Source organism: Altererythrobacter chaiwopuensis, assembly GCF_054957735.1.
Window position 1 is genome coordinate 1 of the sequence record NZ_JBTXJF010000003.1, and the last position, 113341, is coordinate 113341.

General features: G+C 60.8%; 101 protein-coding genes, 1 other RNA gene and 2 pseudogenes (1 of these 104 cut by a window edge). 34 read left to right on the forward strand and 70 right to left on the reverse strand.

What is annotated here, in order from left to right; translation table 11 throughout:
* Window positions 1-86: pseudogene (locus ACX3VQ_RS11495) on the forward strand (IS6 family transposase); the annotation flags it as partial.
* A gap of 75 nt (window positions 87-161) precedes the next feature.
* Here ACX3VQ_RS11495 and ACX3VQ_RS11500 read toward each other — a convergent pair.
* The 5 genes from ACX3VQ_RS11500 to ACX3VQ_RS11520 form a co-directional block, all read right to left on the reverse strand.
* On the reverse strand, window positions 162-827 hold the full coding sequence (locus ACX3VQ_RS11500; protein ID WP_462581217.1) for a TetR/AcrR family transcriptional regulator: 666 nt from the start codon (window positions 825-827) through the stop codon (window positions 162-164).
* A gap of 53 nt (window positions 828-880) precedes the next feature.
* Complete coding sequence (locus ACX3VQ_RS11505; RefSeq protein ID WP_462581218.1) at window positions 881-2485, reverse strand: AMP-binding protein; 1605 nt, start codon at window positions 2483-2485, stop codon at window positions 881-883.
* Entirely contained in the window at window positions 2482-3579 is a 1098-nt protein-coding gene (locus ACX3VQ_RS11510) for an acyl-CoA dehydrogenase family protein (RefSeq protein ID WP_462581219.1), read from the reverse strand. Before ACX3VQ_RS11510 ends, ACX3VQ_RS11505 begins: the two co-directional genes overlap by 4 nt.
* Before the next feature lie 2 nt (window positions 3580-3581).
* A complete protein-coding gene (locus ACX3VQ_RS11515; protein WP_462581220.1) occupies window positions 3582-4826 on the reverse strand; it encodes an acyl-CoA dehydrogenase family protein in 1245 nt (414 codons plus the stop codon).
* Between the two features lie 146 nt (window positions 4827-4972).
* Window positions 4973-5851, reverse strand: coding sequence for an enoyl-CoA hydratase (locus ACX3VQ_RS11520; RefSeq protein ID WP_462581221.1), 879 nt, complete (start codon window positions 5849-5851; stop codon window positions 4973-4975).
* Window positions 5852-6033: 182 nt separating this feature from the next.
* Between ACX3VQ_RS11520 and ACX3VQ_RS11525 the strand changes: the two genes are divergently transcribed.
* Genes ACX3VQ_RS11525 through ACX3VQ_RS11535 form a run of 3 tightly spaced genes read left to right on the forward strand, consistent with a single transcriptional unit; the run spans window position 6034 to window position 10841 of the window.
* A complete protein-coding gene (locus tag ACX3VQ_RS11525) occupies window positions 6034-8280 on the forward strand; it encodes a TonB-dependent receptor (RefSeq protein ID WP_462581222.1) in 2247 nt (748 codons plus the stop codon).
* A 35-nt stretch (window positions 8281-8315) separates the two neighbouring features.
* Window positions 8316-9959 carry a flavin-containing monooxygenase gene (locus ACX3VQ_RS11530; RefSeq protein ID WP_462581223.1) on the forward strand — a complete coding sequence of 548 codons (1644 nt, stop codon included), beginning with the start codon at window positions 8316-8318 and terminating at the stop codon, window positions 9957-9959.
* 27 nt (window positions 9960-9986) lie between these two features.
* Complete coding sequence (locus ACX3VQ_RS11535; protein WP_462581224.1) at window positions 9987-10841, forward strand: SMP-30/gluconolactonase/LRE family protein; 855 nt, start codon at window positions 9987-9989, stop codon at window positions 10839-10841.
* A 50-nt stretch (window positions 10842-10891) separates the two neighbouring features.
* Here the strand turns inward: ACX3VQ_RS11535 and ACX3VQ_RS11540 are convergent, their stop codons facing one another.
* The gene (locus tag ACX3VQ_RS11540; RefSeq protein WP_462581225.1) at window positions 10892-11308 is read right to left on the reverse strand and encodes a VOC family protein; all 417 of its coding nucleotides are present in this window, start codon (window positions 11306-11308) and stop codon (window positions 10892-10894) included.
* Window positions 11309-11406: 98 nt separating this feature from the next.
* On the opposite strand from ACX3VQ_RS11540, the gene ACX3VQ_RS11545 reads away from it, so the two are divergent.
* From ACX3VQ_RS11545 to ACX3VQ_RS11575, 7 genes and pseudogenes are all read left to right on the forward strand, one after another.
* A complete protein-coding gene (locus ACX3VQ_RS11545) occupies window positions 11407-12147 on the forward strand; it encodes an SDR family NAD(P)-dependent oxidoreductase (RefSeq protein ID WP_462581226.1) in 741 nt (246 codons plus the stop codon).
* Window positions 12148-12169: 22 nt separating this feature from the next.
* On the forward strand, window positions 12170-12562 hold the full coding sequence (locus tag ACX3VQ_RS11550) for an EthD domain-containing protein (protein ID WP_462581227.1): 393 nt from the start codon (window positions 12170-12172) through the stop codon (window positions 12560-12562).
* Complete coding sequence (locus ACX3VQ_RS11555) at window positions 12537-13337, forward strand: glucose 1-dehydrogenase (protein ID WP_462581228.1); 801 nt, start codon at window positions 12537-12539, stop codon at window positions 13335-13337. Before ACX3VQ_RS11550 ends, ACX3VQ_RS11555 begins: the two co-directional genes overlap by 26 nt.
* Window positions 13338-13355: 18 nt before the next feature.
* Entirely contained in the window at window positions 13356-14156 is an 801-nt protein-coding gene (locus ACX3VQ_RS11560) for an enoyl-CoA hydratase/isomerase family protein (RefSeq protein ID WP_462581229.1), read from the forward strand.
* Window positions 14153-15202 carry an NADP-dependent oxidoreductase gene (locus tag ACX3VQ_RS11565; protein WP_462581230.1) on the forward strand — a complete coding sequence of 350 codons (1050 nt, stop codon included), beginning with the start codon at window positions 14153-14155 and terminating at the stop codon, window positions 15200-15202. The genes ACX3VQ_RS11560 and ACX3VQ_RS11565 overlap by 4 nt, the downstream gene beginning before the upstream one ends.
* A gap of 24 nt (window positions 15203-15226) precedes the next feature.
* A complete protein-coding gene (locus ACX3VQ_RS11570) occupies window positions 15227-15934 on the forward strand; it encodes an IS6 family transposase (RefSeq protein WP_462581231.1) in 708 nt (235 codons plus the stop codon).
* A gap of 206 nt (window positions 15935-16140) precedes the next feature.
* Window positions 16141-16844, forward strand: a pseudogene (locus tag ACX3VQ_RS11575) (IS6 family transposase).
* 99 nt (window positions 16845-16943) lie between these two features.
* Here ACX3VQ_RS11575 and ACX3VQ_RS11580 read toward each other — a convergent pair.
* The gene (locus ACX3VQ_RS11580; protein WP_462581232.1) at window positions 16944-18554 is read right to left on the reverse strand and encodes a phytoene desaturase family protein; all 1611 of its coding nucleotides are present in this window, start codon (window positions 18552-18554) and stop codon (window positions 16944-16946) included.
* Window positions 18551-19717, reverse strand: coding sequence for an aromatic ring-hydroxylating oxygenase subunit alpha (locus ACX3VQ_RS11585; protein ID WP_462581233.1), 1167 nt, complete (start codon window positions 19715-19717; stop codon window positions 18551-18553). The genes ACX3VQ_RS11580 and ACX3VQ_RS11585 overlap by 4 nt, the downstream gene beginning before the upstream one ends.
* A 33-nt stretch (window positions 19718-19750) precedes the next feature.
* On the opposite strand from ACX3VQ_RS11585, the gene ACX3VQ_RS11590 reads away from it, so the two are divergent.
* On the forward strand, window positions 19751-20353 hold the full coding sequence (locus ACX3VQ_RS11590) for a TetR family transcriptional regulator C-terminal domain-containing protein (RefSeq protein WP_462572603.1): 603 nt from the start codon (window positions 19751-19753) through the stop codon (window positions 20351-20353).
* 9 nt (window positions 20354-20362) lie between these two features.
* On the opposite strand, the gene ACX3VQ_RS11595 is transcribed toward ACX3VQ_RS11590, so the two are convergent.
* The 6 genes from ACX3VQ_RS11595 to ACX3VQ_RS11620 form a co-directional block, all read right to left on the reverse strand.
* A complete protein-coding gene (locus ACX3VQ_RS11595; RefSeq protein ID WP_462581234.1) occupies window positions 20363-21664 on the reverse strand; it encodes an APC family permease in 1302 nt (433 codons plus the stop codon).
* A gap of 4 nt (window positions 21665-21668) precedes the next feature.
* Entirely contained in the window at window positions 21669-24059 is a 2391-nt protein-coding gene (locus ACX3VQ_RS11600; RefSeq protein WP_462581235.1) for a TonB-dependent receptor, read from the reverse strand.
* Between the two features lie 148 nt (window positions 24060-24207).
* Window positions 24208-26010 carry a sulfotransferase family protein gene (locus ACX3VQ_RS11605; protein ID WP_462581236.1) on the reverse strand — a complete coding sequence of 601 codons (1803 nt, stop codon included), beginning with the start codon at window positions 26008-26010 and terminating at the stop codon, window positions 24208-24210.
* A gap of 51 nt (window positions 26011-26061) precedes the next feature.
* A complete protein-coding gene (locus ACX3VQ_RS11610; RefSeq protein ID WP_462581237.1) occupies window positions 26062-26382 on the reverse strand; it encodes a sodium-independent anion transporter in 321 nt (106 codons plus the stop codon).
* A gap of 105 nt (window positions 26383-26487) precedes the next feature.
* Window positions 26488-27864: a fumarylacetoacetate hydrolase family protein gene (locus ACX3VQ_RS11615; protein ID WP_462581238.1), complete on the reverse strand. Its 1377-nt coding sequence runs from the start codon at window positions 27862-27864 to the stop codon at window positions 26488-26490.
* 28 nt (window positions 27865-27892) lie between these two features.
* Complete coding sequence (locus tag ACX3VQ_RS11620) at window positions 27893-28510, reverse strand: TetR/AcrR family transcriptional regulator (protein ID WP_462581239.1); 618 nt, start codon at window positions 28508-28510, stop codon at window positions 27893-27895.
* Between the two features lie 205 nt (window positions 28511-28715).
* On the opposite strand from ACX3VQ_RS11620, the gene ACX3VQ_RS11625 reads away from it, so the two are divergent.
* Window positions 28716-29669, forward strand: coding sequence for a homocysteine S-methyltransferase family protein (locus ACX3VQ_RS11625; RefSeq protein ID WP_462581240.1), 954 nt, complete (start codon window positions 28716-28718; stop codon window positions 29667-29669).
* Window positions 29670-30077: 408 nt separating this feature from the next.
* Here the strand turns inward: ACX3VQ_RS11625 and ACX3VQ_RS11630 are convergent, their stop codons facing one another.
* From ACX3VQ_RS11630 to ACX3VQ_RS11680, 11 genes are all read right to left on the reverse strand, one after another.
* Window positions 30078-31532, reverse strand: a complete 1455-nt coding sequence (locus ACX3VQ_RS11630) for a pyridoxal phosphate-dependent decarboxylase family protein (protein ID WP_462581241.1) — start codon at window positions 31530-31532, stop codon at window positions 30078-30080.
* 24 nt (window positions 31533-31556) lie between these two features.
* Window positions 31557-33074 (reverse strand): cysteine synthase A, encoded by a 1518-nt coding sequence (gene cysK, locus ACX3VQ_RS11635; RefSeq protein WP_462581242.1) that lies wholly within the window; start codon window positions 33072-33074, stop codon window positions 31557-31559.
* A 114-nt stretch (window positions 33075-33188) separates the two neighbouring features.
* The gene (locus ACX3VQ_RS11640) at window positions 33189-33905 is read right to left on the reverse strand and encodes a response regulator (RefSeq protein ID WP_462581243.1); all 717 of its coding nucleotides are present in this window, start codon (window positions 33903-33905) and stop codon (window positions 33189-33191) included.
* A complete protein-coding gene (locus ACX3VQ_RS11645; RefSeq protein ID WP_462581244.1) occupies window positions 33898-35772 on the reverse strand; it encodes a hybrid sensor histidine kinase/response regulator in 1875 nt (624 codons plus the stop codon). The genes ACX3VQ_RS11640 and ACX3VQ_RS11645 overlap by 8 nt, the downstream gene beginning before the upstream one ends.
* A gap of 6 nt (window positions 35773-35778) precedes the next feature.
* Window positions 35779-36825: an adenylate/guanylate cyclase domain-containing protein gene (locus ACX3VQ_RS11650; RefSeq protein ID WP_462581245.1), complete on the reverse strand. Its 1047-nt coding sequence runs from the start codon at window positions 36823-36825 to the stop codon at window positions 35779-35781.
* A gap of 4 nt (window positions 36826-36829) precedes the next feature.
* Entirely contained in the window at window positions 36830-37189 is a 360-nt protein-coding gene (locus ACX3VQ_RS11655; protein ID WP_462581246.1) for a group I truncated hemoglobin, read from the reverse strand.
* An 81-nt stretch (window positions 37190-37270) separates the two neighbouring features.
* The gene (locus ACX3VQ_RS11660) at window positions 37271-38437 is read right to left on the reverse strand and encodes an NAD(P)/FAD-dependent oxidoreductase (RefSeq protein WP_462581247.1); all 1167 of its coding nucleotides are present in this window, start codon (window positions 38435-38437) and stop codon (window positions 37271-37273) included.
* 12 nt (window positions 38438-38449) lie between these two features.
* Window positions 38450-39697: a flavin-containing monooxygenase gene (locus tag ACX3VQ_RS11665; protein WP_462581248.1), complete on the reverse strand. Its 1248-nt coding sequence runs from the start codon at window positions 39695-39697 to the stop codon at window positions 38450-38452.
* Window positions 39698-39884: 187 nt separating this feature from the next.
* Window positions 39885-40466, reverse strand: a complete 582-nt coding sequence (locus ACX3VQ_RS11670) for an OsmC family protein (protein WP_462571135.1) — start codon at window positions 40464-40466, stop codon at window positions 39885-39887.
* A 340-nt stretch (window positions 40467-40806) separates the two neighbouring features.
* Window positions 40807-41454 (reverse strand): response regulator transcription factor, encoded by a 648-nt coding sequence (locus ACX3VQ_RS11675; protein ID WP_462581249.1) that lies wholly within the window; start codon window positions 41452-41454, stop codon window positions 40807-40809.
* Window positions 41451-42107, reverse strand: coding sequence for a PilZ domain-containing protein (locus ACX3VQ_RS11680; protein ID WP_462581250.1), 657 nt, complete (start codon window positions 42105-42107; stop codon window positions 41451-41453). The genes ACX3VQ_RS11675 and ACX3VQ_RS11680 overlap by 4 nt, the downstream gene beginning before the upstream one ends.
* A 450-nt stretch (window positions 42108-42557) precedes the next feature.
* On the opposite strand from ACX3VQ_RS11680, the gene ACX3VQ_RS11685 reads away from it, so the two are divergent.
* Window positions 42558-44231, forward strand: a complete 1674-nt coding sequence (locus ACX3VQ_RS11685; protein WP_462581251.1) for a tetratricopeptide repeat protein — start codon at window positions 42558-42560, stop codon at window positions 44229-44231.
* A gap of 90 nt (window positions 44232-44321) precedes the next feature.
* On the opposite strand, the gene ACX3VQ_RS11690 is transcribed toward ACX3VQ_RS11685, so the two are convergent.
* Window positions 44322-44960 carry a murein L,D-transpeptidase catalytic domain family protein gene (locus tag ACX3VQ_RS11690; protein WP_462581252.1) on the reverse strand — a complete coding sequence of 213 codons (639 nt, stop codon included), beginning with the start codon at window positions 44958-44960 and terminating at the stop codon, window positions 44322-44324.
* A gap of 80 nt (window positions 44961-45040) precedes the next feature.
* Here ACX3VQ_RS11690 and ACX3VQ_RS11695 point away from each other — a divergent pair, with 80 nt between their 5' ends.
* A complete protein-coding gene (locus ACX3VQ_RS11695; RefSeq protein WP_462581253.1) occupies window positions 45041-46153 on the forward strand; it encodes a L,D-transpeptidase family protein in 1113 nt (370 codons plus the stop codon).
* Window positions 46154-46166: 13 nt separating this feature from the next.
* On the opposite strand, the gene ACX3VQ_RS11700 is transcribed toward ACX3VQ_RS11695, so the two are convergent.
* The 8 genes from ACX3VQ_RS11700 to ACX3VQ_RS11735 all read right to left on the reverse strand — a co-directional run bounded on the left by ACX3VQ_RS11700 (window position 46167) and on the right by ACX3VQ_RS11735 (window position 54785).
* The gene (locus ACX3VQ_RS11700; protein ID WP_462572505.1) at window positions 46167-47309 is read right to left on the reverse strand and encodes an efflux RND transporter periplasmic adaptor subunit; all 1143 of its coding nucleotides are present in this window, start codon (window positions 47307-47309) and stop codon (window positions 46167-46169) included.
* An 8-nt stretch (window positions 47310-47317) separates the two neighbouring features.
* Window positions 47318-49681: an ABC transporter permease gene (locus tag ACX3VQ_RS11705; RefSeq protein WP_462581254.1), complete on the reverse strand. Its 2364-nt coding sequence runs from the start codon at window positions 49679-49681 to the stop codon at window positions 47318-47320.
* Window positions 49678-50397, reverse strand: coding sequence for an ABC transporter ATP-binding protein (locus ACX3VQ_RS11710; protein WP_462581255.1), 720 nt, complete (start codon window positions 50395-50397; stop codon window positions 49678-49680). The genes ACX3VQ_RS11705 and ACX3VQ_RS11710 overlap by 4 nt, the downstream gene beginning before the upstream one ends.
* 17 nt (window positions 50398-50414) lie before the next feature.
* Entirely contained in the window at window positions 50415-50582 is a 168-nt protein-coding gene (locus ACX3VQ_RS11715) for a hypothetical protein (RefSeq protein WP_462581256.1), read from the reverse strand.
* 138 nt (window positions 50583-50720) lie between these two features.
* Window positions 50721-51401 (reverse strand): hypothetical protein, encoded by a 681-nt coding sequence (locus tag ACX3VQ_RS11720; protein WP_462581257.1) that lies wholly within the window; start codon window positions 51399-51401, stop codon window positions 50721-50723.
* A gap of 126 nt (window positions 51402-51527) precedes the next feature.
* The gene (locus ACX3VQ_RS11725; protein WP_462581258.1) at window positions 51528-52124 is read right to left on the reverse strand and encodes a tetratricopeptide repeat protein; all 597 of its coding nucleotides are present in this window, start codon (window positions 52122-52124) and stop codon (window positions 51528-51530) included.
* A 43-nt stretch (window positions 52125-52167) separates the two neighbouring features.
* Complete coding sequence (locus ACX3VQ_RS11730) at window positions 52168-52860, reverse strand: RHS repeat-associated core domain-containing protein (protein WP_462581259.1); 693 nt, start codon at window positions 52858-52860, stop codon at window positions 52168-52170.
* Between the two features lie 155 nt (window positions 52861-53015).
* On the reverse strand, window positions 53016-54785 hold the full coding sequence (locus tag ACX3VQ_RS11735; protein WP_462581260.1) for a GGDEF domain-containing protein: 1770 nt from the start codon (window positions 54783-54785) through the stop codon (window positions 53016-53018).
* Window positions 54786-55091: 306 nt separating this feature from the next.
* Here ACX3VQ_RS11735 and ACX3VQ_RS11740 point away from each other — a divergent pair, with 306 nt between their 5' ends.
* The 3 genes from ACX3VQ_RS11740 (at window position 55092) to ACX3VQ_RS11750 (ending at window position 58112) form a co-directional block, all read left to right on the forward strand.
* Window positions 55092-56537, forward strand: a complete 1446-nt coding sequence (locus ACX3VQ_RS11740; protein WP_462581261.1) for an NAD-dependent succinate-semialdehyde dehydrogenase — start codon at window positions 55092-55094, stop codon at window positions 56535-56537.
* Window positions 56538-56552: 15 nt separating this feature from the next.
* A complete protein-coding gene (locus tag ACX3VQ_RS11745; RefSeq protein WP_462581262.1) occupies window positions 56553-57665 on the forward strand; it encodes an S-(hydroxymethyl)glutathione dehydrogenase/class III alcohol dehydrogenase in 1113 nt (370 codons plus the stop codon).
* Between the two features lie 72 nt (window positions 57666-57737).
* Window positions 57738-58112 carry a VOC family protein gene (locus ACX3VQ_RS11750; protein ID WP_462581263.1) on the forward strand — a complete coding sequence of 125 codons (375 nt, stop codon included), beginning with the start codon at window positions 57738-57740 and terminating at the stop codon, window positions 58110-58112.
* A 72-nt stretch (window positions 58113-58184) separates the two neighbouring features.
* Here the strand turns inward: ACX3VQ_RS11750 and ACX3VQ_RS11755 are convergent, their stop codons facing one another.
* From ACX3VQ_RS11755 to tsaD, 7 genes are all read right to left on the reverse strand, one after another.
* A complete protein-coding gene (locus ACX3VQ_RS11755) occupies window positions 58185-59195 on the reverse strand; it encodes a fumarylacetoacetate hydrolase family protein (protein ID WP_462581264.1) in 1011 nt (336 codons plus the stop codon).
* Window positions 59192-59836, reverse strand: a complete 645-nt coding sequence (maiA, locus tag ACX3VQ_RS11760) for a maleylacetoacetate isomerase (RefSeq protein ID WP_462581265.1) — start codon at window positions 59834-59836, stop codon at window positions 59192-59194. The genes ACX3VQ_RS11755 and maiA overlap by 4 nt, the downstream gene beginning before the upstream one ends.
* A 129-nt stretch (window positions 59837-59965) precedes the next feature.
* Window positions 59966-61150, reverse strand: a complete 1185-nt coding sequence (locus ACX3VQ_RS11765) for an acyl-CoA dehydrogenase (RefSeq protein ID WP_462581266.1) — start codon at window positions 61148-61150, stop codon at window positions 59966-59968.
* A gap of 154 nt (window positions 61151-61304) precedes the next feature.
* A complete protein-coding gene (locus ACX3VQ_RS11770) occupies window positions 61305-61793 on the reverse strand; it encodes a hypothetical protein (protein WP_462581267.1) in 489 nt (162 codons plus the stop codon).
* Between the two features lie 82 nt (window positions 61794-61875).
* On the reverse strand, window positions 61876-63408 hold the full coding sequence (locus ACX3VQ_RS11775) for a lipopolysaccharide biosynthesis protein (RefSeq protein WP_462581268.1): 1533 nt from the start codon (window positions 63406-63408) through the stop codon (window positions 61876-61878).
* A complete protein-coding gene (locus ACX3VQ_RS11780) occupies window positions 63390-64394 on the reverse strand; it encodes an NAD(P)H-dependent glycerol-3-phosphate dehydrogenase (protein WP_462572489.1) in 1005 nt (334 codons plus the stop codon). The genes ACX3VQ_RS11775 and ACX3VQ_RS11780 overlap by 19 nt, the downstream gene beginning before the upstream one ends.
* Window positions 64391-65425: a tRNA (adenosine(37)-N6)-threonylcarbamoyltransferase complex transferase subunit TsaD gene (gene tsaD / locus ACX3VQ_RS11785; RefSeq protein WP_462572488.1), complete on the reverse strand. Its 1035-nt coding sequence runs from the start codon at window positions 65423-65425 to the stop codon at window positions 64391-64393. Before tsaD ends, ACX3VQ_RS11780 begins: the two co-directional genes overlap by 4 nt.
* A gap of 44 nt (window positions 65426-65469) precedes the next feature.
* On the opposite strand from tsaD, the gene hemC reads away from it, so the two are divergent.
* The 3 genes from hemC (at window position 65470) to ACX3VQ_RS11800 (ending at window position 68051) form a co-directional block, all read left to right on the forward strand.
* Window positions 65470-66405, forward strand: a complete 936-nt coding sequence (gene hemC, locus ACX3VQ_RS11790) for a hydroxymethylbilane synthase (protein WP_462572487.1) — start codon at window positions 65470-65472, stop codon at window positions 66403-66405.
* A complete protein-coding gene (locus ACX3VQ_RS11795) occupies window positions 66405-67079 on the forward strand; it encodes a uroporphyrinogen-III synthase (RefSeq protein ID WP_462572486.1) in 675 nt (224 codons plus the stop codon). Before hemC ends, ACX3VQ_RS11795 begins: the two co-directional genes overlap by 1 nt.
* A 96-nt stretch (window positions 67080-67175) precedes the next feature.
* Window positions 67176-68051, forward strand: a complete 876-nt coding sequence (locus ACX3VQ_RS11800) for a hypothetical protein (protein WP_462572485.1) — start codon at window positions 67176-67178, stop codon at window positions 68049-68051.
* Between the two features lie 6 nt (window positions 68052-68057).
* On the opposite strand, the gene ACX3VQ_RS11805 is transcribed toward ACX3VQ_RS11800, so the two are convergent.
* Complete coding sequence (locus tag ACX3VQ_RS11805) at window positions 68058-69272, reverse strand: UbiH/UbiF/VisC/COQ6 family ubiquinone biosynthesis hydroxylase (protein ID WP_462581269.1); 1215 nt, start codon at window positions 69270-69272, stop codon at window positions 68058-68060.
* Between the two features lie 62 nt (window positions 69273-69334).
* Between ACX3VQ_RS11805 and ACX3VQ_RS11810 the strand changes: the two genes are divergently transcribed.
* Window positions 69335-71392 carry a protein-disulfide reductase DsbD family protein gene (locus ACX3VQ_RS11810; RefSeq protein ID WP_462581270.1) on the forward strand — a complete coding sequence of 686 codons (2058 nt, stop codon included), beginning with the start codon at window positions 69335-69337 and terminating at the stop codon, window positions 71390-71392.
* Here the strand turns inward: ACX3VQ_RS11810 and ACX3VQ_RS11815 are convergent.
* From ACX3VQ_RS11815 to uvrB, 3 genes are read right to left on the reverse strand one after another with little or no spacing between them, the layout of a single operon-like run.
* On the reverse strand, window positions 71364-71894 hold the full coding sequence (locus tag ACX3VQ_RS11815; RefSeq protein ID WP_462581271.1) for a hypothetical protein: 531 nt from the start codon (window positions 71892-71894) through the stop codon (window positions 71364-71366). The genes ACX3VQ_RS11810 and ACX3VQ_RS11815 overlap by 29 nt on opposite strands.
* A 37-nt stretch (window positions 71895-71931) precedes the next feature.
* Complete coding sequence (locus ACX3VQ_RS11820) at window positions 71932-73437, reverse strand: S10 family peptidase (RefSeq protein ID WP_462581272.1); 1506 nt, start codon at window positions 73435-73437, stop codon at window positions 71932-71934.
* A 48-nt stretch (window positions 73438-73485) separates the two neighbouring features.
* Window positions 73486-75672 carry an excinuclease ABC subunit UvrB gene (uvrB, locus tag ACX3VQ_RS11825; protein ID WP_462581273.1) on the reverse strand — a complete coding sequence of 729 codons (2187 nt, stop codon included), beginning with the start codon at window positions 75670-75672 and terminating at the stop codon, window positions 73486-73488.
* A 28-nt stretch (window positions 75673-75700) separates the two neighbouring features.
* On the opposite strand from uvrB, the gene ACX3VQ_RS11830 reads away from it, so the two are divergent.
* Window positions 75701-76282: a DUF3617 domain-containing protein gene (locus ACX3VQ_RS11830; RefSeq protein WP_462581274.1), complete on the forward strand. Its 582-nt coding sequence runs from the start codon at window positions 75701-75703 to the stop codon at window positions 76280-76282.
* 224 nt (window positions 76283-76506) lie between these two features.
* Window positions 76507-77121 (forward strand): response regulator transcription factor, encoded by a 615-nt coding sequence (locus tag ACX3VQ_RS11835; RefSeq protein WP_462581275.1) that lies wholly within the window; start codon window positions 76507-76509, stop codon window positions 77119-77121.
* Window positions 77122-77128: 7 nt separating this feature from the next.
* On the opposite strand, the gene ACX3VQ_RS11840 is transcribed toward ACX3VQ_RS11835, so the two are convergent.
* The 7 genes from ACX3VQ_RS11840 to typA all read right to left on the reverse strand — a co-directional run bounded on the left by ACX3VQ_RS11840 (window position 77129) and on the right by typA (window position 85061).
* Window positions 77129-77788: an extensin family protein gene (locus ACX3VQ_RS11840; protein WP_462581454.1), complete on the reverse strand. Its 660-nt coding sequence runs from the start codon at window positions 77786-77788 to the stop codon at window positions 77129-77131.
* A gap of 45 nt (window positions 77789-77833) precedes the next feature.
* The gene (locus ACX3VQ_RS11845) at window positions 77834-78211 is read right to left on the reverse strand and encodes a VOC family protein (protein ID WP_462581276.1); all 378 of its coding nucleotides are present in this window, start codon (window positions 78209-78211) and stop codon (window positions 77834-77836) included.
* Window positions 78212-78279: 68 nt separating this feature from the next.
* On the reverse strand, window positions 78280-78999 hold the full coding sequence (locus ACX3VQ_RS11850; RefSeq protein ID WP_462581277.1) for a cytochrome c biogenesis CcdA family protein: 720 nt from the start codon (window positions 78997-78999) through the stop codon (window positions 78280-78282).
* Between the two features lie 39 nt (window positions 79000-79038).
* Window positions 79039-79440 carry a thioredoxin family protein gene (locus tag ACX3VQ_RS11855; protein WP_462581278.1) on the reverse strand — a complete coding sequence of 134 codons (402 nt, stop codon included), beginning with the start codon at window positions 79438-79440 and terminating at the stop codon, window positions 79039-79041.
* Window positions 79441-79519: 79 nt separating this feature from the next.
* Window positions 79520-81331, reverse strand: a complete 1812-nt coding sequence (ggt, locus tag ACX3VQ_RS11860) for a gamma-glutamyltransferase (protein ID WP_462581279.1) — start codon at window positions 81329-81331, stop codon at window positions 79520-79522.
* A gap of 31 nt (window positions 81332-81362) precedes the next feature.
* The gene (putP, locus tag ACX3VQ_RS11865; RefSeq protein WP_462581280.1) at window positions 81363-82832 is read right to left on the reverse strand and encodes a sodium/proline symporter PutP; all 1470 of its coding nucleotides are present in this window, start codon (window positions 82830-82832) and stop codon (window positions 81363-81365) included.
* A 390-nt stretch (window positions 82833-83222) separates the two neighbouring features.
* Entirely contained in the window at window positions 83223-85061 is a 1839-nt protein-coding gene (typA, locus tag ACX3VQ_RS11870; protein WP_462581281.1) for a translational GTPase TypA, read from the reverse strand.
* Between the two features lie 271 nt (window positions 85062-85332).
* Between typA and ACX3VQ_RS11875 the strand changes: the two genes are divergently transcribed.
* Window positions 85333-87933, forward strand: a complete 2601-nt coding sequence (locus ACX3VQ_RS11875; protein WP_462581282.1) for a TonB-dependent receptor — start codon at window positions 85333-85335, stop codon at window positions 87931-87933.
* A 226-nt stretch (window positions 87934-88159) separates the two neighbouring features.
* Window positions 88160-88918 (forward strand): hypothetical protein, encoded by a 759-nt coding sequence (locus ACX3VQ_RS11880; protein WP_462581283.1) that lies wholly within the window; start codon window positions 88160-88162, stop codon window positions 88916-88918.
* Between the two features lie 15 nt (window positions 88919-88933).
* Here the strand turns inward: ACX3VQ_RS11880 and ACX3VQ_RS11885 are convergent, their stop codons facing one another.
* Both ACX3VQ_RS11885 and ACX3VQ_RS11890 read right to left on the reverse strand, forming a co-directional pair.
* Window positions 88934-91453: an ABC transporter permease gene (locus ACX3VQ_RS11885; RefSeq protein ID WP_462581284.1), complete on the reverse strand. Its 2520-nt coding sequence runs from the start codon at window positions 91451-91453 to the stop codon at window positions 88934-88936.
* A complete protein-coding gene (locus ACX3VQ_RS11890; protein WP_462581285.1) occupies window positions 91450-92154 on the reverse strand; it encodes an ABC transporter ATP-binding protein in 705 nt (234 codons plus the stop codon). Before ACX3VQ_RS11890 ends, ACX3VQ_RS11885 begins: the two co-directional genes overlap by 4 nt.
* Before the next feature lie 47 nt (window positions 92155-92201).
* Here ACX3VQ_RS11890 and ACX3VQ_RS11895 point away from each other — a divergent pair, with 47 nt between their 5' ends.
* Window positions 92202-92900, forward strand: a complete 699-nt coding sequence (locus tag ACX3VQ_RS11895; RefSeq protein ID WP_462581286.1) for an arylesterase — start codon at window positions 92202-92204, stop codon at window positions 92898-92900.
* 123 nt (window positions 92901-93023) lie between these two features.
* On the opposite strand, the gene recF is transcribed toward ACX3VQ_RS11895, so the two are convergent.
* Window positions 93024-94100: a DNA replication/repair protein RecF gene (gene recF, locus ACX3VQ_RS11900; protein WP_462581287.1), complete on the reverse strand. Its 1077-nt coding sequence runs from the start codon at window positions 94098-94100 to the stop codon at window positions 93024-93026.
* 239 nt (window positions 94101-94339) lie between these two features.
* Between recF and ACX3VQ_RS11905 the strand changes: the two genes are divergently transcribed.
* Genes ACX3VQ_RS11905 through ACX3VQ_RS11915 form a run of 3 tightly spaced genes read left to right on the forward strand, consistent with a single transcriptional unit; the run spans window position 94340 to window position 94832 of the window.
* Complete coding sequence (locus ACX3VQ_RS11905) at window positions 94340-94459, forward strand: recombination protein F (RefSeq protein ID WP_462572462.1); 120 nt, start codon at window positions 94340-94342, stop codon at window positions 94457-94459.
* A gap of 38 nt (window positions 94460-94497) precedes the next feature.
* Window positions 94498-94620, forward strand: a complete 123-nt coding sequence (locus ACX3VQ_RS11910) for a hypothetical protein (RefSeq protein ID WP_462581288.1) — start codon at window positions 94498-94500, stop codon at window positions 94618-94620.
* Window positions 94617-94832 (forward strand): PspC domain-containing protein, encoded by a 216-nt coding sequence (locus ACX3VQ_RS11915; protein WP_462581289.1) that lies wholly within the window; start codon window positions 94617-94619, stop codon window positions 94830-94832. Before ACX3VQ_RS11910 ends, ACX3VQ_RS11915 begins: the two co-directional genes overlap by 4 nt.
* 132 nt (window positions 94833-94964) lie before the next feature.
* Here ACX3VQ_RS11915 and ACX3VQ_RS11920 read toward each other — a convergent pair whose 3' ends face one another.
* The 5 genes from ACX3VQ_RS11920 to ACX3VQ_RS11940 are packed head-to-tail and all read right to left on the reverse strand — an operon-like array spanning window position 94965 to window position 98421.
* The gene (locus tag ACX3VQ_RS11920; RefSeq protein ID WP_462581290.1) at window positions 94965-95747 is read right to left on the reverse strand and encodes an SDR family oxidoreductase; all 783 of its coding nucleotides are present in this window, start codon (window positions 95745-95747) and stop codon (window positions 94965-94967) included.
* 5 nt (window positions 95748-95752) lie between these two features.
* Window positions 95753-96313, reverse strand: a complete 561-nt coding sequence (locus ACX3VQ_RS11925) for an NUDIX hydrolase (RefSeq protein WP_462581291.1) — start codon at window positions 96311-96313, stop codon at window positions 95753-95755.
* A gap of 11 nt (window positions 96314-96324) precedes the next feature.
* Complete coding sequence (locus ACX3VQ_RS11930; protein WP_462581292.1) at window positions 96325-97002, reverse strand: TPM domain-containing protein; 678 nt, start codon at window positions 97000-97002, stop codon at window positions 96325-96327.
* Window positions 97003-97812 (reverse strand): TPM domain-containing protein, encoded by an 810-nt coding sequence (locus tag ACX3VQ_RS11935; RefSeq protein WP_462581293.1) that lies wholly within the window; start codon window positions 97810-97812, stop codon window positions 97003-97005.
* A gap of 6 nt (window positions 97813-97818) precedes the next feature.
* Window positions 97819-98421 (reverse strand): LemA family protein, encoded by a 603-nt coding sequence (locus ACX3VQ_RS11940; RefSeq protein WP_462572454.1) that lies wholly within the window; start codon window positions 98419-98421, stop codon window positions 97819-97821.
* A gap of 171 nt (window positions 98422-98592) precedes the next feature.
* Here ACX3VQ_RS11940 and mscL point away from each other — a divergent pair, with 171 nt between their 5' ends.
* Both mscL and ssrA read left to right on the forward strand, forming a co-directional pair.
* Window positions 98593-99021 carry a large conductance mechanosensitive channel protein MscL gene (gene mscL, locus ACX3VQ_RS11945; RefSeq protein WP_462581294.1) on the forward strand — a complete coding sequence of 143 codons (429 nt, stop codon included), beginning with the start codon at window positions 98593-98595 and terminating at the stop codon, window positions 99019-99021.
* 90 nt (window positions 99022-99111) lie between these two features.
* Window positions 99112-99455: a transfer-messenger RNA gene (ssrA, locus tag ACX3VQ_RS11950) on the forward strand.
* A gap of 72 nt (window positions 99456-99527) precedes the next feature.
* Here ssrA and ACX3VQ_RS11955 read toward each other — a convergent pair.
* The 5 genes from ACX3VQ_RS11955 to ACX3VQ_RS11975 all read right to left on the reverse strand — a co-directional run bounded on the left by ACX3VQ_RS11955 (window position 99528) and on the right by ACX3VQ_RS11975 (window position 103861).
* Entirely contained in the window at window positions 99528-99785 is a 258-nt protein-coding gene (locus ACX3VQ_RS11955; protein WP_462572452.1) for a DUF5676 family membrane protein, read from the reverse strand.
* 134 nt (window positions 99786-99919) lie between these two features.
* Window positions 99920-100165: a hypothetical protein gene (locus ACX3VQ_RS11960; protein WP_462581295.1), complete on the reverse strand. Its 246-nt coding sequence runs from the start codon at window positions 100163-100165 to the stop codon at window positions 99920-99922.
* 86 nt (window positions 100166-100251) lie between these two features.
* The gene (locus ACX3VQ_RS11965; protein WP_462581296.1) at window positions 100252-101502 is read right to left on the reverse strand and encodes an N-succinylarginine dihydrolase; all 1251 of its coding nucleotides are present in this window, start codon (window positions 101500-101502) and stop codon (window positions 100252-100254) included.
* A 131-nt stretch (window positions 101503-101633) separates the two neighbouring features.
* Window positions 101634-102650 (reverse strand): arginine N-succinyltransferase, encoded by a 1017-nt coding sequence (locus tag ACX3VQ_RS11970; RefSeq protein ID WP_462581297.1) that lies wholly within the window; start codon window positions 102648-102650, stop codon window positions 101634-101636.
* Window positions 102647-103861, reverse strand: a complete 1215-nt coding sequence (locus tag ACX3VQ_RS11975) for a hydrolase (protein WP_462581298.1) — start codon at window positions 103859-103861, stop codon at window positions 102647-102649. Before ACX3VQ_RS11975 ends, ACX3VQ_RS11970 begins: the two co-directional genes overlap by 4 nt.
* A gap of 156 nt (window positions 103862-104017) precedes the next feature.
* Between ACX3VQ_RS11975 and ACX3VQ_RS11980 the strand changes: the two genes are divergently transcribed.
* Window positions 104018-106129: a malate synthase G gene (locus tag ACX3VQ_RS11980; RefSeq protein WP_462581299.1), complete on the forward strand. Its 2112-nt coding sequence runs from the start codon at window positions 104018-104020 to the stop codon at window positions 106127-106129.
* Window positions 106130-106137: 8 nt separating this feature from the next.
* On the opposite strand, the gene ACX3VQ_RS11985 is transcribed toward ACX3VQ_RS11980, so the two are convergent.
* The 5 genes from ACX3VQ_RS11985 to ACX3VQ_RS12005 all read right to left on the reverse strand — a co-directional run bounded on the left by ACX3VQ_RS11985 (window position 106138) and on the right by ACX3VQ_RS12005 (window position 112301).
* Window positions 106138-106533: a PilZ domain-containing protein gene (locus ACX3VQ_RS11985; RefSeq protein ID WP_462581300.1), complete on the reverse strand. Its 396-nt coding sequence runs from the start codon at window positions 106531-106533 to the stop codon at window positions 106138-106140.
* 81 nt (window positions 106534-106614) lie between these two features.
* Window positions 106615-107436, reverse strand: coding sequence for a 16S rRNA (adenine(1518)-N(6)/adenine(1519)-N(6))-dimethyltransferase RsmA (rsmA, locus tag ACX3VQ_RS11990; protein ID WP_462581301.1), 822 nt, complete (start codon window positions 107434-107436; stop codon window positions 106615-106617).
* The gene (gene pdxA / locus ACX3VQ_RS11995) at window positions 107429-108451 is read right to left on the reverse strand and encodes a 4-hydroxythreonine-4-phosphate dehydrogenase PdxA (RefSeq protein ID WP_462581455.1); all 1023 of its coding nucleotides are present in this window, start codon (window positions 108449-108451) and stop codon (window positions 107429-107431) included. The genes rsmA and pdxA overlap by 8 nt, the downstream gene beginning before the upstream one ends.
* 5 nt (window positions 108452-108456) lie before the next feature.
* Window positions 108457-109749: a peptidylprolyl isomerase gene (locus ACX3VQ_RS12000; RefSeq protein ID WP_462581457.1), complete on the reverse strand. Its 1293-nt coding sequence runs from the start codon at window positions 109747-109749 to the stop codon at window positions 108457-108459.
* Window positions 109750-109985: 236 nt separating this feature from the next.
* Window positions 109986-112301: an LPS-assembly protein LptD gene (locus tag ACX3VQ_RS12005; protein WP_462581302.1), complete on the reverse strand. Its 2316-nt coding sequence runs from the start codon at window positions 112299-112301 to the stop codon at window positions 109986-109988.
* A 114-nt stretch (window positions 112302-112415) separates the two neighbouring features.
* Between ACX3VQ_RS12005 and ACX3VQ_RS12010 the strand changes: the two genes are divergently transcribed.
* Window positions 112416-113341, forward strand: the 5' portion of a protein-coding gene (locus ACX3VQ_RS12010) for a leucyl aminopeptidase (protein WP_462581303.1). Its footprint extends 541 nt past the window's final position; only the first 926 of its 1467 coding nucleotides appear in the window; the start codon lies at window positions 112416-112418; the stop codon falls past the right edge of the window.

The window sequence follows — 113341 nt, forward strand, 5'->3', positions numbered from 1 at the left end:
ACTCAGAACGCCATCTCATCGATCGCCAGACTTACAAAGCCCGCCGCTCTGCCGCCATGGTCGAGTGGCAATCACTGATGGCCTGAAGCGCGGCGCGGGATGGGGGCTACTTCGCCAATTGGAGGCCGTTTGCGTTAGACTGAAACCACCGCCCTCTGACCTTACGTTTTGAAGAAGTGGTTCGTCAGTCCGTGCGCGACAAACTTCAAATAAACTTCGATCTTTTCGGCAGGCAGTGATTTCACCGCCTGTTTTTCCAGCCCATAACGCATAACAAGATAGGTGCGTGCCCCGATCAACATTGAAGCGATTGTTTCCAGTTCTTCATCCGAAAAATTGGCGATATGTTGCAGAGATCGGCTTCGTTTGAGAGAACGCGTATAACCGGCAATCATAGCATCCATGTGCTTTTCGAACGCCGCCGGTGCATAAAGTTCCGCCTCAGTCAGGACACGGAACATATACGGATTTTCAACGAGATAGTTTAAGTTAGTCATGAAGGCGCGTTGTTCCAGATCCATGATGTCCTTTGGATTGTGGATTGCCTGCCCGATTATATGAAGCATCGAAGCGCCAAGCGTTGGCAGTACGGAATCGAATAAGTCCTGTTGCGATGAAAAATGAAGGTAGAACGTGCCGTGTGCAACCCTTGCCAATGAGGTCACCCGCGCAATGCTGCAGCCAGCATATCCATATTTCCCGATTACTTTGCCGGCTGCCCGCAACAGCCGCATGCGGATCTCTTCGTTCCGCCGTGCCTGCGCCGCCGTAACGGGGCGTTTCCGCTGTTCTTGTCTCGCCTGTTTCGTTCCATTTGCCCCAGCCACGATCTGTATGTTCCCCTATTTCTAGCCTTATTGCTTTTACAACGCTCTCATAATTATAAAATTTTGGCTCGCAGTATGTCTTTGCGAACCTTGCCCGAAGCGGTTCGTGGAAGCTCAGGTACAAGCTCCACGCGTTCGGGGTGCTTTTGCCGTGCTAGGCCGAGCTTCTCAAGAAAGTCAGAAATTACGCTTACGCTTGGCGAGGCACCTTCTGCAGCGACTATGAAAGCGCATACGCCTTCGCCCAGCCGCTCGTGCGGCATTGCAACGACCGCAGCTTCCAGAACGCTGTCATGCTGATGCAGCGCATCCTCGATTTCTTTGGCGCTGATGTTTTCGCCGCCGCGAATGATAATATCCTTCTTGCGGTCGGTAATGACTATCCCATTGTTCTCGACAACCTTTCCAATGTCGCCTGTCCGAAAGTAACCATCGGATGTAAAGCTTTCAGCCGTCTGCAATGGATCCGCATAGCCAAGAAAGAGCGCTGGCCCCCTGACGACGATCTCGCCTTCCTGGCCGGGCGTTAGTATACTATCATCAGGAGTGAGGATGCGAACATCGTAGTCGACGATGCGGCCGTCTGTAGTCGCCGCAAGTTCCCGCAGTTGCGGTTCAATAAAGCCTAGTGTGACAAACGGTGCTTCGGAGCTGCCATAGACGCGAAAGGCGCAAGCTTGGGCAAAGACCTTGTCGGCGCGTCTGATCAACTCGCTTGGGACTGCCGCGCCGCCGCAGGCAAAAATGCGGAAGCTGGGGATGCGTGACCCCGCTTGTTTGGCCGCAGTGATAAGTTCCTGCAGAAACGGTGTCGCGGCGACAGTCATTACCGCACCATGCCGGTCAATCTCACGCACCGCCTCTTGAGCATTCCAGTTGTCCATCAATATGGTACGCGTGCCGCTGATGAACGGACGCTCGAGGCCATTCGAATAGCCGCTTATGTGCGTCACCGGAGACGGCATAAAAACGATGTCACCCGGCGCAAGATTCCAATGCTCGGCGCTTGCGACAACGGCGCGTTCGAGCGTTTCATGGCTGTGCAACACAGCCTTGGGCTTACCTGTCGTGCCGGAGGTGTACATCACCATCTTGACAGAGCCTGGATCGACCTTGGTGATCTTAGGTCGACTTGCTCTTCCTTCAGCGATCAGGGCGGCATAACTGTTGGCGCCACCGGTTTCGTCTCTGACCAGGATGACATGACGTAAATCCGGCAGATGCGGTCTGAGCCGTTCCATCATCGCGGCATAATCGAACTTCCGGAATGTGGTCGGAATGAAGATCGCCTTGCTGCGGCAGTCCGAGAGGATCTGGAGTGTTTCGGCGTCGCGGTAAATGGGCACGATCGGATTGATGACCAAGCCCCCCATCGCCGCCGCTAGGTTGATCACTGCGGCTTCCCGCCAGTTGGGAACCATGAAACTAACGACGTCGCCAATTACGATCCCGCGATCCTGAAGGCCTGAAAGCAGGATCTCCGCTTCCGCTACGAGGGCGGTTATCGATGAGGGCTGTTCTTCGTTCAGAAAGATCTGTGATCCATCGTCCTGCTCGGCCAGCCGCCAGGCCAGATCGGCAATCGTGCGTCCCTGCCAGATCCCCGTCTGACGGTATTCTTCCGCCTCGGGGACGTCACGGACAGGCCAACGGGTCATAGTTGCTCTCCCAGCCGGTCGAGATGCCAGTCCGTATTTCCGAACAGGGTGCGGTTGACCATCAATCTCTTATAGTAATGCCCGATGAGCAACTCATCGGACATGCCGATGCCGCCATGGAGTTGGATTGCCGCTTCGCCGACCTGACGCGCTGCGCAATCGACCCGTGTCTTTGCCGCCGACACGATCTGTGCGGCACCCTCCAAATCCGTATCGAGTGCCATTTGTGCGCAGCGCGTAATGGCCCAGGCTTCTTGTTCAGCAATTTTCATGTCGACCAGTCTGTGCTGGACCACCTGAAAGGATCCAATCGTTTGACCAAACTGATTGCGGGTCTTTACATAGTCAATGGTCGCACGGTTTAGCTCGGAGATAATGGCCACGCTCTCCGAGCACAGCGCGGCGGCACCGAGGTCAAAGGCAATTTCAATCGCCATGTCGGCGCAGCCCGAACCAAGAGGAGTGCCGGGCACTGCGTTGAGTGTGACATTGGCCGCTATGCGTTCATCGGCCAGCCGTTGCCGCTCAAATGAGAGGCCGGACGCATCGCGTTCAACCAAAAAAAGGCCGGTCTCGCCGTCAGGCGTTTGCGCTGACACGATGAGTTGAGCGGCCGAACAGGCATCGAAAACAAGCCGCTTGCGCCCGTTGAGTTGCCAGCTTTCGCCATTGCACCGGGCCTGCGTGCCCAGCGACCCACGGCCATGTCCTGAGCCCGGTTCTTCATGGGCAAAGGCAATCACAAGTTCGCCCTTTGCAGCAAGCGGCAGCCACTGGGCCTGCTGCTGCACCGTCCCCGCCTCAGCGATCAGACGGCTAGCAATTGCATTTGTAAGCAAGGGTTCCAGTATCAGATTGGGCGCAGCTGCACCTAGCAGTGCCCCCAATTCGGTTGCTCCCCCGCCCTGTCCGCCGAAACGATCCGATATGGTCAGTCCGAGCCATCCCTGTTGGGCAAAGGCCAGCCAGATATCCCGGCTGTCATCGGCCGCTGCGGCGCGAGATATTCTGAGCTTGCGATCATATCTATTGGTGATGAAGCGAGAGACGCTTTCGGCGAACTGGGCCAGTTCTTCCGGGTTGAGAATGGCCATATCTACAGACCCAGAACCGATTTGGAGATGATGTTACGCTGGATCTCACTGCTTCCACCGTAGATACTGGCAGCACGTCCGTACAGATATTCCGCGATTGCACCAGGAGCATCGGGAGGCGGGTCGCTGGATGGCGCCGTTCCGTCCACGCCATCCAGCACATCCCCAGACAAGGGCGGGCCGTGATAGCTAAATATGTCAACCATGGCTGCCGAAATGGCCTGTATGAGATCGGCTCCGATGATTTTCAGGGTCGAGGCTGCTGCACCCGGATCCTTGCCACCCTCGGCCTCGCGGAAAAATTCGTAGGACAAGCTTTCAAGCGCCATCATCCTTGCGCCAAGTTCGGCAACGCGTCGGCGCCAGGCCCTGTCGGCCCTGAGAGAACTGGACCCGCAACCGGTTGTCGCAAGCAAATGCTCCAAACGCGCCATCATGCGCTGCGCCTTGCCGATCTCGGCGGCCAGCAGGCGCTCGTTGCCAAGCAACACTTTCGCGTAGGTCCATCCGCGCCCTTCTTCGCCGACAAGATTTTCAACGGGAACCCGGACATCATCGAGAAAAATTTCGTTCAGATGTTCGGCGAAATCGATCGTCTTTATTGGCCGGATGGTCACACCAGGCGATCTGAGATCAATTAAGAGAAACGAAATGCCTCTCTGTGGGGCGACCTCGTTATCGGTTCGAACAAGCGTGAACATCATGTCCGCCCATTGCGCCATGGTCGTCCAAATCTTGTGGCCGTTAACTACGTAATGGTCGCCATCTCGAACGGCACTGGTTTTCAAACTTGCAAGATCCGAGCCGGCTCCCGGCTCCGAATAGCCCTGAGCCCACCACGTTTCCGCGCGCGCGATCGGATGCAGGAACCGCTGCTTCTGCGCATCGGTCCCGAAGCTGTAGATAATCGGGGCTACATAAGTCACGCCGAATGGCACGAGCCAAGGCGACCCAGCTCGATAAACCTCATTCTCGAAGATCCATCGTTGAAGGCGCGACCAGCCCAAGCCACCGAATTCCTCGGGCCAGTGCCCAACCAGCCAACCGCGCTCAGCCAGAATACGGTGCCATCGTAGATGATCTTCCTTGGACAGATGCTGCCCCAGGTGCACCCTTTCGCGAATATCCCGAGGCAACCGGTCTGCCGCAAACGTTCTGACTTCATCCCGAAACTCGCTGAGCTGCGGGTCGCTGTCTGTGTGCGCCGCCATGACCGCATCGATCTGAAAAGTTGATTTGTGAATCATAGACTAACAATTGTCCGTCGCGCTTGGCCTTATCAAGTGCGCCAACAGGCAGGCAAAGGCCTGACCGATGCGCCTCCTACCTGTCTTGCTGGCCGTGTGGAGTTCGGGCATGCGCCTTGCGGCAGTGCTCATCCGCCATTGCTGCATCAAGCGGCATTCCCAGCAACGAGTTTGCTTAGCTTGCCAGATTTTAGGACGGTCTCGGGAAGACCCCTTGGGTCAAGAACGCCACCGAATTCAACGCGATTATGGGCATGGCACAGTTGATGAAACAGGAATGCCTTGTCGATGGCATCGGTCTGTCCTTGCGAATCGACTGATGCATTCACAGATTCTTTGACCATCTTGAGAGCAAAGGCAGGCTTGGCAGCAATCCTGGACGCCAGTTCGAGCGTGAATGTCTCGAGCTCTTCGCGGGGAACGACATGATTGATCATGCCCCAATCCAACGCCTGTTGCGCTGTCCAGCTGTCGGCCGTGAACAGCATTTCCTTGGCCTTCCGAGGGCCAATCTCCCACACATGCGCAAAAAACTCTACGCCATTTGCACCAATGTTGACGACCGGATCCGAGAAGAAGGCGTCATCTGATGCAATGATTATGTCTGCGATCCAGGCAAGCATCAATCCGCCGCCAAAACAGGCCCCGTGAACCTCTGCGATTACGGGCTTGGGAATCGCGCGCCAACGCCGACAAGAATCGAGATAGACTTCACGCTCCCAAGCATAATAGCCCGCGACATTGGAAGTATCGATATCTCCATAGACTCCCATTCGTGGGTTGGCGCGCACAACACTGTCGTGCCCGTGATCCTTGAGGTCATGGCCTGTCGAGAAATGACGGCCGTTCCCGCCAAGGACAATGACCTTGATCTCGTCATCATGTGCAGCCCGGATTAGGGCGCCATTCAGGTCATAGGTCATCTGGGTGTCCTGCGCATTGCCTTGCGCAGGACGATCCAGGTTGATGCGTGCGATCCCGGCCGCAGGCGTACTGTACTCAACGGTTGGCTGCACATTACTCATCGTTTTTCCTTCTATGGGCAGAAATTGCCGGCGCGGCCCTTGGGTGCTCCGCCAACGCAATTTTCAGGCGCTTGACAATGTTACTGGGTTGCTTACTAGTGACTGGTGAATCACTGGTCAAATGTTTTGTAGACCGAACTCAGTGATGAGAGTGACACATTTCAAGTGGGAGGAGGAATTGGATGACGAGCTTTAATCGGAGGTCCTATCGAATCGGGTTGTTGCACGGTGGTGCAGCGCTGACGTTCGCGCTTTTCGCAACTTCGGGCATGGCCCAGGAGTCGGGGGGGGAGACCAATTCAGCTTCGGACACGAACGACATTATCGTGACCGCTCAGCGCCGGGAGCAGAACATCCAGGATGTGGGCCTATCGGTTACTGCATTGGGAGCCGAGACTCTCGCTCGCCTTGGCATCAATAATGCGACCGATATCGCCGAATATGTTCCCAACCTCAGGTTTACGAGCCTTGGTGGATCCGTGGTCCAGTATAACATTCGTGGTGTATCGCAGAATGGATATGCTGATCACCTGGAACCGCCGGTCGCCATCTATGCTGATGACGCCTATCTCAGCACCAGTACGCAGGCGAGTCTTCCTGTCTTTGATCTCGAGCGCGTCGAAGTGCTGCGCGGTCCGCAGGGCACACTCTTTGGTCGCAACGCAACCGGCGGGCTCATTCAGTTCATCAGCGCACAGCCGACGGAAGCAACGGAAGGCTATGTCGACGTAACTATCTCTGATGACATGTGGGGCAAAGTTGAAGGTGCCATTAGCGGCCCCCTCTCGGAGAATCTCCAGGGACGTGTTGCTGTCGCAATATCGACTCGTGAGGGCTATGTCCGCAATACGGTAGACGATTCAAGTCTGGGTGACGAGCATTATGTCGCAGCGCGCGCCATCCTGGCCTATCAGCCAACGTCTAATCTCGATGTTAACCTCAACGTCCGCTTCTATAAGAATTTTGACCAGTCGGGTACACCGTACACATTTGCAGCTACCGTTGCTGATGCGGATGGCCTTGGCCGGTTCGTTGGCCCAGATGAAAATCCCTATGGCACCTGTAACGGTTGCGGCCCGGCTTTTTATGAAGGCTTCCAACAGAGCAATCCCTATGTCGGAGCCTTGACTAGCAGTGGCAATTTCCGGCGGAGAGCGGCTGGCGGGACGCTGAAATTTGACTGGGATCTTGGCGACGTCAATCTGATATCGATCACCGACTATCAGGATCTGTTCAAGACATTCTATGAAGACGTCGATGCAGCTCCGCAGTACATTGCAGATGACTTCCATTCCCAGGATCTCACGCATTTCACGCAAGAGTTTCGTGCTGTAGGCGGGTCTGACACATTCCGCTGGACGGGCGGCGTTTACCTTTTCTACCAGCGCAGCGAGAGTGTAACGGCCTATAATCTATTTGATGGCGTCGTGACGCCGGTTGAAAGTGCGGACATGAAGACGCACAGCGCTGCGATCTATGCCCAAGCTGAATATGACATTGTTCCTGAAGTGACGGCCATTCTCGGTGGGCGCTATACCTACGAGAAAAAGAAGATTGATCATTACGTTGTTGACGAAGGTTTAGGTTTACCTGATTTTGCGTTCAATCCGACACTCTATCCGGATCTCGCAAAACAGAACTTCAACCTTTATTCGGCAAGGGCCGAGTTACAGTGGCGTCCGGTGGACAGGATGATGTTCTATGCGAGCTTCAGCCGCGGCACCAAGGGCGGTGCGTTCAGTCTACCGACCTATTTGCCTATAAACCCCCTTGCGATCCCATTCGGTGACGAAACGCTTCATGCGTTCGAAGTTGGCCAAAAGTGGACGTTCCTCGATGGCAAGGCACGGCTCAACAGCGCCTTGTTCTACTATGATTACAAGGACTATCAGGCATTCAACTTTCGCACGATTGGCGATGTTCCAGTCGGTACGATCCTGAATACGGACGCTACAGTGAAGGGGGCTGAGGTTGACCTTACGCTGTGGCCGACAGAAGGGCTGCAGCTCAATTTCACCGCTACTACACTCGACTCGAAAGCAAAGAATGTCACATTGCCTTCAGGGCGGGTAGTTGACCGAGACCTGCCGCAATCGCCAAGCTTTGCTGGAACGGCCAGCATCCGCTATGAAAAGCCTGTTTCCGCTAACCGTGTGGCCGCTATCCAGTTTGATGCTAATCATACGGGCAAGCAGTCCTTTACAGTCCTGTCTGCACCGAATGAGCGGGAAGGTGCCTATACGGTAGGCAACTTGCGCGTAAGCCTTGCGAGTGAGGATGGCAGTTGGGAGGCGGCTCTCTTTGCCAAGAACCTCTGGAACGAACGCTATCGAATCTTCGCCTTCGACCTCAGTTCGATTGGTACGATAGCACAGAGCTTTGTGCGTCCCCGGACTATCGGGGCCTCGTTCCGGTATAATTTTTGGTAATCAGTGAACTTTTGGAGCAAGATAGCGTGGACACAATGAGTACAGCGACAGCTTGCGACCTATGGTTTCAGGCCGAAGTGGACCGTTTGTCCACGACAGATGAGCGAACTGCCGCCGAGTTTTCTCGGCGGCAGGAGGAGCTTGAAGATATCCTGCTCGCTAGGGCCAAAGAAGAAGGTCGAGCCGTCAATGAACTTGGTCCGGCACCGGAATGGGGCGAAGAGCCGACGGGCCGCCAGCCCCGGATAATCATCATTGGTGCCGGCGTCGGGGGACTTGCAATGGGGGCCAAGCTTCGTGAAGCTGGCTATAGCGATTTCGTCATCGTCGAGAAAAGTACTGATCTCGGCGGGACGTGGCACCATAATAACTACCCTGGCGTCGCCTGCGATGTTGCATCCTATTTCTACAGCTTCAGTTTCTTCAAAAACCCGGACTGGTCGCAAATGTTCGCGCCCGGCAAAGAAATCAAACAATATCTGTCTGACGTGGCTGATCATTACGATCTTCGGCGAAACATCCGCTTTGGCACAGCTGTCGATCGGTGCCTCTACAAGGACGGCCGCTGGCATGTTGAAACCCAGACAGGCGAGGTGATCGAAGGCGATTTTCTGGTGCCGGCGACCGGCTTTCTGCACATCCCTAAATTGCCAGACATCCCCGGGCTGGACAGTTTCGAGCATGATAAGTTTCATAGTTCGCGGATTCCCGAAGGATATGATTTCTCCGGCAAGCGAGTTGGCGTGATCGGGAATGGTTCGAGTTCTGTGCAGATCGTGTCGAGCGTGGTGGAAAAGGCTGTCCATGTGACAGTGTTCCAGCGCACAGCACAATGGATATTTCCTGCGCCCAATGACTACTATTCGGAAAGACGCCGCCGCATGCTCGAACACTATCCCGAGCTAATGCAGCGTCTTTTTGATTTTTTCATGGACATGTACAATACTGGTTTCGGCAACGGCGCGGTTGGAGATAAGGATTCACAGCGTCGCTTTGCTGAGGCTTGCGAGGCCAATCTTGCTACGATCAGTGATCCCGAATTGCGAACGAAGCTCACGCCAGACTATCCTGTGATGTGCAAGCGCCTGATTTTCTCGCACAGCTATTACACGGCGCTGCAGAAGCCCAACTGCACGCTCGAGGTAGAACAGATCGATCGCATTGAAGCCCAAGGCGTGCGCCTGACGGACGGCCGCCTTGTCGAGCTTGATGTCCTGGTTCTTGCAACTGGTTTTGACACCCATGCCTATTGCCGAAAACTTGACATCCAGGTCGCGAATGGCCCGCTTCTGGTTGACGCATGGCAGGAAGGTGCGCGTTCATTCGAATCGATCGGCCTGGCAGGTTTTCCGAATCTACTTTTCGTAGGCGGTCCTTATTCGACTGTCGGAAATCTTTCGACGATGACCTGCGCCGAATTGCAGGTCAATTACATCATCCGGCTGTTGAACGAGATGAAGCAGCGGGGTGCAACCACCATCATGCCGAAGCAAGATGAGCAAGACCGTTTCGTTGAGGAAATGGAGGCGGCTGTAGTGAACACGGTTTGGGTCACGGGATGCCGCAGTTGGTATCTTGATGAACGTGGACGGATCGACATTTGGACCAAGTCGCCTGAGGCGTTCATGGAACGGATGACAAGTGGGCCTGACCTAAACAAATATGAACTGATTGCGTAATCGCGAAGTACCTCAGAGGAGGTTGTGATGAGTTCCGAAATACTTGCCGAAGGTCTGGTCTTTCCTGAAGGACCCCGTTGGCACGAGGGGCGGCTATGGTTTTCGGACATGGAAGATTGTCGGGTAAAAGCGGTCGATCTGTCCGGACGAATGGATGAGATTATTGTTCTCGACGACTATCCGTCCGGGCTTGGTTGGTTGCCAGACGGGACATTGCTCATAGTTTCCATGAAGGAGAGAAAACTGCTCGCATTGGACGGCAAAGGAAAATTGCGCGTGCATGCGGATCTTTCCGATCATTCGATCAGCTATGCCAATGACATGGTCGTTGACCGGATCGGCCGTGCTTATGTTGGAAGCATGGGCTATGATATCTGGGCCGATCCCGACCCGAAACCAGGTATGCTGGCCTGCGTGTCACCTGAAGGTCATCCTTCAGTGGCTGCGGAGCAGATGATGTTTCCCAATGGCAGTGTCATCACGCCCGATGGCCGAACGCTTATCGTGGCGGAGAGCCTCGCAAAACAACTGACGGCCTTCGACATCGCTGAGCATGGCGGACTTTCGAATCGCCGTCTGTGGGCAAAGACCGCAGATGCAATGCCCGACGGAATCTGCCTGGATGCGGCAGGCGGCATATGGGTGGCTACCATCGAAACTGGCTCATTCATGCGGATCGAACAGGGGGGCGCTGTAACCGATTTGATTGAAACGCCGCCGGGACGTCAGGGATGGGCAGTGGCGCTGGGTGGAGACGATGGGCGTACATTGTTCATGCTGACATCAAGTCCTCTTGGCGATCTCCGCGAGAATCGCCTCCAGACGCGGCCGGGACGAGTTGAGATTCTGAAAGTAGACGTGCCGGGTGCCGACTGGTGCTGACTGAAAGGCCAAACGATGCCCCTGCATTGCGGCAGTCGGCCGATCTTGACCTAACTGGGAAGCTTTCCGCTGGTAAAAACCGTATCTGCAGCTGTGAAGCACAAGGGATTCCCCGAGGGATCGCAGGTATAGAAGGAGCGTTCACCCCACGGACGAGTCAAGACCTCGCCCAGCGCACCAATATTTGGCAAGGGCGTGAAATCAAGGGGCGCCCCGGCCTTTCGTGCCCGTGCATATGTGGCGTCAATGTCGTCCACCGCGAAGTAAATATACTCGTCATTCGCCCGCGGCCGCTTAACATCACCGTTGGCAGCAGCATCGTAGCAACTGATGATCGTTCCGCCACAGTCGAAGTAATGGCGGCCTGGTGATGCACGAGATCCGTCTATCGATAATATTTCCTGAAAAAACCTCACATCTCTTTCAATATCAGAAGATGGCAACGCTATGCGATAGACTCTAACCATAAATAAGGCCCTCTCGAAGAAAAAAGCTATATAGCTATTATCATTATCTAAGCAAACATAATAAATGATACTATCAATATTTATAATAGGATGGGATATTGGAAAGGCTTTATCAAAAAATTGCTTTGATTACCGGTGGCGCTGGTGGAATTGGTGAAGCTTGCGCCCGCGCTATGGCGAAGGAAGGAGCGCGGGTAATCATTGCCGATATTGATGAAGTGAACGGTGCCAGGGTCGCGGGTGGCGTGGGTGAAAACGCCTGCTTCTTCAAACTTGACGTGACACAGGAGGCGGAAACAGAAGCGGCAGTGGCATTTGCCGTAGAACGGTTCGGGCGCCTTGACATCCTGGTCAACAACGCTGGCGGCGGCAAGCTCGGGCCGAGCCACGATGAGAGCCTGGAGCGCTGGCGCCGCACCCTAACTTTGAACCTGGACGGCGCCTTTCTCATGGCTCGCGCAGCGCTTCGCCACATGTGCAAGAATGGTAAAGGGGCAATCGTGAACATGGCTTCCGTGCATGGTCATGTCGGTTTCCCTGAGCATGTGGCCTATACATCCGCGAAAGGTGCGGTTGTAAACATGACGAGGGCCCTTGGCGTGGAGTATGCGCGCAAAGGCATTCGGGTCAATGCCGTCTGTCCGGGTTTCGTGAACACGCCGCTGATCGCAAGGGAGGTTTCGCCGGAAGATCTTCCGCCCATGATTGCGCTGCATCCAATTGGCCGAATGGCTGAGCCGTCTGAAATTGCGGCAGCAGTCGTTTTCCTGGCTTCCGACGAAGCAAGCTTTATCGTTGGAGCAAATCTTATCGTCGATGGCGGTTATACCGCTCAATAGTGGCTTAGGGAGAATAGCAACGATGGCTATCAAGATGATTTATTGCTTGACACGCAAGCCTGGGCTGACCCGCGAAGAATTTCAGCGCTACTGGCGCGAGGTGCACTGGCAAAAGGTCCGGCAATATGCAGAGACGATCCACATGTATCGTTACGCGCAGAGCCACAGCTATGACACGCCTATCAATAGCGAGATGGCGGCACAAAGGGGCGGTCTCGAAGGTTATGATGGCGTCATGGAGGGCTGGTGGACGAGCGAAGAGGATGCAGTTGCTGCCATGGGTACCGAGGCTGGTCTAAACGCCTTGGAGGATCTTCTCGACGATGAGCGCAAGTTCATCGATTTCTCGCGGTCACCGCTGTTCATGACTCACGAGCATGTCCTAATCGATGAGCTTGGCACAAGCGATGCATAAGGGCGGCAGACTTGCTGGTAAGGTTGCGCTCGTCACTGGCGGCGCTGGAGGTTTTGGCCGGGTAATCGGCCGCCTGTTTGTCACTGAAGGCGCAGTCGTTATTCTGAGCGATCGGGATGAAGCTGCGCTGCGCATTGCTGCCGAAGCGGAAGGTTGTGACCATGTGGTGCAAGATGTGACCGATGAGCAGCGTTGGGACGAAGTTGTTGCCTTTGCGGAGAGTCACTATGGTCGTTTGGATGTTCTAGTAAACAATGCCGGATTTGAGGGTTCCATGGAACGCGTCGATCCGGAACAGTCAGAACTTTCGGATTTTCGGCGGATACAGGCGGTGAACGTCGAAGGAGTGTTTCTTGGTTGCAGGGCTGCAATACCGGCAATGCGGCGTGCAGGCGGTGGATCCATAATCAACATCTCCTCGCTTGCCGCATTGATAGCGACACCATTCCAGACTGGCTATGGCGCGAGCAAGGCTGCGGTCAGGCATCTTACCATGACCGTCGCAGCCCATGGGGCACATGAACAGATCCGATGCAATTCCATCCACCCGGGACAGATGCGTACGCGGATGATTGAAGATATCTATGCCGGCACCGCCCGCAGGCTGGGTATCGACGCTGCGGATGCAGAGCGTGACTTTACCAAGATGATACCCATGGGCAGGCTCGGTAAAGCCGAGGATGTGGCCTATGGTGCGATTTATCTCGCGTCTGATGAATCTCGCTATGTGACGGGCTCCGCGCTGGTGATTGACGGTGGGTCACACATAGTTTGAGCGTCTGAGGAGAAGTCGATGACATACTGGTCTGTGACACGGGATGGAGCTGTGGCCATTGCGACCTACCTCAATCCGCCAATGAATTATTTTACTGCAGATGGTGCCGCCGAATTTGCCGAACTGATAACTGACTGGGCTGCGCCTGACGTGCGCGCGGTTGTGCTCGTTGGCGGAGTGCCGGGAAGGTTCATCACACATTACAGCGTCGAAGAACTGGCGGAACTGGCAGCCGATCCGGTTGCGCTCGCGCAACTCGGCACAAGCCTTAACACAGGCTATTACGAGTTACTTCAACGGCTTCGCGATCTGCCCAAGCCGGTAATCGCTGCAATCAATGGCGATGCCATGGGGGGTGGTTTCGAGCTATGCCTCGCCTGCGACATCCGAATTTTGCAATATGGCGACCATCGTGTCGGCCTTCCGGAAACGCGACTGGGGATCATTCCTGGTGGAAGTGGAACCCAGACATTGAGCCGTCTGCTGGGCGCTGGCAAGGCAATTGAATTTGTTCTGCGGGGGAGGGTGGTATCTCCAGAAGATGCACTTGCACTTGGCTTGGTGCACGAGCTTGCTCACGATGCCCAGAGCCGGGCGATTGTGATCGCGCAGGATCTTGCGGCTGAATCCCCACTCGCGATGGCGATGGTTAAGCGCGCCGTCTATGGCGGATCGGATTTGCCTTTCGAGGAAGGGCTGATGGTCGAGGCGGAGGCATCGGTCTCGGTAATCGGGTCGTCCGAGGGGCTTGAGAGGATGCAGCGTTACTTGAGCGAACCGCTTGATCGGCGCCGTGATTGGCTGGACAGGGCAAAATGACGACTATGACCAACCGACAGTGGCTGCTGCGCCGCCGTCCGGAAGGGCTGCCGAAACCACAGGATTTCGAGCTTCGGACAGAGGGTGATCCTGCCGAACCACTTGGAAACGGTCAGATCCGCATAAGGAATCTCCTGTTTCTGTGTGCGCCCACAATGCGCAACTGGATGGACGAGACGGGCAACAGCCTTTACCCTTCCATCCCTCTTGGTAGTCCGGTCATGGCGCCCGCAGCCGCTCGGGTGGTTGCATCTAAGGATCCTCGTTACCCCGTAGGTTCTCGTGTCACGACGATAAGCAGTTGGCAGGATTACGAGACGATAGATACGCAGGCGCGTGCGGTCCAGTTGGTGCCAGCCGGTATGACCGCCGTTGAGGCAATGGGCGTATTTGGACTGAACAGCCTAACTGCCTATTTCGGACTGCTGAGGGTAGGAAAGCCTCAACCTGGCGAAACTCTTGTGGTTTCCGGGGCAGCGGGTTCTACAGGATCGATCGCAGCGCAGATCGGCAAGATCAAGGGGTGCAGGGTAATTGGCATTGCTGGTGGTAGTACCAAATGCCAATGGTTAATCGACGAATGCGGGCTGGACGCAGCAATTGACTATCGTGCGGAAGATGTGGAGGCACGACTGCGAGAGCTTTGTCCCGATGGCATTGACGTTTTTTTTGACAATGTCGGCGGAGAGATATTGCAGGCTGCGATCGAGAATATGGCGCGGTTTGGCAGGATCGTCTTGTGCGGACAAATCGCATCCTACAACAACGGGGAGCCAGCTGAGGGCCCACGAAACATGATGCGGCTGATTTACGGCAGCATCGTGATGCAAGGATTCTTGATGGGAGACTATCGCGCCGAGGTTCCGTCCGCGCTGGCCGAACTTGAACCATGGATTCGAAAAGGCCGCATTGTTGCGCGCGTGGATGTGCGATCCGGTTTCGAAGAGCTGCCTGAAATTTATACTAGCCTGTTTACTGGTGCCAACGAGGGAACTTTGATGGCCCTGATTGATCAGGATGGTGCTGTCAAAGGGATGGCGACCTAACGGCCGGCTTGCTAATCCTAGCGGATGAGCAAGCCCAAGAGTCCGTTCGCCTACTTCCATTCGTCTCCCGAAGTGATCCGCATGGTTGTGATGCTCTATGTGAGGTATCCGCTGTCGCTGCGGAACGTGGAAGATCTACTCTTCGAGCACGGCATCGACATCTGTCACGAAACTGTTCGGCTATGGTGGAGCCGGTTCGGTCCGATGTTCGCAGCGGACATCAAGCGGCAGCGGATCAACCGGATGAAGGGCTTCACCCAGTGGCGCTGGCATGTCGATGAGGTCTTCGTGAAGATCAACGGCGAGACCCATTACCTATGGCGCGCCGTCGATCATGAAGGTGAGATCCTGGAGAGCTATGTTACCAAAAAGCGGGATAAAAAGGCCGCACTCCGCTTCTTCAAGAAGACGCTGAAGCGTTACGGAAAGCCGGAAGCGATCGTCACGGATGGGTTAAGATCCTACCCAGCGGCGATGCGAGAGCTTGGCAATCTCGAACGACGCGAAATGGGACGCTGGCTGAATAATCGGGCCGAGAATTCACACCTGCCCCTGCGCAGACGAGAGCGGGTGATGCTCCGCTTCCGACGAATGAAGACCTTGCAGAAGTTCGCGTCGGTCCACGCGAATGTGTACAACCATTTCAACTCAGAACGCCATCTGGTCGATCGCCAAACCTACAAGACCCGCCGCTCAGCCGCTCTGGCCGAGTGGCAAACCCTTATGGCCTGAAGAACGAACGGGGTAGGGGCAGCCCTTGCCTAGTGGAGGAGAGTTAGCGTCGGACTGACAGCACCGCCACCTAGTCTAAGTCTCTGATATATTAGGAGAAATAAGCTCAAAATCGGCGCGGTTCCGCACCGTTTTGCACTCAGAACGGCATTGTCAAAGCAAACGCACCTGATTGAAAAGTGAGCCGGTGAGGGTAGGGCGTTTGGATGCCGAAACCCAAGAAACCAGCCAGTCCATTCCGCTATTTCAACTCTTCGCCCGAGATAATTCGGCTCGCGGTGCTGATGTATGTGCGGTTTCCTTTGTCGTTGCGGAATGTGGAAGACCTGCTGTTCGAACGGGGCATCGACATCTGTCACGAAACTGTTCGGCTATGGTGGAACCGGTTCGGTCCGATATTCGGCGCCAACGCGTCAGCCGGATGAAGGGTTTTCGCCACTGGCGTTGGCATCTCGACGAGGTCTTTGTGAAGATCAATGGCGAGCGTCACTATCTGTGGCGAGCGGTGGATCAGGAAGGTGAGGTCCTCGAAAGCTACGTCACGAAGAAGCGCGACAAATCTGCGGCTTTGGCGTTCCTGAAGAAGGCGCTGAAGCGGCATGGCGAGGCCGAGGCAATCGTCACCGACGGCCTCAAATCCTACCCGGCGGCGATGAAGGAACTCGGCAATCAGGACCGTCGCGAGATGGGAAGATGGCTGAACAATCGTGCCGAGAATTCGCACTTGTCGTTCCGACGAAGAGAGCGGGCCATACTGCGATTTCGGCAAATGCAATCGTTACAGAAGTTCGCCTCCATCCATGCCTCGATCTCCAATCATTTCAATTCGGAACGTCATCTCGTCGATCGCCAGACTTACAAAGCCCGTCGCTCGGCCGCGCTAGTCGAGTGGCAAACTCTTATGGCCTGACTGACTGCGAGGGGAGGGTGAGTTGCGCCGGCCAGAGAACAGTTAGCGTCGGACTGACAGCACCGCGTTATGGCGCCGTAAGCCGGTTTTGTGTGCCTTTCAGCCCCCGGTCTGGAATCGGCCCCAGCGCCCACGATCGGCCAGCACTTCGGCGGCGCAATTGTGCCCCGGTGCGCCGGTCACGCCGCCGCCCGGATGCGTGCCCGCCCCGCACATGTAGAGCCCCTTCACCGGCCCGCGATAGGCGCCGTGGCCCAGCACCGGGCGCGCCGACCACAGCTGGTCGAGGCTCATGTGACCATGCATGATGTCACCGCCGACGAGGCCGAACTTGTCGAACAGCCCCTTGGGGCTGAGCACCTGCCGCCCCAGGATCGAGGCGCGGAAACCGGGCGCATGGCGCTCGACCGTGTCGATGATCGTGTCCGCCGCGGCGTCTTCTTCCGCGTCCCAGCACCGACCATCAGGAAGCTCGGGCGCGAACTGCTGACAGAACAGGCTGGCGACATGCTGGCCCGGCGGGGCGAGGCTGTCATCGACCGTCGAGGGAATCAGCATCTCGACAATCGGCGACTTCGACCAGCCGAACTGTTTGGCATCGAGGAAGGCGCGGTCCATGTAATCGAGCGTGGGCGCGAGAATGATGCCCGAACGGTGGTGCTCGCCAGGTTCGGGCAGGCAGGTGAAGCGCGGCAGTTCGGAAAGCGCGACATTCATGCGGAAAGTCCCTCCGCCTGCCTTGAAGCCCCGCATCCGGCGGCGGAAATCCTCCGGCTGCGCGCTTTCGGGCACCATTTTGCCGTAGAGCAGCTTGGGTCCGACATTGGCGATCACGCGCTTCGCAGCAATCTCCTCGCCGCTTTCGAGCCTGACGCCGACCGCCTTGTCGCCATCGATCAAGACCTCTGCCACCGGCGCATCAAGGCTGATTTCTACGCCCGCATCATGGCACACCCTGGCCATGATCTGCGTGATCGTGCCCATGCCGCCCACGCAGTGACCCCATGCGCCCTTCTTGCCGTTCACCTCGCCAAAGACGTGGTGCAGCAGGACATAGGCGCTGCCCGGCGTATCGGGCGAGGCATAGTTGCCGACGACCGCGTCGAAGCCGAACGCGGCCTTTACCGCCTCGCTCTCGAACCAGCTGTCAAGGAAGCTGCGCGCCGATTTGGTGAACAGGTCGAGCACGTCGCGCTTGGCCTCGAGCCCCAGCCGCGAAAGGCCCCAGCCCTGCGCGGCCCCGGCCAGCAGTGTGCGCAGCCCTTCACCCACGTTGGGCGGCGATTTGAGCGCGAGGCTGCGCAGCACTTCGGCCACGCCTTCCAGCGCGTCGTAATATTGGGGGAGCACTGCGGCATCGTGCGCCGAGAACTTGCGGAATTCCTCCTGCGTGCGTTCGAGACCGCCGCCCAGCTTGAGATAGCCGCCATCCTCCTGCGGCAGGAAATTGGAGATCGGCCGTTCGATCACGCGGTAACCGTGATCTGCCAGCTTCATGTCGGCGATCACCCTGGGCTGGAGCAGGCTGACCGTGTAGCTCGCCACCGAATTGCGAAAGCCTGGGTGAAACTCCTCGGTCACCGCCGCGCCGCCCACCACATCGCGGCGTTCGAGAATGCGCACCTTGAGGCCAGCGCGCGCCAGATAGAAGGCACAGACGAGGCCGTTGTGGCCGCCGCCGATGATTACGGCATCGTATTGGCTGCTCATGCGCGGCTCCATCCGTGGGCTGGTTGTTGCTCGAGCCGCGCCTCGGGGATCAATTCGCGGATGCGGCTACAGAAATGGCGCAGGCAGACTTCCTTTTCGCTCAGCGGACCCATGCTGAAGCTGCGCGATTCCATACCCTGCTGCACACGGTTGATCAGCGCTGTGTCCTCGGCATTGACCTGGCGGTTGATCCGCCAGTTGAGATAGCGCGCCGCGCGCATTTCCCGGCGGTCATCCGGGAGGACGTAGGAAATCTCGCGGATCAGGCTGGTCGTGGGGCTGACGGGCAGCCACTGCATGAAATCGACCTGATCGGGGTAGATGTCGAAGGCGACGTTGGGCCACAGCTTGAAATAGAGCCAATGGCGCTGCCGTTCAGGCGGCAGATGCTCCGTCGGGGGCAGCAGGCGCTGATACATGCGTTCGGACCAGTTGGCGCTGTCGCGGTCGATCATGTCTCCCCACATCCGGTCGACATGGCGCTGCGCCTCGATGCCATAACTCTTGCCGAACAGCCGCGTGAGGCCGGGGTGCGCGACAGGAATGTGCAGCCCGTCAGAATAATTGTCGCCCACGTTTTTCCAGTTGACCTCGCGCGGGCGCAGCGTGACGCGGCCCAACGCCTTGAGTTCGCCGAAGCGATAGGGCGCGACCATTGCTTCGTAAGGCGCCATCATTTCGGCCACCGAAGGCCCGCCATCGTTTTCGAGTCGCACGAACACAAAGCCGCGCCAGACCTCCATCTCGACCGGCGCGAGGCCTGCCTTACCGCGATCGAGCGTGGGGTAGCTGGCGCTGTCGGGCACGCCGGAGAGCCGCCCGTCAAGCTCGTAGGTCCAGGCGTGATAGGGGCAGACCAGCTTCTTCGCGCAGCCTTGCGATCCGTCAACAATACGCGATCCGCGATGGCGGCAGACATTGGTGAAAGCGCGAAGCTGGGTATCGTTGCCACGCACCACGATCACGCTTTCACCGCAGTAATCGAGCGTGTGCCAATCGCCAGCTGCGGGGACATCGCTCTCGTGGCAGACAACCTGCCAGCTCGGCCGGAAAACCCGATCGAGTTCCAATGCGAAGAACTCCGGATCGCGATAGGTCCATGCCGGCAGGCTCCAGCCTGCAAGCGCGTCCTGCTGCGGTGTTTCCCTGACCTGTGTTGCCATTTGCTCTTCCTTGCTATACGATCGTATAACAAGATGCAGACGAGCCATCAACCCGCATTTACGCGCGCCGATCCCGATGAACGGCGGCAGAGCCTGATCGAGGCGACCGCGCGCGTGCTGGCATCGAAGGGCGCGGCGGGCGTGTCGGTGCGGGCAATATGCGCCGAAGCGGGCGTTTCGCCGGGTCTGCTGCGTCATTACTTTTCCGGTGTTTCAGAGGCGATCGCCGAAACCTATCGGATGACCGGGCGCAATATAGAAGCGGCGCTGGCAGCGGCGGTGGTGAACGCCGGGCCCGATCCGCGCGCACGTCTGCTCGCCTATATCACCGCCAGCTTCCGCCCGCCGATCGCCGATCCGCAGCTGCTCGCTTCCTATATCGCCTTATGGAGCCTGTCGCGCAGCGACCCGCGGGTCGCGCGGGTGCGGGCCGAGGTTTACCGCGACTTTCGCAGCGGGCTCGAAGCGTTGATCGCCGAGCACAGGCCGGGTCTGGACGATGCGCGCTTGCCCGCGATTGCGCTGACCGCGCTGATCGACGGGCTGTGGCTCGAACTGTCGCTGGGGGATGCGCCGTTTACGCCTGAAGAGGCGGAAGCGCTGGCGGAACGCTGGCTCGACACCGTAACCGGCTGAACCTGTGATCTATCCGGCAGCTGGCACCCGGCTGCGGCGGGTCCACAGATAGAGCGGCACCCCGGCACCGGCGAGCACCAGGCTCCATCCGGTCGCCTCCAGCCCCGCGCCCCACAGCGTCCACAGCGCATAGGCGGCCCCAATCAGCGCGAACGCCCGGACAACCCGCATGCGCCATGCCGCCAGCGCGCACAGCAGATACAGCCACAGCGTTGCGCTGGTCGACAGCAGCAGCAGGAATTCATAGATCCCCTGCATCGAACGGCTGGCGGTGAAGACAAGAAAGAACGTCGCCACCGCGCTCGACAGCAGCAATGCGCGCATTGGCGCGCCGCGCGCATCGGTGGCCGCAAACCATGCCGGCAGGATGCCGCGTTCAGCCATGCTGCGCGGCAATTCGCCCTGCATCAGTACCCACCCATTGACTGCACCGACGCAGCTGATGATCGCAAAGACGCTCACCACCTGCCCGGTGCCGCTGTTCCAATAAGTTTCGACAAATGTCGCGAGAGGCGCGGGCGAAGAGGAGGCAACCGCTTCGGGCAGCATCAGCGCCACGGCCGAGCAGACCAGCAGATAGATGAGCCCGGTCAGCGCCGTGCCCCACAGCGTCGCCCGCGGGACGTTGACCGTGGGGTTCTCGACCTGCCCGGCCGCCACGCTGGCGCATTCAAAGCCGAGCAGCGCGAACAGGGTTAGCGCCGCCGCGCCGCTCAGTTGGCCGGGGTTGATCTCGCTGGACTCGAAAGGCCGGATCTCGCCGCTTCCATCGCCCAGCACCAGCGCCGCCAGCACGATCACGCCCAGCAGCGGCAACAGCTTGAGCGCCAGGGTAAGCATCTGGAAATTGCCCGCCGTGCGCACGCCCCGCAAGTTAACCAACGTCATGGTCCAGACCAAGACCATCGCGCAGAGCGCAGGCAGGAAGGCGGTTGTGCCGATCGCTGGCAGCAGGGACGAAAGATAGCTTACCCCCGCCATAGAGATAGAGGCCACAGCGCTCCAGATCGACACAAGATAAAGCCAGGCAACCAGAAATGCCGGCAACTCGCCGAAAGCCTCGGTCACGAAGCCTGTGGGATCGCGCGCCGCGGGAAGGGCGCGGGTCAGTGCGGCGAACACCCAGGCAAGCACCAGTGTGCCGGCAATGGTGATGATCCAGCCGAGCACCGCATTCCACCCATAAGGGGCAAGGCTGGCCGGCAGCAGGAACACGCCCGAACCGATCATATTGCCCATGATCAGGGCGATGGCAGCAAAAAGGCCGAGCTTGCGGCCCGGCCTTTCTGTTTGGTTGGACCTTTGCGTCACGAACTCAGAAGTCGAATCCGGCCTTGATGCCCACAGTTCTCGGCCTGATCGGGTAATCGTAGAACACCCCGCCGGTGCTGCTCGCCTCAAAAGGGTCGCCGCAAGTTGTTTCGAGGCACTGGACCGTACTGTCGAGAATGCCGTTGCTGTCGAACAGGTTGGTTGCGAACAGTTCGAACCGCAGATTGTCCTTCTTGACGCCAAAACTCAGATCTGCCGTGGTAAAAGCTCCGAACGTGCCCTTGAGGTCATTCTCGAAGGTCCGCAGGTCGCTGCGCCGGCTGCCAATGTGCGAAACTGCGCCTTGGAAATGCCCCTCCCAATCACCCACGGGGAATTCATAGCGGGCAATGGCATTGCCCTTGAACTTGGCGGTGATCGGAAGCCGCGATCCAGTGGGCGCGAGCAGGGCATTTGTGCGCCCGTCGCCCGGATCGAACGTGCAATCGAAATCGGGGTTGGCAATGAGGCAGAAATCGCGCCGGATTGTCGCATCGTTATAGCTGCCGGCGAGCGTGAGGGTGAGCCCGCCCGAACGATAAGTCAGGTCGGATTCGATCCCGCGGATGCGGGCAATCCCGGCATTGCGGACTTCGGAAAGCCCGTTTTCGCCCAGGAACGACAGCTGGATATCGGTCCAGTCTTCCTGATAGATCGCGCCGTTGAAGGTCACGTCGCCAAATCGCGTCTTCCAGCCAAATTCGTAATTGTCGAGCGTGTCGGATTCGTACGGCGGCAATGTGCCGCGGCGGTTGATGCCGCCAGGGCGGAAGCCCTGCGACCAGGTGACATAGACCATCATGTCGGGATTGATCTTGTAGGTCGCATTGGCCTTGAAGATCGCATCGGTATCCGCTGTCGTCTTGTCGAGGTTGGTGCAGGGCGATCCTTCGACCACGGCCGGACCAAAACAGGCGGCTTCGCCCGTTCGGCTGGAGAAATTGGCGTTGTAACCAAAGAAACCGACCAGCGAGTTGCGGTAACGATAGAGCCGTCCCCCGCCCGTCAGTGTCAGCTTTTCGGTGACATCGAAGCTCAATTCACCGAAGGCGGCATAGTCGCGGTCGGTGCGGTTCTGCTTGGTCAGCCAGATATTGCTGTCAGTGCCGGTGACGGTGAACAGATCGGTCAGATTCTCGATGATGTAGTTCTGCTCGATACCGTGGCGCTGGCGCTGTGCAAACACGCCGCCGATGAAGCGCACCGGAGCATCCTGCGGGCTGGAAATGCGCACTTCGGCGAAATTACGGCGATACCGATCGCTGCCCTGAATGAACTGGTTCGGGCTGATCAGATCGTAGTTATTGTCATAGAAATAGGCGCCATAGCCATAGAGCGCGTCATAGAAATAGGCGTAGTCCGAATAGTCGAATTCAACGTCGGTCTTGCGCCACAGTCTGCCCCCCGTTGCCACCAGGTCCCAGCTGCCGATCTTGCCCTCGATTGTCAGCGCCGCCTGCAGCCATTTGTCATCGCGGCGTTCCGGATTGTATTGAACGGTCTGCAGCTTGCCGGTGACCGCGCTCGAGCGTTCCTGCTGGCCACTGCCGTCGGCCTTCTGCTCCTGAGCAATTATCGTCGGGCGAACGGTCCAGCTCTCGTTGAGCTCGATCCCCAGCGCAAGGCGAGCGCCATAAGTTTCGACGTCGTTGTAATCCTCTTCGACCAATTCGGCATTGTCCTGAACGATGCCAGAAGTCAGGAAGGTTCGGCTGCCCGGGATATTGTCGATATAACCGCCTTCCTGGCGATACCAGCCGACCAGGCGCAGCGCCGCGCTGTCAGACAAATTGGCGTTGTAGAACCCTTCGGCGATGCCGCCGAATTCGCCGTGTGCGATGTTGTTTAGCTCGAAATCGGCTGCGCCATAGCTGCTCGAATAGTCGGGTTGATTGGTGACCATCTTGACCGTGCCGGCCATCGAGCTGGCGCCATAAAGTGTTCCCTGCGGGCCAGCCAATGCTTCGACCCGGGCAAGGTCATAGGCGTGAATGTCGAGCGCGCCCTGAATGGTCGTGATCGGCATTTCATCAAGGTATATGCCTACGGTCGGCTGAGAGGTGGAGTGGTTGGCATTTTCGCCCGATGAAACACCGCGGAAGTAGACCTGCGTGACACCTTCCTTGGTCTTCTGGATGGTCACCGACGGCAGATACTTCACCACGTCCTGCAACTGACTCACCTGCAACTGGTCGAGCGTTTCGGTGCCGAGCGCGGTGATCGCCACCGGCACGTCCTGCAGGTCCTGCGAGCGCTTCTGCGCAGTGACGATGATGACATTGCTGTCGTCCGCGTCTTCTCCCTGCGCCATGGCAGGCGTGACGACGGCGAGCGAGCAGCCCGCCATCAGTGTTGCGGTCAAGGCGCGTACCCCGCCATTTTCAGGAATTCTCACTGCAACATCCCCTTTGAACTGTCCCCAGCGGCTTATCCGCCACAACTGGCGGCATTTGCCAAGTGAGTTGCTGCGCGTTGACCACGCAAATCGCGCGATGCGGATAAATTATTGCATATTTGCCACAATGGCCTGAGCCGGTGCAGCCCTAGCGCGCGTAGGTCTCGACCAGATCGCCCAATGCCTCGCGCAGCGGGCCGAGCCATTGATCGTAGGGCTGCCATTGCCCCACACCGTCGCGGTTGATCGGCCGGCGCACCTGCTCGGACGAAGCGGTGCGCACCGCCCGCGCATTGGTGTGAAAATCCATGCAGCTATCCTCGAAATCAAGGCCGAGATAGGTAAGCAGCGCACGCACTTCGGCTTCGGGATCGTCGAGCAGTCGCTCGTGAATCACGCGGTGGATGCGCCCCGGCAGGACCGCGCCATAATGGTCCATTGCCCGCACATAATCGCGGTAATAGCGTCCGATATGGTCGAGCGAATAGGAAAACCCCTGGCCCTTGGCGAAATGCTGGCGGAAATTGGAAAAGCAGCAATCGAGCGGGTGGCGCCGCGCGTCGATGATCTTGGCATTGGGCAGGATCAGGTGGATGAACCCGGCATAGCTCCAGTTGTTGGGCAGCTTGTCGATGTAGAAGGGCTTGCCGGACTTGCGCTGCACGCGCGTGCGCTCGAGAAATTCCGCCCCCAGTTCGGCGAACCGTTCGCGCGGCATGTCGGCCACGGCATCGGGCCAGTCGCGCATGTCACCGCCGGCTTTGCGCGCCTCGCGCATCGCGATCGCAGGAACATCGGGCAGCTCCATCGTCCCTTCGACCTGCGAATGGCTGGAGAGGATCTGTTCGAGCAGCGTCGATCCGGCGCGCGGCAGGCCCAGGATGAAGACCGGATCGGGCGAGGGATCACCGACCCCGCGGTGCCCATCTAGAAATTGCGGGGTGAACCGCGCGATCATCTGGTCAACCTGCCGAGTGATCGCATCAGGATCGTATTCGAGCTCTTCGCTGCGCAGCGCGTTGCCCGCGGCAAAGTGGCGGAAGCTCGGTTCGGCTTGCTTCAAGTCGCCGTATGCCTTGCCTAGCGCGAAGTGCAGGTGCAGCCGGTCATGGTGCGAAGGCTCGCCCTCCAGCGCCGCTTCCATCGCCTCGACGTCCTCGCCCGTGAAGTGCACGGTCTTGAGATTAGCGAGGCTCCACCAGACCTCGCCCAGATCGGCCTGCACCGCCAGCGCGCGGCGATAGGCCATCACGCCTTCTTCCTGCCGCCCGACGGTCTTGAGCATATGGCCATAGCTCATCCACAGCTTGGCATGATCGGGGAAGGTTTCGACCAGCTCGGCATAGAGCGTCAACGCCTCGTTATAATCGCCGATCCGGCCCAGCGTTGCGGCCAGCAGATTGCGGTTGCCCGGATTGGCGGGATCGACCGCCAAGACTTCGTCGAGCACGCGCGCGGCCTCTTCATAACGGCTTTGCTTGTAAAGCACCGTCGCCAGATTGGCGCGCGCGGCGGTGAAGGCGGGGGCCAGTTCGATCGCCCGGCGCAGCAGCGCTTCGGCATCGGGCAGGCGGCCGATCCGGGCGGCCAGTTCGGCCATCAACCGGATCGCCGCCGCATCGGTGGGCTGGGCGCTGAGCCGCTCGCGCAGCAAGGCCTCGGCCTGACTGAGCTCGCCCTCAAGCATGGCGGCGGCGATGGCGATCATTTGCGGATCATAAGCGGTGGCGCGGATCGCAGCCATTTCGGCCTCGCCCGCCTCCTCCTCGCGCGCCAGTTTGCGTAAAGCCCGCCCCATCAGGCGCCAGGCGGGGGCATTGCGCGGTTCGCGCGCCACCGCGCCGCGCAAACGTTCCAGCGCAGCGGCTGGATCGCTCTCGATCAGCCGGGCAATCGGTACTGGCTGCCCATGCTCCGCATGGCCGTGTGGGGATGAAGTTTCGACGTCCATGACCGGCTGCCTATCATGGCCGCCGGTGCAGTCAAATTCCCTTGGCAAATATCAGATCAGCCCGCGTGCCAGACAATGGTCGATCGGGGCGGCAGGTTCGCCCGTATCGAGCGCCAGTTCGGCAAAGGTGCGGTTCTGCGACAGGAAGACCTTGCCATTGAGCTGCGCAAGAAAGTGCGTGCGCCCCAGCCGGTCCATCACCGGGCCCTTCACTTCGGACAGATGCAACCCGATTGCGCCGTCGCCCAGCCGGTGATTGATCGCCTCAAGGCTTTCGAGGCCCGAAACGTCGATCTCGTTGATCGCACTGCACATCAGGATGATGTGGCGCAGCGCTGGCCGCTCGGCCACCCGCTCGAGCACATAACCCATGGCGTACGCTCCATCTTTGTTGAAAGACTAAAGTGTTGCGATGACCGGTTGAACCTACCCCCCCAAAAGCGGACATTCCGCTATCGACCCAGTTGCGGACGCAGACTACCCAGTAACTTTGATCTCGATGTTTCCGAGATAGTTTGATCCATGACGCACCGTATCGCCAGGCTCCAGAAAGTGACCCGACTTTCGTTCGTTCTCGATGAAGGTCGACTTGGCGCTTTTAAGAAAGCTTTCGTGAGCGAACGGACCACCCGTAAGCAGGAAGGATAGAATGGCTTCTATGATGTCTCCTCTTGTTGGCCCGGTGAAAATCACTCCTTCGGACGTCCCGGACATGATTGTCATGTCCTTATCGATTTTGCCTTCCTTGGCCAGAAACTCCCGGCCTGTCCTGTAAAGGAAACGCTGCTCGGACATATCCGAAAGCGACTTGGCCACCAGCTCGCGAAAATTCAGGGTCATTTCCGCACCGCGTGCATCTTGCCGCGGCTCATTGTTTAGGCTGGTTGTCATCCGCACGTCCGCCACGAAGGATTCCCAGTCATGCGGGATCACAAGAAATGGACCCGTTGGGAAATAATCGGGTCCGCTCTTCGCGTCGCTGAAACCGGACCCTGAATCGAGATTGTCCGGGTCCGCCAGATCGACCAGCGCGTTGCGGTTGGTGAAATCGCCGCATAGGAAAACCCCTTTCACCGCTGCGTCAAAATCATCGACCGAAGCAATGTCACGATCAAACCGCATGCAGAATTCGACCTCGTAATCGAGCAGAACGCCGGGCGTTTGCCGAACGTTCGTTCGGGCCGGAGTAGCCTTGCCGAATTTGGGAAACACAAAAACCGAACTACTGTTTGCCTCTTCGGCATGCTCGGGAAAGTTGGTGCCGGTGCCGATATGGCGGCTGCCGATGCTGCCGGATGGCAGGAGCCGGTCCATGGTGAGGGAAATCACAGGATAAGCTCTGCTTTGCTCGACCGATTGCGGCAGTGCCTTTACACTCGCCAGTGCCTCAAAGGGATCACTGGTGTTTGTCGCGCCAAGTTCCTGCAAATCCATTCCGGTGATTGAATCGTCTTCAATCGCCAGCACCAGCAGTGTCCGGACCGATCCGGTATCGTTGGCATATTGAGCAAGTGTGATTGCTTCCTCGAGAGGCGCAATTGCCTCAACGAGCGGAGCATCCTCGAAGCTGGCTGGGTTGTATTCTGGGTCGGGCGAGGTCACCCAGGCCAGAAATACGGCCGCCGCCAGGACCAGAGCAGCCAAGCCGCCAAAGGTTGCAATTCGCTTCAACAATCTCTCCCGGGCTGCAAGACAGTCTAGACATAACGGGGTAGCAGAAACAAGCGATGTCCGCTTTCCACCCAATTTCAGACGGCAGAGCGATGATCTCGCCATTCCCGAAACCGGTCTGACGGCCTTAGCATAATTAGAGGCGAAAGCTGCTGGCAGGGTAACGCCCGACTTCGCGAACATTTTCAGCTGTAAGGACAACGGGAAGAACTCAGTGCGAATTCGGCCCGTACAGCAGCTTGATATACGATCTCAGAAGGTGGACCTGTTGCGACGTGAGCGACGGTTCATTCAGTGCCCGCGCCATGACGATGCCTCCTTCCAGCACGGCGCTGACCATATCCGCTAGCGCATCGCGATCGACCGCATCATTGGGCGGGTAAACCTCCTCAATCTCATTGAACATTTGTTTGAAGCGGTTTCTCCATCCTATGACGGCGCGCTTATTGGCTTCTCGGACGTTCTGGTCGAACAACCGGTCTTGATAGGCCGCAGTTGCAACGATGCATCCGGGGTGTCCGCCGGGCATGTCTTCGATCAGCTCTGCAAGTAGCTTCAGGCCAATAAGCAATATCTGCAGAGGATCGTCGGTGAGCTCCCTGGCTCGATCCATAAGCTCATCGAAGAGATCGTCTTCGACTACGATGTGACGCTCGATCAACGCATGGGCCAGCGCATTCTTGTCTTTGAAATGGTAGAAGAAGCCGCTCTTGGTTATTTCGGCGTTGGCCACAATCTCGTCTATCGAAGTGGCGTCGAACCCCTTGTTGAGTATCGCCTCCTGAGCGACGTCCATGATCTTTTGGCGCGTCTCGAAGCCGCGGGCCACTATTACCTCCTGCAAAAACCGTACCTAGAGTACTGTACTCGTAGTATGGTTTTTGCCAATGTTATACTGCAAGGATTGTCAGGCGTATCACCAAGTCGCTGATTATTAGTACGATTTTGCCAAAAGGAAATCTGTACCACGGGTCGGCTAGAACAAAGGCTATCATTCTACCATCACTTCCTCATCCCAATCCCAAATGAGGAAAATGAAAATGTCAGCCTTTAATAAATTGATGGAAACGAGGAGACCGTTCCTTACTGATGGCGGCCTTGAAACCTGGCTATTCTTCCAGCAAGGTTTCGACGCACCGGAGTTTGCTGCAGTGACACTGGTCGATGATCCTGCAGCCAGGCAGGCTCTCAACACTTACTTCGACCATTTCCTGGGCATTGCCGAACGGGCCGGGACCGGTTTCGTTCTCGACACGAACACTTGGCGCGGCTGCACCATCTGGGCGGAGAAACTGGGCGTCAGCGCGCAGGAACTGCTCGCTATGTCTGCCAGGTCAGTGGAGTTTGCAAAGCAGGTCCGCTCACGTTGGAGCAGTCGTGTGGCACCAATCCTTGTCAACGGAGTGATCGGCCCCGCCGACGATGCCTACCGGCCCGGAAAATTGCTGACGGCCGAGGCCGCCGAAGCTTTGCATCGACCGCAGATCGAGACCTTTGCCAATTCAGGCACCGACATGATTTCGGCGATCACGATAACCAACATCGGTGAAGCGGTGGGCATCTCTCGCGGTGCAACCAAAGTCGGCCTGCCAGTCGTGATCTCGTTTACCGTTGAAACGGATGGACGCCTTCCAACAGGCGATCTGCTGGGTGATGCGATCGAAGCAGTAGATTCTGCCACCGATGGCGCACCGGCCTATTACATGATCAATTGCGCGCACCCGGACCATTTCCGTGATGCCATCGCAACAGGCGAGGCATGGATAAGCCGGATCGGTGGACTAAGAGCCAATGCCTCCCGCCTTAGCCACGAGGAACTCGACGAGTCAGAGGAACTCGACCAGGGCGATCCGGCGGAGTTCGGTCATCTTCACATCGATCTCGCCAAGCTACTGCCCAATCTCAGAGTTGTAGGCGGTTGTTGCGGCACCGACTTCCGGCATGTTGGTTGCGTATCGCAGGAGTTGCACCTCGCTCATGCAGCGTGAATTGCGAACTGGCGCCGGCCCCCATGAATGTGGGGTCGGCGTCGAACGCACAACGGGACACTTGTCCGACAATCGACTGAGCAAGATGGGACGAATGCTCGCTTGTCCGCTTTCCACCCAAGAGGGGGACGTTCACGCTTTATTTTACCCGACCGAACAGCGGACGGTCTACTTTGTAGATGAAATGATACAAAAACTGCTACAAATGAAAATCGACCGTCAATCAAGAAACTGAAATTATTATAAAAAGTGTCGGGAGGGCAATTTCCCACCCTCTCCGCCACCTGGTCTAAGTACCTGATATATCTAGCGACTATTACCTGAAAACGGCGCGGTTCTGCGCTGCGTGGGGCGTACGTGAGTAGCAAGAGAATGTCTGGCGGAGAGCACAGCAGGCTTATTGCGCGCCTATGCTCTTGCGCCGGTCTTGTCAGCCATGTCTCTTCGCTTGGCAAAACGTCCTGCTATCGCTTCAGGACGGCAAGCCCGCAGATCCTGCCATGCGCTCGCGAGGTCTCCGGCAAGGCGGGCGGCAAGCTGGTCATCTACACGGTCAGATATGACAGAGATTCGAAGCACTTTCTCTCCGCGCCATTTGGCCGTGCGCAGGAAATAGCGGCCGGTTGCATTCAGGCGTTCGGCAACGGCCTCTGCGGCATCCACACCAGGCAGCAGATCGAAGCCGACTGCAATCTGGTTCAGTATTACCTCATTGCGCAGGTGGATACCTTCAATTCTGTCCAGGCTTGCCGCGATTTTCTGAGCTGCCCGGCAATGGCGTTCGATCATTTCGGCCAAACCGCGCCGACCCAGGTGCTGCAGCATCGCCCAAGCGGCAAATCCGCGCGCACGACGAGACAATTCGGGCACGTAATCGCTTGGATCGGGTTCGTGCGCCGCCTCGCGCTCGATATAGCCGGCAGTCATCTGCATCGCCGCCCGGTGCAGCGTGCGGTCCTTCACGATCGCAAATCCGGAATCATATGGAACCTGCAGCCACTTGTGCCCGTCAACCGACCAGCTGTCGGCAAGGTCTGCGCCTTTCGCGAGGTGGCGCAGGCGCGGGCTCGCGCGGCACCACAGGCCGAAGGCACCATCGATATGCAGCCAGGCATCGTGTTTGCGGCAGAGCTCTGCGATAACGGGAAAATCGTCGAATGCGCCAGACATGATATGTCCCGCCTGTGCAATAACGATGCGCGGAACATCGCCATCTCTGGCCATTGCCGTCTCCAGCGCTGCGAGATCGAACGTGCCCTGCGGTACAGACGGGATGCGCCGGATCTGGTTTGTCCCGAAACCCAGATAGCGCAGCACCGAGTAGTTGGAGACGTGCGCATCTTCGGCAATGTAGATCGCCACCGGAGGAGCCCCGGCAAGGCCGCATTCCTCAAGCGCTACACCCTTGCGTGCCAGCACGCCCAACCTGGCCGACGCAAGGCAGGCAAAGGCCGCCATGGTGGCCCCTGTCGAGAATCCCACGCTGCAGCTGCGGGGCAGTTGCATAAGATCTACCAACCATTCGCCAGCCACTTCCTCGGCAACCGCCGCGGCAGGGGAAGTCAGGAACATGCCGGCATTCTGACCCCAGGCCGAAGTGAGCCAGTCTGCTGCCACGCCGGTTGGGTTTGATCCGCCTATCACCCAGGCCATGAAGCCGGGATCGGTTGAGCCTGACAGGCCGGGCGTGGCGGCGTCGACCAGATTGCGGATCACCTCCAGGCTGTCACGACCCTTATCAGGCAATCCGATGGCGAAATTCTCGCGCAGTTCAGCATAGTCCGCGGTCGAATGGAGGGGGCGCAATTCGCAGCGCGACCGTATTGCAAGCCTGGCAGCGAGCTCCAGTTCTGCTTCTTTCATTGTCCAGTATCCAGTCTTTACCTGTCAGCGTGGCTGCAGCCAGGCCGGCAGCAAGGAATATGCATTGTCCGGCCCAGCACCCTTCGCTTCCAGTCCGGCGCCAGCGAGTATTCCCGCCAGGAGGCCCGCATTGTGGCGATCGAACAGGTCGGTTGCTCCGCCGAGATGCTGGCCCCGCAGGAAAATCTGGGGGATGGTAGGCGCACCGCTGCGCTCACCGACAGCGCGGCGGACATCGGCTGCCCATTCTGGGTCGGCATAGTCCGGCCCGTCAAGTGCTACCAGGCGATAGGGCACTTCCAGTGCGTCGAGCAGCTTGCGCGCGGACCAGCAGAACTCGCACCACTCCAGGGCAAAGAATACCAACGGTTGTTCCTCATCTGTCAGGAGCGCATCGACATGAGTGACGGCACTTGGACTGGCGGATTCGGGCGCAACTGCGGGCCTGACCGGAGCGGCATCAAAACGGGCAGTGGGGGACGAGCGAGAGATCGCAATTTCGTCCTCGTCCATGGCTTCGCCTATATCGGCGAACAGCGGCGTGGACATGTATCGTTCGCCGGTGTCGGGCAACATGGCGAGCACGCGTGCCCCTTCCGGCAATTGCTCGGCGACCCGGCGTGCGGTGGCGAAGGTGGCACCCGAACTGATACCGCAGAAAATGCCCTCCTCGCGGGCAAGGCGTTTCGACCAGGTGATCGCCTCGTCACCCGAGACAGGCACGATTTCGTCGATCAGCTTGTCACGAACTGCATCATGGGTGATCGCGGGGATGAAGTCCGGTGCCCAGCCCTGCACCGGGTGCGGACGGAACACGGCATGGCTGCCCGCAGGAGTCCCGTCGGCATGGTAAGCCTGCGGCAAACCTGAGCCGAGCATGGGGGAATTTTCCGGCTCGCAGGCAATGATGCGGGTGTTGGGGCTGTGCCGACGCAGCGCCCTTGCCACACCGGCAATGGTACCGCCGGTGCCAAAGCCGCTGACGAAGCAATCGAGCGGGCGCTCCGCAAAGGCCTCGACGATTTCCATTCCCGTAGTCCGTTCGTGAACCGCGGCATTGGCTTCGTTTTCGAACTGCCGCGGCAGGAACCAGCCGTGCGTCTCAGCCAGTTCGCGCGCCTTGGCAATCATGCCGGTGCCTTTCTCGGACGCAGGCGTAAGGACTACTTTGGCACCGAGATAGCGCAGTATCTTGCGCCTTTCGATGCTGAAGCTTTCGGCCATTACGATCACCAGCGGATAACCCTTGCGGGCGCAGACCATGGCAAGTCCGATGCCGGTGTTGCCGCTGGTTGCCTCTACCACGGTCTGGCCGGGCTTGAGCGAACCGTCGGCTTCTGCAGCCTCTATCAGGCCTATTGCCAGCCTGTCCTTGACCGACCCCATCGGGTTGAAAGCTTCGAGCTTGGCGTAGACTTCGCGTCCCGGGGGCGAAAGCTTCTGCATCAGCACTACGGGAGTGTTGCCGACCAGTTCGAGTATGGAACCAGAAGGACCCGCCAGGCTCCGTGGGAGAGTGGGGGAGGGGAATTGGGCGGTCATTGGCGGGTCCTTCTGGCTTGCTTTGGGCAAGTGCGGGAATAGGCTGCGCGTGTTTCAGCCTGATCCCGCGGAAGGCCGGAAAATGTTTCAATTGTATCAGCGGCAGATGGGCCTTCAGTTCCCGTCCGGATCGAAGATATACCCCAGCCCGCGAACCGTGCGGATCGTGACCGGCTTGGAAGGGTTGGGCTCGATCTTCCTGCGGATGCGCGAGATGCGGATGTCGATGCTCCGGTCGAACGGATCCCACGAACGGTCATGCGCGCCTTCCAGGATCTGGTCGCGATTGAGCACGCGGCCCTTGTTCTGGGCGAACAGCTTCAAGAGGTTGAACTCCATCGAGGTCAACGGCAAGGAATTCCCATCTTCGTCGAACAGTTTGGCCGCCTCGAGGTCGAGCCAGGCCTTGCCGAAACGAATCCGCCCCTCAAGATCAGTCGTGGCCGAACCCGATTCTTCCTTGTTCGAGCGCCGCAGCACTGCGCGAACCCTTGCTACCAGCTCGCGCAGGTCCACCGGCTTGCCGAGATAGTCATCCGCACCCAGCTCCAACCCCACGATCCGGTCAACGGTTTCGCCCGCCGCCGTCAGCATGATAATTCGCGGGGCCGCACCACTCTGGAGCGAACGCAGCAGCGAGAGCCCATCTTCGCCCGGCATGTTGATGTCGAGCAGCATCAGATCGGGCTTCTGGTTGGCGATCAACGCGCGTGCTTCGTCTGCGTTGCCCGCTTGCCTCACCTCGAAACCGTGCTTGCCGAGATATTCAGCCAGCATCTCACGCAGGTCTTGCTCGTCGTCGCAGACGTATATGAGATTGCCGTCAGCCAATTTCCTTCGCTCCAGTGAGTAGGCGCCGGGCGAGTTCACGCAAGTCTTGCGGAGCGATCGGTTTCTCGAGGTAATCGCAGCCAGCCTGGTCAAGGAAATCGCGTACGGCCGGGCTCATGGTGTCACCTGTAACGAAGGCTACCCGGTCAAGCAGTTCAGGCCGCCGCCTGCCCAATCCCTCGTAAAAGCCGCGCCCGCTGATTCCCGGCATGTTCATGTCGGTCAGGATGGCATCGTAATCGTGCGTCGTCGCCAGTTCGAGCCCTTCCTCGCCGCTGGCAACCGTGTCCACCTGATAGCCTTCGCGTTTGAGTATCTCCGAAATGAGGTCAGCCACTTCCCCTTCGTCGTCGATCACCAGGATGTTCCCGTGGCTACCGTCACTGTGGGCACCGGCTTTCGATGCCTGCCTGCCTGCCTCGCGGGCAACCGGCAAGGTGATGTGGAAATGCGCACCGCTGGCTGACGGCATCAGTTCGATCGTGCCGCCATGCGAATGGATCACCCGATGGCAGAAGGCGAGGCCGATCCCGGTACCTTGGCCCGGGCCCTTGGTAGTGAAAAGGGGCTCGAATACTCGCTTGCCGGTTTCCTCCGGGATCCCCGGACCATTGTCGATTATGTCGATCCCGACCATCTCATCTCCGGGAAGCAACCGGGCTGAAACCTCGACCCTGTCACCGGTACCACTCAACTCCATCGCCTGTACTGCATTCAGCAACAGGTTGCCGAAAACCTGTTCCAACTGGCTGCGGTCGACCAGCACAGGCGAAAGATCAGGGGGCAGGTTGATGATGATTTCGAATGTCTCATGGGCCGCGATGGCATTTCGCGCCTCGTCAAGGATTTCAGCCAGCTTCTCAGGGCGGGCATCGACCTTCTGCTGCCGCGCCATGGCGAGGAATGATTTCACGATCCGTGCACAGCGTTCGGCTGCCTCGCCGATCTTCTCGATCCGGGCAAGTGTTGCCGGGTCGGTGGTTTCCTCGCGCATCATCAGCGCGTGCCCAACCACTACGGAAAGCGGGTTGTTCAGTTCATGCGCCACCCCGGCCAGCAATTCGCCCAGGGCGGAGAGCTTTTCGGCCTGAAAGATTCGCTCGCGCTGCTGCGCCAGCGTCCTGCGCAGTGCGACTTCCTTGGTGATATCGACGATTGAGGAGACAATTACGTCATCCCCACGGTATTCGATCAGCCTCGCCGAAACGAGCGCAGGGAAGCAATTGCCATCCGTCCGTTGCAGTTCGATGGTGCGCTCGTCAATCCTGCCCTCGGGCAACAGGGCAGTAATGAAATCGGCGCGATCGGTGCGGCTGACGAAATGCGCCGCTGCGTTCCGGCCGGGGCCAAGCAAGTCGCGTGCAGCTGGCGAACGGTAGATAATCTGGCCATCGGCAATCCGCGACATTAACAACGCCGCCGGGCATGCTTCCATGACCTGGCGCAAGAGTGCGTCTGCCTCGCGTTCGTCTTCGTCAGTCTGGCTGCGGGCAGTAACGTCGGACTGCATCAGCAGAAACCCGCCGCGCGCCGTGGGCCGCATGGCGAACTCATGCACTCCGGCATCACGCATCTCTACCATCAAGGGCGGCAATGGAGGCTGGTCCGGTTCAAGCCGGCTTTCCATCCACTGGATCCGCTCTCGCGCTGACGGTGCAACCGCACCCCTTGCGACCATCTCTATCAGCAGGTGATCCCACTCGAGACCAGGTACGATAAGTTCAGCTACTTTCGGATTGAGTTGGCGAAAGGACTGGTTTGCCTGACGCAGGCGAGCGGAGGCATCGAACAGGGCAATCCCGTCTTGCAATGCATTCACGACCTCATCGAGTATCTGCTTGCCGGAATGGGCCTCGGCCGCCGTCATCACACCCTAGCCTTGCTCACTCGCATCGACTGGTCGGATTGCGACGATGTCACTCACTTCGCCTCCGTCGCTCCTGATGGTTCCGGCAGGTGAAAGCGCGATCGCTTCACCGAGCATTTCGGTTAGCGCTGCCGGAGCCACAATCTGCATGGGTTCAGCAGCCTGGCGCAGCGCATTGGCCTCAATCACGGCGGGTCCGAAGACATCGTAGATATACTTCTGCACACCCACTACCGACCCGATGACCGGTCCCATTGCGATGCCGATCCGGCACTGCCAGCCGATTGGATGGCTGCGATTGCGCTGAGCGAGGTAACGCTCGAACCGGATCGCGGCATCGACCACTGATTGCAGGGCACGTTCCGATGGGTCTGGCATCCCGGCAACAGTGATGTATGTGTCACCGACGGTCTTTATTCGTTCGCACCCGAACTGGTCACCGATGCGGTCGAAAGCGGTGTAGATATCATTGAGCTCGCTCACAACGACGCTCGCATCCTGATTTTTCACCGTCTGGCTGAACCCGACGAAGTCGAGGCATATCACGGCCACATCATCATACAGGCGGGGGGTTACGACACCGAAGGTCTTGTACTCATCGTAAACCGAGCGTGGCATCATGTTGAGCAGCAGCCGTTCGACCTGCTCCTTCTCACGCTTGATCTCGCGCGTGTTGCGCTCGACCATCATGGAATAGGAATCGATCATTGATTCCAGTTCCTTGATCCGGCTGATATTCTGGCACACGAGGACGGCGACGCGTTCATTGCGTTCCAATGCCGGGTTTATCGTAAGCGCGATGGTCAGGGTGCGCCGGCGTACGCGAAAGCTGGTCTCGCCGACATAGCGACCTTCGGCCTCAAGCGCCTTGTGCACCTCTGCTGCATCAATGCCGGGGAACAGTTCCGTCAATGGCTGGCCAAGCTCCGCCTCGCCAAACCATTCCTGGAATGTGTCATTGATGAAGCGGAGCCGCAGGTCGGCCAGGTCGAGCAGCGACACGCCCACGCCGATGGCGCGCAGCAATTGTTCGTTGATTGCTTCGATCGACATGGCGTCAACTGTTCACGACGAGATTGCGGCGTTCTGTGAACCGCCCGACAATCGTTGTGGCATCTTCTTCGCTAATGCCATGCGCCAGCAGCGTTTCACGCAGGATCAACGCAAGCTGTTCGAAATGACGTGCTGCGATCGCCAGATGTGCATGCAGCTTCTCGATCTGGTTGTCGGTGTAGGACGCCGGGCCATCCATCAGCGATGAGACGAACTTGGTCTGGTGGTCGACGATCCGGGCCATATCGACATCGTCGAAGAACGGGCCGACATCATCATCGTCCAGCAAGCGGTCATAAAGATCCATCACGATCTTTGAGATGGCGGAGAAACCGCCATATTTATCGAACAGCGTCTGTTGCATGACTCTAATCCCGAAACCCCTCTAACCCGGGGGGAAGAGTGCCTCTAACCAACGAAAAAATCAAATCGGGGCGTGCCGATGTCAAGCGGCCTCGACCAACCGGTTCATACTTTGGGCCATCCAGTGCTGATTGGCCTTTATGGCCAGGTTCAGCGACTGGTGAAGGTCCATCAGCTGCTCAAGCGTCCAGTCATAGGCCGCAATCTTGTCCGAGATCCGCAACAGATCCTGCGAAATTGCATCCCGCGTGGCGGCATATTCATCGAGCTTTCCTTGATACCAGCTGTCTGCGAGGATCTGCGCATCCCGCAATGCGTCGGTGATGCCGTGGGCCGTGATCGGATCCTTGAAGTAGCCTGCATCGCCGACCAGCGCCCAGCCATCACCGCATGCCTGGCGCATATAGCCAGGTTCACCTGCGAAGCCGGTGAGCCGCCGCGCAAGCCGTCCACCCTCAAGCTCGCTGTCCATCTGCGGCATCAGCGCGGCAATCTGCGCCCGGAAGCCTGCGGGCTTCAGCGCCTCGCGAAATCTGTCCCGCGCGCGCTGTGGCAGGCACAGGAAAACACAGGCCTGACCGTCATTGGTGGGGATGATGCCGCCCGCGGCGCCTTCGCCCCAGTGCCAGCGATATCCGCGCGGTGAAAGTCCGTTGAAATAGCCATAGATGCAGCGCGAAGCATGCGTGCCGCGCTTGGTGTATCCCGCGCCGGCCAACCTGGCGACGGCGGAATTCCTGCCATCAGCACCGATCACCAGTTCGGCGGTAATTTTGTGGATTGCCCCACCGGCATCGCGCAGGAACGCGCCTGAAACGGCACCATCGGGAGCGCGGAGAAGGTCGACGCACTTTATGCCATGGTGGATTTCGGCACCGCTACGGCGGGCGGCGTCGACCAGAACCTTGTCGAGCGCGCGGCGCCGTGGAGCGTATAGAGCGCTGACGCCATGCTGCGGTGAAATCTCGATGTCGATCGGTTCCTGCTTGCCATAGATGAACGACGTCGCGCGCAGGGGAGGGGCGCCTGTTGCTGCGACATTGTGCACGAGTCCCCAATTGGTCAGCTGCATCACTGCGCCGCGCATCAATGCGTGCGTGGACATGGTGTCGCTGCCATACGGATCGCGATCGACCACCAGCACGCGCGCTCCCTGCCGGGCGAGCAACATGCCCGTTGCCGCGCCAGCACAACGTGCGCCCACGATAATGGCGTCATAATGTCCGTGGGCAAATCCGGTGAGAGTCATGGCAATATCCTTTCAGGCTGCGCGCAGTTTGTGCGCGCCAAGCTGGGCAATGATTGTCTGGGAAAGGGCTTCTGCATCCCGCCCGACGCCATCAATGAAGCTCGATGCGCGGTGACGCATGAAGGGCAGGCCAATGACGTAAAGTCCTGGCCAGCTGGCGATGCCGTCTTGCTGGGCGATCTCGCCATGCTCGTCGAATGTATCGAGATGCAACCAGTGATAGGAGCGCCGGTATCCAGTGGCCCAGATGACTGTTGAGATGCCCTCGCTTAGTAGGTCGATTTGCGTCGGACCTTGCGGAACGGCCGCGGGTTGCAGCCATGCTACGGGGTCCTGCTCGACGGTGAGCGACCACAGGGCTATTTCAGAATCAATCCGCTCGAGAATCTTCCTGCGTCGCCGTTCTGCAGCCGCGCATTCGCTCGCCAGGTTGTCGGCAAAGTGAATTCTTGAACCGGCGGCATTGAGCGCGCGGCCGGTGATTGTGACTCCCTGTGCAGCTAGCGCGGCCAGGTCGATATCGCCCTTGGCTGCATCCCCCACCAGTTGCAGGGAAGGCTGAGCCATCAATTCGCGCTGGCTGCGCCCTGGCGGACGGCGATCCCGAAGGAAGCCAACAAAATCGAGCCACTCGAACAGATCCATGCCGCGATAACGGCGCGGAGTGCGAACGTGACGGCCTGCGGCAAGGATCGTCCGGCGGCCAGAAACTGCCGCCTCGCGTGCCAGCTGGACACCGGTGGCCGACCCGCCGATCACCATCACGCCGCCATCGGGCAAATGGTCCATGCCGCGATACTGGCTTGGCGTGACTCGATGAATGCGGTGGTCGAGGCCAAGGCTCCAGGCCGGAACTCGTGGCCGGTCGCAGGCTCCGGTCGCTACCACCAGCGCGCGGGCAATCCAACTTCCCGCGCTGGTCACGACGCGGAACCGATCGCCGACCGGCTCGACGGCGAGCACCTCGGTATTGTCCTCGACCGGCGCGCCATGCTTGGCGGCATAATCTTCGAGCCGGTCGACGAGATCGGCAGACTTCAGAAAGCCATCTGCCCTGGTGGCCAGTGCGCCGCCCGGCATACGGGTCATCCAACCCGGGGTCAGCAAACGCAATGCTGGCCATCGTTCAGAGCGCCAGCGCTCGCCAATCCGGCCGCGTTCCAGAACGACGTGCTCGATGCTATGGGCCGAGAGACAATGGCTCATCGCCAGCCCGGCCTGGCCGGCTCCGATAATAAGGCAGTCAATCATGCGGGCCATGGGGCGCTCCTTGCTTGGTGTCGCGCCCTGTTTGGACCAGCCATGTATCGGGAATGTGCCGCGCCAGAGGCAAAATTGTTTCGATTGTTTCAGCCTACCCCAAGCTGAGCCGGACGCAGAAAGCCCGCCGGTTGCGGGAACCGGCGGGCTGGATTTCACTCTATGGCGTTGGAAGGTGAGCTTGGTGTCAGCTGACGACCGCACTCACGGCAACCGGCACACCATTGGTCATCACGTCGAATACTGCGGAGCGGGCGACCGACTGATGGACGATCTTTTCGAGGGTCTCGTCATCGGCGTCGCCCTTGATGGCCACGAGAACGCGGACGCCCTGAAAGCCGTTGCGGGTCTGCGGGTCGATGCCAAGGATACCGTTAAGGTCAATGTCGCCTTCGACGATCACATCAACCGATTCCAGCTTGACCTGGCGCATCGAAGCGATGTTGCCAATACCGGCAGTAAGGCAGGCCGACAGTGCGCCCAGCAACAGTTCGGCCGGGGTCGGGGCATTGTCGCTGCCGCAGAGCACTTCGGGGTGATCGCCTTCGATCGAATAGGTCTGCTTGTGCTCGTTTTCCGAGCAGGCGCCGAAGAAGCTCTTGAAGTTTACACGGCTATGCGTGCCCGACATCCACTTGCCATTGGCGCGGAAGGTGAAGCGAGCGATTTCGCGCTGCTTGTCGACTGCGCCAAGCGTGGCGATAAAGGTTGGGACATCAACGCCGTTCATGGCGACGCGGGCGGGCTTTTCGATGGTTACAGTGGTCATTGTATCAGGTCCTCGGATTGAATTTGAAAAGGGGAGTAAAGTCAGAGCGACTGTCCGCTCCGAACGAGGACCTTTTCCCCTCTCAATGTATCAATTCGATGCCGGCAAACGCGGCAAAAGGTTTCATTTGTTTCACCGGTCCTGTCGCAAGGATAGCGATCTGGCGATGACGTTGCTGGCCGGAACTGAAGCGCCACGGCAGCCCGGTCGACAGTGAAACTTACAAAACCCGTCGCTCTGCCGGCCTGGCAGAGTGGCAAAACCTCATGGCCTGAACCGGGTGCGGGTAGGGGACAGTTCTACCAAGTTGAAACCAGCTAGCGTTAGACTGGCAGCACCATCATGCCGCCTCACCAAGCCAGTCTCCCACGGGGCCATTTGCGGGGGGAGCGTCCTTGAAGTCTCCATCGAGAGCCATTTTCACTGCTGCGGCCGAGTTTGAGGCGCCGAGCTTGCGGATCATGTTAGCCCGATGAATTTCGACTGTTCGAGCGCTGATCGACAAGGCGTCACCGATTTGCTGGTTTGACATCCCATGAACCACACCACTCAAAACTTCTCTCTCACGCGGGGTGAGCTGCTTAATCAGATACTTTGACCGGGCCTCCACGCGCGATTTGTCAGTTGCCTGGCTGGCTTCAGATTCGATCCGCTCGATAACCGGGGTAAGCTGTTCCATAGTGAATGGCCAGGCCAGGTAGCCATCCGCACCTGCCTTGACTGCTTGCACGACCCGGTCGGTGTCTATCCGGTCTGAATAGGCAATAACCGGATTGGACAACAAATTCTCCTCCAGCGAATTGACGATGTCAGCAATCGCCTGACCTTTATCAAGGGCGAGCAGGACCGCGTGTTCGAGCTTTTCGGGATCAATTTCGCGAACCCAACTGAATTGCGCAACAAACATTGAAGCTCCGGCGAGTCGGTCGCAAACCAGCGAGCGACGGCGGGGATCAGGGTCAATAAGCGCGAAGCAGTTGATAGTCATTTCAGCACCGCCTTTTGTTCAGGTTTATCTGGCCAGTTTTTCGGTATTTTTTCCCTTCCGATCTGTTGATCGATGACCCATTCGCCCAGCTGGTCAAAGCTGAGCGGAACGAGAAATCTTAGTCCTGCAATGCCAGCCTGCGTCCAGCGCACCACTGCCCATTTCAGCGCCATTCCCTGAAGCTCAATGGTCACTTCATCGAGCGGCTTGAGATATGGCGTGCGTACCTTCACCCCGTTTTGAGAGATATCGAGAAGGTCGACCGGCACCTGTCTGCCATCAAGCGACACGTGCGCCGCTGACCGCATCTGAAGGCGCGGTGCTCTTTTGGGCAGGCCAAAATCTCCGCCGTGTGACAGTCGTTCCAGGAGTTGCGGAACATCGACCGCATTGTCGAACTGAATGCCGATCTGGCGATTTCGCGACCAGACGACCCTGCCTTCGGCCGAGAAATCACAACCAAATGTTACCTCGATTGCTGTTTCTTCTGCAAAATCGACATAGGACTTGGCCATCATGCCGGATGTGGAGATATTCCTGAGCAGGCAAAACGCCGCGATGTCTGAAGTTTCGACAAGAATCGGCCTGTAAACGGTCGTCGTCCTCGCTTGCTCGCGCTGATCGTCGATCTTTTGAGTGAATGACGCGCCCATACTAGCAACCTGGACCAAAATGTAATGACTTTTCAGTCATTACACCTATCGACCAGTCAATACTAAGTACATTTTCCTGACAGATCATCGGGCATTGCTCCATCAACACACTGCAAATATTCACACAGTATGCAGTGATGATGCATCAATCAGGTTTAATTTCAAAGCATGTCACGGTTTCATTGCAGTATCGAGTTAATGAGCAGGAAGCGCGATACCGTATCATGGCCCTATCCATTAACCATGTTTCTAGTGAGTTATACGTAATTTATTCACCATATCAGACCACGGGGGCCGGCCGTGCTCACCTTAGAGCTGGAAAGCCCTAAACTGGAGTGTATCATCACCCGTAGCTATCGCAGAAGCCAGCAATATCAGATCGATCATGGCTGGTGCGACTGAAAGAAGGGCTAATTAAGTGAGCATTCACCGCCATTCCTGATGTATGTAATGTCACCTAATTTCTGGAGCTATGATTTGGACCTTCCGCCTCAACAAGCCGACTTAGACAGAATTGAGGAGGAGGTTACTGAAGTCCTTGACGACGAGGTATTCCAGCGTTCGCCAGTGTTGGCTCGATTGCTAACTTATCTCTTTAAGATGACGGCAAAAGGTACGCATATCAAGTCATACACCATCGCGATCGACGCACTCGGAAAAACTGAGGGCGATACAAGCGATGCAGATACTTATGCCCGTGTTGCTGTCGCGCGGTTGCGGAAGGCGCTTGCCGCCTACTACGCAGCGCGACCCAAACCGGAAGCTATCCACATCGACGCTGGTACATACAGAGTCCATCTTGTGCCGCATTCGACCGAAGGACAAGGGAGCCTATCGGATAAGCTCTCTTCTCCATTGAAGGCAGCACTCCGTTGGCTGGATAGTTATCCGCGCGCCGCTTGGATCTTTGCTGCCACCTTAGCGGTGCTGATACTCGCACGTGCCTATTTCTATTTCGCCTCGGATGAAGCACCTGAGGACTGGACGACATCGAACTTCCCTCAACTGGCCATCAGCTTCGAAAATGCGGAAGGCCAAGCTGCCGAAGCGGATGAGATGCGAGAAACATTTCATTCGCTGCTGACGGGCTCGATCAGCGACTATGCGGGTATTGACCTTTTAACCAGTGGAAACGGGAAACCGGACTTCAGGCTGCACTTGCAGTCTAGTGGGCAATCTGCTGATCGAGCCTTCCAGGCCCGCCTTGTTGAGGAGGCAACCGGCAAGGTGGTCTGGCTCAAAAGCTTTCCCGCTTCGGACACACAAGCCATCAAGCGCAGTGCCGTTTCCATCGCGACGGCAATCGGTTCACCTGGTGGAGCAATTGCCAGCATCGACAGGGGAAGGAAGATAAGCGCTCGCTCGCCCTATGGATGCTGGCTGCGCTTCACAGAAAACCTGCAAACTTTCAATATCGCCGATACTGAACTGGCCGCCTGCGCAAGCGATTGGTATTCTCACGCTGATAACCAGTCGCTGGCCGCTTTTCTGTACAGCTGGACACTGATTGACAGGGCCACAATGGCAGCAAATCGCGACGAGCGAGAGGCGCTTTTGGACCAGGCGCTGAGCGTTGCGAATCGCGCAGTTTCGCTTCATCCCCAGGATGCGATCCTCTACGTCGTACAGATGCGTGCCCATATATTCCGAGGCAACCATCGTCTTACGCAGCAGGCAGCCGAGCGTGCTTTGGCTAACGCGCCGAACAACCGCGTGGTTGTTGGCTTCGCTGCCTATCTTCTGGCTATGTGTGACGATCCCAAGGGGGAAGCAATTCTGATCTCGCTTGAAGAAGATGATCGAGATATCGCCTTGCCATGGGAACATGCCGGTCACTTCGTGGCAGCGATGATGCGGGATGACGTCGAAGCAGCTGGTGAGCATATGGAGCATCTTGAACAATTCGCATACGGTCAGCCTCGGATTTTGCTGCTTAAAGCTGCCCATGCTCGCAGGTCGGGCAACACCGAGACGGCCCAAGACGCGTTCCAGCAGTTGCGCGCTCAACCGAGTGCGGCCGGGCAAGGAAGTGATGAACTGGTTGCACGCTTGCCAATGGCACCTGAAGTCAAGGCTCGCCTCAAAGAATGGCTTGCCTACTCGATGCCAGAGACGCCGCAATAAGCGGCAGCTTCACCCAGTTTGGCAAGGCAGCGCTTGGTCAGGTAATGTCTCAGTTTGATATACGACAAGCTTGGCGGATACCCGGAAAGCTTATGCCGCAGCGAACAGCAGCCGCCCTTCGCCAAGCCGATCCAGCACTTCGGCAATAATGTGTCTTTCAAAGGCGAAGCAACCCAGGCTGCGCCCGATGCGGCCTTGCGCAAGCGCCATCTGGTGGTCGACATAGTCGGCACCGTGGATCACAATGGCGCGGGCGAATGCCTTGTCGTTCACTTCATCGAGCCCGTGCAAGCGGCGCGATTGGCCATGTTTGCCGTAATAGGCATCCCCGGTCAGATAGCTGCCTTGCGATGAAGCGTTTGAACCGGGCTGGTTGGAAAAATGCTGCACGAAGCCGCTGTTGACTGGGTCAGACCCGCGTCCGTGCGAAACGAGAAAGGATCGCTCAATCCGGCCAGCTTCGACATTGGCCAGATGAAAGCGCATCTCCTTCGAATGCTGTGAGAAGTCGGCGATACCGATCCGGTCACGAAACGCGATGTGCGAAGAATGCCGGTCTAGTGCCGCAAGCGCCTGTTGCAGGAATTCGGGCTGATCGACCGGTTTGGGCGCAGCAGGTACGGTAGGCGTCACGCGCCGAAATTCGGGTGCGGCGAACGATGCAGGTGCAGCAAACGCTGCCCCTGCTGCCATGGACGCACCAAGGAAATGGCGACGGTTGAATTTCATTTTGCGATCCGTTGGTATAGCTTCCCGAATTAGATCGTGCATTTTGGTGCCTTGGCAAGGGCAAGACGGGGAAGTAGCCGATGAAACGTGGCTTGATTGCGATAATCCTGTGTTTGATCCTTGCCGTTCCAGCAGCGGCAAGGGTGCAGGATGGCGGCTGGGGTGCAGCCGACGTCACCGACTTGAAGCGTTGGTTGGAAGCAGCCCCACGCGATGCCTTGCCCGTGGTTTCAACTGAAACGCTGGATGCGGCGCAGGCCGCTGGCGATCCAGATCAGGTCAATGCCGAGGCGAGGAGGTTGGCACTTCAGCTGGCCCAGATGCATCTGTTGGGCAGCGCCGGGCAGGCCGAGCGGGCGGGCTGGCACATCGTCGATGGCGATGCGGAACTGGCGCTGGATACAATGCTCGATCAGGCGGTGGCAAATGATATGCTTGATACATTCTTCGCCCTGATGCGGCCCCGGCACGCCCAATATGCGGCCTTGCGGGCGGCCTATGATACCGAGAGCGATCCTGACCGGCGCAAGGCAATTGCGCGCAATATGGAGCGCTGGCGCTGGATGCCACAGTCACTTGGAGACGATTTCGTCATTGTAAACATTCCGCAATTCGAGGCGCAATTGTGGCGGGATGGGGAGCAATTTGACAGCTGGCGGGTAATCGTGGGCAAGGCATCCACGCCAACCCCGGCCTTCGATACCATCATCGAGGGCGTGATCCTGAATCCCTGGTGGGAAATCCCCGCCAGCATCGTGCGCGAGAGTGTGGGCGCGCTGGTTCGCAGAAGCCCCTCGCTTGCAAGGCAGCGCGGCTATGTCTGGGGCAATGGGCGGTATCGGCAAAGGCCCGGGCCGAACAATGCGCTGGGCCAGATGAAGCTGATCATGCCCAACCGCTTTTCGGTCTATATGCACGATACGCCCAACAAGCAGCTTTTCGAGGAAGAGGTCCGCGCCTTCAGCCATGGCTGCATCCGCACAGGCGATGCAATCGGTTATGCGGCGACGCTGCTGGAGGGGGTCAAGTCCCGCGAGGAAATCGATGCGATCGTCGCTTCGAACGCCACCACTTCGGTCAAGCTCGATCGATCCATCCCGGTCTACATCGCCTATTTCACTGCGGTGGCGGGCGATGCGGGCGAAATCGAGATCCTGCCTGACATCTATAACCGCGATCGCAACATCCGGTAAGGCACCAGTGTCTTCAGCGTGGCGAGACCCGCGCCCCGTCAATGATCGAGCCGCTGGGATTGACGATCACGACATCACCAGCATCGAGGCCCGACAGCACTTCGCCATACTCGTCATTGATATGACCGATTTCGAGCGCTGTATCGCGCGCCCTCGAACCGTCGAGCTTGAAAGCGTGCCAGCCGCCGTCCTGCCCGCGGAATAGCGCACCAATGGGGACGCGCAGCGCATCCTTCCTGCTCCACAACACTATGGTGGCGTCAATCTGGTATCCGTGCCCGAGACGGGCAGCTTGCTCCTCGCTGAGATTATCGAAGGCGATGATCACATTGACCCGCTGTTCCTCGATCCCGAGTGCCGAAATCTTCAGCCTCCCGAAGGGCTCGACCCGTTCGACCTTACCGATCAGGGGCTCCGGGCCGCCCCATTCGGAAATTTCCACCCTCGCGCCCGGCTTCACCTGCACAGCGTCGCGAGAGAGGAGGTCCACAACGGCCTCGATTCGGGCAGGGTCGCCGATGGTGACCAGCGGCGTTCCCTCGGGAATTACGCCCTCGCTCTCATTGATGACCGACAGCACCGCACCGCTGGTGGGTGCGCGTACGGCAACCGCTTCGCCCGATGCCGCTCCGCCTGCCGATAGCAGGGCGCGGATCCGCGCCGCCTCAGCTTGCGCTTGCGCAAGCGCCGAACGATCGGTCATCACCCGGGTGCGCGCTGCTTCGAGCTGGGACTTTGCGAGGAAACCCCGCTGCGCCAGTTCCTCGGCGCGGGCGAGATCTCGTTGTGTCTGATCGAGCGACGCCGTGGCCCCCTGTGCCGCGGCCTTGGCCGCGCTCAGCGCCCCCTGCAACTCGGCTCTGGCGCGATTGTCGAGCGGCGTGGGCGGGCGACCGCTCATACGGGTTATCAGCGCCCCGCGTACAACCCGGTCACCCGCCTCTAGCTCGATCCGACCGAGATATCCGGTGACCGGCGCTGAGACGACATAGTATTCCTCAGCGCGGGTCACTCCGTCATCGGTAATGCCGACCTGCATCGGACCTTCGGTAACCTCTCCCGTATCAACCGCTGCAGCCTCAGGCCACAGCGCATAGGCCAGACCGGCGAGCACAATGGCCACTGTCAGTATGGCCCAACGCCATCTCTTGAACATGTCCCGGATCATTCGCGTGCCTTCAATACGCGGACCATGTCGAGCCGCATGACCCGCCGCGAGACAACTAGAGCGGTCAATGTCGCTGCAATCAAGACAATGATCACCGAATAGCCATAGCTCGAGCGCATCGGATCGAAGGGCAGACGGAACAGATCCGAGCTGAACATTATGGTCATCAGCTGCGCCAGCCAGTATCCGATGAAGCAACCGAAGGGCACTGCCATGGTCACCAGTAACGCCAGTTCGCCCACCAGCACTAGCCCCACCTCGTTGCGGAAGTACCCCAACACCCGCAATGTCGCGAGCTCATGCGCGCGCTCCGAAAACAGGATTCGCGCACTGTTATAGACCACACCCACGGCAATCGCAGAGGCAAATGCGATGTAGAACGCGAGCATGGTGTAGATATTCTCGTCGATCACTTCCTCGAACTTCTTCAGCGCCGCATCGCGTTCTGTTACACCCAGCACCAGTGGCATTTCCTTGAGCTTTGTCAGAAGCCGGTCGCGCTGCAGCGGATCGATCCGCAGCTGGGCAGCCCCCACCGGAGCGGCATCGCGGGTGATCGCTGCGAGTGTCTCCTCTCCGGCATAGGCCTGCGCCCCGATGAATTCGTCGACGATGCTTGCAACCGGCATCAGGGCGGTGGTGCGCCTGCCGCCGAGCATTTCCACCAGCACCGTGTCACCCGCCGCGACCTGCAATTGACGGGCCAGCTGGCTGCTCAGCATCAGGCCCGCTGGCGGCATGGATATTTCTTCCGCGCCCGCATCGATTCGAGCAGTCAACTGTGTGTCGGGCGGTGCGCTTTCGATTGACGTGCGTTCAACCAGATTGCCATTCGACATTCGCACCGGGATCGCGCGCACGGGTTCGACGCGCAGTACGCCCGGCATGCGCGCCAGCTCGAGGATGACGTCGCGATTGCGGGGCTCGGTGAAGGTCACGGTCAGGTCCTGCTTTTGCGACCGGAAGAAATAGCCGTCGAGCATCGAGCGACTCGAATCGAGGAATTGCATCGTCGCAAACAGCAGGCCGATCGAAAGCGATACGCCCAGAACAGTGATCGCCGAACGGCCCGGCCAGCGCGCGATGTGTCGCACGATCATGTGTCCAACCGATGTGAATCCAGCCTTGTAGCCAAGCCGCTCCACCATGCCCGCACTATATACCGGTGGCGGTGGGGGTGACATAGCCACTGCCGGGTTAAGCCGGACTGCCTCGCGGGTGCCGCCCAATGCGCCCAACACGGCCGCAGCCAGCGAAAGCAGCACCGCTGCCGCCAGAACGCTGCTGTCGAGCCGGTAGATCAGGAAAGGAAAGCGGTAATATTCGGCATAGAGCTGCGTCATCTCGCGGCCCATCCACATGCCGCCCAAGGTGCCCATCACTGTTGCCAGCAGGGCAATGGCAAGGGCGAATTTGACATAGTGCCAGCCAACTGCCCAGTCGGAATATCCGAACGCCTTGATCAGTCCGATTTGCGCGCGCTCGGTACGGATCAGGCGCCCTAGCACCACATAGACCAGGAACACCGAGACCAGCAGGAAAACCGGCGGGATGACCTTGGTCAGTGCATCGAGTTGCATCAGCTCGTTGTCTAGGAACGCATGGGAGATGTGATCTTCGCGGCCATAGGCGCCGGTCCCTCCATAGGGGGCAAGCAACAGGTCGAGCGCGCGGATCACGTCGGCGCGAGGGGCACCGCGCTCCAGCGTCAGCGAAAGTGAATTGATCGCTTCGGTGCGGTCGGTCGCGGCCTCGAGCGCCTGCTCGCCCATCCAGAAGATACCGAAGCGAGAATCGTCGGGCACCAGCACGCCGGGCGCGAGGGCATAGATATAGTCGGGAGCGAGGCCGATCCCGACGATATTGAGCCGCTGCCTGCTGCCATAAATCAATGCGTCGATGCTGTCGCCCGGGCCAAGATTGTTGGCACTGGCAAACGCCTCGTCCACCACCACTTCGCCGGGATAGCCAAGGCGCGGCGTGCGTCCCTGGCGCAAAGTGAGCCGGTTGAGCTGGTCGCGTCCGCGCTCATCGATCGAATTGATCAGCGCGCGCACGGGCACGATTTTGCCCGGCATGTCGAGCGTCGCGTATTGGCGTATCGTCCCTTCCGCGCGCCGCACGCCGGGGATATGGCTCACACGTTCGACAATCGAGCGTGGGGCACGAGTCATGTCTGCAAAGACATCGGCAAAATTGTTGCGCGCGTAATAGATGTCACGCGTATCGGTGAGAGAGGAATGAACGCTCATCGAAAGTACGAAGGTGGCGGTTGCGGCGGCCAGCACGACTGCAATCGCCAGGACCTGTCCGCGCATGCGCCACAGATCGCGTAGCAGCTTGAGATCGAGCGCCTTCACCAGCTGATCCCGGCTGGTTCGATCGGAGTGGCGTTTTCCTCGATCCGCGCGATCTGGCCGTCGAGGAAGTGCAGCACGCGGTCGGCCATCGCGGCAATGCCGATGTTATGGGTGATCAGGATCACCGTAGTTCCGAGCTCGCGATTGGCCTGTGCCAGGGTTTCGAGCACCTTCACCCCGGTCGCACTGTCGAGCGCACCGGTCGGCTCGTCGCACAGCAGCACGCTGGGTTGCTTGGCGATGGCGCGGGCAACCGCCACGCGCTGCTGCTCTCCTCCCGAAAGCTGCGCAGGATAGTGATTTCGCCGGTCAGCGAGACCGACCAGTTCCAGTGCCTGCTCCGGCTCCATGGGATTTGCGGCGATATCGGTTACCAGGCGGACATTTTCCTCGGCGGTCAGGCTGGGGATGAGGTTATAGAACTGGAAAATGAAGCCGATTGACTGGCGCCGGAACCGGGTCAGATCGGCATCATCGAGCGCGGTAAGTTCGGTATCGCCAAAATGGAGCGTCCCAGATGTGGGCCGGTCGAGTCCGCCGACGATGTTCAGCAATGTCGACTTTCCGCTCCCCGATGGGCCGAGCAGAAGCACGATTTCGCCCTTTGGAATGTCGAGATCGACGCCGCGCAAAGCATGTACTTGCGTCTCGCCCGTCTGGTAGATCTTGCGCAGGCTGCGACCCTGGAACGAATAATCTGTGCCGTGGCCCTGCATGATATTGGCAGACTAGGTCACCAACTCGCCTTGACGCAACCAAATCCCGAATGGCGGGCGATATGGGCGAGATCGAGATCCTGCCTGACATCTATAACCGCGATCGCAATATCAGGCGATCCCCATGTGCCCGGCGGATAGCGCACCTGCATAGGATAGCGCCGCGCAATCGCTGTCGCCGGCATCCTGCACGCGCTTTCCGGCGAGCCGGAATGCACTCGGTTCGTCGCACGCAGAGCACGCTTGGAACACATGGAACACGGTCAAGAAGTAAAAACTTCGCTTGGCGCAGCGGCGGCGGGCGATGGAATGGGGAGCAGGGTTCACGAGGGGCGGGACAGGGGCTTGCATGGCGCCGGGGTAACAGATCGGGGCGGGGTAGGAAATTTGGCTCGCGCGGAGGCCCGGCGGCGGACGAGGTGGTGATAGATCGCAAAACGCGAATTGCCGATCGCGCGCAGCCATGCCTGGCTGGTATAGCGAAACCGCCCCTTGCTCGCAATGTCGTTGCCCGAGGCGCTGTCAGGTATGCCGAACTCGTCGTAGGAGTTGGTGGCGGTGGAGGAGCCCTGGTAGAGCGTCACCGCGATGATGCTGCCGCGAGGATCGCTGTGGAGATAGCGCCGCGTGGTGTTGCTGACCGTAGCGCCCTCATAGACGATCAACGGCCGATCACCCTGAGCCTGTCGAAGGGCCGCATCCACGTTCGAACCCTGGACATAACGCCGCAGCATTGTGCCCGCCGAGTTGTACTCGGCCACCATGGCATTGCCGTCATAGACGAAGCGTTGGATGCCCAGCGCGCCGCCGCTCACCTCATAGAGCCTGCCGGTGGGATCGTATTTGAGGGCAGCCTGGAGCGCGCCGGTATAGGCGAGCGCGGCGCAATTGCTATTGCCCGCGCCCTGCACGCGCTTTTCAACCAGGCGGTTCTCGATGTCGTAGAGATAGACGCTGGCCCCCCGATCATCCTGAGCTTGTCGAAGGACGGTCACTCTCCTCATTTGGAGCGCCTCAGCGGCGACTCCGTGCCAACAAGGAGAGTGGCTACATCAATTACGCGGCGTCACCGTAATTGCAAGAAAGAGAGTGGCTACTTCAATTACGCAGCGTCACCGAAATCTAGACTGCTACCAGTTCCGTAACTCGTCACATTGTGGATCTTCCTGATTTGCACGGAGCATAGGGATGGCTGTAGCAGCAATAATCAGTGTTCCTTTGATCTTATTCATTAACCCGCCCCGCTTCCGAGTGAGATGTCCAACCCACTGCCTTGCGACGAGATGGCCCTGCCTCGAAGATTCTTCGAAATAGAGATAGGCCTTATCGATATCTTGATCAACAATTCTGCCATTGTAGAAGATATCTCCAAGCAGGAACGATGCAGGCGAGAACCCCTTTCCAGAAAGACAGGTCAATTCGTCAATGTACTTACGTGAATTGCCAAGATGTTGGAAAAATCTTGCCAGTCTATAAGCCGCCTCAACCGAACCCATTTCCTTTGCTTTTGAAAGGTAACACTCCGCTTTCTCGAGATCGGATGGAATGCCGTATCTGCCATATGCATAAATATCGCCAAGTGCGACATAGCTAATGATAGATCCCTTTGCTGCTAAATCTTCAAAAACCCTAAGTGCCAACTGGGGATTATCTTTGCGCATTAACAATGCGTTACTCACGGCTTCACTTTGAGGATCGGATTCGATTTCCGATTGAAACGTGTTCATAGAATTAGGCCTGTAAAAACAATTAGTTCGAACTGATGCTTGACTATCTCGTTGCTAATGTGCCGGCACCCCCACCCAAAATCGCAATCCCACATGCTCCAGCCGACGCAAATGTGCATACGCCTACAACGATCACACCTACAATTACGAAGGCTCCTGTGGCCAAATCTTCTGTGGTGAAGTTGCTTGATTGCTCATCCTCTGGCCGTCGAGGGGGAGTGCTCGTTGGCCTTTCAGGCCTGCCCGACGGGTCAGGCAGTTCAGGTATCACGCCATCTTGTGATTCGTCACCCGGCGGCACACATCCCAAAGCAAACATCAAACAACCTTCAAATATTCCACGCCGCCTTCCTCGCTTTGGTTCTTTGCTATCTTTGTCATCTTTTGCAAAACTGAATGTCGACCCCTGTGAGCCGCTTCCTCGATCTGGCGCGGCGTTCGCGTTGTTCGCCCTTCCGATCGCATCGAGAGCACTGCCACCCGAACAACTCGAACTGACGTTTCCCCTGCTATCCCCCGCGCAGCTCCCGATCGCTATTGTCCCCGTCGGATCGACCCCATTGATCGGATCATTGCCGACATAGGCATAGAGGTTGAACTGGTCCTCGTAGCCGATCGGGTCGGTCTGGAGGAACCGGCCCAATGTGGGCGAGTAAATGCGGGCCCCTTCGACTGCCTGCCAAGGCAGGCGCTCAGGACAGGCTTGTAGTAATACATGCCCAGTTCGGGAATCCAAGCCTGCCCGGTAAACTGGAACCGGCCCTTGCTCGCCAATACCTGCCCTGGACCCCGATCCGGGGTCGTTGCCCGACGCGCTGTCGGGAATGCCGAATTGTCCTCACTCCGTTCGTTCAGCTTCGCTTCCGCAGCTTGCACCCTCAACCCGCATCCTCACGCTGCGGCCTTGCGCTGTTCGGGGCGGCTTGCGGGTATGCGCGGGGCGGGGATCTTGCTGGCGAACCACACCTGCCGCCGCCCGTTATCCTTGGCCTGATAGAGCGCCTCGTCCGCGGTGGCGAAGGCGTCTCCCAGATCGACCCTGCCACCTCGCGGCAGGATCGCCACCCCGATGCTGCAACTGATCTCGTGCACCTCGCCGCCTGGCCCCGCCTCGGCCCAGCGCAACTTCTCGTGGCACAATCGCTCGGCAAAGTCGCGGACGCGCGCCTCGCCCTGAAAGCGCGCGAGCAGCACGAACTCCTCCCCGCCGAAGCGCGCGACAAGGTCCTCGGCGCGGCAGGCGTCGCGCAGCCTGCCCGCGAATTGCAGAAGTATCACGTCGCCATGCGCATGGCCGAAACTGTCGTTGACCTGCTTGAAATGATCGATGTCGAGGATCATCAGCGCGTGCACCCCCTGCCTGCGGTCTGCCCTGGCGAAGATGCTGTTAAACCGGGTGATGAAGGCGCGGCGATTGGGGATGCCGGTCAGCTCGTCGGTCTGCGCCAGCTGCATCACCTGGTCGCGCTCCTGCTCGATCCTGTCACGCTCGCGGCGCAGCGATAGGGCGCACAGCGCCACCACCACGCTGGTGGTGAACGCCTCGATCAGCACTGCGGTATAGAAGCCGAGATCGAAGATCGGCAGATCGGCAATCACGCCGTTGGCGCGCAGTACCCGGCTGACCGCGACCAGGCCCACGCCCGAAAGCCCCAGCAGTTGCAGCATCGCCATCCGGTCGCCCTTGATCGCGTTGCGCACCAGCACGGAAATGGTGGTGAGCACCATCGCACCAAAAGCGAGATGGATGATCTGCGCGCCCACGAACGGCAGCCATGGCGATGCCAGTATGATTGCGAAAGTAACCGCGCAGCAGCCGAACCCGGCGATGTGGAGCGCGCGCAGCCATGCCGCCCCCATCAGTTCGCGGCTGCACAGCCTGCCGATCAGCAGGCAGGCCGACATGGCCACCCAGCCAAGCGCAAGATAGACGGTGATCGAGCGCTGCACCATCGTCGCCTGCGGAAACAGATCGAAGATGATGCCCGACCAGGCGATGTGATTGACGATGAGGCCCGTCACCATCATCGTGTGGAACAGGATGAACCGTTCGCGCAGCGCGAGGAAGTACACGCCGTTGAGCAGCAGCGGGGCGAACAGCAGGCCCATCACCAGCGCGCTGGTTATGCGGCCACTGTGGTGGAGCGCGATGTCGTGCGCCCGCTCGGCCAGCTCGATGTCATACCAATTGGTCGGATCGAAAGGGTTGTCGATCTTGAGCAGGATGGCGGTGGGGCGCACCCCCGCCTCGTCCATATAGGGCAGCGAGACGGCATAGGGCGCCCGCCAGCGCGCTGTCTGGTCGGCCAGCGAATGATCGGTGGTAATCAGCCGCCCATCGGCAAATTGCCGGGTCAGCATGAAGGCACCGTGGCGCGAGGTGCGCACGCGCAGCACCGGATCACCCAGGCCTTCATCCGCCGCGCCGATATCGGCCGCGATCCACAGCGTATAGGTGGCTTTGGCCATCTTGTCGGGCCCGCAATCGAACTCGGCACGCCGCGCCATGATCTGCGCCGGGGTCGCCTCGGCAGAACCGGCGAGGGTGCACAGCTGCGGGCCAAGCTGGCGCAGCTCGGCCGCATGCGCGGCATGAACGGGCACCATGCCGATAACGGCAAGCACCAGCCACAGGCCGATAAGCTTTGCGAACCCGAACAATGCGCGCCCCCTTTGATGGTAGGGAGAGATACCGAGTGAGCGTTAAGAAACCTTGTTCACCAGACAGTTGGTTGAAATCCGGGGACGACGGACTTGGTAAAGACAAGCCAAGATGGCGGTTGGTGCGAAGTTCATCACTGTTTTCGCGGCACAGCTGCACGCGCAATTGAACCGCGGATGGAGAGCGCCAACCGGATGATACAAGCAATTTCTCGCGATCCGGCCCGCCAGCCATGTTCTTCAGGATGCGCATGGACCTAGCGCGCACGAATGATATGGAGGGGCCGAGAATCGAAGGAGGTTACCTTGTCCAGCACCGTTCCCGCATATCCCGAACTCAATCTGCTGATCGGTGAAGAGGCGATCGGCGCTTCCGGTCGCGACACGATCGATGTGCTCGATCCCGCGACGGGCGAGGTCATCGCCGCACTGCCCAAGGCGACCACGGCCGATCTTGACGCAGCGCTGGAGGCCGCCGCACGCGGCTTCAAGCAATGGCGCGCGACCTCTGCCGACCAGCGCGAAGCGGTGCTGCGCAAGGGCGCGGCGCTGATCCGCGAGCGGGCCAAGGATATCGGCGCGGCCATCACCCGCGAGCAGGGCAAGCCGCTGAAGGAAGCGGTGGGCGAGACGATCTATTGCGCCATGTTGCTCGAATTCTATGCCGGTGAATGCAAGCGGCTCTATGGCAAAACGCTGGTGCGTCCGGACGGCCAGCGGGTCGAAGTGAGGCACGAGCCGGTTGGCCCGGTGGCGGGCTTTTCGGCGTGGAATTTCCCTGCGCTCAACGTGATCCGCAAGGTCGGCGGGCCGCTGGCGGCGGGCTGTTCGGTCATCGTCAAGCCGTCGGAGGAAACGCCGGCGGGCGGGCTGGGCATCGTCCAGGCCTTGCGCGATGCGGGTGTGCCCGGGGACGTATGCCAGGCCGTGTTCGGTGTGCCCGACGATATCAGCCGCCACCTGCTCGCCAGCCCGGTTATCCGCAAACTCACCTTCACCGGCTCGACCGCGGTGGGCAAGCACCTCGCCAAGCTGGCGGCGGAGAACCTTCAGCGCGCCACGCTGGAGCTGGGCGGGCATGGGCCGGTGCTGGTGTTCAATGATGCCGACATCGACAAGGCGCTCGATACCATGGCGGGCAACAAGTTCCGCAATGCCGGGCAGGTCTGCGTCAGCCCCACGCGCTTCCTGGTAGAAGAAGATGTTTTCGAACGCTTCCGTGACGGCTTTGTCGAACGGGCGAGGGCGGTCAAGGTCGGCAATGGCTTCGACGGCGACACGGTAATGGGCCCTATGGCGAGCCAGCGCGGCCCGGATGGCATTCAGGCCAAGCTGGCTGATGCGCTCGACAAAGGGGCGAAGCTGGGCGCGGGCGGAAACCGCATCGGCAACCAGGGCTATTTCCATGAGCCCACTGTGCTGAGCGAAGTGCCGCTTGATGCGACCATCATGAATGAGGAGCCGTTCGGCCCGGTCGCTCTGATCAACCCGATGAAGGGCGAAGAGGCGATGATCGAGGAAGCCAACCGGCTGCCTTATGGCCTTGCCGCCTATGCCTGGACCCAGGATGCGAAGCGCCGGATGCGGCTGGCCAGCGAGATCGAAGCGGGCATGATCGCGATCAATGGCGGCACGGTGAGCGCGGTGGATGCGCCCTTTGGCGGCGTCAAATGGTCGGGTTACGGGCTTGAGGATGGCGCCGAGGGTGTCACCGCCTGCATGGTCTCGAAAACTATTCACGAAGCCGTCTGAGGGAAGGAAGCACGAATGAAGACCCGTGCCGCTGTGGCTTTTGAGGCCAAGAAGCCGTTGGAAATTGTCGAAGTTGAACTTGAGGGGCCGAAAGCGGGCGAAGTGCTGGTGGAGATCATGGCCACCGGCATCTGCCATACCGATGCCTATACGCTCGACGGGTTCGATTCCGAAGGCATCTTCCCCAGCATCCTGGGCCATGAGGGCGCGGGGATCGTGCGTGAAGTTGGGCCGGGCGTGAGCTCGGTGAAGCCGGATGACCACGTGATCCCGCTCTACACGCCCGAATGCCGCCAGTGTAAGTCGTGCCTGTCGGGCAAGACCAATCTGTGCACCGCGATCCGCGCGACGCAGGGCCAGGGGCTGATGCCCGATGGGACATCGCGCTTCAGCTACAAGGGGCAGACGATCTTCCACTACATGGGTTGTTCGACCTTTTCGAACTTCACTGTGCTGCCCGAGATCGCGGTGGCGAAGATCCGCAAGGATGCGCCGTTCCAGAGCAGCTGCTACATCGGCTGCGGCGTGACCACGGGCGTCGGTGCTGTGATCAACACCGCCAAGGTGCAGGTGGGCGACAATGTGGTGGTGTTCGGCCTCGGCGGGATCGGCCTCAACGTGATCCAGGGTGCGCGCCTAGCTGGTGCGAACAGGATTATCGGTGTCGATATCAACCCGGATCGCGAGGAATGGGGCCGCAAGTTCGGCATGACCGAATTTCTCAATTCGAAGGGCATGAGCCGCGAGGACATCGTGGCGAAGATCGTGCTGATGACCGAAGGCGGGGCGGATTATACCTTCGATGCAACCGGCAATACCGAGGTGATGCGCACCGCGCTTGAGGCCTGCCACCGCGGCTGGGGAACCAGCATCATTATCGGCGTGGCCGAGGCGGGCAAGGAAATCGCCACCCGTCCGTTCCAGCTGGTGACAGGGCGCAACTGGCGCGGCACCGCCTTTGGGGGTGCGAAGGGCCGCACTGACGTGCCCAAGATCGTCGACATGTACATGACCGGCAAGATCGAGATCGACCCGATGATCACCCATGTTATGGGCCTCGAAGATATCAACACCGCCTTCGACCTGATGCATGAAGGCAAGTCGATCCGCTCGGTCGTCGTCTATTGAGTTCCTTTCGCTTGACCGGACCCCTCCGGCAGGACACGTAGCGAATCGCAACCCAAAGAGGAGACTTTGCGAATGTACAGTCACATGATGGTCGGTTCGAACGACATCGACCGGTCCAAGACCTTCTACGATGCCACCTTCAAGGCCATGGGCGGCAAGGAAGGCATCAAGGATGACAAGGGCCGCCTGATTTACATGCACAATGGCGGGTTGTTCCTTGTCACCACCCCGATTGACGGCCAGCCAGCCACGGCGGGCAATGGCTGCACTATCGGTCTTGCGATGACTCCGGAGCAGGCCGATGCCTGGCACACGGCGGGCGTGGCCAATGGCGGCACCGCAATCGAGGATCCGCCGGGCGTGCGCGAAGGCGGCGGCATGTCGCTTTATCTTGCCTATCTCCGCGATCCTGACGGCAACAAGCTCTGCGCTCTCCACCGGATGTAATCCGCAGAGCCGGATTCCCGAAAGGCGCGGCGGGGTAGGCCATTGTGCTGACCTCGCCGCGCTTTTGCGTCTCTAGAGCTGCACCACCTTCTGCTCGATCGCACCGAAGATCGAGTGATTTTCCGCATCGCGCATTTCGACCCGAAGCGTGTCGCCGGGCTGCATGAAGGGCGTCTTGGGCGCGCCGTCACGGATCGTCTCGATCATGCGGATCTCGGCAATGCAGCTATAGCCAAGCCCGCCTTCGGCTACGGGCTTGCCAGGGCCGCCATCGGCGCCCTTGTTCGATACCGTTCCAGAACCGATGATCGAACCCGCGCACAGATTGCGCGTCTTCGCCGCATGCACCACCAGCTGCGCAAGGTTGAAGGTGGCGTCAATTCCTGCTTCAGCGCGGCCGAATGCCTCACCATTGTAATCGACCATCAGCGGCAGGTGGATCAGCGAATCCTTCCACGCATCGCCCAGCTCGTCAGGCGTAACCGCCACCGGCGAAAAGGCGCTGGCGGGCTTTGACTGGAAGAAACCAAACCCCTTGGCCAGTTCGCCCGGAATCAGCCCGCGCAGCGAGACATCATTGACCAGCATCACCAGCTTGATGTGGCTGGCCGCGTCCTCAGCCGAAACGCCCATCGGCACATCGTCGGTGATCACCACCACTTCGCCTTCCATGTCGCAGCCCCAGGCCACATCGCCCAGCGGGATATCCTCACGCGGGGCGAGAAAGCTGTCACTCCCGCCCTGATACATCAGCGGATCGTGATAGAAACTCTCCGGCACTTCGGCACCGCGCGCCTTGCGCACCAGTTCGACGTGATTGATGTAGGCACTGCCATCGGCCCACTGATAGGCGCGGGGGAGCGGCGACATCGCCTCACGCTCGTGAAAGCGTTCGCACGGCACCGCTTCATGCTCGACATCTGTTGCCAGCACTTCCAGTTGGGGTGCGATGTCCGTCCAGTTGTCGAGCGCGGCCTGCAGTGTCGGTGCGATATTATCTGCGGCGCAATAGCGTGTGAGATCCTTCGAGACGACGACGAGCTTTCCGTCGCGAGTGCCGTCGTTGAGCGTGGCGAGTTTCATGAGCTTCTCTCTGGATTGTCAGGTTGGTTATCGGGATGCGCGCGCTGGAATTCAGGCAAGGCAAGGCATGCCTGTGCGATACGCATGATATGCGGCTTGTCGCTGAAATCGAACCGGAAACGTTCGGCATTGTAGAATTGCGGCAGCAGCACGACTTCGAAAAAGCCCGGCGCACCAAACAGGAAGTCGCCCGTTCCCAGCTGTGCCAGCCGTGCTTCAAGCGGCACAAAGGTGCGCGCCAGCCAATGGCGATACCAGGTGTCAATCTCATCCTGAGAATGGCCAAGCTGGTCCTTGAGATACTTCAGCACCGGCGAATTGTTCACTGCATGGGTTTCGGTGGCGATGGCATAGGCCAGCTCGCGTGCGGTGTAACGATCTTCCAGCGCTGCGGGCAGCAGCGGTTTGTCGGGATAGGCTTCATCGAGCCATTCGAGCTGCGCCATGGATTGCGCGCGGTCGCGCCCGTCAGCTTCCAGCATGGGCACGCTGCCAAAGGGATTGCGGCGGGTATAGTCCATACTCTTCTGCTCGCTGGTGAGCAGGTTCACCGGGATATATTCGTAGGCGATGCCCTTCAGTTCCAGCGCGATGCGCAGGCGGTAGCTCGTCGAGCTGCGATAATATCCGTAGAGTTTCATGACGTTCGTTTCCTCGTCATTGCGAGCCTGCGAAGCAGGCGCGGCAATCCATGGACCGAATTTTACGGCGCGGATGAGCCGTGGATCGCCGCGCTCCCTGCGGTCGCTCGCGATGACGAATTCGCGTCATCAGAACGCCGCGATGCCAGTAATCCCGCGCCCCAGGATCAGCGCGTGGACATCATGCGTGCCTTCGTAGGTGTTGACCGTCTCGAGGTTCACCATGTGGCGGATCACCTGGTATTCCTCGCTGATGCCATTGCCGCCATGCATATCGCGCGCCATCCGCGCGATCTCGAGCGCCTTGCCGACATTGTTGCGCTTGACGACGCTGATCATGTCGGGCGCAAAGCGGCCCTCGTCCATCAACCGCCCGACGCGCAGCGAACCCTGCAGCCCCAGCGCGATATCGGTCAGCATATCGGCCAGCTTCTTCTGAAAGAGCTGGGTCGCTGCCAGCGGGCGGCCGAACTGCTTGCGGTCGAGCCCGTATTGCCGCGCGGCATGCAGGCAGAACTCGGCCGCGCCCAATGCCCCCCAGCTGATGCCATAGCGCGCGCGGTTGAGGCAGCCGAACGGCCCTTTCAGGCCCTGGACATCGGGCAGCAGCGCATCGGCGCCCAGTTTCACGTCGTCCATCACGATCATGCCGGTGGTGCTGGCGCGGAGCGAGATCTTGCCTTCGATCTTGGGTGCGGAAAGCCCCTTCATGCCCTTTTCCAGCACGAAGCCGCGAATGCCGCCGCCGTGTTCCTCGCTCTTGGCCCAGACTACGAAGACATCGGCGAAGGGGGCGTTGGAAATCCAGGTTTTCGAGCCATTCAGCACGTAGCCGTCACCATCCTTGCGGGCGACAGTCTTCATCCCGCCAGGGTCACTGCCTGCATCGGGCTCGGTCAGGCCGAAGCAGCCGATCAGCTCGCCCGAGGCGAGGCCGGGCAGATATTTGCGGCGCTGCTCCTCGGAGCCGTAAGCATGGATCGGATACATCACGAGCGATGACTGAACGGAGGCCATCGAGCGATATCCGCTATCGACCCGCTCGATCTCGCGCGCGATCAGGCCATAGGCGACGTAGCTGGCACCCGCACCGCCATATTCCTCTGGCAAGGTTGCGCCCAGCAGGCCGGCCTGGCCCATCAGCGGGAAAAGCTCGGGCGCGTCGATCTCTTCGGCAAAGGCCTTGATCACGCGCGGCTGCAATTCGCCCTGCGCAAAGCCGCGCGCCGCATCGCGGATCATCCGCTCGTCTTCGCTCAGCTGGCTTTCCAGATCGAAGGGGTCTTCCCAATTGAACGGGACCATCCCGGACATAGTATCTCCTGTAACTATCTTGCCTGACCCATCGCAGCCTTGTCATGCCGGGGCAAGCATGGACTGGCGGTTATATCGGGCGATACAGAAGCGGAGCCGATCATGAAAGCGCGACTTTTTCGCGCATGGCCGCTGCCGGTCATCCGGCAGGAGTTTATCCGTTCTGGCCAAACTTTCCGATGAAGCCGGACTCATCGCCTGAACTCAGCAATTTGGCCTGTTCGACCCAGGAGTCACGCCGGATACGACCCTGAAATTTGCCCAGCAGTGCGTCGATCCGGTCAATCTCCGTATCGTCCCAATCGGCGATATCGGCATAGCGCGTTACGCCCAATTCGCCGAGCATGGCTGCAATCTTCGGACCGAGTCCCTTGATCCGGGTGAGGTCGTCGCCGCCGGTGGGGGCCGAAGCGGGCGAGGGTGCGGGCGAGGGTGCGGGTGCCGGGGTGGAAGTCGCGCGCGGCGCAGCATCGATCAGCGCCTGGTTGCGCCTGGCGCGCTCGGCCCCTTCGTCCAGCACGTCGCGCTTGTCGGACTTGACCGATGTCTTGCGATTGGCGAGGAGCACAAACCACCCGATCGCCACTGCAATCACCAGCGCAATCAGCATCCATGGCCAGTAGTCGGCGATCATCTGCTCCATCGGGTTATCATCCTCGGCCGGTTAACTCGCGGGGCCATTAGCAGCGCGCGGAGGGCAAAGCCAACCATGCAATGCGCGCAGATCAGGCCTTGGTTTCCTTGCCGCCGATATTGCGCCGAAACAGCACGCGGTCTTCCGGGCCAAAGCCCTTGTGCCAGATCACCCAGCCATATGTGCCCATGATCAGCGGAATGCCGATGATCAGTTCGGCCCATTCAGGTAGCAGCGTGGCGAAATATCCCACCACCACGGCCGGGGCGACCGCCCATACCAGCGGCCAGCGCCAGTTACTGACCGGAAAGCCCAGAATGCGCGCGAGCAGCCAGGCCTTGACCAGGCTGGCAGTGCCCAGCGCCAGCATCAGCGCAATCGCCGCGCCCGCCGCCTTGTACGGTTCGCCATAGCCCAGCCGTTCGACCAGCAGCATCGCGCCCACCGTCAACGCGCCCTGCAGCGCGATCGTGCCAAGCGAAATCGCAAGGTTGCGCTTACGCGCGACATAGACCAGCGCGGCTTCGGACACGACAGCTTTCGCGGCCACGACCTCGGCCAGCAGCAGGAAGGCGAGCGCCCCCGTGCCGCCGACGAAATTGGGGCCGACCAGCCCCATCACCGCTTCGCCGGGAATACCTAGCGCCAGCGCGATGCCGGCCTGTGCAGCGATGATCCAGAAGCCTACCTGCCTTACCTGCGCGGCGATTGCGCTGAAATTTCCCTCTTTCAGATTGCGTGTGATCACCGGGCCAAGGATCGGCTCAAAACTGGTCTTGAGCTTCTGCGGCAGGCTGGCGACCTGCTGCGCAACGTAATAGATGCCCACCGCGGCGGGCGCGGCGAAGAAGCCGAGGATGAAGATGTCGAGCCGCCGTGTGCCCCATTCGACCGCGTCGGCCAAGGCCAGCGGGAAGGCGCGCGCGCTCATCCGGGCCATCTTTACCGGATGCGGCCTCCAACCGCGGGGCAGGCCATAGGTACGCACGAAAGGCCAGGCTGCGGCGAGTAAACCGGCGAAGATCGAGGCGATATAGGCCAGTGCCAGCCCGCTATCGTTCAATGAGGTGTAGAAGAACACGCCAGCCATGATCGAGATCGTCCACGGCTCCACCACCGCGCGGGCGCGCACCGTGGCGGCGATGTCATAGCGATAGGCCTGCGCGGCCAGCAGGATTTCGGTCAGCGCATAGGCTGGAATGGCAATTACCAGCAACCGGTCAAGCTCGGTGTAATTGCCGCTCGGAAACATCGGGGCGGGAAAGAACCACAGCACCAACGCGGCGGCGCAGGAGAGCAGCAACGCCAGCAGCATCCCGTCAAACACCAGGTTGACCGGTTCATCCTCGCCTTCTGTCAGGCGCTGCGCCAGCCCGCGCTTCTCGCCCATCGAGCAGACCAGTGCGATAAGCTCGATCACCACCAGCGCGCTGGCAAAACGGCCCAATGCATCGGCGCCGTAAAGCCGCCCGGCGATGAACAGGAACGGCAGCCGCGCCGCCAGTCGCAGCAGGAACCCCAGAAAATTGGTGCGTCCACCCTTGGCCAGCGCGGCAATGTCACCCTGATCGCTGCTGGTGGGCTCTTGCGGCGAAGCCGAACTGCTCACGCGTCCTCGCCCCATTCAGCGGTGAGCGGGCGCGCCAGCAGGGCATTCACCACTTTGCCCGGTGCTGCCCCGCCAAGCAGGGTATTGACCGCGTTGACGATCGGCATGTCGATCGCTCGATCGCGCGCCAGCTGCTCCAGCACCGGCGCGGTAAACGCGCCTTCGGCCACGGTGCGGCGGTCCGCCATCAGCGCCTGCGCATCGCCGCCTTCGCCAAGCGCCTTGCCGAGCGAGAAGTTGCGGCTTGAGGTTGAGCTGCAGGTCAGCACCAGATCGCCCAACCCGCACAGCCCGGCAAGCGTCTCCGGCTGCGCACCCAACGCCTCGCCGAAGCGCAGCATTTCGGCATAGCCGCGCGCGATCAGGGCTGCGCGCGCATTCTGGCCCAGGCCCAGCCCGTCGACCACACCGCAGGCAATCGCCAGCACGTTCTTGATCGACCCGCCGATTTCCGCGCCGGTCACGTCGTCCGAATAATAGGGGCGGAAGGCGGGGCGGGCCACGGCGGGTGCGAGCCGATTCCATTGTTCGCGGCCGCCGCTGCAGGCCAGCGTGACCGCGGTCGGGAGACCGGCGGCAACTTCGTGTGCAAAGGTGGGGCCTGACAGCACGGCGATCTCGCTCGCGGGCAGGGCTTCCCTGGCGACATCGTTCATCAAGCGGCCGCTTCCGGCCTCGATCCCCTTGCTGCACAGCACCAGGTCGCGCGGCGCAGTGGCCATCTGCGCCAGAACGCTGCCCAGATGCTGCGCGGGGGTGACCGCCAGCACGGTCTCGAACCCCGCGAAATCGGCGAGGTTACCGGTTGCGCGAATCGTTGGGTGAAGGCTGGCTGATGGCAGATAGGGTGTGTTGCGGTGTTCGGAATTGATCTCACTCGCAACCTCGGGCTCGAGCGCCCAGATCAGCACTTCGCGCCCGTCGCTGGCCAACATCTGCGCCAACGCGGTGCCCCACGCGCCCGCACCCAGCACACCAACCGGGGTTCGATGCTGCGTCATGCCTTGACCCCCGCACCGCGCGCAGGCGCAGCCTCAGGGTCGAGCGGCCAGCGCGGCCGCGCGGCGAAATCGAGCGGATCGAACCTGCCAAGCGGCAGCCGCTCGCAACCGGCCCAGGCGATCATCGCAGCATTGTCGGTACACAGCGCCATAGGTGGAGCGGTGAAGCCCATTGCGCGGCGCGAGGCAAGTTCTTCCAGAGCGGTGCGGATCGATCGGTTGGCGGCCACGCCCCCGGCAACCACCAGGCTGGGAACGGTGTCAATCCGTTCAATGGCGTGCTCAAGCCGGTCAACCAGGCAATCGATCGCTGCCTGCTGGAAGCTTGCAGCAATGTCTGCATCGGCGTGGTCACCGCTGTCATGCGCGCGCAAAACCGCGCTCTTGAGCCCGGCAAAGGAGAAATGCGGTTCTTTGGAACCAAGCAGCGGGCGCGGCAGCCGCACCGCCTGTGGATCGCCCTGCAAGGCCAGCTTTTCAAGCGCAGGGCCACCGGGATAACCAAGGCCCAGGATCTTGGCGCTCTTGTCAAAGGCTTCGCCCAGCGCGTCGTCGATAGTGGTGGCGAGGCGGCGATAGCGCCCTACGCCTTCGACCAGCAATATCTGGCAGTGCCCGCCCGAAACCAGCAGCAACAGATAGGGAAATTCCAGCGCCGGATCGGCCAGCCGCGGGCTCAGGGCATGCCCTTCGAGATGATTTATTGCCAGCAGCGGCTTGCCCGAAGCCATCGCCAGCGCCTTGGCGGTGACCAGCCCCACCATCACACCGCCGATCAGGCCAGGGCCAGCGGTTGCCGCGATCGCGTCGCAATCGGCCAGCGTCACGCCAGCCTCCTGCATCACAGCCTCCAGCATCGGGGCAAGCCTTTCAGCGTGCGCGCGCGCTGCGATTTCCGGCACTACCCCGCCATAGGGTGCGTGCTCGGCCACTTGCGAGGCGATCTGCTGGGCGCGGATGGTGCGATCGCTATCCACCAGCGCCACTGCGGTTTCGTCGCAGCTGGATTCTATGCCCAAGACGAGGCCCATGCCGCTTTCCCTTAGAGGTTTGCGAGGCTAGAGCAAGCGCAGCTATGAGCTCAACGACAGCGAAAATCCGGCTTGGCACGCGCAGTTCGCCGCTGGCGATGGTGCAGGCGCACGAGGCACGCTCGCGGCTGTGCGCCGCGCATGGCTGGGCCGAGGACGCGGTCGAACTGGTTCCGGTGCTGGCCAGCGGCGACAAGGTGCTCGACCGGCCGCTGGCGGAAATCGGCGGCAAGGCATTGTGGACCAAGGAGCTTGATCACTGGCTGCACGAAGGCCGGATCGATGCGGCGGTGCATTCGATGAAGGATGTCGAGACGCTGCGGCCCGCAACGCTCGCCATTGCTGCGGTGCTGCCGCGCGCCGATGTGGCCGACCGGCTGATCGGAGCCGCCAGCATTGCCGATATTCCCCGGGGCGCGACGGTGGGCACCAGCGCGCCGCGCCGGGCGGCGCAGCTGCTCCATGCCCGGCCTGACTGCAATGTGGTGTCATTCCGCGGCAATGTAGCAACCCGGCTGTCCAAGCTTGAGCGGGGCGAGGCGGATTGCACGCTGCTGGCATCGGCCGGGCTCGACCGGCTGGGCGAAAATGCGATTGGCGCACGGCTTGACCCGGAAATCTGGCTCCCCGCACCGGCGCAGGGCGCGATCGGGATCGAATGCCGGGCGGACGATGATCAGACCCGGGCGCTGCTGGCGGCGATCGATCACGCGCCCAGTCACCATGCTGTGCTGGCCGAGCGTGCTCTGCTCATGGCGCTGGGTGGAAATTGCCACAGTCCGATCGCCGTGCTGACCACGGCAGAAGGGGATGCACTGACCCTGCGCTGCGCTCTGTTCAGCCCGGACGGTGCCGATCGGATCGAAGCGAGCGCCAGCGGCGCGGCGAGCGAGCATGATTGGCTATCAGGGATGGGTGCCGATCTGTTGGCGCGCCTGACCCCCGGCATGGTGCCGTATTTCGGGCTTAAAGCCGGCTGATGCGGGTATTTGCCATCCGGCCCGAGCCGGGGCTTTCCGCGACCATTGCCGCTGGCGCTGCCTGCGGCCTGCCGATTGCCGGATACCCGCTATCCCGGATTGCGCCGAGCGGCTGGACGCTGCCCGACCTGGCCGGGATCGATGCCCTGCTGGTGGGGAGCGCGAATGTGTTCCGCCATGGTGGAGAGAAGCTCCAGGCATTGGCCCATTTGCCGGTTCTGGCGGTGGGCAAGGCCAGCGCCAAGGCGGCAGAGGGCGCTGGTTTCAAGGTTGCGGCAATCGGCACAGGCGGGTTGCAATCGCTGCTTGATGCGCTTGAGCCGGGCTTTAGCCATCTGCTGCGGCTGGCGGGCGAACAGCATGTCGCACTCAATCTGCCAGCCGGCAGGGAGCTTACACTTCGTGTCGTATATCGTGTGCAAGACACCGATATTAAACCGGAATTTGAGAGAGAATTGAATAAGGGTGCGCTTGTCCTGCTGCATTCTGCGGCTGCGGCCAGGCATTTTGCCGAGGAGTGCGACCGGCTGGGCCTGGATCGCGGCGTGATCGCACTGGCAGCGCTGGGGCCGCGTATCCTTGAGCCGGTGGGTGAAGGGTGGCTGAGCGCCCGCTCGGCAGTGGCCCCGAACGAAGCTGCGCTACTGGCCTTGGCGCAGGACATGTGCCAATAATGGTCGGCAAGGGGTCAAGAGCTGGGTAAAAGCAGCAAGGTCGCAGAACGGACGGTTATGGAATCAAGGTTTGGCAGTCGCCGCAAAGGCCCGTCGATGCGGCCCATCCTGGGTGCAGCAGTGGCATCCTTTCTGCTGGGCGCTGCACTGGTTGGCTATTACTTCTGGCCTGCTGGCGAAACTGACAAGCAAACTGCGGTGGCTGTAGCTGAAGATGCCGGAAATACCGAATCTGACGTAGACGCCGAAGGGGGGCTCTCTCCCGAGCCCACACCGACGGCGGTTGCCAATCGGGCCGCTCAGGCAACCGAGGCGGTTGAGCGCGTAGCAGAACAGCAGGGCGGGCTGGACCAACGGCTGGCCGCGGCTGAACAGCGGCTGGCGCGGCTGGACCTGCAAGCCCAGGCGGCGGCCGGCAATGCCGCGCGGGCCGAAGGGCTGCTGATCGCTTTTGCTACCCGCCGTGCAGTGGAGCGCGGGGCAGAGCTTGGCTATCTGGCGGATCAATTGCGGCTGCGCTTTGGCGATAGCTGGCCCAATGCAGTGCGCACCATCATCACCTTTTCGCGCGATCCGATCACGCTGGACGTGTTGCAGGCGCGGCTTGACGGGCTGGGGCCGCAATTGCGCGAACGCGAAGGGATCAACTCGTGGACCGATTTGCGCCGCGAGCTCGGCGAGCTGTTCGTGATCCGCCGCGAGAGCACGCCATCGCCGCAGCCCGAACGGCGGCTGACTCGGGCCAAGCGGTTCCTCGAAAGCGGACGGATCAATTCGGCGATCGGCGAAGTGCGGAACATGCCGGGCGCAGCGAAGGCCGAGGCCTGGATTGCGGATGCCGAGCGTTATGCTGCGGCAATGGACGCGCTGGAAACGATCGAAACCGCCGCGGTGCTCGATCCGGGCCGGTTGCGTGATGGCGCGGGCAATCCGGTGGAACAGCGCAGCCCGGTGGAAGGGCCGGGCGAATAGGGCCGATCAGGCGCGCAGCAATGCGGGCGCATCGCCCGATACGCCGCGCGCTTCATCCATGAACCAATGCTTGAGCACGGGTATGCGCTGCACGCCGGCCATGCCCAGGCGGCGGATCGCCGAAGCAGTCCTTCCGCGCAGGCCGAACAGCCGGGTCAGCCCGTCGGTTGCGCCCATCACCATCAGCGAATCGAGCGCGCGCCAGTTTTCATAACGCTTCAGTGCTTGCGCATCGCCCGGGTCCAGCCCCAGCCGTCGCGCTTCCTCCAGCACTTCGACCAGCGCGCCGACATCGCGCAGACCGAGGTTGAGACCCTGCCCGGCGATCGGGTGCATTCCGTGCGCCGAATCGCCCACCAACGCCAATCGTTCGCCGGTCAGCCGCGCGGTGTGCTGCAGGCTGAGCGGATAGGAGGAACGCTGGCTGTTGAGCGTGACCTCACCCATGATATCGCCCATTCGCTTGATTACTTCGGCCAGGAACGCCCTGTCTGACAATTTGAGCACGCCCGCCGCGTCCTTTTCGCTGACGGTCCACACCAGCGCGCTGCGATGGGTGCCGTCAGGCCCGTCAAGCATGGGCAGCAGCGCGAAGGGGCCGTCGGGATAGAAGATTTCCCAAGCGACATTGTCATGCGATCTGGAGTGGGTGAGGCCAACGATGATCGCGCGGTGGTGGTAATCCCACTTGGCCATCTTGAGTCCCTCTTCCTCGCGGCTGGGCGAGACGCGGCCTTCGGCACCCACCATCAGCGCGGCTTCGAGCACCGTGCCGTCACCCAGCGTGGCGGAAACGCCGAACTCGCCGCGCTCGCGCGTGACCACGTCAACCGGCGCATGCCAGGCGATCAGGGGCTCCTGCTCTGCCGCCTCGAACAGCGCCAGGCGCAATTGCCGGTTGGCGAACATCCGCCCCAGCGTGCCATCATGCGGCGCCGGGGTGAAATCGATCCGTCCGGGCTTCATCTGGTCGCTGACCGCGATCGAGGCGATCGGGCAACCGTATGGCTCAAGCCTATCGGCGATGCCGATATTGGTGAACAGGTTCCAGCTGGCGGTCGAAATGGCCGAGGCACGCCCGTCGAAGCCTTCGGCGGTGAGCGACCCGGGATCCGCACGATCGACCACATGGCTGGAAAAGCCCTTGCGGGCAGCCGCCAGCGCCAGGGTCATGCCCACCAGCCCGCCGCCGATTATCAGGAGATCGCGCTTTTCGTTCATCGGAACCGTAACCCTGAGCCAAAGGTTTGCGAATAGTCTGAGACATCCCTAGAGGGTCAGCCGTGAACGAAGCAAGGATGTTGAACAAGATCCGCGCGATCTTGGCGCTGCTGGCGCTGCTTGGCGCGCTTGCCGTAGCTACCCCCCTGCGCGCGCAGAATAACAACCTTGCCGCCAGCCTGCATGCCGATGGGGCAGCCATGGCGGGCCAGACGCTGACGCTCGCCATCCATTTCGAACCCGTGTCCGAAGAATGGCATGGCTATTGGTCCAATCCGGGCGATGCCGGCCTGGGCATGCAGCTTGAATGGGAGCTGCCCGATGGATGGCAGGCGGGCGAGCCAACCTATCCGGTGCCGCAGCAACTGCGCATCAGCGGGCTGATGAACCACGTTTACAAGGGCAATTACGCAGTTCTGGTGCCGGTGACGGTGCCGGCAGATTTCGCAGCCTCGGGACCAATCCCGATAGCGGTGAACGGGCAATGGCTCGCCTGCACCGATGCCATCTGCGTGCCCGAGGGCGGCCGGATGAGCGCCATGCTGGCGGTTGATCCCGCAGCGGCGGTGGTCGATCGCCGTTTTGCGCAGTGGCGCGCGGCGATCGCCCCGCCACTCGACCGCAAGGGCCAGTTTGAGCTTGGCGGCGGCAAGCTGCGCCTGGCGATCCCGATCCCGGCGGCGATGGCGCTTTCCGATCCGCATCTGTTTATCCGCACCGAGCGGTTGGTCGATTACGCCGCGCCGCAGAGCTTCCGCCGCAAGGGGGACCTGTTGGTCGCGGAAATCCCGCTCAAGGGCGGAACGCAGCCCCAACGTGTCGAAGGCATATTGTCGCTGGGCGGGGGCAACGGCGTGAAGATCGAAGCGCTGGCGGGTGAGGTGCCTCAAGGCGGCACTCCGGTGGCGACGGGGCAGGGCAGTGCGGCCCCGCCAATCTGGCTGCTGGTGCTTGGCGCGCTGGCAGGCGGACTGGTGCTCAACATCATGCCCTGCGTGTTCCCGATCCTGAGCCTCAAGGCGATCGGCCTGGCGCGCGCTGGGGAAAGCGAGGTGCAGGCGCGCCGCGAAGGCACGGCCTATACTGCGGGCGTGATGCTGGCGACAGTCGCGCTGGGCGCAGTGTTGCTGGCGCTGCGCGCTGCGGGCGAGCAGGTGGGCTGGGCGTTCCAGTTGCAGGAGCCGGGCGTGGTGGTGTTCCTGCTGGTGCTGGCTGCCGTGATCACCGCCAATTTCGCGGGTATGTTCGAGCTGCCCTCGCTGTCGTTCACGCGGCAGGGCGAGCCGGCCAGCGCCTTTGCCACAGGGCTGCTCGCGGCCTTTGTCGCGACGCCTTGCACCGGCCCGTTCATGGCGGTGGCGCTGGGTGCGGCGCTGCTGCTGCCGCCGGCGCTGGCGCTGGTGCTGTTCGCGGCGCTGGGGCTGGGGCTGGCGTTGCCGTTCCTGTTGATCGGGTTCGTGCCGGCGCTGCGGCGCAAACTGCCGCGGCCCGGCGCCTGGATGGACACTTTCCGTAAGGCGATGGCGGTGCCGATGGGGCTGACGGCGCTCGCGCTGGTATGGCTGACCGCGCGGCTGGGCGGACAGGGCTTTGCCATGTTCGCGCTGGTGATGACCGCAGGGGTGATCATGGCGCTGATCGCAGTCGGGCGGCTGCAGCGGCGCGGCAAGATGGCCTGGCCCGCCTTCGGCCTGATCGCGGCGCCTTTCCTGATCTTTGGTGCGTTTGCGCTGCCCGCCAGCTTTGCCGAGCAAAATAACCAAAGCTCCGAATCGCTGCTCCAGCCGCGCCTGTTCAGCGAGGCTGCGTTGGCCGAGGCGCGCTCCAGCGGCAGGCCGGTGTTCGTGTGGTTCACAGCCGACTGGTGCGTCACCTGCAAGGTCAATGAAAGCGTGGCGATCGAGCGCCAGGTGACCAAGGCTGCGTTCGACAAGGCTGGCGTGATCGCCATGGTGGGGGACTGGACGCGCCGCGATGCAGCGATCAGCACTTTCCTGACCGCACAGGGTGCGGCGGGCGTGCCGCTCTATCTGTGGTACGAGCCGGGCGCGCAGGCCGAGCAGCTGCCGCAGGTGTTGACGGCTGACATGCTTATTGAACGGGCGCAGCGTCCTCGCTGATTGTTGGTGCCGGAGCGGAGGCGCTACAGTTCTCGATCAAGGCGCCGGGGCGCGGGCTTGGATTGAGAACCACGCGGCCTGCGCCGGGAATGGTAACGGCCACTTCGCGCCTTCCGGTGAGCACTTCCCAGTTTGGATCGCTGGCCGGTAATTCTGCCTGCCACAGCCATTCACCATCCACCTCGGTCGCGTCGATTGGGATGCGCGATATATGCCCGTTGCCGATCAGGGCCGCAAAGGCCTTGGCGTTGGCATCTGCCTGCGCATAGCGGGTAAGCCTGATTGTGGCGACACCCTGAGCTTCAATGCAGCCGAGAGAGATGAGCGAGGGCTCACCCGCTTTCCCGTAAATGATCCGGCCAGGGGCGGCGCTATCAGCCCAGATTGCGCCCTCGGTATCGGGCGAATCGATCGGCTCGGAAGGACCGCCGGGTGCCGCGGGTTCGCTGACGGCGATATCGGCATCGGTTGGCGGGGGCTTGCAGGCGGCCAGCATTCCCACGGACGCGCTCAGAACGAGGCAGGCCGTGGTCCGCAGCCTAGCGCGCCTTGATAAAGGTTCGAATGTCATCGGAAAGCTTTTGCCGGTCCTCGTCGCGCACATACATCATGTGGCCTGAATCGTAATAATGCCACAGCACCCGGTCCTGCGGGATACCGGTGCGGCTGAGCGAATATTCGGCGGCGAAAAAGGGCGTTGCAAAATCGTACCAGCCCTGCGCCACGAACACCCGCATCTGTGAATTTTCGCGCAGCGCCCTGCCCAGATAGGGTGCGACATTGAGATAGGCATTGGTGTCGCGCCCGCCCTTCAATTTCCAGTCCCAGTCGTTCACCCCGCCGATGGTGATATAATCGCGATCAGTCTGATAGCCGATAGTGCCGCGCAGAAAGCTGTTGGCGGCGGCGGTATAGCCCCCGTCAATACCGTAGAAGCTGGGATCATTGTCAGGCCCTTCACCGGCATTGTCGTAATCCTTGCCGGTATAGCGGCTGTCGAGCCGCCCGACGGTCAAGCCGCGGTCGCGCAGCAGTTCCTTGTAGAAGCGGTTAGGGGTGACGCGCAGATCGGTGTTTTCGAGATATTGTTCGGAAAGCCCGGTCAATCGCGCCAGCTGGCTGCGAATCGCGCTGCGTTCTTCGGCACTCGCCTTCTGCCCCTTGAGCAGGAAGGCGGCATAGGGGCCGATGGCAAACTGCCGCGCCTCCTCGGCAAAGGCGGCTGCCGAAGTGCCTTCGGCCTTGCCGTGATAGAGCGCGGTCACCGCAAAGCTGGGCAGGTTGGTGATATAGCCCAGCTCGTTGCCTTCGGTATCGGCACCGGCGGCGAAATCGAGGATTGTCGAAATCAGGATCACGCCATTGAGTGCGACATCGTTATAGCCACCCTCCAGTTCGTTGACGACAGCGGCAGAGCGGGTGGTGCCGTAGCTTTCTCCGCCAAGAAATTTTGGGCTGTTCCAGCGATCGTTTTCGCTCAGCCATTTGCGGATCACCCTGGCGACCGAGGCGGCGTCCTGGCTCACGCCCCAGTAATCCTTGGGATCAGTTTCGCCGATGGTATGGCTGAAGCCCGTGCCGACGGGATCGATGAACACCAAATCGGTGACGTCGAGGATCGAATCGGGATTATCGAGGATGGGGTAGGGCGGCGCGCCATCGTCGCGCGCGTCAGAGGGGATCGCGACGCGTTTGGGCCCGAACGCTCCCATCTGGAGCCACAGCGAGGCAGAGCCCGGCCCGCCGTTGAACAGGAAGGTCACGGGCCGGTTCGGGTCTTTGGGTTCAGCGACGTAGGATGTGGTGACAATCGCCGCCTTGGGTGTGCCTTTGTCATCTTTCAGCACCTGTTCGGCCACCGTGGCGGTATAGCGCATGGTTCGCCCGCCGAAGGCGCCGCTGAGGCTCTTGCTGGCGGAGTTTGGCTTGTATTCGACCGCTGCTGCGGCAGGTTTGGGCTTGGTCTCTTCATCTGCCCGGGCAGCGGAAGAAACGACGGTGAGCGACAGCGCGGCAAGCGCCGCAGCAAGGGTGCGTGAAATCATGCGCGAAGGTCTATGTGACTTACCCGGTGAAATCAATCGACGCTGATATCACCGCATTTTCCGCGAAGTCTTGCCGTAACGCATCTTGCGCGTGCCGGGGCGGCCTTCGGTGCTTTTGCCGACCATCGGCGCTTTCTTCTCGCCATCGGGCAAGCCCAGTTCCTCATTCTCCAGTCGCCGGATTTCGTCGCGCAGCCGCCCGGCTTCCTCGAACTCGAGATCGGCTGCTGCCTCGCGCATCTTCTTCTCCAGATCCTCGATATAGGCGCGCAAATTGTGGCCCACCAGATTGTTGCGCCCGTCTTCCGCATCGATCTCCACCAGCACCCCGTCGCGGCTGGCGGTATCGGCGACGATATCATGGATGGAGCGCTTGATGCTTTCCGGCGTAATCCCGTGCGCCTGGTTGAAGGCGTGTTGCTTTTCGCGCCGACGGTCGGTTTCGGCCATGGCGCGTTCCATGCTGCCGGTGATCCGGTCAGCATAGAGGATAACCCGCCCGTCGACATTGCGCGCCGCGCGCCCGATGGTCTGGATCAGCGAGGTTTCACTGCGCAGGAAGCCCTCCTTGTCGGCGTCGAGGATGCAGACGAGCCCGCATTCGGGGATGTCCAGCCCCTCGCGCAGCAGATTGATCCCCACCAGCACGTCATAGACGCCGAGGCGCAGGTCGCGGATCAACTCGATCCGCTCGAGCGTTTCGACGTCCGAATGCATGTAGCGCACCCTGATGCCCGCCTCGTGCATGAATTCGGTCAGATCCTCGGCCATGCGCTTGGTCAGCGTAGTGACCAGCGTGCGATAGCCAAGCGCCGCCGTGGCGCGGCACTGTTCGATGCAATCCTGCACCTGATCCTCAACGGGGCGGATCTCGACCGGCGGATCGATCAGCCCGGTGGGGCGGATCACCTGTTCGGCGAACACGCCGCCGGTCTGCTCCATCTCCCAACCGCCGGGCGTGGCTGAAACCGCTATTGTCTGCGGGCGCATCGCGTCCCATTCGTTGAATCTCAAAGGACGATTGTCGATGCAGCTGGGCAGGCGGAAACCGTATTCGGCCAGCGTGATCTTGCGGCGATGATCGCCCTTGGACATGGCCCCGATCTGCGGCACCGTCTGGTGGCTTTCATCAACAAACAGCAGCGCATTTTCGGGCAGATATTCGAACAGCGTCGGCGGCGGCTCGCCCGGTAACCGCCCGGTTAGGAAGCGGCTGTAATTCTCGATTCCTGCGCAGCTACCGGTGGCGGCGATCATCTCAAGGTCGAAATTGGTGCGCTGCTCGAGCCGCTGGTGTTCGAGCAGCTTGCCCTCCGCCTCCAGCTCCTTCAGCCGCTCGGCTAGCTCGAACCGGATCGCCTCGGTCGCCTGCTTCATCGTCGGGCCGGGTGTGACATAGTGCGAATTGGCATAGACCCGTACCTTTTCCAGGTTGGCGCCCTTCTTGCCGGTGAGCGGATCGAATTCGCTGATCTCCTCGATCTCGTCACCGAAAAAGCTGATCCGCCACGCCATGTCTTCATAGTGGCTGGGAAACAGTTCCAGGCTGTCGCCGCGCACGCGAAAACTGCCGCGCGCAAAGGCGGTATCGTTGCGCTTGTATTGCAGCGCCACCAGCTTGCGGATCAGCTCGCGCTGATCGACCGTGCTGCCTTGCTTGATGTCGAACACCATCGCCGAATAGGTCTCGACCGAGCCGATGCCGTAGAGGCAGGAAACCGAGGCCACGATCACCACATCGTCCCGCTCCAGCAGCGCGCGCGTGGCCGAATGGCGCATCCGGTCGATCGCCTCGTTTACGCTCGATTCCTTCTCGATATAGGTATCACTGCGCGGCACATAGGCCTCAGGCTGGTAGTAATCGTAATAGGATACGAAATACTCGACCGCGTTTTCGGGGAAGAAACTCTTGAACTCGCCATATAGCTGCGCCGCCAGGATCTTGTTGGGCGCGAGCACCAGCGCCGGGCGCTGCATCTGTTCGATCACCTTGGCCATGGTGAAGGTCTTGCCCGATCCGGTTACGCCCAGCAGAACTTGGGTCTGCTCACCCTCTTGCGCTGCCTGGACCAGTTCAGCGATCGCCGCTGGCTGATCGCCGGCCGGTTCGTATTCGCTCACCAGCTTGAATGCGCGGCCGCCGTCCGCCTTGTCAGGGCGGGCGGGGCGGTGCGGCGTGAAGTCGCCGCTTGTGTCGGGCTCGTCCAACCCTCTGCGGATCACCAGTTCTGCCATGCGGAACATATGGAGCACATGGGGGCGAATGGCAATCGCGCGATATGGTAAGAATATCTTCGCACCAGCGCGCTATGATGCCGCCCAAGAAGGGGACCAGGCGATGAATTGCATCCGGTTGATTTTTGTTGGCGCTGCGACGGCGCTGGTGGCGGGCTGTGCGGTCGATCATCCCGACAATGTGCCGCTGCATGGCGAATGGGAAATCGCGACCCGGCTCAGCAGCATGACGGTCGACGGGATGGCAGTGCCGCCTGCTACACTGCCGCCAGAGTTGAAGGGGCTGAATGACCAGGAGAAGCGCTGCGGCGAACCCATGTTCATCGACCGCGATTGGCAACAGGACGATATCGACCGCCGGTTGGCAGGCAAGTGCACGATCGATCAGTATCGCGTCACCCCGACGCGCGTTACCGGCAAGGGGATGTGTCAGGGCATTTCGCCGGGTGCGGATTTCAATCCCCGTTTCACGCTCGATATCGCGCAGGCGGAAGACCACTACCGAATGACCATCACCATGCTCGGCAGCGCGACTATCTCGGGCCTTCCTGGCAGACATGTGATCAGCGTTACGGCCAAGCAGGAAGGCAAGCGGATCGGGGACTGCTAGCGCTTCGTCCGGGTACCCCCGGCGATAGGCGCGACCTGCCGATCAAGCAGGGAATTGCCCTGATCAGGGTTATCGCTTGAGCATAAGCACTTACTATTGGCTCCGATCTGGAGCGAATTTGATATGCTGCTGCCGAGCGCCGATTGGCGCCAGCCATTTCAATTGCACCGAAATGGCCACAACTTGCAGTGAATCAGACATTTAGAGCAGGCAGCTTGGCCTGCATGGCTAACGCACAACCGCTTCACTTCATCGATCCGTCAAGCCGGTCACGGGCCGAACTTGCGCAGTTGGGTTTCGCGCTCGGGCACCATACGGAGGTCTATGGTGATATCGACGACCTTGCCGCCCATCCGCCGCGCGGAGGCATCATCCTGGCACGCGACGATGTGGTGGGCAAAGGTGTTGCCGCGATGATCGCCAGGCTGGGGCAGATCGGGGTGAGCCTGCCGGTCGTTGCGATGGCAGAATATGCTGAGGCAAGCCGGATTGTCGCCGCGATCAAGGCGGGTGCGCTCGATTATCTCACCATGCCGATCGAACCGGCGTATTTTGCCAAGGCGCTGGCGCGGATCGCCAAGGAAGCGCAAACCTATAACGAAGCGCAGCAGCGCATGATCGATGCGCGCAGCCGGATCGCAGGCCTTTCTTCCCGCGAGCGTGAAGTGCTCGACTGGCTGACCCGCGGCAGCAGCAACAAGACCATCGCGCGCGAGCTCGATATCAGCCCGCGCACGGTCGAGATCCACCGCTCCAACATGATGTCCAAGCTGGGCGCGGCGCATGCGGCGGAAGCAGTGCGGCTCATGCTTGAGGCGCGACTGGACGACGCCGCCTGAGCAGCGATCAGCGGCAGAAACCGCCGCCGCCAATTTCCAGATGCAGGTGATCGCGATGCGCAGTATTGTACTGCGGCCCCAAGACCGTGCCGAAGCGCTTGCATGCACTGGCGTGCACCACGTGCAGGAATTCGCGTTCTTCGCGGCTCCCATCCGCCCATCCGCCCAGCACGCTGATGCGGCGGCCATCTGCAAGCACGAAGCCGGCGACATCGATTGCCTCAGCCGTGGCGTGGGCTGATCGGCGTTCAGTCCCCGCAACGTTGCGGCAGGTATAGCTGCCCATAGTCTCGATCCGGGCGATCGGACTGCCAAGAATCTGGCGGGCTGCCCGATCCACCCCGAACCGCGCCCATTCGGCAAACACTTGTGCCGTGCGGCACTGGACCGCGCCGATATTGCTCACGCTCAATTGCGACCGATCGCCGCGCACGGCGGACAATTGCACCGCGCCCGTAACGGCGCAGCCGGGGCCGTCAAAGCGATCGGGCAGGGCAGAGAAACGCGAACCGGTATCGTTCAGCCCTGCCAGGCACATTTGCGTATCGGGGTTGACGGCGAGCGGGCGGGGCGCCGATTGCGGGGCCCGGCGCGAGCTTTCAGGCACCGCACCGCAGGCGGCGAGTGCCGCAGTGGCCAGGAGAAGGAGAAGCTTGCGTGCGCACATGGCGGCAATTGTCCGCAATCATGGTTAATCAATGGTAAACGCGCGTTATTCAGGCAATTCTTCCGCAACCTGCTCCCACAGTTCGATCTTCACCCCGTCAGGATCGAGCACCCAGGCGAACTTGCCATAGCCCTCATCGACGTGGTCGAGCACCTTCACACCGCGCTTCTTGAGCAGCTTCAGGAAGCCGTCAAGATCGTCGACCCTGAGGTTGACCATGAAGCCGCCTGTTCCGGGCTTGAAATAGGTATCGTCCTTGAAATGGCTGATCAGCGAATAGGGGTTTGCCTTGGGCTCATCCGCCCAGGCGAGCTGCGGGCCGTATGGCCCATCGATCCCCAGCTTGTCGCGATACCATTCGCGCGTAACTTCCGGGTCTTTCACGACATAGAACACACCGCCCAATCCGGTAATTCTGGCCATCTCCACTTCTCCTTCCGTCAGAAGGGGGAATGGACGATTGCGGGCTGGCTGGCGAGTCCCTTGTAGCGCTAGAACCGGGTTGTGAATTCGATCAGCGATTGCGGCATCAGATCGAGCAGGGCGATTTCAATCATCTTGTCCAATCCGGTCACGATCATCAATCCAACCGTCAGCAGCGCCACACCGAAGATCGGCTTGGCGTAGCGGGCGATAGTTTGCATTGCCTGGCCACGTTCTTTCAAGGCACGGCGCGATCCATAGGCAAAGACGAGGATCGAGGCCGCCACGCCCAGGCCGAACACCAGAAAGATCAGCATGCTGGCAGCGAGGTTTTCACCCTGGCTTGCAGCCGCAATCGCCACGCCCAGCGTGGGGCCGATACATGGCGCCCAGACCACGCCCAGCAGCAAGCCGACCACGAATTGACCGCCTGCGCCGTCGCCGCTTATCTTCTGCAGGCGCTGATGCCCGAAATTGGAAACGGGTGCAGCCGCAGCGCTGATCACAGCCTGCAACCTTGGCATCAGCAGCACCGCGCCAGCCAGCGCCAACAGGGCCCCTGCGCCCAGCCGAACCACTTGTTCGTTGATGCCGATCGAGTAACCGAATGCAATCACGCTGAAGCCGAACAGCGTGAAGCTGGCTACCAGACCGGCCGATAGCGCCAGTGGCCCGGCCTTGCTCTTGCCGAGTGCCGAAGCGACCAGGATTGGCACCAGCGGCAGGACGCAGGGGTTGAGGATCGTCACCAGTCCGGCGACGAAAGCGAGCAATACGCTTGAAATCATGTCAGGCAGGCGAGCAGGCGGAATGCACCAGGAACGCCATCAGATCGCATCGAACACAAGCTTGCGCAGCCGGGTGCGGTCAGTCTCCGCGATTGAACGGGCCACTTCCTTTTCACCCTTGAACACCAGGATGGTCGATTGGCGCGGAATGCGGTGCGCGCGCAGGAAATCCTTGTCCTTGTCGAAATTGACCTTGACGAAGGTCACATTGGAAAGGCGCTTGTCCTCGCGCAATTCGTCAAGGATCGGCTCTTGCGCGCGGCAGGTGGGGCACCATGTCGCATAGACATCCACCACTATGGCATTGCCGGATTGCTGGGCCTTGGCAAAACCCTGAGCGGAATAATCGACCCATCCTTCACGCGAGTCGCTGGCTGCAAGACTGAATGCACCGAACATGAAAGAGGCGACGGCGGCAATGATGGCGAAAAAGCGTAGCATTAACAAACTCCGGTATTAAGCGGAGTCTATCTCCGCTCTTTACCCCCAGTTCGCCGTGGAGCTTCAAAAGGTTACAGCCTCAATAGCCGCTGGCCTGCCCGTCCTTGCGCATTTCGGTGGCCCCGGTCAGCACGCCGGTTTCGGGATCGCGCGCGATCGCCTGGTATCCGCCGAACATGATCCCGTTATCGACCACTTCGACATTGTGGCCCATCTCGCGCAGTCTGGTGACGGTCGACGCCGGAATGCCCGGTTCGACAAACAGCGTGCCGAGCGGATCCTTCGCGGGGCCGCTGGCGGGTTCGGTCGGTTGGCGCCCGCCATCGTGATTGAGCCGTGCCGCATCGCCTGCCTCCTGCAGGTTCATGCCGTAATCCACCAGATTGATCAGCACTTGCACATGCCCCTGTGGCTGCATCCCGCCGCCCATCAGCCCCAGCGTCATGTATGGCTTGCCATCCTTCTTCACGAAGGCGGGGATGATCGTCTGGAACGGGCGCTTGCCCGGCGCATAGGCATTGGCATGCGCAGGATCGAGGCTGAACAGCTCGCCGCGATCCTGGAACATGAAGCCGAGGCCGTCAGGGGTCAGCCCGCTACCCATGCCGCGATAGTTGGACTGGATCAGGCTGACCATCAGCCCGTCCTTGTCCACCACGGTAAGATAGGTGGTGTCACCCGGCCCCTCCAGCTTGGGCTCGGGCAAGGGGTCGCCGGGTGCGAATTCGGGCGTTGCCCTGTCAGGATCGATCAGCGCGAAACGCGCCTTGCCGTATCCGTCGCTCAGCAGCTCCATCGGGAAGGGCGCGTAACCTGGGTCGGCATAAAACTTTGCCACATCGGCATAGGCAAGGCGCTTCGCCTCGGTGATGTAATGGATCACTTCCGGGCTGCCGCGCTCCCATTGCGAGAGGTCGACGTTCTTGAGAATGCTGACCATCTGCAGCGCGGCGAAACCTTGCGAATTGGGCGGCAGTTCGCACAGCTCGTAACCCTTGCGATAGGCGGTGCAGGCGGGCTCGACCCATTCGCTGCGGTGGGCCGCGAAATCTTCCAGCGTATAGGCGCTGCCCTGCCGCTGGAGATAATCGACCATCACCTGCGCGCTCTGGCCGCTGTAGAACTCGTCGCGCCCGTTTTGCGCAATCCGCTCCAGCGTATTGGCAAGGTTGGGATTTTTGAAGATCTCACCCGCCTTGGGTGCCCCATCGGCGAACCATGTGGCCTGGGCATTGGTGAAATCGAACTGGTCGGCGCGGGCTTCGAACGCGCGCAGATTGCGTGCGAAATACTCGCCGATCACCGGAGCTATGGGGTGTCCTTCGCGCGCGTATTTGATGGTGGGCGCAAGTACGTCTGCCATCGGCAGCTGGCCAAAGCGGTTGTGCATTTCGAACCAGCCATCGACCGTGCCCGGAATGGTAACCGGCAGAGCGCCAAGCGGCGGCAGGCTGTCCGCCTCACCCAGCTTGGCCTTGAGCTGATCAAGCGTCTGGTTTTGCGGAGAACGGCCCGAACCGTTGAGGCCATAGAGCTTTTCGGTTGCAGGATCGTAGATGATCGCGAACAGGTCGCCGCCGATGCCATTGCCGGTCGGCTCCATCAGGCCCAGCGCCGCATTGGCCGCGATCGCTGCATCCACGGCATTGCCGCCGCTCTTGAGGATATCGAGCGCGATTTGCGTTGCCAGCGGATGCGCGGTTGCGGCCATGCCGTGCTGCGCGTGGACCGGGCTGCGTGACCACGGCGCGCCAACCGGGCGCCCGCCGGGGCCGATCTGTTCGTGCACTGGCCGCGCCTCGGCCTTGTCGCCCGCGTGGTTGTCAGCCGCCAGCGGTGCGGCGAGCGCCATCGAGGCAAGCGCGGCAATGGTGAAGCGGGCGGCAGTCATAGCGGTCTCTCCAGTCTCTACAGCTTTTCAATCACGCACTTGGCGCAGGTGCTTCACCGGCCTTGCTGACCAGCACAATGGCCAGCCATGCAGCAATGAAGCCGGGCACGATTTCATACAATCCCTGGCCGCCAATGAAACTGGAATTCCAGCCCAGCGCGATCCATCCCGCCACGACCGCCGCGCCGGTGACCAGCCCGGCCAGCGCTCCGGTGCCCGTCATCCGGTCCCAGGTCAGCGAAAGTATGATCAGCGGCCCGAAGGCGGCGCCGAAACCGGCCCAGGCATTGGCGACCATGCCCAGCACTTCGCTGTCAGGGTCAGATGCAATCGCGATCGCCGCCAGCGCCACCAGTGCCACGCAGATCCGCCCGACATTTACCGCTTCGCGTTCGCTGATGTTCTTGCGCAGGAAAAGGCGGTAGAAATCCTCGGTCAGCGAGCTTGAGGAAACCAGCAATTGCGAGCTGATCGTGCTCATGATCGCGGCCAGCAGCGCGGCAAACAGGAAGCCGGTAATCAGCGGGTGAAACAGCAGGTCCGACAGGACGATGAAGATCGTCTCCGGGTCATCCAGCACGATCCCGTTGCGATGGGCATAGGCGCGCCCGGCAATGCCCACGCCCAGCGCACCAACCAGCGCCACACCCATCCACGCAAGCCCGATATTGCGCGCGGTGGCGATCTGCGCAACGCTGCGCACCGCCATGAAGCGCACGATGATATGCGGCTGGCCGAAATAGCCCAGGCCCCAGGTGACCGCGCTGATGAAGCCCATCAGCGTCAGACCGTGGGTGAGGCTGAGGAACCCCTCCTGCGGCACCTCGAGCAGCGAGGCCCCGCCGCTGCCCCCTTCGCCGAACATCACCACCAGCGGCATCAGCACCAGCGCCACCACCATGATGCAGCCCTGCACGAAATCGGTCAGGCTCACGGCCAGAAAGCCGCCCACCATGGTATAGGCCAGCACTACCCCTGCGGTGATCCAGATGCCCAGCATGTAATCGCTCATTCCCGCATTGGGCAGGATCCCGGCAAAGGCGGTTTCGAACAGCTTGCCGCCGCCCACCAGCCCGGCGGCGGTGTAAACCGTGAAGAAGGCAACCACCACCACGGCAGAGGCGATCCGCAGCGCCACCGCCCGGTCAGGAAAGCGGTTGGCGAGGAATTCGGGGATGGTCAGCGAATTGCCCAGGCTTTCGGTCTGCTCACGCAGCCGCGGGGCAACCACGATCCAGTTCGCCACCGCGCCAACAAACAGCCCGATGCCGATCCAGGCTTCGACCAGCCCGCCGGCATAAAGCGCGCCGGGCAGGCCCAGCAGCAGCCAGCCCGACATGTCCGAAGCCCCGGCGCTGAGCGCGGCCACGGCGGGCGGCAGATTGCGCCCCGCCAGCAGATAGCCTTCGCTGGTATCGGTCGAGCGCTTCCACGCGAACACGCCGATGCCGAGCATGAGGATGAAGTAAAGGGCGAGTGTTATCAGTGTTCCGCTATGCATGTTGGCAGCGGGTAACAGGCCGGGGCGGGCTTGACCACCCGCAGAGGGAAAACGACGCGGCGATCAGGCGGCGGTCAAGTGGCAGGGCATTTTCCGGCACGATGGAACACATGGAACACAGTCTTGATGAAGAAAAGCTGCGGCCTGCGGGCGAGCGCTTGCACGGCGGGGAGAAGGGGGATCGACGCGGGGAAAGAGCCGGCGCCGATATAGCGCGGGCGCAGGGGAGTAGGAAAATCGCTCGTCGTATGGATCGCGTTCCGGGAGGGTACGTAAATCAGCATCCATCCCGCCACTATCTCCGGCAGCGCGGAAGGAGAAATGGACCCTGAACCAGGTTCAGGGTGACGTGGCGCCCCCGGAGGAGCGCCGCCGCGCAACCTAACCCCCTCAGCCCTTGCGGCGGGCCTTCTTGCGTTCGTGCGGATCAAGGATCGCCTTGCGCAGCCGGATGCTCTTGGGCGTCACCTCGACCATCTCGTCATCGTCGATATAGGCGATCGCCTGTTCCAGGCTCATCCGCCGGGGCGGGGTGAGGCGGATCGCGTCATCCTTGCCCGATGAGCGGACATTGGAAAGCTGCTTTGCCTTCATCGGGTTGACTTCCAGATCGTCAGGCTTGGCATTCTCGCCGATGATCATGCCTTCATAGACCTTGACCTGCGCACCCACGAACAGTTCGCCGCGTTCTTCCAGCATGTTCAACGCATAGCTGACCGTGTCGCCATCGCCGTTGGAGATCAGCACGCCGTTGTTGCGCCCTTCGATCGGGCCTTTGTAGGGGCCGTATTTCTCGAACAGCCGGTTCATGATGCCGGTGCCGCGCGTGTCAGACAGGAATTCGCCGTGATAGCCGATCAGCCCGCGGCTGGGGGCGGAGAAGGTGATACGGGTCTTGCCCACGCCCGAGGGGCGCATTTCGGTAAGGTCGGCCTTGCGGCGCTGCATCTTCTCGACCACGGTGCCGCTGTGTTCGTCATCAACGTCGATCACCACGGTTTCGTATGGCTCGAAGCGCTGTTTTCCCTGGGGCCCGTCTTCCTCGCGGAACAGCACGCGCGGGCGCGAAATGCCCAGCTCGAAGCCTTCGCGGCGCATGGTTTCGATCAGCACGCCCAATTGCAGTTCGCCGCGCCCGGCCACCTCGAAGCTGTCCTTGTCATCGGCCTCGGTAACGCGGATGGCGACATTGGTTTCGGCTTCGCGCAGCAAACGGTCGCGGATTAGGCGGCTGGTCACCTTGTCGCCCTCGCGCCCGGCCAGCGGGCTGTTATTGACGGCAAAGCGCATCGCCAGCGTGGGCGGATCGATCGGCTGCGCGGCAATCGGTTCGCGCACGGAAGGATCGGCGATGGTGTTGGCGACGGTGGCCTTTTCGAGCCCGGCCAGCGCGATGATGTCACCCGCCTGCGCTCTCTCCACCGGCACGCGCTCAAGCCCGCGAAAGCTCATCAGCTTGGTTGCGCGCCCGGCTTCGACCACGTTCCCGTTTATGTCGAGCGCATGGATCGGATCGTTGACCTTGAGCCTGCCGGACTGCACCCGGCCGGTGAGCACGCGGCCCATGAAATTGTCACGATCGAGCAGGGTGGCGAGGAAGGTGAAGGGGCCGTTCTCGTCCAGCTGCGGGGCCGAGACATGGTTGACGATCCGTTCAAACAGCGGGGCCAGCGTGCCGCTGCGCGCGTCCTGATCGTCGCTGGCATAGCCATCGCGGCCCGAGGCGTAGAGCACGGGGAAATCGAGCTGATCGTCATTGGCGTCAAGCGACACGAACAGGTCGAACACCTCGTCCAGCACTTCCTGCGGGCGGCCATCGGGGCGATCGATCTTGTTGACCACCACAATCGGCCTGAGGCCCAGCGCCAGCGCCTTGCCGGTAACGAACTTGGTTTGCGGCATCGCGCCTTCGGCGGCATCGACCAGCAGGATCACGCCGTCGACCATGGACAGAATGCGCTCAACCTCGGCGCCGAAATCGGCGTGGCCGGGCGTGTCGATGATGTTGATGCGGATGTTTTCGCCTTCATGCTCCCATTCGACGCTGGTGCATTTGGCAAGGATGGTGATCCCGCGTTCCTTTTCGAGATCGCCCGAATCCATCGCGCGTTCTTCCACCCGCTGGTTGTCGCGGAAGGTGCCTGACTGGCGGAACAACTGGTCGACCAGCGTGGTCTTGCCATGGTCAACGTGGGCGATGATCGCAATATTGCGAAGCGAACGGGACATAGTGAACTTTCGAACGGATTGAAGGTGGCGGCATGTTGCGCCGCACAATGCTGCGCGCCCCTAGCCGATGCGTGCGCCCGCGACAAGCGGTGTGAGATTGCCTCACTGTGTCGCCATGGCAACACGCGTAACTGCCGATTGCGGCGCGAACGGATGATTCTTGTGCTGTTTCAGCGATCTCTCTAAAACGATTACATTGACCGGTGGGAAAGGCTGCGTTGCAGCTTCTCTCATACCCACCCCTCGCCGGTCATATGAGAGAGGAGATTTCATGCGTTATCAATTGACCGGCGGTGCTGCCGGATTGCGCCGCCGTGCGCTGCTTTGCAGCGTTGCAGCAATCGGCCTTGCCTTGCCTGCGGCTGCCCATGCGCAGGACGCGGGCGATGACGAGGCCGGGAGCGAACAAGGCGAATTCGCCAGTGACAATGTTATCATCGTTACCGCAACCAAGCGCGAACAGACGCTGCAGGAAACCCCGATTTCGGTTTCGGTGACATCGGGCGAGACGCTCGAACAGGCGCAGATCCGCGACGTGCTCGATCTGCAGTCGGTGGCGCCATCGCTGCGCGTCAGCCAGTTGCAGAACTCGTCATCTTCGACCTTCATCATTCGCGGGTTCGGCAATGGCGACAACAACTTCGGGATCGAGCCTTCGGTCGGCGTGTTCATCGACGGTGTATTCCGCTCGCGCTCGGCATCGTCGCTCAACGATCTGGCTAATGTCCAGCGCATCGAAGTGCTCAACGGCCCGCAGTCGACGCTGTTCGGCAAGAACGCTTCGGCTGGTGTGATTTCGGTCGTCACGCGCGAGCCGCAGTTCACCTTCGGCGGCAGCCTGGAGGCCGGCTACGGCAATCGCAATGATATCCGCGTGAAGGGCGACATTACCGGCCCGCTCAGCGAAACACTCGCTTTCTCGCTCGACGGCAGCTACAACAAGCGCGACGGTTACGCACGGATCGTCAACCTCGATGAAGAACTTTCTGATCGCGATCGCTGGACCGCGCGCGGCCAGTTGCTGTTCGAACCGACCGCTGACCTGCGCATTCGCGCGATCGGCGATTATTCACGCATCAACGAGGCATGCTGCACCGTCAGCACGCTGGTCGCAGGCCCGACCGCGCCAGCCATCTTCGCTGTTGGCGGCGCGCTGAGCACCGATTTCTTCAGCTATGACGTTTTCCTGAACAAGGTTCCGGAAAACAAGGTCGACAACTATGGCGGCTCGGTCCAGGTTGACTGGCAGACTGGCCCGCTTTCGGTAACCTCGATCACAGCTTATCGCGAATTGCAAAACTTCGTTGACCAGGATGTCGATTTCACCAGCGCCGACATTGTCAGCGAGATCCGCGATCAGGAAGTGAATACCTTTACGCAGGAACTGCGGATCGCATCGGATTTCGATGGCCCGATCAACTTCCTGCTTGGCGGCTTCTATTTCGATGAAAAGATCAACCAGGAAAGCGAACTGAACACCGGCGCGGCGGCGCGGCCGTTCTTCTCGCTGCTGGCGGGTAATCCGCTGGTGTTCAACGGGGTGGAACAGGCGCTGGGCCTGCCGCAGAACAGCATTTTCTCTGCCGGGGCGCTTACCGCAGAGAGCTATTCGATGGACAACAAATCGTGGTCGATCTTCGGCACGGTGGATTTCGAGCCGCTTGATGGCCTCGTGCTGACTGCCGGTTTCAACTATACCGACGACAAGAAGGATTTTGCCCTGTCCGGCCAGGCCTTCGATGAACTGGCCAACATCAATCTGGTCGATGCCTTCATTGTCGGCGGCATTGCTCAGGCGCTGGCGATTCCGACCAGCCAGGTGACCCCGGCGGTGATCCAGAGCTTTGCCACCGGGCAGGCAACGGCGCCGATCTTCAACCAGATCGCAACGCTGGCGCAGAACCCCGCTGCCAATCCGCTGCTGGGCCTGATACCGTTCCAGTTCCAGCCGCCCTTCCTCAACACCCCCAATGCGGTTGAGGATGGCAAGACCCGCGATGATGATTTCAGCTACACATTGCGTGCGGCCTATGAATTATCCGGCAATGTGAACGCCTATGTCAGCTATGCCACCGGCTTCAAGGCGAGCTCGGTCAATTTGTCGCGCGATAGCCGCCCGGTATTCGGTGATTTCATCCCCGGACCGCTACGTTCGACCATCCTTGCGCCGTCCTCGCCAATTCGCGATGCCGGGCTGGCGGTGCCGAACCTGGGCACCGGTTCGCGCTTTGCCGGACCTGAACAGGCCAAGGTATGGGAAGTGGGTGTAAAGGCCCAGTGGACGGGGCTGAGCATCAACCTGGCGCTGTTCGACCAGACGCTAAAGGGTTTCCAGAGCTTCCTGTTCACCGGCACTGGCTTCCAGCTCAACAATGCGGGCAAACAGTCGGTCAAGGGCTTCGAACTCGACACCCGTATCCAGCCGGTAGACAGCCTGGTGTTCACCTTCGCCGCAACCTATCTCGATCCGCTGTTCGACAGCTTTACCGAAAGCCCGGTGGGCGATCTGTCGGGCCTGCGTCCGGGCGGGATCCCATCGTGGAATCTCGCTACCTCGGCAACACATACCTATGAGTTTGCTGCGGGCACCAAGCTGGTCAGCCGCATCGATTATTCGCATGAGAGCAACACGCGGATGAACAATGGGTTGCCAACCTTCGGGCCGAACAATTTCCAGCGCGAAGTAAACCTGGTCAACGCCTCGATGACCCTGGCGCTTGAAAACGGGTTCGAAATCGGTGCCTGGGCGCGCAACCTGCTCAATGACAAATACATCATCGCGGTGTTTGATGGCGTTGCGCAGGCCGGCACGGTGTCTGGCTACCCCAGCCAGCCGCGTACCTATGGCGGCGTGGTGCGTTACAAGTTCTGACGTCAATCGCTTCAAAACCAATTGCGAAGGGGCCGGTGAGAATCGGCCCCTTTTTTATTGCCAGATCGGCGAGCTTGTGATGAACTGCCCCAGATAACTGATATAGGGGGGAATTATGCAGATCAGCGTGTCTCAAATACTTTCGAAGACAGCCGAAATCACTGGATCGCGACTGGGCGGTTTGATCGGAATGTGGCTGACATTTTTTGCCATGCAGATCATTTTCATGATGATTGCATTCGGCGCATTCGGCACATCGATGGCTGCGCTTGGATTGGCTGCCGAAGCGCAAGACATGGGCGCAATGGGCATGGGGATGGGCATCGGCATGATGTTCATGATGTTCCTTTTATATCTCGTCTATTTCTACCTCTACGCAGCCCAGTCGGCTGCGATGAGTCGGCTCGCTTCCCCACTGCTCAACCCCAATTTCGGCGAGGCTTTGACCGGCGGTTTCGTCAGCGGGATTAGCCTGATGGGTGCGTTTGTGTTGCTCGCGATCGGCTATTTCATCGGTGCGATCGTATTGGGGCTTGTCGCGGGGGTGCTGTCATTGCTGGGGCCGGTGGGCGCGGTAATCTCTGCCGTCGCGCTGATTGCGGCGCTGCTGTACCTGGCCGCCCGGCTGTCAATCCTGGCACCAGTGGTTGCGGTTGACGGGGTGCGAAATCCTGTAACTGCCATTGCCCGTGCGTGGCAGCTTACGGGTGCCAACGTTGTGAACATCCTGCTTGCATTACTGGTGCTGATTGCCGGTTCGCTGGTGCTGTTCGCGATACCCTTTGCGCTGTTCTATGGCACGATCGAAAGCCTGGGCGAGGGGGCAGTCGATCCCGCCTCTGCCATTGGTTCGATGTTCGGAATGTTTGGCCTGTTCGCGCTGGTTGGCGTGATCGTTACGGTGGTCGCATCGGTGATGATCGCGGTGATCCATGCCGGGGTATCGGGCACCCAGGCCGCGCATCTCGAACAAACCTTTGAATAGGGCGGTGGGCTGCCTCTAGAGTTCGCGCAAGGCGCGGGCGGGTTTCGCATTCAGCAATGGTAGCGACCCGCCCAGCGCAAAGGCGAGCACCAGCAGCAGGCCCAGGCCGAGCACAGAAAGAACCTCAGACCAGTTGGGCAGCCAGTCGAATTCGAACAGCTGGGTGATTACGAACCATGCGAGCGCAGAGCCAAGCGCAAGCGCCACCACTGCCAACAGCAGCGCAAGCAAGCCGTATTCAGCCAGCTGCATACCCAGCACCTGCCGCCGGCTTGCGCCCAGCACACGCAGCACCACCGTGTCATAGGTGCGCGAGGCACGCGCGGCCGCTATCGCGCCCATCAGCACCGCCAACCCCGCCAGCACTGCTACAGAGGCCGCCGCCAGCGTTGCCGCGCCGACCTGCTCCAGAATGGCGCGCGCCTCGACCAGCACCTGGCCGATCTCGATCACCGAGCTTGAGGGGAAGCGCGCCACCATCTGGCGCAGCAATTCGCCCGATCGGCCGTCATCAGCGAGATCGATGGTCGCGGCCAGATTATGCGGCGCATCGGAAATCGCATTGCTGGAAAACACCAGCACATAGTTGAACCCCATGCTTTCCCAGTCGATCACGCGCAGGTTCGCCACGCGCACATCGCGCTCGATCCCGAGCACGCCGATAGTAAGGTAATCGCCGATTTCCAGGTCGATCGCACGGGCGAATTCCGCGTCCACCGATACCAGTGGCTCGCCGCTATAGCCTTCGTCCCACCATTCCCCCTCGACCAGCGAGTTTCCGGGCGGCAGTGTGTCGGTATAGGTCAGCCCGCGTTCGCCGCGCAGTGCCCATGCGCCATCGGGGATCTCCTCCAGATCCGCCACGCGCACCATGGCACCGCTGGTGCCAAAGGCGAGCACCGATCCGCGCAGCGTAGGCACGGTGCGTATTTCGGCTGCGGGATCAAGTTCAGTCACCAGCTCGCGGAAATCGCCTTCGCCGTCACGCGGGATGTCGAGCACGAAATAGTCGGGTGCCTCGCGCGGCACGCGGCTTTCGATATTGCCGTCGATCGCGCTTTGGATCGCGGCCAGCAGGACAAAGGCGGCGAGGCCAAAGCCGAGCGCAGTCACCAGCGCGCCGGTGGGCGCACCGGGCCGGTGCAAATTGGCAATCGCCGCGCGCAGCAGCGGGTTGTTTGTGCGCGGGGCGCGCCTTGCGGCAAAGCGGATCGCCAAGCCGATCAGCGCCAGCGCAATCAGCGCGCCGCCCGCACCGATCAGGAACCCGCCCGAAAGCATGGGCTGTGAGGTTGTGAGCAGGGCAAGCGCGCAGATCGCCGCAATCCCCGCCGCGGTCCAGGCGAGCGCGCGCCAGTCACGCGCCAAGGGCGATACACGGGCCCGCATCAGCGCCATCGCCGGGAATGCGCGCGCGCGCAGCAGCGGTGCGGCAGCAAAGGCGAAGGCAACCAGCAGGCCGTAAGCCCCGGCCAGCAGCAGCGGGGCAGGCTCGATCACGAAGCCGCTTTCCACCGGCAGCAGGTCTTGCAGCGCCAGGCCCAGCAGCGGAGTGACCAGGACGCCGGTGGCGATGCCCGCCGCGCTCCCCGCCAGCGTCGCCGCGCCGATCTGCATCCCGTAAATTCGCACGATATCCGTGCCTGATGCGCCCAGCACCTTGAGCGTGGCAATCGAATTGCGCCGCGCGTCGAGGTAACTCGCCACCCCGCCGCCGATGCCGATCCCGGCAATCACCAGCGCGGCCAGGCCCACCAGAGTCAGGAAATCGCTCATATTGCTGACAAAGCGATCCGCACCGGGCGATGCGCGGTCACGATCACGGAAGTCGAAGCCGGCATTGGGGAAGCGCGCTTCAATCGCTCCGCGCACGGTATCGGGGTCTTGACCGCTATCGAAAGCTATCCGGTACTTGCTCTCATAGAGCGTGCCGGGCGCGATCAGGCCGGCGCGGTAGGGAAAATCATCGGCCACGATCACCGTCGGGCCAAGCTGGAAGCCTTCGGACAGGCGATCAGGCTCGTTGGCGATCACGCCTGCCGCTGTCAGATCGGCCGTGCCGACGCGGAAGCTGTCGCCCACTTCGATACCGAGCCGGTCGAGCGCGCCCTGGCCAAGCCAGGCCTGGCCATCCGCAGGCGCGCCAACGCTGCGGCCATCCTTGAGCGTCAGCGTGCCGAAAAGCGGCCATTTGTCATCGACGGCTTTCAGTTCCACCGGTGCGGCGGCGGCGGGCGTGCTTGCCATGGCCTGCATCCGCGTGCCGCCGGAGATCGCGCCGTATTCCGACAGCGCCGCTTTCTCCTCATCGGAAAGGTCGCGCTGCCACACTTCGATCTCGAGATCGCCGCCGAGCAGTTCCTGCCCGCGATTGGCCAGTTCTCGCTCGATGGAGGAGGTCAGCGTGCCAATCGCAGCCAGGGCTGCCGTGCCCAGGAATATGCACACCAGCAGCAGGCGCAGCCCCTTGAAGCGCGCATTGAGATCGCGCCGGGCGATGCGCCAGGCCATGCCCCAGGAAAGAGCTGTGCTCATGCGGCGGCGCAGGCGGAAGCGGTGTCGGACACGATCACCCCGTCAGCCATGGTCACCACCCGTTCGCAGCGTTCGGCCAAAGCGCGGTCATGCGTGATCATCAGCAAGGTCGCGCCTGTCTCTGCACGGCGGTCGAGCAGCAGCTCGATAATGTCGTGCCCGGTTGACGCATCGAGATTGCCGGTCGGCTCGTCGGCAAAGATCAGCTCGGGCCGCGGCGCGATTGCGCGGGCAATTGCCACGCGCTGCTGTTCGCCGCCCGAAAGCTGGGTGGGGTAATGATCGAGCCGGTGGCCCAGGCCAACCGCCTTGAGTTCGGCAACCGCCCGCTCGCGCGCGTCAGAGACACCGGCCAGCTCCATCGGCGTGGCGACATTTTCCGCCGCAGTCATGGTCGGCAGCAGGTGGAAAGCCTGCAGCACGATGCCGATGCGGCCGCGCCGCGCCTGCGCCAGCTCGTCCTCGTTCATGGCGGTGAAATCGGCGCCAGCCACCATCAACGCGCCGCTGCTGGCACGCTCAAGCCCTGACAGCACCGCCATCAGCGAGCTTTTGCCAGAACCGGACGCGCCGAGCAGCGCGACCACTTCGCCAGACGCGAGATCAAGATCGATCCCACGCAGGATCTCGACCGGCGCAGCATTGCTGCCCAGCGTGAGGGTGAGGTTACGGGCGGAAATTGCAGGAGAGGGGCTTGTCACGGGTTCGCATTCGCATAGGGCTGGGGGCCGCACAAGGAGACTTGCAGATGGCAAAAGGCGTTTGGTCGATCATTCTTGCACTTATGCTTGCGGCCTGCGGATCGGAAGCGCCCGCCGATACGGTGGCGGAAGCTGGTTCGGATACCAATGCGGCAGAGGTGGCGACGGTTCCCGTAATGGGGCCCGAGCGGACAATTCTCGCCTTTGGTGACAGCCTGTTCGCCGGATACGGCGTGGGCAAGGAGAACAGCTATCCCGCGAAGCTGGCAGCCGCGCTGCGCGCGCGCGGAGTGAATGCGAAAGTCGCCAATGCGGGAATTTCAGGCGATACCAGCGCTGCCGGATTGCAGCGCCTCAAATTCACGCTCGACGCGCAGGAAGAAAAGCCCGATCTTTTCATCCTCGAACTGGGCGGAAACGATTTGCTGCGCGGCATTTCGCCCGATCAGACACGCAGCAATCTTGCCGCAATGCTGGGTGAGCTGAAGGCACGGGAGATCCCGGTATTGATCATGGGGATGCGCGCGCCGCCCAATTACGGGCCTGAGTATCAGGCGCAGTTCGACGCTCTTTATGCCGATCTGGCGCGCGAATATGGCACGGCACTGATCCCATTCTGGCTCGAGGCGATCTATCAGGATCCCTCGCTGTTCCAGGATGACCGGATCCACCCGACCGAAGCGGGGCTGGAGGAACTGGTCGCAGCAACGGTGGACCAGGTCGAGGCTGCGCTGCCGGAGGATTGAGCTCGCTCACTTGTCATTGCGAGGAGCCGCGCTGGCGGCGACGCGGCAATCCATTGTCCAGACAATCGCTAGGTCGCAACGGCAGAAACTGGATTGCCTCGCTTCGCTCGCAATGACGAGTATCTAGACCCGAGCTACCGTCCCCGCGCTTACCCGCCACACTGCCGCTTCCTCCAGGATATCCTGAAACGGTGCAGGCTCGGTGCCGGTAAGCCACACTTGCGCACGGCCTTGCTTGAGGCGCTGGAACAGCGTCGCGCGGCGGACAGGATCGAGATGCGCCGCGACTTCATCCAACAGCAGCACACCGGGGCGCCCCTCTGCCGCAAGTGCGGCATGGGCAAGGGTAAGCGCGATCAGCATCGCCTTTTGTTCGCCGGTTGAACAGGATGCAGCAGGCTGGCCGCTACCCGACATGACCACGTCCAGCTCGTCGCGGTGCGGGCCGGTGAGCGTGCGCCCGGCGGCGCGATCCCGGCTGCGCTGCCGGGCCAGCTCGGCACGCAATTCCTCGCGCCCGGTCGGCCCGCCGGGAAGATAGGTAAGGATCGGCTTGGCAAAGGGCGCATCGGGCAGAGCGGTCAGCTCGTCCGCCAGCGTGGAGACCAGCGCCATGCGCCCTGCAGCCACCGCCGCACCGTGCTCCGCCACCTGCGCTTCGATCGCGTCGAGCCAGGTGGCATCGCGGCTTTCCTCGATCAGCTTGTTGCGCTCGCGCAGAGCGGCCTCGAAGCGCGAGGCATGGCGGGCGTGCGCAGGATCAACCGCCAGGGCCAGCCGGTCGAGATAGCGCCGCCTTGCGCCCGCGCTGTCCATGAACAGCCCGTCCATCGCCGGGGTTAGCCAGCCGATCGCCAGCCATTCGCTTAAGGATTGCGCGCTTGCTTCTGCACCATTGACGCGGACAAGCCGCCTGCCGGGCCGCTCATGCTCGACGAATGTGCCGATGCGCGCGCTTTCATGGTCCTGTTCGATCAGGCTGGCGCCAATCTGGAATGCGCCGCCGCCTTCCGGGCCGGGCAGGTCCGCCAGATTCGCGCGGCGCAATCCGCGCCCGGGTGCCAGCAGCGACAACGCCTCGAGGATATTGGTCTTGCCCGCGCCGTTTTCGCCCACCAGCAGGTTAAGCTGGCGCGTTCCGCGCAGATCGGTCTGGCGGTGGTTGCGGAAGTGGGAAAGGGCGATGCGGTCAAGCGTCATAGGCAATTGCGGCGCTTAGCATTTCGCGCCGGTTTGGCCACGCCTGGCCTCACCGAAATCACCGATCCTGAAATATGGTGAAAAATACCAAACTTTCGGATTGATGAATGGGCGGTTCATGAGGGGAAGCTCACGAAATCGCAGAATTCCGCCATTTTTTGAATTTGGCACGCCTCCTGCAAAGTATCTGGCATCAAGCGAAATGGTTCGCTGGAACATTACAAACTGGAGTAAAATCGATGTTTTTCAATTCTGACACTTCGAACAAACTGTTCGCCGCCATCTGTTCACTGGTCATTTCGGCTGCCGTGATGGCTGCCACGATCATCCCCGCCAGCCCTGCCGGCCTGCTTGCCTGATCAATCGGGCATCACTTTTCATTCCAAGGAGTAACCCCATGTTTCCCCGTTCAGATATCGGCAATCGCATCTTCGCCGCTGTCATGTCGTTCGCCTTCACTACCGTTATCATGGCGACGCTGATCGATTATGCCACCCCGATGACAGGAGTTGTCGCATGAGCAAGCTCGACCACAAACCAGTAGTGAGCACGCCGAACGGCGGCTTCCACCTCGACAAGGCCGATGGCAAGATCTTCGGCGTTTGCGCCGGGATCGGCAATTATTTCGGGATCGACCCGTTGGTCGTCCGCCTCGGCTTTGCGCTGGGTACGCTGATCGGCTTCGGCAGCTTCATCCTGATCTACCTGGCGATCGCGCTGATCGCAGATTGAAGGAGCGGCGACTTTAAGCTGACCCGGTTTTCAGGGCAGCCGCGCCTTTCACAGACTTATGGAAAACCGGGAGGGGCCAGCTTGGCCCCTCTTTCGTTTCAGCGACGCATCAAGTCGCTTACATCAAGTCGCTTACATCGCCGAAATACCGCCATCGAGCTTGATTTCGGCCCCGGTCATAAAGCGGCTTTCGTCGCTGGCGAGATAAACCACAGCATTGGCGATGTCATTGGGCTCGCCCACGAATTTGAGCGGAATCTGCCGCGCCAGCTTTTCCAGCAGCACACCCTTGTCGAGATTGTGGTGCCGCGCGGTGCCATCAAGGATCGGCGTGTCGACAAAGGTCGGGTGCACCGAATTGCAACGGATCTGCATGTTGTTCTTGGCGCAATGCAGCGCGATCGATTTCGACAGCATCCACACTGCTGCCTTGGAGGAATTATAGGCCGGCATGGTGTCACTGGCGATCAGGCCCGCGATCGAACTGATGTTGATGATCGAACCTGGCGCGTGTTCGCGCATCAATGGCAAGGCCGCCTGGCAGCCGTGAAAGATCGAATCGACATTGACCGAAAAGCAGCGCTTCCAGTCTTCGAACTTGCAGGTTTCGATATTGCCACCCACACCGATTCCGGCGTTGTTGACCAGCACGTTGAGCCCGCCAATATGTTCGCGTGCGGCATCGACGGCGGTGTCCCACTGCGCGCGGTCGGTTACGTCATGCTGGATGGCAAAGGCTGTGCCTGCGCCAAGGTCGGCGTTGATCGCATCGGCGGTTTCCTGCGCACCCGCCCAGTTGATGTCGGTCAGCAGCACGCGCGCGCCTTCTTCCGCCAGCCGCCGCGAATGCGCTGCGCCCAGCCCCTGTGCCGCGCCCGTTACCAAAGCGAGCTTGCCCGCACATCTTCCTGCCATAAGTCTCAATCCTCTCCGATAAATCCTGCCGCCAACTGCCCACCCATTAAGAACAGGGCTATGCGCACGTCGACACCGTGGCCCTTCGCGCGCCAATCCGCAACGAATTGCGGCAGCTCGCACAATTTTACGCGGTGTACGGTGATATCCTCGCTGGCGGTGCCGCCACCTTCGCCGACCTTGGTCAGGCCATGCGCCCGCAGCAGGGTGAAGCTTTCGGACACCATGCCGGGCGAGGAATAGAATTCCCCCAGGTTTTCCATCCGGGCGGCGCGATAGCCGGTTTCTTCCTCCAGCTCGCGCATTGCGGCATCTTTTGCCGCCTCGCCCGCCTTGCCTTCATCATCGCCGATCAACCCGGCAGGAATTTCAAGGCAGATCCGGCCCAGCGGCACGCGATATTGCTCCACCAGTATGACATGGCCGTCATCGTCGATCGCGATGATCGCGGCGGCACGGATGCCGCGCGCGCGGGCAACATATTCCCACCGCCCGCGGGTCTTGGCGGTGATGAATCTGCCCTGCCATTCGATGTTTTCGGGCTTGTTCGCGTCAGGATCGCTCATGGATGGAGCGTTTAGACTTCGATCAGGCGGTCAGGCAACTCGTTGCGGTCATTTGCGCCGGACGGGAAATGTTCGGCCAGCACCCTGGCCACATCGCGCACGCCCGCAGCCATTCCTTCGGCGATGCTGCCCTGGCCGATATCCTTCAGCATGTCGGCCATCGCCTCGCCCCACACCTCGGCAGGAACTTTGGCCGCGATCGGTTCATCTGCCACGATCTCCGCGCGGTGTTCGCGCATGGAGAGATAGATCAGCACTCCGGTGCGGCCATGCGTGCGCCGCTCTGCGCCGACCTTGAAGTGCCTGATCGCGGCCTCATGCGCACGGGCGGTTTTGAGCGGGGAGGGGATCAACGCGAATTTGAGCGGATCCCATAATTGCACCGCCCACATCGCGGCAAAGGCGATCAGGCCAAGTGCAATGGTCATGCTGGCCAGTTCGCCTGTGGTCCATTCGTGCATCCAGCCGCCGATTAACGCGTCCCACAGATCCATGAAGTGCAGGGGAAAGAGTGCAAACAGGCTCATAGCGGTAAAGCTGGCGACTGCGGCCCACAGCAGCGCGACGTCGCTGTAACCGTCAGACCTGTCGGCCAGGACGGTCACGATTTCGCCGCTGGTGGTCAACTCTGCCGCGCCAACCGCGTCAGACACGATCTTGTGTTGCTCTGGTGTCAGATAGCGTCCCATCTACCAACCCCCCGAGGCGCCGCCGCCCCCGAAACTGCCGCCGCCGCCGGAAAAGCCGCCGCCGCCGCCGAAACCGCCGCCGCCGCCCCAGCCATCGCCATCGGAAAGCGCCCCGCGCACGATCGCGCTGCCCACTTCCCACAGGATGATGTCACCCACCGTGTCGCTCACGCCGCGATAGCGCCGCTTGCGCCGCCGCCCGCGCAGCATCGGAAGGATGAAGAAGAAGAAAATGATCGCAAACCAGATCAGTGCGCCGACCGGGAAGCCGCTGTCGCGCTCGCGCGCCTGGCCCGCTTCGGCGGCAATCTGGCGTGCCTCGTCCTCGGGCAATTGCAGCTGCTGGATGATTGCATCAGCGCCTGCCACGATCCCGCCGGGCATGTCGCCCTCGCGGAAACGCGGCAGCACCGCATTCTGGATGATCAGCGCGGACAGCGCATCGGTGAGATAGCCTTCGAGGCCATAGCCCACTTCGATCCGCACCTTGCGTTCATTGGGGGCGACGATCAGCAGCGCGCCGTCGTTACGCTCCGCATCGCCGATGCCCCAGGCGCGCCCAAGCTGATAGCCATAGTCGGAAATGTCATAGCCCTGCAGATCGGGCACGGTGGCGACGACAAGCTGGCGCTGCGATTGTGCTTCGAGCGCTTCCAGCTTCTGGACCAGTTCGGCCTCGACCTGCTCAGGAATGATATCAGCAGCGTCGACCACGCGCCCCGACAGCGCCGGAAATTCCGGCTGCGCTGCCAAGGGAGACGCGATCAGCGCCGCTAGAGTTGCGGCGAGAGCAATGATCGAGCGAAGCACCGGCGCTTAGTTCGAAGTCAGGTCAAGCTCGGGCGCGACCTCAGCACCTTCGCTCACAGCCTCATATGGCACCAGCGGCTCGGCCCCGTGGATCACCGTCGCGCCGATGATGTCGGGAAAGGTGCGGATGGTGGTGTTATACTGGCGCACCGCTTCATTATAGTCGCGAATGGCCACCGCAATGCGGTTTTCCGTGCCTTCGAGCTGGCTCTGCAGCGCAAGGAAATTCTGGTTTGACTGGATCGTGGGATAGGCTTCAAAGCTCGCCAGAAGCCGACCAAGACCCTGGCCCAGCTGTGCCTGAGCAGCCTGGAACTCGGCCATTTTTTCGGCATCGCCCAGATCGTTGGCATCGATATTGATGCTGGTGGCGCGCGCACGCGCTTCGGTCACTTCGGTCAGGATACCGCGCTCATTCTCAGCCGCGCCTTGCGCCACTTCGGCAAGGTTGGGGATGAGGTTGGCGCGGCGCTGGAACTGCGCCTCGACATCGGCCCATTTGGCCTTGGCATTTTCTTCAGCGGTAGGGACCGAGTTGATGCCGCAGGACGCAAGCCCCAGCGAAGCGGCCGCAACCAGCACCAAGCGGCGAAATGAAGTGAAATTCATCGAAAACCCTCTCTGAAAAGGCCCAAGGGAGTGGGCCTGACATACCTGTATTGCAGATATAGAGCACCCCCGATCAATTTCAATGTGTGGAAAATCGAGCGAGCTGCGGACTTGGCAAGCACCTGGCACAGTGCAAGATTGCCCAGCACCAAGGGATCAGAGGAGGACAGGATGCTGTCGGAATTCAAGGAATTCATTGCCAAGGGCAATGTGCTGGAACTGGCCGTGGCGGTCATCATCGCCGGGGCCTTTGCGGTGATCGTGGCATCGATGACGTCAGACGTGATCATGCCGATTGTCGGCGCGGTGTTCGGCAATGTCGATTTCAGCGACAAGTATCTGGTCCTGAGCGGTGAAGTGGAGGTGGGCATGACCCTTGCGGCGGCGCGCGAAGCGGGCGCCAATGTGCTGGCTTGGGGCGCCTTCGTCACCTCGATCATCAACTTCCTGATCCTGGCGCTCATAATCTTCCTGCTGGTGCGTTATACCAACAAGGTGAAGGAGCGTTTCGAAAAGAAGGAAGAACCCGCAGCCGAAGAACCCGCTGGCCCATCGGAGATCGACCTGCTGATCGAGATCAGGGACGCGCTGAAGAAGTAGATTTCCCTTCGTCATTGCGAGCGGAGCGAAGCAATCCAGTGTGCAACTTTCTGGATTGCCGCGTCGCCTGCGGCTCCTCGCAATGACGATACACTTTAAGTTCAGCATTTTCTCGCTATATAGGGCGTGTCGGGCAACCGACTATGGCGATAAATTGCGGCGTGCAATAGGCACAACGGACCCGGGGGCAGTACCCGGCGGCTCCACCACAAAACCCGGCAATTTCCGGGGCTTATGACGGGGCCGAACCAGGATCGACGTGTGTTGAAAGACGTTGTTTTTGCCCGGGCTGAGTACCCCGTAAAACTGTTCAAAACACACAAGTGCCAACGATAACGAAGCACTCGCTATTGCTGCGTAATGTGACGGCCTAACGGCCTGAATTTACAAAGCTAAAGCGCGGTTGGACCGACCGGGCAACAGAACGGATACCGGGCGTCCGGAGGGAACGTAGCAACAGAATCCCTCCACCCATTTTGCCGTCAGGCGGCAGCGCGATACTCGCCTCAGTCAAGCAGCCAATTGTAAACACTTGCTATTGCCCAGGCCGCAACGCCCGCAATGACTGACCAGGCTATCAGGCCATAGAAGAATCCGCCCCAGTTCAACTGCCAGGCCATTTGGCCGAAATCGGCATGAACCATGTGCCCGCTCATCTGCATCATCGGCATCGGCATCGCCGCTACAAACGCGCTGCAGATAACCCAGAACACAGCAAAGACGAGCAATGTCGCGAGGCCAAATTTGTTTGAGTCGATTTTCATGATCGTTCTCCTATCCAATGCGGACCGTATATCACAGTTGCATAGGGCCGAGTCTGATTGCTTTGATATCGGCGCAAAGTCAGGAGAATGCAGGTAATGACGCGAAGGGCGCGTTTTCGCAGGCTACCTGCCCATTAATCCTGGGCGTTTGCCTCGCGCTCGCGCTTTTCCTGCTCATAGCGGATTGCGTCGAGGATCTTTGCGCCGCCCAGGAACACCGCGCCTGCGGTGGCTGCGAACAGCAGATAGCCGCCAACACCGGGATATTGCACTGTGTAGTGCGCGCCGCGGGTCATTGCGCCCAAGGCCAGGGCATAGATGATCAGATACGCTTCCCAGCGCGTCTTGATCACGAACAGCCGACCGATCTTGCGCAGCATGTTTGCCCTTTCGCCATTTCGCCGCACAGGGTGCGACTGGTTAACAAAAGGTTATCCTATGGATTACCAGTGCGCTGTCCAGTGCGTTAACCTAGTTCGGTGAGTTCCAGCGCTTCGAGTAGGGCAAAACGTGCCGATGTGACACTGTTCTTCAGCGTTTCGCTACCGAGATCGGCCGGATCGACCTGCTCAGGCCAGTTCGCGGCGATAACCGACTCGATTCGGGCGGCCTTGGCCTCATCAAGCAGGAAGCGCGGATCGATCGCGGACGGATCGGCCACCACACGCAGCCGCAGGCAGGCGGGCCCACCACCATTGGCCATCGACTGGCGCACGTCGACCGGTATCACCTGCCGGATCGGGCCGTTTGATGCCATCATCGCCTCGCACCAGCGCCAGACGCTGGGCGAATCGCGGCATTCCTCAGGCACGATCAGCGCCATCCCGCCTTCGGGCAGGGTGACGAGCTGCGCATTGAACAGGTATGTCTTGATCGCTTCGGCCAGGCTCACCGCGCTGTCCGGCACTTCGACTACCTGGAGCGCAGGGAAGGCTTTGCGCATCGCATCATAGGCGCCCTGCCGGTCGGCAAAGGCGAGTTCATGCGCGAAGATCACATTCTCATTGGCCACCGCGACCACATCATTGTGGAACGCGCCGGCCTCGATCGCTGCCGGGTTCTGTTCCACAAACACGGTGCGTGCCGGATCAAGCCGATGCAGGCGGGCGACTGCGCGGCTGGCCTCGATATGCTGGCGGGCGGGAAATCTGCCGCCGCGTTCGCCATAGACGAACACCTCGACCCCTGCTTCGCCATGCCCGGCGCACAGCCGCATGTGGTTGGCCGCGCCCTCGTCGCCGAAACTGGGCGGCACCGCATCATGCACGGTGAAATACTCGCGATTGCTAAAAGCGATATCGAGCTGCCGCTTGGTGTCGGGCCATTCCTGTGCCCGGTGGACCATGGTGACGAGGTTCGCCGGGGTAAAGTGGCACTTGCCGTCGGCGGTGTCGGGCGCGGGGCTGACGGTCGCGGCATTGGCGGTCCACATCGAGGAGGCTGACCAGGCGGCGGCGAGCAGCGCGCGTTCGGCGCTCTCGTCCACCGCCAGCGCGCGCAGCAAGGCGTCATTGGGGCGGGGCAGGGGCAGCAGGAAGCCCTGCACGCCCAATCGCGCCAGATTGCCGCGCATCTTGGCTATGCCCTGCAAGGCAGCGGCGCGCGGATAGCTGGAATCCCCCTTGTGGCTGGCGCTGGCGATATTTCCCAGACTGAGGCCCGCATAATTGTGCGAAGGGCCCACGATCCCGTCAAAATTGATTTCAGTGAGCCGCATTCAAAAATACCTTTGATCGTCATTGCGAGGAGCCCGGAGTGCGACGCGGCAATCCATGAAGTGAGGTCGCGTCAGGTCGCTAACTTTGGCCATGGATTGCTTCGCCTGCGGCTCGTAATGACGAATTCCAATCATCGGACCACGCTCCACACCGTGTCGCCGCGCTTTACATCAAGTGCATCGGCAGCTGAGGAATCGATCGAAATCGTGCCATCCTTCTTGATCTTGCGCGCGCCGTAGCAAGCGCGAAAGCTGCTGAGCCTTCCAGTGGCCAGGATCGCGCGTTCGCCCTGATCCAGATTGACGTCGGAAACCTGGTGCGCTTGCGCTTCCTTGACGCTTTTCACTTCGTCAGTCCGCGCTGTCATGGTGGGCCCGCCATCGAAAATGTCGACATATTGCTCGTAGCGGAATCCCTCGTTCTCGAGCATGCGCATTGCGGCGCGACCGGTAGGGTGGGGCACGCCGATCACGCTGCGGGCATCGTCGTTAAGCATGGCGATATAAACCGGGTGCTTGGGCATCAGATCGGCAATGAACTGGTTGCCGTTGATGGCATTGAAATAGTCTGCTTCCTGGAAGTTCATCCCGAAAAAGCGGCCCGCAACCCCGTCCCAGAAGGGCGATCCGCCGCGCTCGTCGATGATCCCGCGCAGCTCGGCCAGCACACGGTCGGCAAAGCGGCGGCGATGCATGGCGATGAACAGATAGCGGCTGCGTGCGAGCAGCAGGCCCAGTCCGCCAGCGCGCTCATTTGGGTGCAGGAACAGTCCGCCGACTTCGCTCGATCCTTCAAGATCGGTGACCAGGCTCAGCAGTTCGGCGCGCACCGTGCGGTCAAGTTCCTGCGAATATTGGGTCAGCGTGTTGAGGCGATAGGAATAGAACGGCCAACGCTGGCCAACATTGGTCATCAATTGGCAGGTGCCGCGAATGGTGCCCGTCTCGGCATTCTCCAGTACCAGCACGAATTGCTCGTCAGCCAGTTCATCGCTGTCATTGGCGAAGCCCTCGCTGGCGCGCGCCAGCTTGGCGGCCAGCGCAGAGCGATCGGGCGGCAAATTGGTAAAGCCGCCGCCGGTTAGCTTGGCCATTTCATACAGCGGTTCAAGATCGTCAGCGCGCGCGGCGCGCAGGCGGAAGGTCAATAGAGTTCTCCATTGGCAATGCGGGTGATGACTAGAGCGGAAAGTGCGGCACGTTCGGCCAGGCTGGGCACGATCAGGAATTCCTGCGGCGAATGGATCGCGCCCCCGCGCACGCCCATCGTATCGACCACGGGCACGCCGCAGGCGGCGATATTGTTGCCGTCGCACACGCCGCCGGTAGATTGCCAGCGGATGTCCTGGCCCAGCTCGGCGCCGCATGCCTTGACCAGATCGAACAGCGCTTGCGCGCGCGCGTCAACTCTCTTGGGCGGACGGGTAACGCCGCCATGGCGGTGGACGCCAACTTCGTGCTTGCGCTCGATCGCGTGCAGGACTTCGGCGAGATCGCGCTCGAACGCTTCCATCGCCGCGGTCGATTTGGGGCGGATGTTGAAGCGCAGCACTGCGTTATCGGGCACGACATTGTTCGCCGCGCCGCCTTCCAGCTTGGCCGGGTTCACGGTCAGGTCAGCATGTTCCATCGCCTTCAGCCGCAAGATCAGATCCGCCGCCGCTACGATCGCATTGCGGCCCTCATGCGGGTTGCGCCCGGCATGTGCACTTTTGCCGGTGAAGCTTATCGAATAATTCCCCGTGCCGCCGCGCTCATGCGCCAGGGTACCGTCAGGCAAGGCCGAGGGTTCATAAGTCAGCGCGGCTAGCTTCCCCTGCGCCAGTTCGGCGATCAAACCAGCGCTCGCCAGCGAGCCGGTTTCCTCGTCAGAATTGATCATCACGTCATAGCCGAGCGAGCCGATCGCGCCCGTTGCCTCGACCGCCTTCAGCGCGTGGAGGATTACCGCGATCCCGCCCTTCATATCGGCCACGCCGGGGCCGTTTAGCGTGTCATCGCTGAGCCATTGCTGCTGCTGGAACGGGTGGTCCGCCGGAAACACGGTGTCCATGTGTCCAGTGAACAGCAGGCGGCGATTGGCCTGGGGGCGCACCCGCAGCACCATGTGCCGCCCATGCGGCTTTGCGAACTCGCGGCCCGTGCTGTCGATCGCGGTAACCGGCGCCGGATCGACCAGCTCGATTTCGCCCGGCAATGCGGAAAAGGCATCCACCAGCGCTTCGGCCTGCCTTGCCAGCCCTTCCAGATTGGCGGTGCCGGTGTTGATCGCGCCCCATTCCTGCACCTGCCCGAGCATGGCAGTGCCATCGATCCGCTCGGCCAGGGCGGCGGCGCTGGTGGTTGAGGTTTGTTGCATCTGTTACCGCTCTAGCGGCGCGGCGGGCCAAGGCCAAGATGCCACTGCGCAAACTCCTGTTAGCGGTTGCAATGACGGGGCGCTTTGGCCATAGCCCGCGCCAATCCTCCCCGGGAAACTGGCTGAAAACCCGCTTGCCGCGCGCCGGCGAGCCCAATGTGCGAGGAATCTGTGAGCGAATATGTCAACCGCGCCGGGATCGAGATCGATTCGAGGCTTGCCCAATTCATCGAAGGTGAAGTCTTGCGCCCGCTGGGGCGCGATGTCGCGGCTTTCTGGAGTGGCTTTGCTGCGCTTCTAGGCACCTTCGCGCCGCGCAACCGCGCGCTGCTGGCGAAGCGCGACGAACTGCAGGCCATGATCGACGCCTGGCACAGGGAACGGCGCGGCAAGCGGCTCGACAGCCAGGAATACCAGGCCTTCCTGCGCGAGATTGGCTATCTTGTGCCCGAACCGGATGATTTCATTATCGGCACGCAGAATGTCGATCCCGAAATTGCGACGATGGCCGGGCCGCAGCTGGTAGTGCCGATGCTCAATGCGCGCTTCCTGCTCAACGCTGCCAATGCGCGCTGGGGCAGCCTGTATGACGCCTTCTATGGCACCGACGCACTCAATGCGCCGCCTGCGCGGCCAGGCAGCTATGACGAGGAACGCGGCGCTGCGGTGATCGCGCGCGGGCGTGAATTTCTGGATCAAGCGCTGCCGCTGGTGGACCAGAGCTGGGCCGATGTTGCTGACGAGCATGATGGCAAGCTGCAGGACGAAAGCCAGTATATCGGCAAGACCGGACGCGGGCTGCTGTTCAGGAACAACGGCCTGCATATCGAAGTGGTGTTCGACCGCGATCATCCGGTCGGCAAGACCGACAAGGCGGGCATTGCTGACATCATCTGCGAGGCCGCGCTGACCACGATCTGCGACTGCGAGGATTCGGTCGCTGCGGTCGATGCCGAAGACAAGCTCATGGCCTATTCCAACTGGCTCGGCGTGATCCGCGGCGATCTGGAGGAAAGCTTCGACAAGGGTGGGCGCACGCTCACCCGCAAGCTCGCTGAAGACGTGAATTACACTGATAAAGGCGGCAACACACACAGCCTGCCCGGGCGCAGCCTGCTGTTCGTGCGCAATGTCGGCCATCTGATGACCAATCCCGCGATCAGGCTGGCTGATGGCGGCGAGGTGCCGGAAGGTATCATGGACGCAGTCTTCACCAGCGCAATCGGCGCGCTCGATGTCGAAGGTCACGGTCGCTATCGAAACTCGAAGACGGGCAGCATCTATATCGTCAAGCCCAAGATGCACGGGCCGGAGGAATGCGCCTTTACCAATGATCTGTTCGATGCGGTGGAGGACCTGCTGGCGCTCCCCCGTCACACGATCAAGGTTGGCGTGATGGACGAGGAGCGCCGTACCTCCGCCAATCTCGGTGCCTGTATAGCGGCGGTGAAGGACCGTGTGGTGTTCATCAACACCGGCTTCCTCGACCGCACGGGGGACGAGATCCACACCTCGATGCAGGCCGGGCCGATGATCCGCAAGGCGGAGATTAAGGCATCGAAATGGCTCGCCGCCTATGAGAAACGCAATGTCGCCATCGGCCTCAGGCATGGGCTTTCGGGCCGCGCGCAGATCGGCAAGGGGATGTGGCCCGCGCCCGATCTGATGAAGCAGATGATGGTAGAGAAGATCGGCCACCTCAAGGCGGGCGCGAACACCGCCTGGGTGCCTTCACCCACTGCGGCAACGCTCCACGCGCTGCATTACCACCAGTGCAATGTCTTTGCCGAGCAGGCCGGGCTGGGCGAGATTCCGCCGCTGGGCGATCTGCTCACCATTCCGCTCGCCGAAGGCACCAACTGGTCCGAAGATGAGCTGCGCGAGGAACTGGACAACAATGCGCAAGGGCTGCTGGGCTATGTCGTGCGCTGGATCGACCAGGGCGTGGGTTGCTCAAAGGTACCTGACATCAACGATGTCGGCCTGATGGAAGACCGCGCGACCTTGCGCATCAGCTCGCAGCATATGGCCAACTGGCTGCTGCACGGCGTGGTCAGCAAAGACCAGGTGATGGATTCGCTGCGGCGCATGGCGGCCAAGGTGGATGGCCAGAACGCCGGTGATCCGCTCTACACGCCGCTGGTCGGCAATGAGGACGGCCCTGCCTTCCGCGCCGCCTGTGATCTGGTGTTCAAGGGCGTCGGGCAGCCTTCGGGCTATACCGAACCGCTGCTGCACCACTGGCGACAGGTCAGGAAGGCGGGTTAGATACCGGTTCAGCCGCCGCTTGCGACCAGCCGCCCGCCGCGGCGGCGGCCCATCTGAATATTGCCGGCATTGGCGATTGGGCCTCCCTGGCTCACCTTTTCGCCAGCTATGCCAATCAGCCGGTCCTGCCCCAGCGTGCGTTCGAATTCGACACCGCAGGCCGTCTCGCTCGTCCAGATCACCTTGCAGAATATCTCTTCATTACCGAGCACCAGCCAGCCCGTAACCCCTTCGCGCGGCGGAGCACTGGTTTCCAGCTTTGCCCCACTGTCAGAGATATTGGCCATGTGGCACGGGCGATCGCCTGCGATGGTGCGAAAGCACACGGGAATGTCGATGGTGAACCTGACGTTACGCCGCCGCTCTGCCTGAGCGGCCCGCAATCTTGCTTCGTACAGGCTCATCGCTCGCTTTTCTCCATTGATTTGAACAGCGTGATGGCAGGACATCGATGAAGAAGGATTGGCAAGCTAGGTTAGTCGAAATTAACCAAATTCGGCGGCGAGCGAGACAAAGTCTTCAACGCTAAGTGTTTCGGCGCGGCGTTGCGGGTCTATTCCCAGCCTTTCCAGTGCATTGAGCGCGCCGGGTACAGCTTTCAGGCTTTGGCGCAGCATCTTGCGGCGCTGGCCGAAGGCGGCCTCTGTAAGCCGTTCGAGCGTGCGCGCCGATACGCCCGCAGGGGCCGCGCCCGGAGTTACATGCACCACTGCACTCATCACCTTGGGCGGGGGAGTGAAGGCGCTGCGATGCACCTTCATCGCCAGCCTGGCGTCACTACGCCATTGGGCCAGGACGGCAAGACGCCCATAGGTGCCGTTGCCGGGATGGGCGACGATCCGCTGCGCAACCTCGAGCTGGAACATCAGCGTGAGTGAACTCCACTGCGGTGGCCAGTTCTCACCGCCAAGCCACTTCACGAATAGTGCGGTGCCAACATTGTAGGGAAGGTTGGCGACCACTGCGAAAGGTTCACCCTGCATCAGCGCGCCATGGTCGATCTTCAACGCATCGCCTTCGATCACGTTGAGCTGGCCGGGATAGGCTTCACCCAGTTCGGCCAGCGCGGGAAGGCAGCGCCGGTCCATCTCGATCGCGGTCACTCGCGCGCCCGCCTTAAGCAACGCGCGGGTAAGGCCGCCCGGACCGGGGCCGACTTCCAGCACCGCCTTGCCTTTCAGATCGCCGGGAATCGCGGCGATCCGGTCAAGCAATTGCGCATCGAACAGGAAATTCTGCCCCAGCGCCCTGGATGCGCTGAGCCCGTGCCTGGCTATGACTTCGCGTAGCGGAGGCAGGTCAGCCATGCGCCGATCGCCGCGCTGCCATCTCGCCCGCCATGCGGATCGCCGCCACCATGGCGCCGGGATCGGCCAAGCCTGTGCCCGCGATGTCGAAGGCGGTGCCGTGATCGGGCGAGGTTCGGATGATCGGCAGGCCCAGCGTGACATTGACGCCCTGATCGAAATCGAGCGCTTTCAGCGGGACCAGCGCCTGGTCATGATACATCGCCAGCGCCACATCATAGCTGGCGCGCTTGTGCGGGGCGAACAGCGTATCGGCAGGATGCGGGCCGGTGGCATCGATCCCTTCCTGCCGCAGTACTGCAATAGCGGGCGCGATAATGTCGATCTCTTCGTGCCCCATGCGCCCGTTTTCACCTGCATGCGGGTTGAGCCCGGCAATGGCCAGGCGGGGGCGCTCGATCGCGAAATCGCGCGTCAATGCGGCGGCGGTAATCCGCGCCTTGTGGCAAATCAGCTCGATGCTCAGCAAGCGCGGCACGTCCGCAATCGCACAGTGCACGGTCAGCGGCACCGTTCGCAGGCTTGGCCCTGCCAGCATCATCACTGCATCACGTTCCGGTACGCCGCAGGCGTTGGCGAGAAACTCTGTCTGGCCGGGAAATGCGAAGCCAATCTTGGCCAGTTCGGCCTTGGCAATCGGGGCGGTCACCATGGCACTGGCTCGCCCGCTGAGTGTGAGCTGTGCAGCCTCGCCGAGCGATGCCAGCGCCATCCGCGCACCCGCACTGTCAGGTTGGCCTGGAGTATAGCGCGCGGCCGCACCAGCGGTAGAAGTGCCGCCGATTACCGGCAGGCCGCGGGCAAAAGCTGCCGCGGTTTCAGTCGGTTCGGAAATCTCGATTATCGGGCAATCGATGCCTCGCTTTTGCGCTGCTTCGGCGAGTATATCTGCCCCGCCAACCACGAAAAACGGGGCCAGCTTCGATTTCGCCCGCAGCGCCCAGGCGGCAATGATCAGTTCCGGCCCAACGCCCGCCGGATCACCCAGCGAAACGGCGATCGGCGCGGGCTTCAGAGCGCTCAATTGTATTCGATGAAGGCGTCGTTGCGCAGATCGCGCAGGTAACGCTGTGCGCGTTTGTTGATGCGCTCATCTTCGAGCTGGCCCATCAATTGGTCAAAGCTGGGGCCGCTATCGACCTGCGGATCGTCGCGTCCGCACAGCATCAGTACGCGCACGCCTTCCTCGATTGATCCGAACGGCGGGGTGGACTGGCCAAGCTGAAGGTTGAGCACGATGTTCTGCAGCTGCTCGGGCAGCGCACGAACACGAATCTGGTCATTGGTAACGACATTGGCGCCCAGGGCCGCCGCTGCTGCATCGGCATCGCCGCAGCCGCGCATCGCCTGCACTCCCGCAGCAAAGGCATCAACCTGTGCGACGGCTTCTTCGTCGGTCAGGCCGGGAGCGAAACTGATCGAGATCTGCTTCAGGCTGAGCAAGGCATCGCGCGGGTCAGCCATCAGCACTTGGCGCTTGTCGATCAGGTACAGGATCGAAAAACCGCCGGGAATCTCGACCGGGCCAAATAGCTGGCCGGGCTGCATTTGCTGGGCCGCCACGGCGAGTTCGCTGGGCAGCTGGCCCAGCCGCACGAAACCCAGATCCCCGCCAACAGCAGCGGTAGAGGCTTCGGAAAATTGCCGCGCATAGGCAACGAAGCTGCCGCCCTGCTGCAATTGTTCCATGATCTGCTGGGCATTCTGGAGCACAGCATCGCGGTTCTCAGGGGTAGCCGAAAGGAAGATCTCGCCAAGCCGGAATTCATCCGTTCCGCGCGAATCCTCCATCCGCTTGAGCAGTTCGTTGACCTCTTCTTCCGAGACATTGACGAACGGCGAAATATTGCGGCGAAGCAGGTTCTGCCACGCAAGCTCGCCTTCGATCTGTCGCTTCAGCGACGCGGGCGACGATCCGATCGAGCGCAGATATTCATCCATCGCCCCCGGTTCCTGGCCGAAATTCTGCGCGGCAAGGGCATTGTATCGCTGGTCAACTTCGGCCTGAGAGACTGTGATCTCCTGCGAACTGGCAGCCTGAATCTGCAGCGTCTCGTCGATCAGGTTTCGTAGCACCTGCGTGCGCAGCCGCTGCATTTCCTCTTCGCTGATCTCGTTGCGTGACGCCGAAATCACGAGCGCTACGCGCTGTTCAACATCGGTTCCGGTGATGACCTGTCCGTTGACAATTGCGGTAGCGGTGCGGACATTGGGATTGGCCTTTCCCATGATCGAGATGTTCGCCGGGATCCCCAGCGGATCGTCGATCGGCGGGGCATTCTGCGCGCCAAGCCCGGCAGGCGCAGCGAACATGCCGGCTGCCGCCAGCGAAAAAAGGACATTATTGAGCTTTATGCGTGTCACGCGTTCATTCCATCTGCTGCGCTGGTCAGCGCCAAATTTGTCATTCCACCACTGGCAAGCCGCGGCTTAACGCTGGCTGAGCCGATCGGGTGCCGGTAAGTGGCGGACCAGATAACGGGTTTGCCCCCGCGTGCCAACGCAGGATTGCAATACGGTCCCCCGGCAGGCACGCGGCGATTGCCACATCAGCGCAGCCCGAAGTTGCGCAAGGCGAAGGTCAGCTGGAACGTATCGCCGCGTTGGGCGTCGCCAGCGGTCACAAAGTCGCGCCGCCAGGTCAGGCCCAGTTCAAGCGTTTCGTCGCGATAGGCGATGCCGAGCCGCGTGCGGATTGGATCGAAGCCGTCGCTTAAAAAGCGCGGATCTTCGTCACGATCAGTCAGGTTGATGACGCCAGAGCCGAAAATTGACCAATACCTCGCAAAAGCCAGGCGACCTGCCGCGCGCAATTCCTCGCGGTCCTGCAAATCCTCGAATGCCTCGATATTGCGGTTGAGGCGAAGATAGCCGACTTCGACATAGGTGCGTTCATCGCCCACCGTCGCATCGAATTCATTGCGGCGGATCTGCAGCTTGTCCTTGTCAAGGCGAAACCTGTGCGTGAACTTGACGAAATCGCGGAAGCGCACCTCGGTTCGCCCGACATAGTCAGACTTGCGCTCCGACAAGCCGGTGCCGTCGGGCAGGATCGCTCCTGCTGTGTCGAAGCGATAGGATTGACCGACCGTGCTCTTTATCCGCCAGCCGGGGCGCTGAAGCTCCCAATCGAGCCCGTAGGTCAGCCGCACCCCATCTTCCACCCGGTCATATCCGGGGAAGCGATTAAGCGCAAACAGGTTCGAATCCTCCAGATCAATTGCGCGCGCATCTTCATTGGGGATCGCCATGTTGCGGATCGGCGGCGTGGCAACCAGTTGCAGCCGCGGCTTGAGCACTTGCGTGCCGCCAAATGCTTCGCCCACAAAAGGCCATTCGACGTCGATCGCGCCAACCGCGACTGCGCGGCCCTGCCAGCCCGAATTGCCGCGATAGACTTCTGTTGGGGTAAGGAAGTTCTCGTCGCTGTGATAAACGTCACCGCGGGCGAGGGCCGTGACAGTCACGATCTGCCCCAGCGGGGTCAGCTGCCGCATGTCCCAGCGGGCCGATGCGAAGGCACGCTGCGTATCCTGCCCGTCGCGGCGGGTCAGACTGAGCGTGTTGGCCTGGAATTCGACTGTGCCGCCCACGATCGGATCGGTCAGGCGCCGACGATAGTCCATGACCGGCAGCGCCACCGGAACCTGGCCCTGCGACGCCTCAAGACGAAGCGACTGCGTTGCCCAGCCAGCCAGGGAGAAATAGGATTGGCTGTCAATCCGTTCGAGGTTGACGGTCGAGCGCAAGCGGTCGTCGCGGCTGATGTCATACCGGCGCAGGAAAGTGCGGTCGCTGGCGCGCCGCAGGGATCCGGTTACGCTCCATTCAGGTGTGAACTGGAAGCGGCCATTGGCGAACAGATAGCCGCGCAGATCGCGTTCGGTTTCCGGCTCGCCGGTAAAGCTGGAAATGCGGCGGCTGTGCGTGGCAAAGCCGGTGATCTGATAGGCGCCGCGGTCGACCTGGTGGCGCCACTCGGCCGAAACCATCGGTGCGACCTCGGTGTAGACATAGCTTCCTAATGTCAGGTCCATGTTGTCGGCCAGGCGCCAGTAATAGCTGCCGCTGACTTCAACGCCGTTTGATTGCGAGACCCGCAGATCGGGCATAATGAAGCCGGAGACGGCGCGCCCGTCTGTGCGGAATGCGAGCCCGGGCATCGGCAGGATACGCGCGCCGAACAATTCGAGCACTGCACCATTGAAACTGACCCGGCTTTCGGATGGATCGAACACGATCCGTCTGGCGGTGATGCGCCAGCTTGGCGATCTGCCGCAGCCTTCCGGTGTGATGTCCGGGCACGCTGCGTAGGTGGCATCGCGCAACACCACGGTGCCATCCTCGCCGCGCTCGCCCGCTCGCGCTGCCAACCTGCCACCGGCACGCAGGGCAACCAGCAACTCGCCCATCGCCCCGGCCTCAAAGCGATCGGTTAGCTCGACCGACTCGGTGAACAGCTGATTCCCGCCGGCATCGACCAGGCGGACATTGCCATCGGCATAGATCGTGCCCTGGCGCCGGTCCCAGCGCACCTGATCGGCGCGGACCGACTGGTCTTCGCTCGAAAGCAGCACATCGCCGCTGGCAGTTATGACATCTGCCTCATTGTCATATTCGAGATTGTTGGCTTCGAACTTTACCGTGCGCCCATCACTGCGGGGCACCTGATCACCGGGCGCATCCCCGGCGGCAAGGTCCGGCGCCATGCTGGCGTGCGGGGGCGTGCCTTCCAGGACGGATGCCTGTTCGTCCTGCGCCATCGCCGGATACGCACCGGCAAGTACCAGAACGGCACAGGCGGCGCCGATCACAGGCAAGCGGCAAAAGGAGGCGTGCAGGCATTGCTGCGGCGGCGGGGACATGGTCTTGCCTATCGCACCGCTCGCGCCTAATCGCAATCGCCATTAACCGGCGGGTCGCTGTGCGGCGCTCCGCTCGCCTTGCCTGTGCAAGCAATCATCCCTTTCGGAGTACTCATGCAGATTAATTTCAGTGACACCGCGCCCGCCAACGCCCGACTGATAGCCTATCTGGCGAACAAGGACGATCTTCCTGCGCGGCTTGAACGCCCGATTGTCGATGGCGCCGCAGCAGCGCGATTCAAGGGCAATGCCGGGCAATTCTTTGAAAGCTTTGTTGAACGTGACGGGCAGGTGGTTCGCGTGGCGCTGGCCGGGATGGGCGATGCCAACGCCACGGCTGACAAGCGCGCAGAAGGGCTGGAAAAGGCCGGTGCGGCGCTCGCTGCCAAATATCTTACTTCGGGCGAGACCGATCTGGTGCTCGATTTCGCGGGCAGCGGGGTCGATGCGGCAGGTGCCGCGGCCGTGTTGCTGGGCCTGCGCCTGCGCGGCTGGCGGCATGACGAATACCGCACGCGGATGAAGGACGAACAGAAGAGGACGCTCGCGACCGTAACCGTGATTTCCGCGCCTGATGGTGCGGCGCAGGCATGGGCCGATGCGGCCGCGGTGGCCGAAGGTGTAGAGTTCACTCGCGAACTGGTGGCCGAGCCTGCCAACAAGATTTATCCGCTCAGCTTCGTCGAACGCTGCGAAGAGCGCTTCGCCGGAACCGGCGCAGAGCTGATGGTGCTGGACGAAGCGGCAATGGAAAAGCTCGGCATGGGCGCGCTGCTGGGCGTGGGGCAGGGCAGTGAACAGCCTTCGCGCCTGCTGGCGATCAAGTGGCTGGGCGGCAATGCGGGCGATCCGCCGGTTGCCTTCGTAGGCAAGGGGGTAACCTTCGACACCGGCGGGATTTCGCTTAAGCCCGGTGCGGGCATGTGGGACATGAAGTGGGACATGGGCGGCGCAGGCGCAGTCGCGGGCGCGATGCTGGCGCTCGCGAAACGCAAGGCCAGGGCCAATATCATCGGCGTGGTCGGCCTGGTCGAGAACAT

Bases quoted from the DNA above. Each gene is read 5' to 3' on its own strand.
- ACX3VQ_RS11505 (WP_462581218.1), bottom strand. From the start codon at position 2,485: ATGACCCGTTGGCCTGTCCGTGACGTCCCCGAGGCGGAAGAATACCGT.
- ACX3VQ_RS11510 (WP_462581219.1), bottom strand. From the start codon at position 3,579: ATGGCCATTCTCAACCCGGAAGAACTGGCCCAGTTCGCCGAAAGCGTC.
- ACX3VQ_RS11515 (WP_462581220.1), bottom strand. From the start codon at position 4,826: ATGATTCACAAATCAACTTTTCAGATCGATGCGGTCATGGCGGCGCAC.
- ACX3VQ_RS11520 (WP_462581221.1), bottom strand. From the start codon at position 5,851: ATGAGTAATGTGCAGCCAACCGTTGAGTACAGTACGCCTGCGGCCGGG.
- ACX3VQ_RS11525 (WP_462581222.1), top strand. From the start codon at position 6,034: ATGACGAGCTTTAATCGGAGGTCCTATCGAATCGGGTTGTTGCACGGT.
- ACX3VQ_RS11530 (WP_462581223.1), top strand. From the start codon at position 8,316: ATGAGTACAGCGACAGCTTGCGACCTATGGTTTCAGGCCGAAGTGGAC.
- ACX3VQ_RS11535 (WP_462581224.1), top strand. From the start codon at position 9,987: ATGAGTTCCGAAATACTTGCCGAAGGTCTGGTCTTTCCTGAAGGACCC.
- ACX3VQ_RS11540 (WP_462581225.1), bottom strand. From the start codon at position 11,308: ATGGTTAGAGTCTATCGCATAGCGTTGCCATCTTCTGATATTGAAAGA.
- ACX3VQ_RS11550 (WP_462581227.1), top strand. From the start codon at position 12,170: ATGGCTATCAAGATGATTTATTGCTTGACACGCAAGCCTGGGCTGACC.
- ACX3VQ_RS11555 (WP_462581228.1), top strand. From the start codon at position 12,537: ATGAGCTTGGCACAAGCGATGCATAAGGGCGGCAGACTTGCTGGTAAG.
- ACX3VQ_RS11560 (WP_462581229.1), top strand. From the start codon at position 13,356: ATGACATACTGGTCTGTGACACGGGATGGAGCTGTGGCCATTGCGACC.
- ACX3VQ_RS11565 (WP_462581230.1), top strand. From the start codon at position 14,153: ATGACGACTATGACCAACCGACAGTGGCTGCTGCGCCGCCGTCCGGAA.
- ACX3VQ_RS11570 (WP_462581231.1), top strand. From the start codon at position 15,227: ATGAGCAAGCCCAAGAGTCCGTTCGCCTACTTCCATTCGTCTCCCGAA.
- ACX3VQ_RS11580 (WP_462581232.1), bottom strand. From the start codon at position 18,554: ATGAGCAGCCAATACGATGCCGTAATCATCGGCGGCGGCCACAACGGC.
- ACX3VQ_RS11585 (WP_462581233.1), bottom strand. From the start codon at position 19,717: ATGGCAACACAGGTCAGGGAAACACCGCAGCAGGACGCGCTTGCAGGC.
- ACX3VQ_RS11590 (WP_462572603.1), top strand. From the start codon at position 19,751: ATGCAGACGAGCCATCAACCCGCATTTACGCGCGCCGATCCCGATGAA.
- ACX3VQ_RS11605 (WP_462581236.1), bottom strand. From the start codon at position 26,010: ATGGACGTCGAAACTTCATCCCCACACGGCCATGCGGAGCATGGGCAG.
- ACX3VQ_RS11610 (WP_462581237.1), bottom strand. From the start codon at position 26,382: ATGGGTTATGTGCTCGAGCGGGTGGCCGAGCGGCCAGCGCTGCGCCAC.
- ACX3VQ_RS11615 (WP_462581238.1), bottom strand. From the start codon at position 27,864: ATGTTCGCGAAGTCGGGCGTTACCCTGCCAGCAGCTTTCGCCTCTAAT.
- ACX3VQ_RS11625 (WP_462581240.1), top strand. From the start codon at position 28,716: ATGAAAATGTCAGCCTTTAATAAATTGATGGAAACGAGGAGACCGTTC.
- ACX3VQ_RS11630 (WP_462581241.1), bottom strand. From the start codon at position 31,532: ATGAAAGAAGCAGAACTGGAGCTCGCTGCCAGGCTTGCAATACGGTCG.
- cysK (WP_462581242.1), bottom strand. From the start codon at position 33,074: ATGACCGCCCAATTCCCCTCCCCCACTCTCCCACGGAGCCTGGCGGGT.
- ACX3VQ_RS11645 (WP_462581244.1), bottom strand. From the start codon at position 35,772: ATGACGGCGGCCGAGGCCCATTCCGGCAAGCAGATACTCGATGAGGTC.
- ACX3VQ_RS11650 (WP_462581245.1), bottom strand. From the start codon at position 36,825: ATGTCGATCGAAGCAATCAACGAACAATTGCTGCGCGCCATCGGCGTG.
- ACX3VQ_RS11655 (WP_462581246.1), bottom strand. From the start codon at position 37,189: ATGCAACAGACGCTGTTCGATAAATATGGCGGTTTCTCCGCCATCTCA.
- ACX3VQ_RS11660 (WP_462581247.1), bottom strand. From the start codon at position 38,437: ATGACTCTCACCGGATTTGCCCACGGACATTATGACGCCATTATCGTG.
- ACX3VQ_RS11665 (WP_462581248.1), bottom strand. From the start codon at position 39,697: ATGGCCCGCATGATTGACTGCCTTATTATCGGAGCCGGCCAGGCCGGG.
- ACX3VQ_RS11670 (WP_462571135.1), bottom strand. From the start codon at position 40,466: ATGACCACTGTAACCATCGAAAAGCCCGCCCGCGTCGCCATGAACGGC.
- ACX3VQ_RS11675 (WP_462581249.1), bottom strand. From the start codon at position 41,454: ATGACTATCAACTGCTTCGCGCTTATTGACCCTGATCCCCGCCGTCGC.
- ACX3VQ_RS11680 (WP_462581250.1), bottom strand. From the start codon at position 42,107: ATGGGCGCGTCATTCACTCAAAAGATCGACGATCAGCGCGAGCAAGCG.
- ACX3VQ_RS11685 (WP_462581251.1), top strand. From the start codon at position 42,558: ATGTCACCTAATTTCTGGAGCTATGATTTGGACCTTCCGCCTCAACAA.
- ACX3VQ_RS11690 (WP_462581252.1), bottom strand. From the start codon at position 44,960: ATGAAATTCAACCGTCGCCATTTCCTTGGTGCGTCCATGGCAGCAGGG.
- ACX3VQ_RS11695 (WP_462581253.1), top strand. From the start codon at position 45,041: ATGAAACGTGGCTTGATTGCGATAATCCTGTGTTTGATCCTTGCCGTT.
- ACX3VQ_RS11700 (WP_462572505.1), bottom strand. From the start codon at position 47,309: ATGTTCAAGAGATGGCGTTGGGCCATACTGACAGTGGCCATTGTGCTC.
- ACX3VQ_RS11710 (WP_462581255.1), bottom strand. From the start codon at position 50,397: ATGCAGGGCCACGGCACAGATTATTCGTTCCAGGGTCGCAGCCTGCGC.
- ACX3VQ_RS11715 (WP_462581256.1), bottom strand. From the start codon at position 50,582: ATGCCGGCGACAGCGATTGCGCGGCGCTATCCTATGCAGGTGCGCTAT.
- ACX3VQ_RS11720 (WP_462581257.1), bottom strand. From the start codon at position 51,401: ATGAGGAGAGTGACCGTCCTTCGACAAGCTCAGGATGATCGGGGGGCC.
- ACX3VQ_RS11725 (WP_462581258.1), bottom strand. From the start codon at position 52,124: ATGAACACGTTTCAATCGGAAATCGAATCCGATCCTCAAAGTGAAGCC.
- ACX3VQ_RS11745 (WP_462581262.1), top strand. From the start codon at position 56,553: ATGAAGACCCGTGCCGCTGTGGCTTTTGAGGCCAAGAAGCCGTTGGAA.
- ACX3VQ_RS11750 (WP_462581263.1), top strand. From the start codon at position 57,738: ATGTACAGTCACATGATGGTCGGTTCGAACGACATCGACCGGTCCAAG.
- ACX3VQ_RS11755 (WP_462581264.1), bottom strand. From the start codon at position 59,195: ATGAAACTCGCCACGCTCAACGACGGCACTCGCGACGGAAAGCTCGTC.
- maiA (WP_462581265.1), bottom strand. From the start codon at position 59,836: ATGAAACTCTACGGATATTATCGCAGCTCGACGAGCTACCGCCTGCGC.
- ACX3VQ_RS11765 (WP_462581266.1), bottom strand. From the start codon at position 61,150: ATGTCCGGGATGGTCCCGTTCAATTGGGAAGACCCCTTCGATCTGGAA.
- ACX3VQ_RS11770 (WP_462581267.1), bottom strand. From the start codon at position 61,793: ATGGAGCAGATGATCGCCGACTACTGGCCATGGATGCTGATTGCGCTG.
- ACX3VQ_RS11775 (WP_462581268.1), bottom strand. From the start codon at position 63,408: ATGGGGCGAGGACGCGTGAGCAGTTCGGCTTCGCCGCAAGAGCCCACC.
- ACX3VQ_RS11780 (WP_462572489.1), bottom strand. From the start codon at position 64,394: ATGACGCAGCATCGAACCCCGGTTGGTGTGCTGGGTGCGGGCGCGTGG.
- tsaD (WP_462572488.1), bottom strand. From the start codon at position 65,425: ATGGGCCTCGTCTTGGGCATAGAATCCAGCTGCGACGAAACCGCAGTG.
- hemC (WP_462572487.1), top strand. From the start codon at position 65,470: ATGAGCTCAACGACAGCGAAAATCCGGCTTGGCACGCGCAGTTCGCCG.
- ACX3VQ_RS11795 (WP_462572486.1), top strand. From the start codon at position 66,405: ATGCGGGTATTTGCCATCCGGCCCGAGCCGGGGCTTTCCGCGACCATT.
- ACX3VQ_RS11800 (WP_462572485.1), top strand. From the start codon at position 67,176: ATGCGGCCCATCCTGGGTGCAGCAGTGGCATCCTTTCTGCTGGGCGCT.
- ACX3VQ_RS11805 (WP_462581269.1), bottom strand. From the start codon at position 69,272: ATGAACGAAAAGCGCGATCTCCTGATAATCGGCGGCGGGCTGGTGGGC.
- ACX3VQ_RS11820 (WP_462581272.1), bottom strand. From the start codon at position 73,437: ATGATTTCACGCACCCTTGCTGCGGCGCTTGCCGCGCTGTCGCTCACC.
- uvrB (WP_462581273.1), bottom strand. From the start codon at position 75,672: ATGGCAGAACTGGTGATCCGCAGAGGGTTGGACGAGCCCGACACAAGC.
- ACX3VQ_RS11830 (WP_462581274.1), top strand. From the start codon at position 75,701: ATGGCAATCGCGCGATATGGTAAGAATATCTTCGCACCAGCGCGCTAT.
- ACX3VQ_RS11835 (WP_462581275.1), top strand. From the start codon at position 76,507: ATGGCTAACGCACAACCGCTTCACTTCATCGATCCGTCAAGCCGGTCA.
- ACX3VQ_RS11840 (WP_462581454.1), bottom strand. From the start codon at position 77,788: ATGTGCGCACGCAAGCTTCTCCTTCTCCTGGCCACTGCGGCACTCGCC.
- ACX3VQ_RS11845 (WP_462581276.1), bottom strand. From the start codon at position 78,211: ATGGCCAGAATTACCGGATTGGGCGGTGTGTTCTATGTCGTGAAAGAC.
- ACX3VQ_RS11850 (WP_462581277.1), bottom strand. From the start codon at position 78,999: ATGATTTCAAGCGTATTGCTCGCTTTCGTCGCCGGACTGGTGACGATC.
- ACX3VQ_RS11855 (WP_462581278.1), bottom strand. From the start codon at position 79,440: ATGCTACGCTTTTTCGCCATCATTGCCGCCGTCGCCTCTTTCATGTTC.
- ggt (WP_462581279.1), bottom strand. From the start codon at position 81,331: ATGACTGCCGCCCGCTTCACCATTGCCGCGCTTGCCTCGATGGCGCTC.
- putP (WP_462581280.1), bottom strand. From the start codon at position 82,832: ATGCATAGCGGAACACTGATAACACTCGCCCTTTACTTCATCCTCATG.
- typA (WP_462581281.1), bottom strand. From the start codon at position 85,061: ATGTCCCGTTCGCTTCGCAATATTGCGATCATCGCCCACGTTGACCAT.
- ACX3VQ_RS11875 (WP_462581282.1), top strand. From the start codon at position 85,333: ATGCGTTATCAATTGACCGGCGGTGCTGCCGGATTGCGCCGCCGTGCG.
- ACX3VQ_RS11880 (WP_462581283.1), top strand. From the start codon at position 88,160: ATGATGATTGCATTCGGCGCATTCGGCACATCGATGGCTGCGCTTGGA.
- ACX3VQ_RS11885 (WP_462581284.1), bottom strand. From the start codon at position 91,453: ATGAGCACAGCTCTTTCCTGGGGCATGGCCTGGCGCATCGCCCGGCGC.
- ACX3VQ_RS11895 (WP_462581286.1), top strand. From the start codon at position 92,202: ATGGCAAAAGGCGTTTGGTCGATCATTCTTGCACTTATGCTTGCGGCC.
- recF (WP_462581287.1), bottom strand. From the start codon at position 94,100: ATGACGCTTGACCGCATCGCCCTTTCCCACTTCCGCAACCACCGCCAG.
- ACX3VQ_RS11905 (WP_462572462.1), top strand. From the start codon at position 94,340: ATGTTTTTCAATTCTGACACTTCGAACAAACTGTTCGCCGCCATCTGT.
- ACX3VQ_RS11910 (WP_462581288.1), top strand. From the start codon at position 94,498: ATGTTTCCCCGTTCAGATATCGGCAATCGCATCTTCGCCGCTGTCATG.
- ACX3VQ_RS11915 (WP_462581289.1), top strand. From the start codon at position 94,617: ATGAGCAAGCTCGACCACAAACCAGTAGTGAGCACGCCGAACGGCGGC.
- ACX3VQ_RS11920 (WP_462581290.1), bottom strand. From the start codon at position 95,747: ATGGCAGGAAGATGTGCGGGCAAGCTCGCTTTGGTAACGGGCGCGGCA.
- ACX3VQ_RS11925 (WP_462581291.1), bottom strand. From the start codon at position 96,313: ATGAGCGATCCTGACGCGAACAAGCCCGAAAACATCGAATGGCAGGGC.
- ACX3VQ_RS11930 (WP_462581292.1), bottom strand. From the start codon at position 97,002: ATGGGACGCTATCTGACACCAGAGCAACACAAGATCGTGTCTGACGCG.
- ACX3VQ_RS11940 (WP_462572454.1), bottom strand. From the start codon at position 98,421: ATGAATTTCACTTCATTTCGCCGCTTGGTGCTGGTTGCGGCCGCTTCG.
- mscL (WP_462581294.1), top strand. From the start codon at position 98,593: ATGCTGTCGGAATTCAAGGAATTCATTGCCAAGGGCAATGTGCTGGAA.
- ACX3VQ_RS11955 (WP_462572452.1), bottom strand. From the start codon at position 99,785: ATGAAAATCGACTCAAACAAATTTGGCCTCGCGACATTGCTCGTCTTT.
- ACX3VQ_RS11960 (WP_462581295.1), bottom strand. From the start codon at position 100,165: ATGCTGCGCAAGATCGGTCGGCTGTTCGTGATCAAGACGCGCTGGGAA.
- ACX3VQ_RS11965 (WP_462581296.1), bottom strand. From the start codon at position 101,502: ATGCGGCTCACTGAAATCAATTTTGACGGGATCGTGGGCCCTTCGCAC.
- ACX3VQ_RS11975 (WP_462581298.1), bottom strand. From the start codon at position 103,861: ATGCAACAAACCTCAACCACCAGCGCCGCCGCCCTGGCCGAGCGGATC.
- ACX3VQ_RS11980 (WP_462581299.1), top strand. From the start codon at position 104,018: ATGTGCGAGGAATCTGTGAGCGAATATGTCAACCGCGCCGGGATCGAG.
- ACX3VQ_RS11985 (WP_462581300.1), bottom strand. From the start codon at position 106,533: ATGAGCCTGTACGAAGCAAGATTGCGGGCCGCTCAGGCAGAGCGGCGG.
- rsmA (WP_462581301.1), bottom strand. From the start codon at position 107,436: ATGGCTGACCTGCCTCCGCTACGCGAAGTCATAGCCAGGCACGGGCTC.
- ACX3VQ_RS12000 (WP_462581457.1), bottom strand. From the start codon at position 109,749: ATGTTCGCTGCGCCTGCCGGGCTTGGCGCGCAGAATGCCCCGCCGATC.
- ACX3VQ_RS12005 (WP_462581302.1), bottom strand. From the start codon at position 112,301: ATGTCCCCGCCGCCGCAGCAATGCCTGCACGCCTCCTTTTGCCGCTTG.